The 113,797-nt window shown below is 61.5% G+C and carries 112 protein-coding genes, 1 pseudogene and 1 riboswitch (2 of these 114 cut by a window edge); of the genes and pseudogenes, 75 read left to right on the top strand and 38 right to left on the bottom strand.

Going from position 1 to position 113,797, the window contains the following annotated elements:
- Positions 1-132: the beginning of a homoserine kinase gene (gene thrB, locus V7650_RS00395; RefSeq protein WP_335654263.1), read on the bottom strand. Its footprint begins 828 nt before the window's first position; the window shows 132 of its 960 coding nt (coding positions 1-132); the start codon lies at positions 130-132; its stop codon lies beyond the left edge, outside the window.
- Entirely contained in the window at positions 132-1,091 is a 960-nt protein-coding gene (gene ispH / locus V7650_RS00400; protein ID WP_335654264.1) for a 4-hydroxy-3-methylbut-2-enyl diphosphate reductase, read from the bottom strand. The genes thrB and ispH overlap by 1 nt, the downstream gene beginning before the upstream one ends.
- Positions 1,092-1,252: 161 nt before the next feature.
- On the opposite strand from ispH, the gene V7650_RS00405 reads away from it, so the two are divergent.
- The 9 genes from V7650_RS00405 to tatC all read left to right on the top strand — a co-directional run bounded on the left by V7650_RS00405 (position 1,253) and on the right by tatC (position 8,408).
- The gene (locus V7650_RS00405) at positions 1,253-1,909 is read left to right on the top strand and encodes a hypothetical protein (RefSeq protein ID WP_335654265.1); all 657 of its coding nucleotides are present in this window, start codon (positions 1,253-1,255) and stop codon (positions 1,907-1,909) included.
- Positions 1,910-1,980: 71 nt separating this feature from the next.
- Entirely contained in the window at positions 1,981-3,702 is a 1,722-nt protein-coding gene (gene argS, locus V7650_RS00410; protein ID WP_335654266.1) for an arginine--tRNA ligase, read from the top strand.
- Between the two features lie 27 nt (positions 3,703-3,729).
- Positions 3,730-4,368 carry an SPOR domain-containing protein gene (locus V7650_RS00415; protein ID WP_335654267.1) on the top strand — a complete coding sequence of 213 codons (639 nt, stop codon included), beginning with the start codon at positions 3,730-3,732 and terminating at the stop codon, positions 4,366-4,368.
- Positions 4,369-4,479: 111 nt separating this feature from the next.
- The gene (gene nagZ, locus V7650_RS00420; RefSeq protein ID WP_335654554.1) at positions 4,480-5,499 is read left to right on the top strand and encodes a beta-N-acetylhexosaminidase; all 1,020 of its coding nucleotides are present in this window, start codon (positions 4,480-4,482) and stop codon (positions 5,497-5,499) included.
- Positions 5,496-6,278, top strand: coding sequence for a segregation and condensation protein A (locus tag V7650_RS00425; RefSeq protein ID WP_335654268.1), 783 nt, complete (start codon positions 5,496-5,498; stop codon positions 6,276-6,278). Before nagZ ends, V7650_RS00425 begins: the two co-directional genes overlap by 4 nt.
- A gap of 34 nt (positions 6,279-6,312) precedes the next feature.
- Complete coding sequence (gene scpB / locus V7650_RS00430; protein ID WP_442955242.1) at positions 6,313-6,972, top strand: SMC-Scp complex subunit ScpB; 660 nt, start codon at positions 6,313-6,315, stop codon at positions 6,970-6,972.
- Between the two features lie 25 nt (positions 6,973-6,997).
- A complete protein-coding gene (locus tag V7650_RS00435; RefSeq protein ID WP_335654269.1) occupies positions 6,998-7,228 on the top strand; it encodes a twin-arginine translocase TatA/TatE family subunit in 231 nt (76 codons plus the stop codon).
- Positions 7,229-7,263: 35 nt separating this feature from the next.
- Positions 7,264-7,635, top strand: a complete 372-nt coding sequence (locus V7650_RS00440) for a twin-arginine translocase subunit TatB (protein ID WP_335654270.1) — start codon at positions 7,264-7,266, stop codon at positions 7,633-7,635.
- A gap of 20 nt (positions 7,636-7,655) precedes the next feature.
- Positions 7,656-8,408, top strand: coding sequence for a twin-arginine translocase subunit TatC (gene tatC / locus V7650_RS00445; RefSeq protein ID WP_335654556.1), 753 nt, complete (start codon positions 7,656-7,658; stop codon positions 8,406-8,408).
- Positions 8,409-8,529: 121 nt separating this feature from the next.
- On the opposite strand, the gene V7650_RS00450 is transcribed toward tatC, so the two are convergent.
- The gene (locus V7650_RS00450; RefSeq protein WP_442955243.1) at positions 8,530-8,619 is read right to left on the bottom strand and encodes an entericidin A/B family lipoprotein; all 90 of its coding nucleotides are present in this window, start codon (positions 8,617-8,619) and stop codon (positions 8,530-8,532) included.
- A gap of 47 nt (positions 8,620-8,666) precedes the next feature.
- The gene (locus V7650_RS00455; protein ID WP_335654272.1) at positions 8,667-10,808 is read right to left on the bottom strand and encodes a TonB-dependent receptor; all 2,142 of its coding nucleotides are present in this window, start codon (positions 10,806-10,808) and stop codon (positions 8,667-8,669) included.
- A gap of 494 nt (positions 10,809-11,302) precedes the next feature.
- Between V7650_RS00455 and purT the strand changes: the two genes are divergently transcribed.
- Both purT and V7650_RS00465 read left to right on the top strand, forming a co-directional pair.
- Positions 11,303-12,493, top strand: coding sequence for a formate-dependent phosphoribosylglycinamide formyltransferase (purT, locus tag V7650_RS00460; RefSeq protein ID WP_335654273.1), 1,191 nt, complete (start codon positions 11,303-11,305; stop codon positions 12,491-12,493).
- A 292-nt stretch (positions 12,494-12,785) separates the two neighbouring features.
- Positions 12,786-13,487, top strand: a complete 702-nt coding sequence (locus V7650_RS00465; RefSeq protein ID WP_335654274.1) for a glutathione S-transferase family protein — start codon at positions 12,786-12,788, stop codon at positions 13,485-13,487.
- Positions 13,488-13,576: 89 nt separating this feature from the next.
- Here the strand turns inward: V7650_RS00465 and V7650_RS00470 are convergent, their stop codons facing one another.
- Complete coding sequence (locus tag V7650_RS00470) at positions 13,577-13,816, bottom strand: TFIIB-type zinc ribbon-containing protein (RefSeq protein WP_442955240.1); 240 nt, start codon at positions 13,814-13,816, stop codon at positions 13,577-13,579.
- Positions 13,817-14,221: 405 nt separating this feature from the next.
- Between V7650_RS00470 and V7650_RS00475 the strand changes: the two genes are divergently transcribed.
- The 31 genes from V7650_RS00475 (at position 14,222) to V7650_RS00625 (ending at position 48,163) form a co-directional block, all read left to right on the top strand.
- Positions 14,222-15,217 carry a cysteine synthase A gene (locus V7650_RS00475; protein ID WP_335654557.1) on the top strand — a complete coding sequence of 332 codons (996 nt, stop codon included), beginning with the start codon at positions 14,222-14,224 and terminating at the stop codon, positions 15,215-15,217.
- The gene (locus V7650_RS00480) at positions 15,210-15,578 is read left to right on the top strand and encodes a hypothetical protein (RefSeq protein ID WP_335654275.1); all 369 of its coding nucleotides are present in this window, start codon (positions 15,210-15,212) and stop codon (positions 15,576-15,578) included. Before V7650_RS00475 ends, V7650_RS00480 begins: the two co-directional genes overlap by 8 nt.
- 28 nt (positions 15,579-15,606) lie before the next feature.
- Positions 15,607-16,371: a Gldg family protein gene (locus V7650_RS00485; protein ID WP_335654276.1), complete on the top strand. Its 765-nt coding sequence runs from the start codon at positions 15,607-15,609 to the stop codon at positions 16,369-16,371.
- Between the two features lie 270 nt (positions 16,372-16,641).
- Positions 16,642-17,145 carry a division/cell wall cluster transcriptional repressor MraZ gene (locus V7650_RS00490; RefSeq protein WP_335654277.1) on the top strand — a complete coding sequence of 168 codons (504 nt, stop codon included), beginning with the start codon at positions 16,642-16,644 and terminating at the stop codon, positions 17,143-17,145.
- Positions 17,142-18,086, top strand: coding sequence for a 16S rRNA (cytosine(1402)-N(4))-methyltransferase RsmH (rsmH, locus tag V7650_RS00495; RefSeq protein ID WP_335654278.1), 945 nt, complete (start codon positions 17,142-17,144; stop codon positions 18,084-18,086). Before V7650_RS00490 ends, rsmH begins: the two co-directional genes overlap by 4 nt.
- A complete protein-coding gene (locus tag V7650_RS00500; protein WP_335654279.1) occupies positions 18,083-18,664 on the top strand; it encodes a colicin transporter in 582 nt (193 codons plus the stop codon). The genes rsmH and V7650_RS00500 overlap by 4 nt, the downstream gene beginning before the upstream one ends.
- Complete coding sequence (locus V7650_RS00505) at positions 18,661-20,361, top strand: peptidoglycan D,D-transpeptidase FtsI family protein (RefSeq protein WP_335654280.1); 1,701 nt, start codon at positions 18,661-18,663, stop codon at positions 20,359-20,361. The genes V7650_RS00500 and V7650_RS00505 overlap by 4 nt, the downstream gene beginning before the upstream one ends.
- A 4-nt stretch (positions 20,362-20,365) precedes the next feature.
- Positions 20,366-21,808, top strand: a complete 1,443-nt coding sequence (locus V7650_RS00510; protein ID WP_335654281.1) for a UDP-N-acetylmuramoyl-L-alanyl-D-glutamate--2,6-diaminopimelate ligase — start codon at positions 20,366-20,368, stop codon at positions 21,806-21,808.
- Positions 21,805-23,202 carry a UDP-N-acetylmuramoyl-tripeptide--D-alanyl-D-alanine ligase gene (locus V7650_RS00515; protein ID WP_335654282.1) on the top strand — a complete coding sequence of 466 codons (1,398 nt, stop codon included), beginning with the start codon at positions 21,805-21,807 and terminating at the stop codon, positions 23,200-23,202. The genes V7650_RS00510 and V7650_RS00515 overlap by 4 nt, the downstream gene beginning before the upstream one ends.
- Positions 23,202-24,272, top strand: a complete 1,071-nt coding sequence (gene mraY / locus V7650_RS00520) for a phospho-N-acetylmuramoyl-pentapeptide-transferase (protein WP_335654283.1) — start codon at positions 23,202-23,204, stop codon at positions 24,270-24,272. The genes V7650_RS00515 and mraY overlap by 1 nt, the downstream gene beginning before the upstream one ends.
- Positions 24,269-25,603 carry a UDP-N-acetylmuramoyl-L-alanine--D-glutamate ligase gene (gene murD, locus V7650_RS00525; RefSeq protein ID WP_335654284.1) on the top strand — a complete coding sequence of 445 codons (1,335 nt, stop codon included), beginning with the start codon at positions 24,269-24,271 and terminating at the stop codon, positions 25,601-25,603. Before mraY ends, murD begins: the two co-directional genes overlap by 4 nt.
- The gene (locus V7650_RS00530; protein ID WP_335654285.1) at positions 25,600-26,859 is read left to right on the top strand and encodes a peptidoglycan glycosyltransferase FtsW; all 1,260 of its coding nucleotides are present in this window, start codon (positions 25,600-25,602) and stop codon (positions 26,857-26,859) included. Before murD ends, V7650_RS00530 begins: the two co-directional genes overlap by 4 nt.
- Positions 26,856-28,040: an undecaprenyldiphospho-muramoylpentapeptide beta-N-acetylglucosaminyltransferase gene (murG, locus tag V7650_RS00535; protein ID WP_335654286.1), complete on the top strand. Its 1,185-nt coding sequence runs from the start codon at positions 26,856-26,858 to the stop codon at positions 28,038-28,040. Before V7650_RS00530 ends, murG begins: the two co-directional genes overlap by 4 nt.
- Entirely contained in the window at positions 28,037-29,443 is a 1,407-nt protein-coding gene (gene murC, locus V7650_RS00540) for a UDP-N-acetylmuramate--L-alanine ligase (protein WP_335654287.1), read from the top strand. Before murG ends, murC begins: the two co-directional genes overlap by 4 nt.
- Complete coding sequence (locus V7650_RS00545; protein WP_335654288.1) at positions 29,440-29,580, top strand: hypothetical protein; 141 nt, start codon at positions 29,440-29,442, stop codon at positions 29,578-29,580. The genes murC and V7650_RS00545 overlap by 4 nt, the downstream gene beginning before the upstream one ends.
- Positions 29,577-30,473: a UDP-N-acetylmuramate dehydrogenase gene (gene murB / locus V7650_RS00550; RefSeq protein WP_335654289.1), complete on the top strand. Its 897-nt coding sequence runs from the start codon at positions 29,577-29,579 to the stop codon at positions 30,471-30,473. Before V7650_RS00545 ends, murB begins: the two co-directional genes overlap by 4 nt.
- The gene (locus V7650_RS00555; protein WP_335654290.1) at positions 30,440-31,402 is read left to right on the top strand and encodes a D-alanine--D-alanine ligase; all 963 of its coding nucleotides are present in this window, start codon (positions 30,440-30,442) and stop codon (positions 31,400-31,402) included. The genes murB and V7650_RS00555 overlap by 34 nt, the downstream gene beginning before the upstream one ends.
- On the top strand, positions 31,399-32,280 hold the full coding sequence (locus V7650_RS00560; RefSeq protein ID WP_335654291.1) for a cell division protein FtsQ/DivIB: 882 nt from the start codon (positions 31,399-31,401) through the stop codon (positions 32,278-32,280). Before V7650_RS00555 ends, V7650_RS00560 begins: the two co-directional genes overlap by 4 nt.
- A gap of 57 nt (positions 32,281-32,337) precedes the next feature.
- Entirely contained in the window at positions 32,338-33,597 is a 1,260-nt protein-coding gene (gene ftsA / locus V7650_RS00565; protein WP_335654292.1) for a cell division protein FtsA, read from the top strand.
- A 106-nt stretch (positions 33,598-33,703) separates the two neighbouring features.
- A complete protein-coding gene (gene ftsZ, locus V7650_RS00570; protein WP_335654293.1) occupies positions 33,704-35,239 on the top strand; it encodes a cell division protein FtsZ in 1,536 nt (511 codons plus the stop codon).
- Between the two features lie 124 nt (positions 35,240-35,363).
- On the top strand, positions 35,364-37,235 hold the full coding sequence (locus tag V7650_RS00575; RefSeq protein ID WP_335654294.1) for an SPOR domain-containing protein: 1,872 nt from the start codon (positions 35,364-35,366) through the stop codon (positions 37,233-37,235).
- Entirely contained in the window at positions 37,232-38,392 is a 1,161-nt protein-coding gene (locus V7650_RS00580; RefSeq protein ID WP_335654295.1) for a deoxyguanosinetriphosphate triphosphohydrolase, read from the top strand. The genes V7650_RS00575 and V7650_RS00580 overlap by 4 nt, the downstream gene beginning before the upstream one ends.
- A gap of 122 nt (positions 38,393-38,514) precedes the next feature.
- A complete protein-coding gene (locus V7650_RS00585; protein ID WP_335654296.1) occupies positions 38,515-39,174 on the top strand; it encodes an NAD(P)H-binding protein in 660 nt (219 codons plus the stop codon).
- A gap of 138 nt (positions 39,175-39,312) precedes the next feature.
- Positions 39,313-39,414, top strand: a riboswitch (glycine riboswitch).
- A 196-nt stretch (positions 39,415-39,610) separates the two neighbouring features.
- The gene (gene gcvT, locus V7650_RS00590; protein WP_335654297.1) at positions 39,611-40,729 is read left to right on the top strand and encodes a glycine cleavage system aminomethyltransferase GcvT; all 1,119 of its coding nucleotides are present in this window, start codon (positions 39,611-39,613) and stop codon (positions 40,727-40,729) included.
- Positions 40,730-40,752: 23 nt separating this feature from the next.
- Positions 40,753-41,124, top strand: coding sequence for a glycine cleavage system protein GcvH (gcvH, locus tag V7650_RS00595; RefSeq protein WP_335654298.1), 372 nt, complete (start codon positions 40,753-40,755; stop codon positions 41,122-41,124).
- A gap of 138 nt (positions 41,125-41,262) precedes the next feature.
- On the top strand, positions 41,263-42,621 hold the full coding sequence (gene gcvPA, locus V7650_RS00600; protein ID WP_335654299.1) for an aminomethyl-transferring glycine dehydrogenase subunit GcvPA: 1,359 nt from the start codon (positions 41,263-41,265) through the stop codon (positions 42,619-42,621).
- Complete coding sequence (gene gcvPB / locus V7650_RS00605; protein ID WP_335654300.1) at positions 42,618-44,201, top strand: aminomethyl-transferring glycine dehydrogenase subunit GcvPB; 1,584 nt, start codon at positions 42,618-42,620, stop codon at positions 44,199-44,201. Before gcvPA ends, gcvPB begins: the two co-directional genes overlap by 4 nt.
- Positions 44,202-44,405: 204 nt before the next feature.
- Complete coding sequence (locus tag V7650_RS00610) at positions 44,406-45,323, top strand: bile acid:sodium symporter family protein (RefSeq protein WP_335654301.1); 918 nt, start codon at positions 44,406-44,408, stop codon at positions 45,321-45,323.
- Positions 45,316-45,954 carry a DUF938 domain-containing protein gene (locus V7650_RS00615; protein ID WP_335654302.1) on the top strand — a complete coding sequence of 213 codons (639 nt, stop codon included), beginning with the start codon at positions 45,316-45,318 and terminating at the stop codon, positions 45,952-45,954. The genes V7650_RS00610 and V7650_RS00615 overlap by 8 nt, the downstream gene beginning before the upstream one ends.
- A 109-nt stretch (positions 45,955-46,063) precedes the next feature.
- Entirely contained in the window at positions 46,064-47,638 is a 1,575-nt protein-coding gene (locus tag V7650_RS00620; protein WP_335654303.1) for a long-chain-fatty-acid--CoA ligase, read from the top strand.
- A gap of 162 nt (positions 47,639-47,800) precedes the next feature.
- On the top strand, positions 47,801-48,163 hold the full coding sequence (locus V7650_RS00625; protein ID WP_335654304.1) for a hypothetical protein: 363 nt from the start codon (positions 47,801-47,803) through the stop codon (positions 48,161-48,163).
- Positions 48,164-48,274: 111 nt separating this feature from the next.
- On the opposite strand, the gene V7650_RS00630 is transcribed toward V7650_RS00625, so the two are convergent.
- Both V7650_RS00630 and V7650_RS00635 read right to left on the bottom strand, forming a co-directional pair.
- Entirely contained in the window at positions 48,275-49,213 is a 939-nt protein-coding gene (locus V7650_RS00630; protein WP_335654305.1) for a copper resistance protein B, read from the bottom strand.
- Positions 49,213-51,033 (bottom strand): copper resistance system multicopper oxidase, encoded by a 1,821-nt coding sequence (locus tag V7650_RS00635; RefSeq protein ID WP_335654306.1) that lies wholly within the window; start codon positions 51,031-51,033, stop codon positions 49,213-49,215. The genes V7650_RS00630 and V7650_RS00635 overlap by 1 nt, the downstream gene beginning before the upstream one ends.
- 45 nt (positions 51,034-51,078) lie before the next feature.
- Here V7650_RS00635 and V7650_RS00640 point away from each other — a divergent pair, with 45 nt between their 5' ends.
- Both V7650_RS00640 and V7650_RS00645 read left to right on the top strand, forming a co-directional pair.
- Entirely contained in the window at positions 51,079-51,354 is a 276-nt protein-coding gene (locus tag V7650_RS00640) for a metal-sensitive transcriptional regulator (protein ID WP_335654307.1), read from the top strand.
- Positions 51,354-52,106 (top strand): glutaredoxin family protein, encoded by a 753-nt coding sequence (locus V7650_RS00645; protein ID WP_335654308.1) that lies wholly within the window; start codon positions 51,354-51,356, stop codon positions 52,104-52,106. The genes V7650_RS00640 and V7650_RS00645 overlap by 1 nt, the downstream gene beginning before the upstream one ends.
- A gap of 29 nt (positions 52,107-52,135) precedes the next feature.
- Here the strand turns inward: V7650_RS00645 and V7650_RS00650 are convergent, their stop codons facing one another.
- The 6 genes from V7650_RS00650 to V7650_RS00675 all read right to left on the bottom strand — a co-directional run bounded on the left by V7650_RS00650 (position 52,136) and on the right by V7650_RS00675 (position 56,775).
- On the bottom strand, positions 52,136-52,342 hold the full coding sequence (locus V7650_RS00650) for a hypothetical protein (protein WP_335654309.1): 207 nt from the start codon (positions 52,340-52,342) through the stop codon (positions 52,136-52,138).
- Between the two features lie 139 nt (positions 52,343-52,481).
- The gene (locus tag V7650_RS00655) at positions 52,482-53,021 is read right to left on the bottom strand and encodes a hypothetical protein (protein WP_335654310.1); all 540 of its coding nucleotides are present in this window, start codon (positions 53,019-53,021) and stop codon (positions 52,482-52,484) included.
- Positions 53,015-54,580 (bottom strand): hypothetical protein, encoded by a 1,566-nt coding sequence (locus tag V7650_RS00660; RefSeq protein WP_335654311.1) that lies wholly within the window; start codon positions 54,578-54,580, stop codon positions 53,015-53,017. Before V7650_RS00660 ends, V7650_RS00655 begins: the two co-directional genes overlap by 7 nt.
- 231 nt (positions 54,581-54,811) lie before the next feature.
- Entirely contained in the window at positions 54,812-55,348 is a 537-nt protein-coding gene (locus V7650_RS00665; protein ID WP_335654558.1) for a fasciclin domain-containing protein, read from the bottom strand.
- Between the two features lie 175 nt (positions 55,349-55,523).
- Positions 55,524-56,264 (bottom strand): anti-sigma factor, encoded by a 741-nt coding sequence (locus tag V7650_RS00670; protein ID WP_335654312.1) that lies wholly within the window; start codon positions 56,262-56,264, stop codon positions 55,524-55,526.
- Complete coding sequence (locus V7650_RS00675; protein ID WP_335654313.1) at positions 56,257-56,775, bottom strand: sigma-70 family RNA polymerase sigma factor; 519 nt, start codon at positions 56,773-56,775, stop codon at positions 56,257-56,259. Before V7650_RS00675 ends, V7650_RS00670 begins: the two co-directional genes overlap by 8 nt.
- A gap of 333 nt (positions 56,776-57,108) precedes the next feature.
- On the opposite strand from V7650_RS00675, the gene V7650_RS00680 reads away from it, so the two are divergent.
- Complete coding sequence (locus V7650_RS00680; protein WP_335654314.1) at positions 57,109-58,113, top strand: sensor histidine kinase; 1,005 nt, start codon at positions 57,109-57,111, stop codon at positions 58,111-58,113.
- Between the two features lie 247 nt (positions 58,114-58,360).
- Here the strand turns inward: V7650_RS00680 and V7650_RS00685 are convergent, their stop codons facing one another.
- Positions 58,361-59,284 carry a DMT family transporter gene (locus V7650_RS00685; protein ID WP_335654315.1) on the bottom strand — a complete coding sequence of 308 codons (924 nt, stop codon included), beginning with the start codon at positions 59,282-59,284 and terminating at the stop codon, positions 58,361-58,363.
- A gap of 90 nt (positions 59,285-59,374) precedes the next feature.
- Between V7650_RS00685 and V7650_RS00690 the strand changes: the two genes are divergently transcribed.
- The 8 genes from V7650_RS00690 (at position 59,375) to V7650_RS00725 (ending at position 66,512) form a co-directional block, all read left to right on the top strand.
- Entirely contained in the window at positions 59,375-60,877 is a 1,503-nt protein-coding gene (locus V7650_RS00690; protein ID WP_335654316.1) for a CoA-acylating methylmalonate-semialdehyde dehydrogenase, read from the top strand.
- A gap of 23 nt (positions 60,878-60,900) precedes the next feature.
- On the top strand, positions 60,901-61,200 hold the full coding sequence (locus tag V7650_RS00695; RefSeq protein WP_335654317.1) for an I78 family peptidase inhibitor: 300 nt from the start codon (positions 60,901-60,903) through the stop codon (positions 61,198-61,200).
- Between the two features lie 83 nt (positions 61,201-61,283).
- Positions 61,284-62,222 (top strand): polysaccharide deacetylase family protein, encoded by a 939-nt coding sequence (locus tag V7650_RS00700; RefSeq protein WP_335654318.1) that lies wholly within the window; start codon positions 61,284-61,286, stop codon positions 62,220-62,222.
- A gap of 172 nt (positions 62,223-62,394) precedes the next feature.
- Positions 62,395-63,537 (top strand): acyl-CoA dehydrogenase family protein, encoded by a 1,143-nt coding sequence (locus V7650_RS00705; protein WP_335654319.1) that lies wholly within the window; start codon positions 62,395-62,397, stop codon positions 63,535-63,537.
- Between the two features lie 7 nt (positions 63,538-63,544).
- Complete coding sequence (locus tag V7650_RS00710) at positions 63,545-64,588, top strand: enoyl-CoA hydratase/isomerase family protein (protein ID WP_335654320.1); 1,044 nt, start codon at positions 63,545-63,547, stop codon at positions 64,586-64,588.
- Positions 64,585-65,367, top strand: a complete 783-nt coding sequence (locus tag V7650_RS00715; RefSeq protein WP_335654321.1) for an enoyl-CoA hydratase-related protein — start codon at positions 64,585-64,587, stop codon at positions 65,365-65,367. The genes V7650_RS00710 and V7650_RS00715 overlap by 4 nt, the downstream gene beginning before the upstream one ends.
- 59 nt (positions 65,368-65,426) lie before the next feature.
- Entirely contained in the window at positions 65,427-66,308 is an 882-nt protein-coding gene (gene mmsB, locus V7650_RS00720; protein WP_335654322.1) for a 3-hydroxyisobutyrate dehydrogenase, read from the top strand.
- A gap of 6 nt (positions 66,309-66,314) precedes the next feature.
- On the top strand, positions 66,315-66,512 hold the full coding sequence (locus V7650_RS00725; protein WP_335654323.1) for a hypothetical protein: 198 nt from the start codon (positions 66,315-66,317) through the stop codon (positions 66,510-66,512).
- Between the two features lie 6 nt (positions 66,513-66,518).
- Here V7650_RS00725 and V7650_RS00730 read toward each other — a convergent pair whose 3' ends face one another.
- Positions 66,519-68,048: a CpaF family protein gene (locus V7650_RS00730; RefSeq protein ID WP_335654324.1), complete on the bottom strand. Its 1,530-nt coding sequence runs from the start codon at positions 68,046-68,048 to the stop codon at positions 66,519-66,521.
- 172 nt (positions 68,049-68,220) lie between these two features.
- Here V7650_RS00730 and V7650_RS00735 point away from each other — a divergent pair, with 172 nt between their 5' ends.
- On the top strand, positions 68,221-69,138 hold the full coding sequence (locus V7650_RS00735; RefSeq protein ID WP_335654325.1) for a DMT family transporter: 918 nt from the start codon (positions 68,221-68,223) through the stop codon (positions 69,136-69,138).
- Here the strand turns inward: V7650_RS00735 and V7650_RS00740 are convergent.
- From V7650_RS00740 to V7650_RS00765, 6 genes are all read right to left on the bottom strand, one after another.
- The gene (locus V7650_RS00740; RefSeq protein WP_335654326.1) at positions 69,135-70,256 is read right to left on the bottom strand and encodes a glycosyltransferase; all 1,122 of its coding nucleotides are present in this window, start codon (positions 70,254-70,256) and stop codon (positions 69,135-69,137) included. The genes V7650_RS00735 and V7650_RS00740 overlap by 4 nt on opposite strands.
- A gap of 165 nt (positions 70,257-70,421) precedes the next feature.
- A complete protein-coding gene (locus V7650_RS00745) occupies positions 70,422-70,679 on the bottom strand; it encodes an ATP synthase F1 subunit epsilon (RefSeq protein ID WP_335654327.1) in 258 nt (85 codons plus the stop codon).
- 188 nt (positions 70,680-70,867) lie between these two features.
- Positions 70,868-72,313, bottom strand: coding sequence for a F0F1 ATP synthase subunit beta (gene atpD / locus V7650_RS00750; RefSeq protein WP_335654328.1), 1,446 nt, complete (start codon positions 72,311-72,313; stop codon positions 70,868-70,870).
- Positions 72,314-72,337: 24 nt separating this feature from the next.
- The gene (locus V7650_RS00755; protein WP_335654329.1) at positions 72,338-73,213 is read right to left on the bottom strand and encodes a F0F1 ATP synthase subunit gamma; all 876 of its coding nucleotides are present in this window, start codon (positions 73,211-73,213) and stop codon (positions 72,338-72,340) included.
- An 86-nt stretch (positions 73,214-73,299) separates the two neighbouring features.
- On the bottom strand, positions 73,300-74,829 hold the full coding sequence (gene atpA / locus V7650_RS00760; protein WP_335654330.1) for a F0F1 ATP synthase subunit alpha: 1,530 nt from the start codon (positions 74,827-74,829) through the stop codon (positions 73,300-73,302).
- A gap of 12 nt (positions 74,830-74,841) precedes the next feature.
- Entirely contained in the window at positions 74,842-75,396 is a 555-nt protein-coding gene (locus tag V7650_RS00765) for a F0F1 ATP synthase subunit delta (protein WP_335654331.1), read from the bottom strand.
- Positions 75,397-75,682: 286 nt separating this feature from the next.
- Here V7650_RS00765 and V7650_RS00770 point away from each other — a divergent pair, with 286 nt between their 5' ends.
- Genes V7650_RS00770 through V7650_RS00780 form a run of 3 tightly spaced genes read left to right on the top strand, consistent with a single transcriptional unit; the run spans position 75,683 to position 77,912 of the window.
- Entirely contained in the window at positions 75,683-76,135 is a 453-nt protein-coding gene (locus V7650_RS00770) for a DUF1203 domain-containing protein (protein ID WP_335654332.1), read from the top strand.
- The gene (ada, locus tag V7650_RS00775) at positions 76,132-77,157 is read left to right on the top strand and encodes a bifunctional DNA-binding transcriptional regulator/O6-methylguanine-DNA methyltransferase Ada (RefSeq protein ID WP_335654333.1); all 1,026 of its coding nucleotides are present in this window, start codon (positions 76,132-76,134) and stop codon (positions 77,155-77,157) included. The genes V7650_RS00770 and ada overlap by 4 nt, the downstream gene beginning before the upstream one ends.
- Complete coding sequence (locus V7650_RS00780) at positions 77,154-77,912, top strand: isocitrate lyase/PEP mutase family protein (protein WP_335654334.1); 759 nt, start codon at positions 77,154-77,156, stop codon at positions 77,910-77,912. The genes ada and V7650_RS00780 overlap by 4 nt, the downstream gene beginning before the upstream one ends.
- Here V7650_RS00780 and V7650_RS00785 read toward each other — a convergent pair.
- On the bottom strand, positions 77,906-79,447 hold the full coding sequence (locus tag V7650_RS00785) for a S1C family serine protease (protein WP_335654335.1): 1,542 nt from the start codon (positions 79,445-79,447) through the stop codon (positions 77,906-77,908). The two genes, V7650_RS00780 and V7650_RS00785, sit on opposite strands and share 7 nt — an antisense overlap.
- Before the next feature lie 103 nt (positions 79,448-79,550).
- A complete protein-coding gene (locus V7650_RS00790; protein ID WP_335654559.1) occupies positions 79,551-81,716 on the bottom strand; it encodes a primosomal protein N' in 2,166 nt (721 codons plus the stop codon).
- Between the two features lie 65 nt (positions 81,717-81,781).
- On the opposite strand from V7650_RS00790, the gene V7650_RS00795 reads away from it, so the two are divergent.
- A complete protein-coding gene (locus V7650_RS00795) occupies positions 81,782-82,462 on the top strand; it encodes a DUF4197 domain-containing protein (protein ID WP_335654336.1) in 681 nt (226 codons plus the stop codon).
- A gap of 118 nt (positions 82,463-82,580) precedes the next feature.
- Positions 82,581-83,234, top strand: coding sequence for a fructose-6-phosphate aldolase (gene fsa, locus V7650_RS00800; RefSeq protein WP_335654337.1), 654 nt, complete (start codon positions 82,581-82,583; stop codon positions 83,232-83,234).
- A 134-nt stretch (positions 83,235-83,368) separates the two neighbouring features.
- On the opposite strand, the gene V7650_RS00805 is transcribed toward fsa, so the two are convergent.
- The gene (locus V7650_RS00805) at positions 83,369-84,562 is read right to left on the bottom strand and encodes a penicillin-binding protein activator (protein WP_335654338.1); all 1,194 of its coding nucleotides are present in this window, start codon (positions 84,560-84,562) and stop codon (positions 83,369-83,371) included.
- Between V7650_RS00805 and rsmI the strand changes: the two genes are divergently transcribed.
- The 4 genes from rsmI to V7650_RS00825 all read left to right on the top strand — a co-directional run bounded on the left by rsmI (position 84,563) and on the right by V7650_RS00825 (position 87,890).
- Positions 84,563-85,402, top strand: coding sequence for a 16S rRNA (cytidine(1402)-2'-O)-methyltransferase (gene rsmI, locus V7650_RS00810; RefSeq protein WP_335654339.1), 840 nt, complete (start codon positions 84,563-84,565; stop codon positions 85,400-85,402). It begins immediately after the preceding gene.
- A gap of 100 nt (positions 85,403-85,502) precedes the next feature.
- Positions 85,503-85,856, top strand: coding sequence for a YraN family protein (locus tag V7650_RS00815; protein ID WP_335654340.1), 354 nt, complete (start codon positions 85,503-85,505; stop codon positions 85,854-85,856).
- Positions 85,857-86,297: 441 nt separating this feature from the next.
- A complete protein-coding gene (gene gshB, locus V7650_RS00820) occupies positions 86,298-87,254 on the top strand; it encodes a glutathione synthase (protein ID WP_335654341.1) in 957 nt (318 codons plus the stop codon).
- Between the two features lie 33 nt (positions 87,255-87,287).
- A complete protein-coding gene (locus V7650_RS00825) occupies positions 87,288-87,890 on the top strand; it encodes a DedA family protein (protein WP_335654342.1) in 603 nt (200 codons plus the stop codon).
- Positions 87,891-88,162: 272 nt separating this feature from the next.
- On the opposite strand, the gene V7650_RS00830 is transcribed toward V7650_RS00825, so the two are convergent.
- From V7650_RS00830 to hemW, 4 genes are all read right to left on the bottom strand, one after another.
- Positions 88,163-89,356 (bottom strand): GGDEF domain-containing protein, encoded by a 1,194-nt coding sequence (locus V7650_RS00830; protein ID WP_335654343.1) that lies wholly within the window; start codon positions 89,354-89,356, stop codon positions 88,163-88,165.
- Between the two features lie 133 nt (positions 89,357-89,489).
- Positions 89,490-90,392: a tyrosine recombinase XerC gene (locus V7650_RS00835; protein WP_335654344.1), complete on the bottom strand. Its 903-nt coding sequence runs from the start codon at positions 90,390-90,392 to the stop codon at positions 89,490-89,492.
- A gap of 237 nt (positions 90,393-90,629) precedes the next feature.
- The gene (locus V7650_RS00840; RefSeq protein WP_335654345.1) at positions 90,630-92,417 is read right to left on the bottom strand and encodes a long-chain-acyl-CoA synthetase; all 1,788 of its coding nucleotides are present in this window, start codon (positions 92,415-92,417) and stop codon (positions 90,630-90,632) included.
- Positions 92,418-92,505: 88 nt separating this feature from the next.
- Positions 92,506-93,663 carry a radical SAM family heme chaperone HemW gene (hemW, locus tag V7650_RS00845; RefSeq protein ID WP_335654346.1) on the bottom strand — a complete coding sequence of 386 codons (1,158 nt, stop codon included), beginning with the start codon at positions 93,661-93,663 and terminating at the stop codon, positions 92,506-92,508.
- Positions 93,664-93,849: 186 nt separating this feature from the next.
- Between hemW and V7650_RS00850 the strand changes: the two are divergent.
- Positions 93,850-94,275: pseudogene (locus V7650_RS00850) on the top strand (CAP domain-containing protein).
- A gap of 130 nt (positions 94,276-94,405) precedes the next feature.
- Here the strand turns inward: V7650_RS00850 and rdgB are convergent.
- Together rdgB and rph are read right to left on the bottom strand one after the other, a co-directional pair.
- Positions 94,406-95,050: an RdgB/HAM1 family non-canonical purine NTP pyrophosphatase gene (gene rdgB / locus V7650_RS00855; protein WP_335654347.1), complete on the bottom strand. Its 645-nt coding sequence runs from the start codon at positions 95,048-95,050 to the stop codon at positions 94,406-94,408.
- A gap of 111 nt (positions 95,051-95,161) precedes the next feature.
- On the bottom strand, positions 95,162-95,875 hold the full coding sequence (gene rph / locus V7650_RS00860; RefSeq protein ID WP_335654348.1) for a ribonuclease PH: 714 nt from the start codon (positions 95,873-95,875) through the stop codon (positions 95,162-95,164).
- 395 nt (positions 95,876-96,270) lie between these two features.
- Between rph and hrcA the strand changes: the two genes are divergently transcribed.
- The 3 genes from hrcA to V7650_RS00875 are packed head-to-tail and all read left to right on the top strand — an operon-like array spanning position 96,271 to position 98,602.
- The gene (hrcA, locus tag V7650_RS00865) at positions 96,271-97,320 is read left to right on the top strand and encodes a heat-inducible transcriptional repressor HrcA (RefSeq protein WP_335654349.1); all 1,050 of its coding nucleotides are present in this window, start codon (positions 96,271-96,273) and stop codon (positions 97,318-97,320) included.
- Between the two features lie 23 nt (positions 97,321-97,343).
- On the top strand, positions 97,344-97,949 hold the full coding sequence (gene grpE / locus V7650_RS00870; RefSeq protein ID WP_335654350.1) for a nucleotide exchange factor GrpE: 606 nt from the start codon (positions 97,344-97,346) through the stop codon (positions 97,947-97,949).
- A 26-nt stretch (positions 97,950-97,975) separates the two neighbouring features.
- Positions 97,976-98,602, top strand: coding sequence for a DUF3885 domain-containing protein (locus V7650_RS00875; RefSeq protein ID WP_335654351.1), 627 nt, complete (start codon positions 97,976-97,978; stop codon positions 98,600-98,602).
- Between the two features lie 120 nt (positions 98,603-98,722).
- Here the strand turns inward: V7650_RS00875 and V7650_RS00880 are convergent, their stop codons facing one another.
- A complete protein-coding gene (locus tag V7650_RS00880) occupies positions 98,723-99,511 on the bottom strand; it encodes an SDR family oxidoreductase (RefSeq protein ID WP_335654352.1) in 789 nt (262 codons plus the stop codon).
- A 205-nt stretch (positions 99,512-99,716) separates the two neighbouring features.
- Between V7650_RS00880 and V7650_RS00885 the strand changes: the two genes are divergently transcribed.
- Both V7650_RS00885 and V7650_RS00890 read left to right on the top strand, forming a co-directional pair.
- Positions 99,717-100,313: a PadR family transcriptional regulator gene (locus V7650_RS00885; RefSeq protein WP_335654353.1), complete on the top strand. Its 597-nt coding sequence runs from the start codon at positions 99,717-99,719 to the stop codon at positions 100,311-100,313.
- A gap of 168 nt (positions 100,314-100,481) precedes the next feature.
- Complete coding sequence (locus V7650_RS00890; protein ID WP_335654354.1) at positions 100,482-101,273, top strand: DUF4864 domain-containing protein; 792 nt, start codon at positions 100,482-100,484, stop codon at positions 101,271-101,273.
- 9 nt (positions 101,274-101,282) lie between these two features.
- Here the strand turns inward: V7650_RS00890 and V7650_RS00895 are convergent, their stop codons facing one another.
- Positions 101,283-102,638 carry a GntP family permease gene (locus V7650_RS00895; protein ID WP_335654355.1) on the bottom strand — a complete coding sequence of 452 codons (1,356 nt, stop codon included), beginning with the start codon at positions 102,636-102,638 and terminating at the stop codon, positions 101,283-101,285.
- 84 nt (positions 102,639-102,722) lie between these two features.
- Complete coding sequence (locus tag V7650_RS00900) at positions 102,723-103,883, bottom strand: indoleamine 2,3-dioxygenase (protein WP_335654356.1); 1,161 nt, start codon at positions 103,881-103,883, stop codon at positions 102,723-102,725.
- A 203-nt stretch (positions 103,884-104,086) separates the two neighbouring features.
- On the opposite strand from V7650_RS00900, the gene V7650_RS00905 reads away from it, so the two are divergent.
- The 3 genes from V7650_RS00905 to V7650_RS00915 all read left to right on the top strand — a co-directional run bounded on the left by V7650_RS00905 (position 104,087) and on the right by V7650_RS00915 (position 106,736).
- Positions 104,087-104,377 carry a YMGG-like glycine zipper-containing protein gene (locus tag V7650_RS00905; protein WP_335654357.1) on the top strand — a complete coding sequence of 97 codons (291 nt, stop codon included), beginning with the start codon at positions 104,087-104,089 and terminating at the stop codon, positions 104,375-104,377.
- Positions 104,378-104,446: 69 nt separating this feature from the next.
- On the top strand, positions 104,447-105,835 hold the full coding sequence (locus V7650_RS00910; protein ID WP_335654358.1) for an MATE family efflux transporter: 1,389 nt from the start codon (positions 104,447-104,449) through the stop codon (positions 105,833-105,835).
- Between the two features lie 226 nt (positions 105,836-106,061).
- Positions 106,062-106,736, top strand: coding sequence for an OmpW/AlkL family protein (locus V7650_RS00915; RefSeq protein WP_335654359.1), 675 nt, complete (start codon positions 106,062-106,064; stop codon positions 106,734-106,736).
- A gap of 70 nt (positions 106,737-106,806) precedes the next feature.
- Here the strand turns inward: V7650_RS00915 and V7650_RS00920 are convergent, their stop codons facing one another.
- Positions 106,807-107,256 (bottom strand): vgr related protein, encoded by a 450-nt coding sequence (locus V7650_RS00920; protein WP_335654360.1) that lies wholly within the window; start codon positions 107,254-107,256, stop codon positions 106,807-106,809.
- Between the two features lie 12 nt (positions 107,257-107,268).
- Entirely contained in the window at positions 107,269-107,718 is a 450-nt protein-coding gene (locus V7650_RS00925) for a copper chaperone PCu(A)C (RefSeq protein ID WP_335654361.1), read from the bottom strand.
- A gap of 192 nt (positions 107,719-107,910) precedes the next feature.
- Between V7650_RS00925 and dnaK the strand changes: the two genes are divergently transcribed.
- Both dnaK and dnaJ read left to right on the top strand, forming a co-directional pair.
- A complete protein-coding gene (dnaK, locus tag V7650_RS00930; protein ID WP_335654362.1) occupies positions 107,911-109,860 on the top strand; it encodes a molecular chaperone DnaK in 1,950 nt (649 codons plus the stop codon).
- A gap of 110 nt (positions 109,861-109,970) precedes the next feature.
- On the top strand, positions 109,971-111,122 hold the full coding sequence (gene dnaJ / locus V7650_RS00935; protein WP_335654560.1) for a molecular chaperone DnaJ: 1,152 nt from the start codon (positions 109,971-109,973) through the stop codon (positions 111,120-111,122).
- Between the two features lie 75 nt (positions 111,123-111,197).
- Here dnaJ and V7650_RS00940 read toward each other — a convergent pair whose 3' ends face one another.
- Positions 111,198-111,542 (bottom strand): hypothetical protein, encoded by a 345-nt coding sequence (locus tag V7650_RS00940; protein WP_335654363.1) that lies wholly within the window; start codon positions 111,540-111,542, stop codon positions 111,198-111,200.
- Between the two features lie 381 nt (positions 111,543-111,923).
- On the opposite strand from V7650_RS00940, the gene V7650_RS00945 reads away from it, so the two are divergent.
- The gene (locus V7650_RS00945) at positions 111,924-112,580 is read left to right on the top strand and encodes a helix-turn-helix transcriptional regulator (protein WP_335654364.1); all 657 of its coding nucleotides are present in this window, start codon (positions 111,924-111,926) and stop codon (positions 112,578-112,580) included.
- Positions 112,581-112,842: 262 nt separating this feature from the next.
- Here the strand turns inward: V7650_RS00945 and V7650_RS00950 are convergent, their stop codons facing one another.
- Positions 112,843-113,259 (bottom strand): nuclear transport factor 2 family protein, encoded by a 417-nt coding sequence (locus tag V7650_RS00950; RefSeq protein WP_335654365.1) that lies wholly within the window; start codon positions 113,257-113,259, stop codon positions 112,843-112,845.
- A 37-nt stretch (positions 113,260-113,296) separates the two neighbouring features.
- Positions 113,297-113,797 carry the end of a TonB-dependent receptor gene (locus V7650_RS00955; protein WP_335654366.1) on the bottom strand. It continues 1,911 nt past the right edge of the window, so only the last 501 of its 2,412 coding nucleotides appear in the window; its start codon lies beyond the right edge, outside the window; the stop codon is at positions 113,297-113,299.

The following is a 113,797-nucleotide window of genomic DNA, read 5'->3' on the forward strand; positions in this document are numbered from 1 at the left end:
CGTGGTTTCCAGCAGATAGTTGCTGTTTTCCACACCCTCTGCAATACCCTTTGCGGACACCAGAGTGCCGACTTCGAAGCGGCTCAGGAACCGGTCGATTTCCTCTGCACTGACCTTGGTATAAACTGCCATCAGGCCGCTTCGAGACCGCGCGGCAGCTTGAAAGTCATGTTTTCCTCTGCAGTCCTGACTTTCTCTTCGCGGATTTCGAAATGTTCCTCGAGCAGGGTCATGACTTCGCGGACCAATATCTCCGGCGCCGAAGCCCCCGCTGTCAGGCCAAGCGTTTTGACGCCGTCTAGCCATGCAAGATCGATTTCATTGGCGCGCTGGATCAGTTTGGCGGTCGCGCCGCCGCGCTCGGCGACCTCGACCAGCCGCAGGCTGTTGGAGCTGTTGGGAGCACCGATGACCAGAACCAGTTCGCACTTGTCGGCGATCTTCTTTACCGCGTCCTGACGATTCGAGGTGGCGTAGCAGATATCCTCGCCCTTCGGGCCGACGATATTGGGAAAGCGCCGCTGCAACGCGTCGACGATCGCGTGGGTGTCGTCGACCGAGAGCGTGGTCTGGGTCAGAAAGGCCAGCGCGTCCGGATCTGCCGGTTGCAGCGCTTCCACGTCCGCCAGTGTCTCCACCAGGGTCATTTCGCCATCTTCGACCTGGCCGAAGGTGCCGATGACTTCCGGATGATTGGCATGGCCTACAAAGATGATGTGCCGCCCCGCCTCGGTCTGCCGTTCGGCCTGGCGATGAACCTTCGATACCAGCGGGCAGGTTGCATCCAGATATTCCAGGCCGCGCTCTTCGGCCTTGTGCGGCACCGCCTTGGGCACGCCATGGGCGGAGAATACGACGGGTACGCCGTCTGGTACCTCATCCAGTTCTTCGACAAAAATCGCGCCCAGTTTCCTGAGTTCATCGACCACGTAGCGGTTGTGGACGATTTCATGACGGACGTAGACCGGCGCGCCATATTTTTTTATCGCCAGCTCGACGATTTTTATCGCCCGGTCGACACCGGCACAAAAGCCCCGTGGAGCCGCCACAAGCAAGTCAATCTGCCGTTTCTGCTTATTGGAATGAATCATGGGTAATCCTTTAGGGAATAAGTGCACCGGCGAAAAGCCCGTCTGTTCATCTTATGGACGGTTGCACCACCTTAAAGGCACAGATAAGGGTTGCGAAATTTTTATTGGTGCGCATGGACCCTATGTGTGTTGCCCGTGATCAAAGGCAAGGATGAAAAATAATGGCGAATGGCCGGTTGAAAAAAGTGGTATTGGCGGCGGTCACGGTTCTGGCCGTCAGCGGATGTGCCAAGGATGGTGCGCTTGATGTCAGTTCCGGTGTTGGCGTTTCGGTCACCCGTACCGGCTGTCCTGCCGTTGCGGTTCCCAGCCATACCGGCGACATAACCCTGTTCAGCCCGGAGAACAGCACCGATGCCAGCGCCATTGACGTCGTCGCGAATATCACCAATCTTCGTTCGACCTGCAATAGCGAAGGCGCGCGAATTTATAGCGAAGCCACCTTTGACGTCTATGCATTGCGGACCCGTCCGACCGGCGCCCGAACCGTCACCATTACCTATTTCTCGACGGTTATCCAGGGCGGTACCGCCGTGGTCGCGAAGCGGGTCAGCACCGTGACCCTGCAATTTGCCGACGGTGCCTATCGGGCCACGGCTTCGGGCAAGGCGGGATCCTATGTCGACGCCTCGGCCGCGCGATTGCCGGAAGACGTGATTGATCGCCTGACCCGCAAGCGCAAGCCCGGCGACCCTGACGCGGCGCTGGATCCACTGGCCGATCCGGAGATCAAGGCAGCGGTTGCGCGTTCGTCCTTCGAACTGCTTGTCGGTTTTCAGCTCACCCCGGCGCAGTTGCAATATAACGCCACCCGATAAGCGGGCCGGAAATGACAAGCAATTCTGCCTGAACGCTCGGGCTCCTTTTCCTATGACGAATTGAACCAACCATGCTGTTCCATATCTTTCAGAACCACATCGATGCAATATTGGACGAACTGACCGAAGCCGGCACGCTGCCGGCCGGGATAGATCGTTCGAATGTGACTCTGGAGCCACCGCGTGATCCGTCGCACGGTGATCTGTCCACCAATGCGGCCATGGTCCTGTCGAAAGCCGCGGGCATGAAACCGCGCGACCTTGCGGAAAAAATTGGCGAAAAGCTGGACGCGCTGGATGACGTTCAATCGGTGGAGATTGCCGGGCCCGGCTTTATCAATCTCCGCGTTGCTGCGCCGGTATTGCTCGGCGAACTGCTCGATATCGCCCGGCTTGGCGACACTTATGGTCGATCCGACAAGTATGCGGGCGTTACCGTCAACATCGAATATGTCTCCGCCAACCCGACCGGGCCGATGCATATGGGCCATTGCCGCGGCGCGGTGGTCGGCGATGCGCTGGCCGATCTGCTGGAGGCGGTCGGACACAAGGTGATCCGCGAATATTATGTCAACGATGCCGGCTCGCAGGTCGACACGCTCGCCCGCTCCGCCCATCTGCGTTACCGGGAAGCCCTGGGCGACGACATCGGCACGATTCCCGAGGGGCTCTATCCCGGCGACTATCTGAAGCCGGTCGGCGAGGCGCTGGCCGCCGAATTTGGCGACAAATATAAGGAGTCGCCGGAATCCGAATGGCTGCTGACCTTCCGCAAGGCTGCTGTTGCCAAAATGATGGACATGATCCGCTCGGACCTGGCGTTGCTCGGCATCCGGCACGATGTCTTCTCATCCGAGGCCGAGCTGCACGAAGCCGGCAAGGCGGACGCTGCCGAGGCTGAGTTGCGCGCCCGAGATCTGGTCTATGACGGCATGCTCGAACAGCCGAAAGGGAAGGTGATCGAGGACTGGGAAGCGGTCGAGCTGCCCTTGTTCCGCTCCACGCAATATGGCGACGACCAGGACCGCCCGATCAAGAAATCGGACGGGCGATGGACCTATTTTGGCGGCGATCTCGCCTATCATTTCCAAAAGGCCCAGAGCGCCGACGAGCTGATCGATATCTGGGGTGCCGATCACAGCGGCACGGTCAAGCGGATCAAGGCGGCGGTCGCGGCGCTGACCGAGGGCAAGACCAAGTTCGACGTGAAGCTGGTGCAGATGGTGCGGCTGCTGCGCAATGGCGAGCCGGAGAAAATGTCCAAGCGTTCGGGCAATTTCGTCACCATCGCCGACATGGTCGAGGAAGTCGGCAAGGACGCCGTCCGCTTCACCATGCTGACCCGCAAGGCCGATGCGCAGATGGACTTCGACTTTGCCAAGGTGATGGAAGCGTCGCGCGACAATCCGGTCTTCTACGTGCAATATGCCCATGCCCGGATCCAGTCGACGCTGCGGAAAGCCGCGGACGAAGGCGTGACGCCTTCTGCCGAGCATCTCGAGCAGCTTGGCGAAGAGGAGATGGATCTGGTCAAGCTGGCCGCACAATTCCCGCGAATCATCGAATCGGCGGCGGCTTCGCGCGAACCGCACCGAGTCGCATTCTATCTGAACGACCTGGCGGCCGCTTTTCATGCCTTTTATAATCTGGGCAACGACCGGCCTGAGAAGCGGATCATAATGGTTAACGACCCGGCCACCACATCGGCGAGGCTTTTCTTAGCCAAGAATATAGGGCAGACTATCAAGAATGGTCTCGCACTGATGGGGGTCGAGGCCGCAGAATCGATGTGATCGGCCCGATGGCCAACGGAGCAAAAAATGTCAGATACCACCCGCGACAGCCTTGATCTGGACGACGAAGAACGCCTGCCATGGCTCGAATCCGCCGAAGATTATGATGACGGCGAGGAATATTCGCCGATCCGGGTGGCGCTGTTCGTGGGCGCGGGCTTGTTGCTGCTGGCGGCGATTGTTGGCGGTATCTACTGGCTGCAGAACCGCGATGGCGGCGGCCTCGACGGCACCGGCGAACTGATCGCCGCGCAGGAAGGCGACTACAAGGTTCGTCCCGACGATCCGCAGGCCCGGCAGTTTGAAGGCGAGGGCGACGCCAGCTTTGCCGCCAGCGAAGGCCAGGACATGCCCGCACAGATTGGCAATCCGGCTGCCGAGGAAGCGCCGATCCGCAAGCCCGACGCCGGTCCTGCCGCAGAGGGGCCGGGAACCACGCTGATCCAGCTCGGCGCGTTCAGTTCGGCCAGCCTCGCCGACAGCAGCTGGGCCGGCTATGCCCGTCGCTTTGAATCGGTTGGCGCGCTGCCGAAAAAGATTCTCCGCGGGTCGATCGAGGGTGGAACGATTTACCGGCTCAATGCCGTGGCTCCGAGCAGGGAGGCCGCGCAGGAAATCTGCAACAACCTCAAGGCCGCCGGGGAAAGCTGCCTCGTCGTTCGCTAGTCGCGCACAATAGACGGTTGAAGCGCTGTGGATAAGGGCGGTTTCGCCTTTACCCCGCTTCGAAATGGCGCAAGTATGAGACATGTTGCGTGAAAAGAGTATGCCATGGCTATGACACCGGCGGTTTTTGGAATCTCGGGCCCGAGCCTGACCGCGGCTGAAAGATCCTTTTTCCGCGATTGTGACCCTGCGGGCTATATCATTTTCGGCCGCAACATCGAGAGCAAGGCGCAGCTCAGGGCACTGACCGACGCGTTGCGCGCCGTGCATGGCCGCGACGATCTGGCGATCCTGATCGATCAGGAAGGCGGCCGTGTCGCGCGGATGCAGGAGCCGGTCTGGCCCAAGTTCCCCGCCGGTGAAATATTCGACAAGCTGTACGACATCGCGCCGGCGACCGCGATCGAGGCCGCGCGGCTCAACGCGCAGGCGATTGCCGTGAGCCTCCGCGAAGTCGGCATCACCGTCGATTGCCTGCCACTGCTGGATGTGCGTCAGCCGGATGCCGACAATGTGATCGGCGATCGCGCGCTGGGCAGCGAACCGATGCGGGTTGCCGCCCTCGGCCGCGCCATTCTCGACGGTTTGCAGCGCGGCGGCGTGGTCGGCGTGGTCAAGCATCTGCCCGGCCATGGCCGGACCAGCGTCGACACCCATAAGGCGCTGCCGACGGTGACCGCCAGCGACGAGGAACTGCAGCTTGATCTGGCGCCATTCCAGACGCTGAACCAGGCGCCGATGGGCATGACCGGGCATCTGCTGTTCACCGCCTGGGATGCCGAAAACCCGTCGACGCTGTCGAAAACCGTGGTCCAGGACATCATCCGCGACCGGATCGGCTTCGACGGCCTGCTGTTCACCGATGATCTCGACATGGAAGCCCTGTCGGGAACCGTGCCCGAGCGGGCGGCTCGGGCGCAGGCAGCGGGCTGCGACATCGCGCTCAACTGCTGGGCGAAGATGGACGACATGATCGGCATTGTCGAACGGCTGGCGCCGATGTCCGACAAGACCAGGCAGCGGCTCGACCAGGCGATGGCAACGATTGCGGAAAGCCGCAGCGCGGGTTCCGCGGATGAGCTCGACGGCTTGCTGGCCCGGCGCGACGGGCTGATCGCTGCTGCGGCATGAGCGGGGACGCGCAGGACGAGGGATTCTTCTTTCCCCCCGAACCGGTGGCGGACGATGACTCGCTGACGCTGAATATCGACGGCTGGGAAGGGCCGCTCGATCTGCTGCTGGCGCTGGCGCGCAACCAGAAGGTGGACCTGCGCGAGATCTCGATACTCGAACTGGTCCAGGAATATCTGAAATATATCGCCAGTGCCCAGACCCTGAGGCTGGAGCTGGCGGCAGACTATCTGGTGATGGCCGCCTGGCTGACCTACCTCAAATCCGGCCTGCTGCTGCCGCGGGACCCGGAAATCGAACCGTCGCCCGAGGAACTGGCGCTGCGGCTGCAGATGCGGCTCGAGCGGCTCAATGCGATGCGGGAATCGGGCGCGCGCCTGCTGGCCCGCGACCGGATCGGCCGGGACGTGTTCATGCGTGGTGCCCCGGAAGGCCTGCGGGTGGTGAAGGACCGGCAGTGGCAGGCAGAATATTATGACCTGATCTCGGCCTACGCGCGGGTCAAGTTGCGCAGCGCGCCGGCGATCCACATCGTTCGGCAGCGTATGGTGATGACGCTGGAGGATGCAATCGCCCGGGTGTCGCGGATGCTCGGCGAAGCAATCGACTGGACCGATATCCGGCATTTCCTGCCGCCGGGCGCACCTCCGGAACTGCGCAAGTCGGCGCTCGCCTCGAGTTTTCTGGCGACGCTGGAACTGGCCCGGCAGGGCAGGCTCGAGTTGCAGCAGGAAGGCAGTTTTGCGCCGCTCAGAATAAAGGCAACGACTCATGGGTGAACATGACAGCGAAGACACCAGCCTGATCAATCCGATGCCGGAAGGCATGGATATCGGCAAGCGCGCGGTCGAGGCAACGCTCTTTGCATCGGAAAAGCCGATGACGCTTGCCGATATCCGCGCCTATGTCGGCGACGATCTCGATCTGCGCCGGATTCTGGCGGAGCTGCAGGAGGATTTCCAGCATCGCGGGATCGTGCTGGCCAGAACAGGGGACCGCTGGCATTTCCAGACGGCGCAGGACCTGTCGCATCTGTTGCGCCGCGAACGGGCCGAACTGCGCAAGCTCAGCCGCGCCGGCATGGAAACGCTGGCGATCATCGCCTATCACGAGCCGGTCAGCCGCGCGGAAATCGAGGCCATTCGGGGCGTCCAGGTCGCCAAGGGCACGCTTGACGTGCTGATGGAAACCGGATGGGTGCGCCCCGCCGGTCGCCGCGAAGTGCCGGGGCGTCCGCTGATCTACGCCACGACCGCCGATTTCCTCACTCATTTCGGGTTGCAGAGCCGCAGGGACCTTCCCGGTATCGATGACCTCAGAGCGGCGGGATTGCTGGATCCGGTGGATCTGGCGCTCGAACAGCTGGAACTCGAAGCCGAAGCGGAGGCTGACAGCGAGGCCGGGGAGCCGGTTGTGGAAGAGTTTGCAGATGATGACGGTGTTTTGCTGGAAAACCGGAATGAAAGCGCCTAAATAGGGCGCACAAGGAGAATATCGCATGCAACCGAGTATTTGGCAGATTTTAATCGTAGCAGCACTGGTGCTGATTCTGTTCGGGCGCGGCCGGATTTCCGAGATGATGGGCGATGTCGGAAAGGGCATCCGTTCATTCAAGCAAGGCATCACCGACGAAGAAGCCAATGCTGCCAAGCCTGCGCCGCAGATTGACAGCAAGGCTGGTGACCCATCGGCCGAGACAAGCAAGACCGCCGACAAGACGGCGGGTTGATCGGGCTGGTCTGCGGACTGAGGGCCGCATAGAATATGTTTGACCTTTCCATATCCGAGATCGCGATCATCGCGATCATCGCCACTGTCGTCATCGGGCCCAAGGAACTGCCGCGGGCGCTGGCAACCGCTGGCCGCTGGATGGCCAAGGGCCGCGGCCTGATGGCCAATTTCCGCACCGGTCTTGATGCCATGGTCCGCGAAGCGGAATTGCAGGAGATGGAAAAGAAATGGGCGTCGGAGAACGAGCGGATCATGCGCGAGCACCCGGCTCTCCCCGATGACAACACGGCGCAGGAACCGGCGATGGAGCCGCTGGACGGTCCGCCCGCGGAACCGCCTGGCGCACCGGTCGATTCCGGAGACGACCGCCCCGTCCCGCCACCTGCTGGCGACACCCGTTCGTGAACGATCAGAGCAAGCCGGATATGGATGAAAGCAAGGCGCCGCTGATCGAGCATCTCATCGAGCTGCGCCAGCGCCTGCTCTGGTCTGTAGCGGCGCTCACCGTTGCTTTTCTGGTCAGCATATTTTTCGCCGACGAGATTTTCGGCATATTGGTGCAGCCGTTGACCGATGCCTTCCCCGCCGGCGAGGGCAAGCTGATCTATACCAAGCTTTACGAAGCCTTTTTCGTCGAGATCAAGGTGGCCATGTTCGCGGCTTTCTTCCTCGCCTTTCCGATCATTTCCAACCAGCTGTGGGCATTTGTTGCGCCCGGTCTGTACGCGAACGAGAAAAAGGCGTTCCTGCCTTTTCTGATCGCCACGCCGGTGCTGTTCATGGCCGGTGCCTCGCTGGCCTATTTCATCGTCATGCCGACCGCATTCCGCTTTTTTCTGGGATTCGAAGGCACAGTCGGCGGCCTGCAGCAGGAAGCGCTGCCGGCGATGGGCGACTATCTGTCCCTGGTGATGCAGTTCATCCTGGCCTTCGGGGTGTGCTTCCAGCTCCCCGTCCTGCTGCTGCTTCTGAACCGGGCGGGGATTGTCACCCGCGAGCAGCTGAAGGGTATCCGGCGCTACATGATCGTCGGGGCATTTGCGGTCGCCGCCATCCTGACTCCGCCGGACGTGGTCTCGCAGCTGATGCTGGGAATTCCGCTGGTCCTGCTCTACGAAGTTTCGCTGCTGATCATGTGGTTCACCGATCGCGGCAAGCGCGAGATCGTTTCTTCCTGAGCGGCTGGCGAGAGGCTTGATAGGCTGCCAAGCGGCTTTTGCTAGGGGTGAGCCTGTCGAACGCTGGAGGATGAGAAGCAAGACTCGCCCATAGGTGCGACAGGCTCAATACTGAAAATGATCAGTCAATCGCGTCCTGGCCAGCCTGGCCTACGGACTCTATGTCACGGCCGGCACCTTTTACGGTGGCACAGGCGCTGAGCACGAGCATGGAGGAAATCAGGATTGCTACGGTAATTTTCTGCATTTCAAAATATCCTAAAAACTGAACTTTGCACTTACGCGAATATCACGTCCGGACAGCGGTACATAGTCTTTAGTGAACGAGGCATGACGACGGGCATTGACGTCGAAGATATTGTTGGCCGAGGCGAGCAGGGTAATATTGCCGTCCTTGCCGAATGGCCGCCAGGCGGTGGTCGCGTTGACCATCGTGAAACCCTCGCTCGGCGTTTCAAAGGCGGCGACTCGATTCTGGCTGTCCGACCATTCCACTTCGGCGCGCAGGTCGAGCGTATCGCTGTGCGCCTTCAGCCCGCCAAGCAGCCGCAGCGGCGGGATCCGGGGAACCGGTCCGCCGCCATTGTCGATCTTGGCGCGGACATAATCGGCGACCCCGTCGGCGATGAAGTCAAAGCCGCCGGCGCGGGCGAATACGACCGACGCCGAGGCTTCGAACCCGTAATAGGTCGCATCGCGCTGGAAATACTGGAAGACCGGCAATCCGTCCTCCTCGGCCCCGGTTTCCGCCTCGAAAATATAATCATTGAACAGATTGGCATAGACGGTGGCGCTCAGCTGCACATCGTCGCTGTCCCAGCGTGCATAGAGCTCGCCGCCCCAGCTTTTCTCGGTCGTGAAGTTGGGATTGCCGATCTCGAAGGCTTGGGTGGCGATATGCGGCCCGTTCGACAGAAGTTCCTCGGCCGACGGCGCGCGTTCCGACCGGGACAGGTTGCCGCCCAGCTTGAACGCGGAATCATCGGGCGCATAGGCCAGTCCGATGGCGCCGGAAACGGCGTTGAAGCTGCGATCGAAATTGACCAGATTGGCAGAAATGTCGGTTTGCTCGAAACGCACCGCGCCCTCTGCTTCCCAATTCCCCAGATCGACTTCCTGCACGGCGAACAGCGCCCAGCTTTCCAGGCTGTTCTTCGGCACGAATGCTTCCGCGCCAATGGCGTTGAAGTCGCGCACCAGCACCTGCGTGCCGATGACGCCCCGCCAGCCATCATGGTCGGCCTGCACCAGTTCGGCCCTTGCCTCGATCCCCGACACGGAAAAGACCGTGCCGATCTCGTCGCCCTCGAACTCGGTATGCTCATAGTCGGAATAGCCGGCACGGAAGTTCAGCGCCTCGAAAAAGCCGCCCATGTTGACGCCGCCGCGCAGATCGGCCCGCACCTGCTTGAGCCCGATGGTGACCGGTCCTTCCTCTTCGCCTTCCTCTTCTGCCTCGCCCTCCTCGCCATGCGCATGACCGCTGCCGGGCCGGGCCGGAACACCGTAGTCGGTGTCATAATAGCTGACCGAAAAGCCGAGATTGCCGCCGTCATCGATATAGGCAATGCCGGCACCCGCGGTTTCCGTCCGGCTGGCGGTATTGGGAACCCGGCCGCTGAGATTGGCGGTCTCGGTCAGTTCGGCGGCCTCGTCCTCATGGCCTTCCTCGGCCTCTTCCGCTGCTGCGGCTAGCACTTCGGCGCGCAGGGCAGGGGACAGGACATAGCCCGGCACCCGGACATCATCGGTGTCCCGGAAACTGCCGTCGACATGAAATACCAGCTTCGGCGTGACCGGCACATCGACCGATCCGGCGATGCTCCAGTCGTCGGCCGCGCTGCCATAGCCGCTAATTGCGTCGAGATGAACCAGGTCATCGGGAATATCGCGCGGGATGCGCTTGTCGATCACGTTCACCGCACCGCCGATTGCGTCGCCACCGAACAGCAGCACTGCCGGCCCGCGCAGCACTTCAACGCGCTGTGCGGTCAGCGGGTCGATCGTCACCGCGTGATCGACCGAGGTGTTCGAGGCGTCGAGTGAGCCGATACCGTCGGTCAGCACCTTCACGCGCGGGCCCTGAAACCCGCGCAGTACCGGGCGCGACGATCCCGGGGAGAAGGAGGTGGACGACACGCCCGGCAGACCGGTCAGGCTGTCGCCAATCTGGCCGCGCAGGTCTTCCGCCAGATCGTCGCCGGACAGCACCGAGGTTCCGGCCAATATGTCGAGCTGGTCGACATAGGGGGCGGTGACGACGATCATGTCATCCTTGTGGAAATCATCGGTGAGTCCGCGTTCAGCCCGTTCCGCCGGTTGTCTGACCTCTTGCGCGAGGGCAGGGGACACGGGCAGGGCGAGAATGGCAGCGGAAACAAGGAATCTTCTGTGCGACATAGGGGACTGACTCTTCTGTACAGGAGGGAGAACTGACGGCTCGATAGAGAAAATGTAATGATATATCAATCCCTGAATCCGGAAGAGTCGTCGAACTGGGCAAATTTTGCTGCAAATAGGGTGAACATACGGAAGAGAGGGTGATTGCAGGCGAGGGAGAGCTTCCCTTCTCCCGTGAGGGAGAAGGATGCGCAGACTTGGCAGCTTGCTGCCTAGTCGTAGCTGGATGAGGGTGTTCTGTAATCTGAAGCGCAGAACGCCCTCATCCAACGCCGCCTAATTCGCTTCGCTCATAAGGCTCTGTATCCTTCTCCCGCGCGGGAGAAGGTTTTCCCCTTTCATCTTCCCGCTGATTTCTTCTGGCTGCACAAATGGGCCGAGGGATGCACCTGTTGACCTTCGAGCCTTCGCGCGTCAAATCCCTGCTACATTCTCCCATGCTGGAGAGGGCAATTGCACTTGCGCCTGTCGATCAATCCCAACATAACGGTGCCATGACCTTCACCAAGACCATCCTCCTGCTCGGCTCCGGAGAGCTCGGCCGCGAATTCACCATTTCCGCCAAGCGGCTGGGCGCTTATGTGATCGCCTGCGATTCCTATGATCACGCGCCGGCGATGCAGGTGGCCGATGCCAGCGAGACCTTCTCGATGCTCGATGGCGACCGCCTGCGCGCGGCGATCGAAAAGCATCGGCCCGACCTGATCGTGCCCGAGGTCGAGGCGATCCGCACCGAAATATTGGCGGATATGGAGGCCGAAGGCTATCATGTCGTTCCGTCGGCGCGCGCGACCCAGCTGACGATGAATCGCGATGCGATCCGCGATGTTGCGGCACAGGAACTGGGCCTGACCACGTCGCGCTATCATTATGCCGAGAGTTTCGAACAGGTCGCCAGCGCTGCCGCTGACATCGGCCTGCCGCTGGTGATCAAGCCGGTGATGTCCTCGTCCGGCAAGGGCCAGAGCAAGGTCGACAGCGAAGCCGATCTGGAAGCCGCCTGGACCTACGCCGTCGCCAATATGCGCGGCGACCGGGCGCGGGTGATCGTCGAGCAATATATCGACTTCGATTACGAGATCACGCTGCTCACCGTCCGCACCCGCGACGGCATCCTCTTCTGTCCGCCGATCGGCCACCGGCAGGAACGCGGCGACTATCAGGAAAGCTGGCAGCCCGCCGCGATGACCGATGCGGCGCTGTCCGCGGCGCAGGAGATGGCGCGCAAGGTCGTCGAAAATCTCGCCGGCGCCGGCAAGGGCTGGGGGCTGTTCGGCGTCGAGTTTTTCGTCACGAAACAGGGCGAGGTGATCTTCTCCGAACTCAGCCCGCGGCCGCATGACACCGGCATGGTCACGCTGATCGGCCAGAACCTGAGCGAATTCGACCTGCACGCCCGCGCCATCATGGGCATGCCGGTTCCTCATCTCACGCTGACCGCCCCTGCCAGCGCCAGCGCGGTGATCCTGGCGAACCGCGACAGCGACAATTTTGCCTTTACCGGCATCGATGATGCCCTGGCGCTCGGCAGCGAGGGCGCGGAAGTGGACGTCCGGATATTCGGCAAGCCGGTGACCAGAGAGTGGCGGAGGATGGCGGTCGTGCTGGTTACAGGAGTCGATACCGATGCGGCGCGCGCACTTGCCAAGAAAGCGGCGGATGCGGTTGGAATCGAATATGGTTGAGGACAACCCCTTCTCCCGTGAGGGAGAAGGATACAGAGCCTTGCTGAGGAACGAAGCTAGGCGGCGTTGGATGAGGGTGTTCTGCGCTTCAGAGGACAGAACACCCTCATCCAGCTGCGACTAGGCAGCAAGCTGCCAAGTCTGCGCATCCTTCTCCCTCACGGGAGAAGGCAATTACAGCGCGCCTTTTCGTCTTTGCGCGAGAAAGTCTTCCTTCCCCTTCTCCATCAGGACAGGGCTTCCCAATCCCCAGCCAATCCGGCATGAACCGTCCAAACATCAGGAGAACCCCATGACCGCCCCCTATATCCTCTACGGCTCGCCCTTGTCCCCCTTCCAGCGCAAGGTCGAGGCGGTAATGGCGCTCAAGGGGCTGGACTATGACTGCGAGGAGGTCAGCGTCATGAAGATGCCGGACTGGTACAAGGCGATCAGCCCCCTCGGCCGCATCCCTTCGCTGCGGGTCACGGCAATCGCCGAAGAGGGACCGGATGGCACGATCACCGACAGTTCGGCAATCTGCGGCTATCTTGAGAAGAAGCAGCCGGATCCCGCCGTCTATCCTACCGATGCATTCGACCATGGCCGTGCGCTATGGCTGGAGGAATATGCCGATACCGGACTCGCGATGGCCGGTGGCATGGGCCTGTTCCGACCGATCCTGTTCAACCTGTTCCAGCGCAAGGAGCCGGATCTCGAGACGGCGCGCCGGACCTGGAACGAGAAACTGCCGCCGCTGTGGGATTATCTGGAGACCTGTCTGGACGGCCGCGCGCATTTTGTCGGCGACACAATTACCATTGCTGATATTTCGGTCGCCTGCCAGATCGCCCAGACCGACCTGCTCGCCGGCTTGCCGGACAAGGAGCGCTGGCCGTCGCTGGTCGCCCATTATGAAGCCATGAAGGCGCACGACTGTTTCCAGCGCAACAATGAAGGCTGCGCACGAATATTGTCAAAAATCGTGCCCGAGAAATTTGATCTGAACGCGTAGAGAAGGTGCCGGGCACCTGCGCTAAAGCCTGCGGTCCCGCCATCAGTCCATCAGAATAGTTTTTCCTGGGGCCAATGGCCCGTGCTTGCCTAGTCGAACAGTTCCTCGAGAAAGGATTTCTTTCGCTTGCGGGGCGGATAGCCGGAGCCTTCATAAGGGCGGCCGCGGTCGTCGCCATATCCGCGGGGATCGCGCTCGGGCCGGCTCGGCGGCGCCGGAGGTGCGGCCTGTTCGCTGCGCTCGATGATCTTGTCCAGTTCGCCGCGATCAAGCCATACGCCGCGACAGATCGGGCAACAGTCGATCTCGATACCCGCCCGTTCGCTCATCACCAGGGTCGCACCGTCAACCGGTCAGGCCATTGCTACATTATTCTGCTTATAATATTTTTCTCCGTGGTTGGGGGTCTTTCCCCGGCGATGGGTTCCAACCGGCAGCAGACAAGTGTCCTGACCCGGCTTCGGGTCGCGCTGGCTGCTGCTGGATACGGCGGGGAGGAGCAACAAACCGCTTTCCTACAGAGGCGCAGGCGGTGTATTCTGTTGGTATGAACGCTCTTCCTCTCCTCGCCTGTGCTGTTGCAAAAATGGCGGACACTGCCTTTTGCAGGCGCCAAGGAAATGTTTCCAATAGGGGGTGTGACCCTGTGTGACCCTCGCTCGAAAAAGTCCTGCTTTCCGACCGACAAGCAAGCGCTGCTTGCGGTGCCCCGCTGGCGTGCCTATTAAATGGCTATGACTATCATAGCGAACAGCCTCGATCTGATCGGCAACACCCCGCTCGTCCGCCTTTCCGGCCCGAGCGAGGCCGCCGGTTGCGACATTTACGGCAAATGCGAATTTGCCAATCCGGGTGCGTCGGTCAAGGACCGCGCCGCGCTCTACATCATCCAGGATGCCGAGGACCGGGGCCTGCTCAAACCGGGCGGACGCATTGTCGAGGGTACCGCCGGCAATACCGGGATCGGCATCGCGCTGGTCGCCAACGCCAAGGGCTATAAATCGACCATCGTCATGCCGGAAACGCAGAGCCGCGAGAAAATGGACACGCTGCGCGCGCTCGGCGCCGAGCTGATCACCGTGCCGGCCGCACCTTATTCCAGCCAGTGCCATTTCGTCCACCAGTCGCGCCGGATCGCCGAAGAGACTGAAGGCGCCGTATGGGCCAACCAGTTCGACAATGTCGCCAACCGCCGCGCCCATATTGAGACGACGGCCGAAGAAATCTGGCAACAGATGGACGGGCGGATCGACGGCTTTACTTGCGCCGTCGGCACCGGCGGCACCCTGGCCGGGGTCGGTATGGGCCTCAAGGCAAAGAGCGAGAAGGTAACGATCGCGCTGTCCGACCCGCACGGCGCCGCGCTCTACGAATATTATGCTCATGGCGAGCTCAAGTCGGAGGGCAACAGCGTTGCCGAGGGCATCGGCCAGGGCCGGATCACCGGCAATCTGGAAGACGCGCCGATCGACAAGCAGTACCGGATTTCCGACGAGCAGGGCCTGGCCTGGGTCGAGCGGCTGCTGATGGACGAAGGCCTGTGTCTCGGCCTGTCCTCGGGCATCAATGTCGCCGGCGCAATCGCGCTCGGCAAGGAATTGGGACCGGGCAGCCGGGTCGTCACGATCCTGTGCGACACCGGTTTCCGCTATCTGTCGTCGCTCTACAACGCCGCCTGGCTCAGGGAGAAAGGGCTGCCGGTCTTCCCGTGGCTTGACCAGAATGGATAGAAAGAACCAGAGTTCCGGTCGCCAGGACACGATGCAGCGGATTCAGGTCGGCGTGATCGGCCTTGCCGCCGTGCTGCTGCTGGTCAGCATCGCCAATTTCGTGATCCAGCGGGCCAGCGACGAGAAGACCGTGGTCGAGGAAATGCAGGCCAAGGGCACGGATATTGCTCCGCCAATGGTCAGCAATCCGGAGGAAAAGCCTGCCGAGCCGCTTGCCGAACTGGGCATTACGCCGGCACCCGCAAAGGATAGCGGCAGTCCCGAGGGCCAGAAGCCGGCAACGAACCTGCCGGGACAGACCGTCCCCGACCTTAGGCCTGATCCCAATCTGGATGCGCCGATGGACCGGGAGCGGCGCTAGTTTGCCGAACCTTGGGCAGACGATTTTTTTGGCGCTGCTGACCCAGTTGTCGCTGACGCAATGTTCCGCTGCCGACAGTCCGGCCGCGCCGCCTGCGGACCGCCTCCGGGTCCAGCTGATGACCAGCCTGCCGCTGGTTTGGGGGGAGGGGGCGTCGATGCAATCCGTTCTCTCGGGAGAGACGGAGCCCGCGCCGGTTTACCGCTACTGGCAGCAGCAATATGACATGGTCGCCATCGACAGTCTCGAAAAGCTGGCCGAACAGGATCCGGACAGGCTGATCCTCGCCCAGCCGCGCGCGATGGCGCCAGCCGATCTGGCGGACCTTGATGCCTGGGTCGGCGCTGGCGGCGATGTCATCATCCTGACCGACCCCGACCTTGCCTGGCCGAGCGCATTGCCTTTCGCCGATCCTCGCCGACCGCTGGCCGGTGGTCTGCTGTCGCCGCTCCTCGATCACTGGGGCGTGGAGCTGACTGGAACCGCCGACGCGGGTGCGCTGGTCGAGCCTGTCCGAATGGACCAATATAGCTTTATCACTCGCGTGCCCGGCGCGCTCGCGCCGATAGCTGGCGGCAGCAGGGCGGATGTGCGCTGCACTTTTCACGAAACCGGCTTCCTCGCTCACTGTTCCGTCGGCAAGGGGCGGGCCATCATCGTGGCGGATGCGGATTTTCTGGATGCCGCCCTGTGGCCGGAAGAGGCCCGACGCATTCCAGCGCAAAGTGGCGCAATTCGCTTCATGGATTCGCTGATCCGCGGCCAGCGGCAGAGCGGGGAAGCGGGCGAATGAGGATATTTCCGGCATTTTCAGACATTAAGCGCTCGTGTCTCGAGAAGAGCCTCAAGCGAGGCGAAATTATAATGACACAATTTCAACAGGTTAATCTTCCTGACCCGTAATATCCCCTAATATCCCCTTCCATCCCCGACCGTCCCCTGATAACCCGGATTTGTTATCGGGGTATTCTTCCTGTCCGGGATTCTGTTTTCGGAGGGGCGCTGGAAAGCGCGCCTTTGAAACGGGGAGAGTGTTGCCCGGTCCGGATGAGGGGTTCTCGCTGTGTCAGGCGCATATGCATATTCAGGCTCTGCGATAGCGGCGATAGACGACAAGGGTCGGCTGTCGGTGCCTGCATTCCTGCGCAAGAACCTGATCGAAAGCAGCGACGGCCGTACCCTCTGCCTCGGCACGCACGAAAAATGGGACTGCCTGGTCGGCTTTGGCCTCAGCCGCAAGGCCGACATGCTCACCGAAATAGACAGGCAATGGGAAGCGGCGATTGCGCGTGGCGACTCGTTTGACAAGGATGCCGCCGGCGCACGCAAATTCTCCTCGCTTCAGGATCTCAGCTTCGATGCCAGCGGCCGCTTCATCCTGCCGCCGCAACTGCGGGAAATCGGCAATCTTGACGGCAATGTCCTGTTTCACGGCATCGGTACCACCTTCTGCCTGTGGAATCCCCAGACCCTCCTCGACACCACCGACGACGTCCCCGTCGATCGCCGGCTGGTTGAACATCATCTGAAGGAAGCCGGACAGAAGATCGGAGGCAAAGCGAAATGACCCCCGCAACAGCCGCCCGTCACGTCCCGGTCTTGCTCGATGAAGTGATCGTTGCGCTCGCCATTGCCCCCGGCGAGACGCATGTCGATGGCACGTTTGGTGCTGGCGGCTATACCGCCGCCATGCTCAAGGCAGGTGCAAAGGTGCATGCCTTTGATCAGGATCCCGATGCAATCGCGGACGGACTGCCGATGGTCGAGGCATCCGATGGTCAGCTCAGCCTGCATCACGCCCGCTATTCGGAGATGGCCGAAATCCTCGCGGACGCGGATATCGACGGCGTCACGCTGGATATCGGCGTGTCCTCGATGCAGCTGGACCAGGCCGAGCGCGGCTTTTCCTTCCAGAAGGACGGTCCGCTGGACATGCGCATGGCCCGCGACGGCGAGAGTGCTGCCGACTTCCTCAACGAAGCCGAGGAAGAGATGATCGCGGACGTCATCTATCGCTATGGCGAGGAACGCCGGTCGCGGCGCATCGCCAAGGCGATCGTGGAAGCGCGTCCGCTGACCCGCACATCCGAGCTCGCCCAGGTGGTCCGCAAGGCGCTCGGCTATCGCGCTGGCGACAAGAAGGATCCGGCGACCCGAACCTTCCAGGCGATCCGCATCCATATCAATCGCGAACTGGGCGAACTCGAGGACGGCCTCGCTGCCGCAGAAAAACTGCTGCAGCCCGGTGGCCGTCTGGCGGTGGTGACCTTTCACAGCCTCGAAGATCGCATCGTCAAGAATTTCCTGCGTGACCGTAGCGGACAGAAGTCCGGCGGGTCGCGCCATCTACCCCAGGTTAACCAGACACGGCCGGCACCCACCTTTCATAAACCAGCCAAAGCGGTGCGTCCGGCCGGGGCGGAGCAGGCTCTTAATCCCCGAGCCCGCTCCGCCACCCTCAGATCAGCGGTGCGTACCGATGCGCCCAGCGGCGGTGGCGAGCAGTGAAGCTGGCCGTCAAGCGCCTCGAAGGAATTGGATGGCTCGCCCTGGTTTTTCTGGTGGCGATTTTGCTTTATCCGCTGTCGCTCAGCGTCGCGACGTTGCGCAGCGATCTTGCGCGTACCGATCACAAGATCGTGGAGATCAAGAAGGACATTCGCTATCTGGAAACAGAGTTCAGCGCCCGCGCCAACCTGCGACAGCTGGAAGAATGGAACAAGCTCGAATTCGGCTACGCATCGCCACAGGCTTCGCAATATCTCGATGGCGAACGCGCGCTCGCCAATCTTGGTGGCAAGGACTTGCGCAAGCCGGTCCAGGTGGCGGTGATCAGTTCCATGGATGGCATCAAGCCGGCAGGCATTATCGGATCTGTCTTCGGCACCGCCAAGGCGCAGGACCGCAACCCGGACGGCAGCGCGATCGGCAGCAAGGGCGAATATAGCGAAGCCGCGTCAGGCCCTGCGGCGCAGGCGCGAACCACGCGGGTCGCCCATCTCGAGGAGAAGCTGCTCGATGATGGCTTGGTTCGCGATCTGGGTCGGCGGGCGATCGCAGAAAAAATCGGGAGCATGTCCGAATGACGACCCTTCTGGCCAACAGCAAGAAGGTGCAGTTTTCGGGAAAAGCCAAGGAAATCGCTGCCAGCGCGCATTTCCGGCTGATGATCCTGCTGCTGGTCTTTCTTGCGGCATTCACGATCATCATCGGGCGGTTGATCAGCCTGACCATTCTGGAAGACGCCGCACCCTATCGCGCTTCGAGCAGTGCGTTCATTCCACCGCGCGGCGATATTGTCGATCGCAACGGTGTCCCTCTGGCGCGCACGATGCGCGGCTATGCCGTCCGCGTCGTCCCGGCCCGGCTGCTCGGCGACAAGGACGTGCTCGCACGACAGCTTGCCCAGATCTTTCCCGATACCAGCGCCGCGCAATTTCTGGCAAAGCTGAACGGGTCCAGCCCCACCTACCTCCGGCGCCGGGCGCTGCCCGAAGAGGTCAAGCAAATCCATGCACTGGGTGAGATCGGAATCGAGTTTCCCCGCGAGAATGAGCGCCTCTATCCGCAGCGCGAACTCGCGGCGCATGTGCTTGGCTATGTCAATGCCGATGGCGACGGGGTGATGGGCATGGAACGGGCGCTGAACAATCGCCTCGGCGACCGCAGCCTGCGGGGGACGCCCGCGATGCTGTCGATCGACAGCCGTGTCCAGTCCGCCTTGGAAAGCGAACTGCAGAGCGCCATGCTGATGACTGAGGCGCGCGGCGCCGCCGGGATCATACTGGACGTGGAGACCGGCGAAGTCATGGCACTCGCTTCGCTGCCGATGTTCGATCCCAACAAGATCCGCCGGGATTCGATGAAACACCAGAATAACGAGGTGACCCAGAGCGTGTTCGAACTGGGTTCGACGTTCAAGCCGCTGACCATCGCTGCGGCGCTCGATGCCGGCACGGTCACCGATCTGGCGGTCCGCTACAATGCAATGGAGCCGATCAAGATTGGCGGCTTCACGATCAAGGACGATCACAGCCAGGGTCGGTATCTGAACGTGCCGGAGACGCTGGTCCACAGTTCCAATATCGTCACCGCCCGGATCGCCGACAATCTTGGCAAGGAAGCGATGGAGCATATGTTCCGCCGGCTAGGATTTGACGAACGGCCGCATATCGAGCTGTTCGAGCGTGGCAAGCCGCTCTGGCCACGCAACTGGGGACGGGTTACCAACATGACCGTTGCCTACGGTCATGGCATCGCCGTAACTCCGCTGCATCTGGCCAGCGCCTATGCGGCGCTCGTCAACGGCGGTATCTGGCGGCCGGCGACCCTGTTGAAGGTCGAGCCCGGCAAGGAAGCCAAGGGCCGCCGGGTGTTCAAGGCCGCGACCAGCGCCCGGATGCGCCAGTTGCTGCGGATGATCGTGGCGGACGGGACCGGCCGCAAGGCCGATGCACCGGGGTTCCGGATCGGCGGCAAGACCGGTTCAGCAGAAAAGCCATCGGAAGGCGGCTACAACAAGACCTCGCTGGTTTCGACCTTTGCGGCCGCATTCCCGATGGACAATCCGCGCTTCGTCCTGATCGCAATGCTGGACGAACCCAAGGGCACTGCTGAAACCTCGTTTCAGCGCACCGCCGGCTGGACTGCCGCTCCGGTTGTCAGCAAGGTGGTTACCCGTGTAGGGCCGATGTTGGGCGTCATCCCTGACGAACATCGCGATGTCGACGTCTCGGAACTGACGCCGCTGCTGTGGAAACCACCATCCGGGACTGAAGAGTAGTATCATGCGTCTGAATAGCTTCGTACCCGGCCTCGATGGCACCGCAGGAGAGCAAAACGTCACCGGGTTCGCGATTGATCACCGCAAGATAGCGCCAGGCAATATTTTTGGCGCCTTTCGCGGTGCAAGGTTCAACGCCGAAGACTATATCGAGGCCGCTGTCGCTGCCGGAGCGATAGCGATTGTCGCGCGTCCGGAGGCGCGCGTCGAAGGCGTCGTGCATATTGTCGACGAGGAACCCCGGCAGCTGTTTGCCCAGATGGCGGCGCGCTATTTCACGCCCACGCCCGCGCATGTCGCAGCCGTCACCGGCACCAACGGCAAGACCTCGATTGCCGAGCTCACCCGCCAGCTCTGGCGAATGGATGGTCACAACAGCGCTTCCATCGGGACACTGGGAGTTACCACCGCCGACGAGCAGGTGAAGACCGGACTGACGACACCCGATATAGTCACCTTTCTCTCCAATATGTCCGGCCTTGCGCGGGAAGGGGTAAGTCACGCCATCTTCGAGGCGTCCAGCCATGGGCTGTCGCAATATCGCACCGAGGGACTCCCGGTCCAGGTCGGGGTGTTCACCAATCTCAGTCGCGACCATCTCGATTATCATGGCGACATGGACAGCTATTTCGAGGCCAAGATGCGGCTGTTCGACGAGGTGGTTGTCGGTGATGGCATAGCCGTGATCTGGGCTGATGATGATCCGTGGTCGGCAAAGGCGATCGAGCGGGCCAGGGACCGGGGACTGGAACTGTTCACCGTCGGAGAGAAGGGAACCACGTTGCGGCTTGTTTCGCAGACCCCGACGCATCTCGGCCAGACCCTGATGGTCGAGGCGCAAGGCAACACCCGCCGCATCTCGCTGCCGTTGATTGGTGCCTATCAGGCTGCCAATATCCTCTGCGCGGCCGCCATTGTCCTTGCCACCGGCGGCAAGTTGGACGCCATATTCGATCACATGCAGCGGGTGCAGCCGGTCCGCGGGCGCATGGAGCGCGCGGTCATCACCCGAGCGGGTGCCCCGGTCTATGTCGATTATGCCCATACCCCCGAGGCGCTGCGCGCGGCGATTGCAGCCTTGCGACCCCATGTGACCGGCCGCCTGATCACGCTGTTTGGAGCGGGCGGCGACCGGGACAAGGGCAAGCGGCCCGAAATGGGCCAGATTGCTGTGGAAATGTCCGATCATGTGATCGTCACCGATGACAATCCGCGCAGCGAGGATCCGGCCGTGATCCGTTCGGAAATCATGGCGGGTGCGACCGGTGCCGATGACGTCGGCGACAGGCGCGCCGCCATCACCCAGGCGATCGAAATGGCCGGACCACAGGATATCGTGCTGCTCGCCGGCAAAGGCCATGAACAGGGGCAGATTGTTGGCGACCGGGTGATCCCCTTTGATGATGTGGAAGTGGCGCGCGAATGTGCCGGAGCCCAGACGTCATGAGCGCCCTGTGGACATCCGCCGCGATTGCGGAGGCAACGGACGGCAAGCCAAGCGCTGCCTTCACGGTTCAGGGCGTGGCTTTTGACTCGCGCGAGATCGGTCCCGGAGACCTGTTCGTCGCCCTGAAGGGGGAGCATAGCGATGGTCATCTGCACGTCGACCAGGCCTTCGCATCCGGCGCATCCGGCGCGATTGTCAGCCAGCCGGTCGAGGGGCCGCATATTCTGGTTGCCGATACCGCCAAGGCGCTGGATGCACTGGCCGCCGCCTCGCGTTCGCGGACCGATGCCAAAATCGTAGGAGTGACGGGATCTGCCGGCAAGACAGGGACGAAGGAAGCCCTGTTCGCCGCCCTTGATCGTTGCTCCTTCGGCAAGGCGCACCGGTCGGTCAAAAGCTACAACAATCATGTCGGCGTGCCGCTCAGCCTATCGCGCATGGCGGCGGACACACAATATGGTATTTTCGAGATGGGCATGAATCACGCCCATGAACTGTCGGCCTTGACCCGCCTGGTGCGGCCGCATGCGGCCATCATCACCACGATTGCGCCGGCCCATATCGGCAATTTTGCGACCGGCGAGGCTGGTATAGCGGACGCAAAGGCGGAAATTTTCGAAGGATTGATGCCGGGTGGAACGGCGGTCATCCCTCACGACAGCCCTCATTTCAGCCGGCTGAGGAAAAAGGCAGAGCGATACGCCGCACATGTGCTGTCCTTCGGGTTTGAAGCCGGCGCCGATGTGCGCGCGGTCGACGTTGTCTCGGCCCCGGGGGGAGGCTCGCTGGTCACCGCGCGGCTCGGCGATCAAAGTCTCTGCTTCACGATCGCCGAAGCGGGCCAGCACTGGGTGTCCAATGCGCTGGCCATTCTCGCCGCCGTGCGCGCGGTTGGCGGTGATTTTGCCTCTGCCGGCCTTGCGCTTGCGGAAATGAGCGGCATTGACGGTCGCGGCCGCCGTCACCTGATATCGCTGAAATCCGGCGGCAAGGCGATGGTTATCGACGAAAGCTACAACGCCAATCCAGCATCGATGAAGGCGACCTTGCAGCAATTCTCCGGCGGACAAAATGCCGGTCGCAAGATCTTGCTGCTGGGTGCGATGGGGGAGCTGGGCGAGCAATCTGCCCAATATCACGCCGCCTTGGCCGATGACATCCTCGCGTCCGGTGCGGAAGTCATCATCTTGGTCGGCGACGATATGACACATACTGCCGCGAAACTGGAACAGGGTCTTGATCGCGGCGTGAAAATGACACATGCGAACAATGCTTCGGAGGCGCTGACCGAGGTCGCAAAACTGCTCAGCGACGGGGATCGTCTACTGGTCAAGGGTTCAAATTATCTGGGGCTTTCCTCCGCGGTATCCGCGCTGGTAAGCGGGGAGTATTGATGTTCTATTTACTGGCCCAATGGCTTGAATTCGAAGGTATATTCAACGTGTTTCGGTACCTGAGCTTTCGCTCGGGCGCTGCGGTATCGACATCTCTTTTCATTGGTCTGCTGATCGGCCCCCGGTTCATCAACATGCTGCGGATGCGGCAGGGCAAGGGACAGCCGATCCGCGAGGACGGACCGATCACCCACCTGAAAAAGGCGGGCACGCCAACGATGGGGGGCCTGATGATCCTGTTTTCGGTCGTCACCTCTCTGCTGCTGTGGATGGATCTCAGCAATATTTTCGTCTGGGCCTGCATTTTCGTCACGCTGGGCTTTGGCGCGATCGGCTTCATGGATGATTATGACAAGGTCCGCAAAGCCAGCCACAAGGGCGTCCCGGGCCGGGTCCGGCTGCTGCTGGAATTTGCCGTCGCCGGCTTTGCCACCTGGCTGATTGTCCAGCAAATCGGGACCAGCCTCTACGTGCCGTTTTTCAACGATGTCCAGATAGACTTGGGCTATTTCTATATCCCGTTCGCGATGTTCGTGATCGTCGGTGCCGGCAACGCCGTCAATCTGACCGACGGCCTCGACGGGCTTGCCACCATGCCGGTGGTGATCGCCAGCGCGACCTTCCTGGTGCTCGTCTACCTGTCGGGCAACGCCGTCTTCTCCGAATATCTCGGTATCCCGTTTGTGCGCGGCGCCGGCGAACTGGCCATCTTCTGCGCCTGCGTGATCGGTGCCTGCCTCGCCTTCCTGTGGTTCAACGCGCCGCCGGCGGCGGTCTTCATGGGTGATACCGGCAGCCTTGCGCTTGGCGGCGCTCTCGGCGCGATCGCCGTCTCCATCCATCATGAAATCGTGCTGGCGCTGGTCGGCGGTCTGTTCGTGCTCGAAGCGGTATCGGTCATCGTCCAGGTGTTCTTCTTCAAGCGCACCGGTCGCCGGGTGTTCCGCATGGCGCCGATCCACCACCATTTCGAACAGCTGGGCTGGTCGGAATCGACCATCGTGATCCGTTTCTGGATCATCAGCCTGGTGCTCGCTCTCGCCGGCCTCGCGACGCTGAAGCTCAGATGATCGTCTCCCCCGCCTTTGCCGGAAAGCGCTATGCCATCCTCGGACTGGCCCGGTCCGGCATGGCGGTGCTGGAAAGCCTCCATGCGAGCGGCGCTGAATTGCTCGCGTGGGACAATCGCGAGGAACTGCGCGACAGCGTGGCCGACAAGGCGCTGATCGCTGATCCGCTCGAATCGGACCTGTCCGGTTATGACGCAATCGTCGTGTCGCCCGGCGTACCGCTGAATACCCATCCGATTTCGCAAAAGGCCAGGCTGGATGGCGTGCCGATTGTCGGCGACATCGAGCTCTTTGCGAGGGCCCGGTCGGCTCTGCCGCCACACCGGGTCGTCGGCATTACCGGTACCAACGGCAAGTCCACGACCACGGCGCTGGTCCACCACATCCTGATTAGCGCTGGCGTACCTGCGGTGATGGGCGGGAATATCGGGTTGCCCATCCTGTCGCAGGAACCGTTGCCCGCGGGCGGTGTCTATGTGCTGGAACTGTCAAGCTATCAGATTGACCTGACCGAAAGCCTCGATTGCGACGTCGCCCTCTTGCTCAATATCAGCCCCGACCACCTCGATCGATATGATGATTTTGACGGCTATGCCGCATCCAAGGCGCGCCTGTTCGACATGCTCGGGGCGCACCATACGGCAATCTTCGCCAGCGCCGACGACAAATCCCGGTTGGCGCTGCAGGGCCTTCTCGATCTCGCACGGGTGGAAGGCATAGTTGATACGGCTTCCCGCAATATCGCCGGGCAGCCGGACTGGCCGTCGTTGCAGGGGCCGCACAATCTGCAGAACGCCATAGCGGCGGTCGCGGTGGTCGAGGCGCTGGGCATTGCCGAAGCGCAGTGGCGACCGGCGCTGGAATCCTTCACCGGCCTGCCGCACCGTATGGAACGCGTTGCCGAATCCGGCGGCGTGCTGTTCGTCAATGACAGCAAGGCGACCAACCCTGCCTCGACCGGCCCGGCGCTCGGTGCCTATCCGAAAATTCACTGGATCCTGGGCGGGTTGCCGAAGAGTGACAGCCTTGCCGAGTGCGAGCCGTTTTACCAGAATGTCGTGCGCGCCTATACGATTGGCGAAGCCGGTCCGCTGTTCGGCCAATTGCTGGCCGACCATGTTCCGGTTGAGCCCTGCGAAATGATCCTGACCGCGGTGCAACGCGCTGCCGCCAATGCCAGGCCTAGCGAGGTGATCCTGTTATCTCCGGCCTGTGCCTCGTTCGACCAGTTTCGTGACTTCGAGGCGCGCGGCAACTGCTTTCGCTGTGCGGTCCAATCGGTGATCGAAAGCGGCATGATCGGAACGGAAGGGGCGGAGGCAACAGGATGAGTGCACCTCGACAAAATGGAGATACGGATCGGCCGCTTCCCGAAATCGCCGTTGGCCTGAAAAAGAAGCGCTTTCATCTGCAGTCCCGCCTGGGGCGCAGCGATCGTTCGCCACTGGCCATCTGGTTCTGGGAACTTGACCGCGTCCTGCTGGGGCTGATCCTGACGCTGGTCGCCATCGGGCTGATCGCGGTGGCAGCGGCGTCACCGGTGACCGCCCTGAAGCAAAGTACCGCAGCGGTGACGATCGATCCGCTCTATTATTTCTATCGCCAGCTGGGCTGGGTGATAGTCGGCATTCCGGTGATGCTGGTGATCTCCATGCTTCCGAAGGAGCAGGCGCGGCGCTTTGCCATTCTCGCCGCGCTGGCGGCGTTCGTGCTGCTGTTTCTGGTGCCGGTTTTCGGCAAGTCGGTGAACGGCGCCCAGCGCTGGATCGGCTACGGCTTCGCTACGATCCAGCCGGGCGAGTTTCTCAAGCCGCTCTATGCAGTCGCTCTGGCCTGGCTGCTGTCGCTCCGGGTCAAGGATCCGGGCCTGCCGGTGATCTCGCTGTCCGTCATCCTGACCGGCATCATCGCCATATTGATGATGATGCAGCCCAATCTCGGTGAGACCATTCTGATCTGCGGCATCTGGTTCGCGGTGATGACGGTCTCAGGCCTGTCGGCGCGGCTGATCGCGGCAATCGGCACCTTGGGCGTCGGTGGGCTGGTCGGAGCCTATTTCCTCTATCCCGTGGCGACCCAGCGGATCAACGCATGGCTGTTCGGCGGCGGTGAATATGATCAGGTGATGTTCGCGCACAAGGCGTTGACCGGGGGCGGACTGCTGGGCACGGGACCGGGCCTCGGCACCGCCAAGTTCAAGCTTCCCGAGGCGCATACCGATTATATCCTGTCGGTCATCGGCGAAGAATTCGGCCTGCTGGCCTGCATGGCGATCGCACTGGTGTATCTGGCGATCATCGTCCGCGTATTCCTCCGCTTGCTCGACGAGGAAGACAATTTCATCATCCTCGCGGTCGCTGGCCTGACCGCACAGTTCGGTGGCCAGGCGCTGATCAACATGGCCGTCAATCTGCAGCTGTTCCCTTCAAAGGGCATGACCCTGCCGCTGATCAGCTACGGCGGCTCCTCGATCCTGGCGCTTTGCATCGGCATCGGACTTTTGCTCGCATTTACCCGTCGGAACCCGTATCTTGACCGCTCACAATATGTCTCGGCCTGGCCCGAGCGAGGACGGATAGCGGTATGAGTTTTTCGAAACATTATGTGCTGGCAGCCGGCGGCACCGGCGGCCACATGATTCCTGCCTATGCACTGGCAAAGCAACTGGTTTTGCGCGGGCACCGGGTGGCGCTGATCACCGACGAGCGCGGCGCGAAAATTCCGGGAATGGTCGACGAAGGGCAGGTCCATGTCCTGCCCGCCGGACGCATTACGAAGGACCCCCGCAGCTGGCCGGGCGGACTGCGCGCCATTCTCAAGGGCCGGCGGATGGCAATGCAGCTTTACGAGACATTCCAGCCCTCGGCTGTGGTCGGGTTCGGCGGCTACCCCGCCTATCCGGCGCTGCTCGCTGCAAACACCCGCGACGTTCCGACGATCGTGCACGAGCAAAATGCGGTGCTGGGCCGGGTCAACCGGCTCGCCGCGCGTACGGTCAATGCCATCGCAACCGCTTATCCCGACGTCCTCAGGATCAAGCCGAAATACCAGGAAAAGGTTCATCTCGTCGGCAACCCGGTGCGCGAGCAGGTGGTGGCGCTGCGCGACGAACCATATCCACCGCTGTCCGAGGAAGGCATTTTCCGGGTGCTGGTTACCGGCGGCAGCCAGGGCGCTTCGATTCTCTCCGATGTGGTACCGGATGCGATGGCGATGCTGCCGGTCCATTTGCGCCGCCGCCTCCAGATCACCCAGCAATGTCGCGAGGATGATATCGGGCGGGTTCGCGAGAAATATGCCGAACATGGTATCCCTGCGGAGCTGGCCACCTATCTCCCTGACCTGCCCGAACGGCTGGGCTGGGCTCATCTTGTCATCGGTCGCGCCGGTGCCTCCACCATTGCCGAGCTGACCACCGCCGGTCGTCCCGCGATCCTGGTTCCCTTGCCGAGCGCGATGGACGATCATCAGACCTATAATGTGAAGGAAATGGTCGCATCCGGCGGCGCGCGTTCGATCGCCCAGTCGCGTTTCACTGCCAAGGAGCTGGCCAAGCAGATGCAGAAAATGGCACTGCAGCCCGGCGCGCTGGAAAATGCCGCGCGCTGCGCGGCAAAATGCGGACGCCCCGAAGCGGTCAATGATCTCGCCGACCTGGTCGAAAGCTTCGGGACCTCCCCGCTCGGAACGACGATGAAGGTCGAGAGGGAAATGCCGAACCCGCTGTCGTCTCGCAAGGAAGCCCTGGCCAAGGATGTTGCACGGTGAAGGCTGTCGGAACGGATATTGGCACCATTCATTTCGTCGGTATCGGCGGCATCGGCATGTCCGGCATTGCCGAGGTGATGCACAATCTCGGCTACAAGGTGCAGGGCAGCGATATCGCCGAAAGCTACGTGGTCGAAGGCCTGCGCGCCAAGGGTATCGACGTCAAGATCGGCCACAATCCCGAGAATGTCGATGGTGCCGCCGTGGTGGTAACGTCGACCGCCGTCAAGCGCGGCAACCCGGAAGTGGAAGCCGCGCTGGCCAATCGCATACCGCTGGTCCGCCGCGCCGAGATGCTTGCCGAGCTGATGCGGCTGAAATCGACGATCGCCATTGCCGGTACCCATGGCAAGACCACCACCACATCCATGGTCGCGGCGATGCTGGACGCTGGCGGCATTGATCCGACCGTGATCAACGGCGGCATCATCAACCAATATGGCTCCAACGCCCGCCTCGGCGCCGGCGAGTGGATGGTGATCGAGGCCGACGAAAGCGACGGCAGCTTCCTGCGGCTCGACGGCACCATCGCCGTGGTCACCAATATCGATGCCGAACATCTCGACCATTATGGCAGCTTCGACAAGATCAAGGACAGCTTTGTCGAGTTCATCGAGAATGTCCCTTTTTACGGCGCGGCGATCCTGTGCATCGACCATCCCGAGGTGCAGGCGATCCTGCCCCGCATCCGCGACCGCCGGATCATCACCTACGGCTTTTCCGCCCAGGCCGATGTCAAGGGTGTCAACGTCACGCCGATCCCCGGCGGCAATCGTTTCGATGTCGCGATCCGTGACCGCGACGGCAATGTCCGGACCATCACCGGGATCGAACTGCCCATGCCTGGCCGCCACAATGTCCAGAACGCGATCGCCGCGGTTGCGGTCGGTCTGGAAATGGGGATCGGCGACGACAAGATCGCCAAGGGCTTCGATCATTTCGGCGGGGTCAAGCGCCGCTTCACCAAGGTCGGTGAAGTCGACGGCGTGACCATCATCGACGATTATGGCCATCACCCGGTCGAGATCCAGGCCGTGCTGTCCGCCGCGCGCGAAGGCGCTGAGGGCCGCGTCATTGCGGTGGTTCAGCCGCATCGATTCACCCGGCTGCGCGATCATATGGAGGAATTCCAGGGTGCCTTCAACGATGCCGACATGGTCTTTGCCACGCCGGTCTACGTCGCTGGCGAGGATCCGATCGAGGGCATCAACAGCGAGGCCCTTGTCGAGGGGCTGAAGGTGCGCGGCCATCGCCAGGCGGAAACCGTGGCGGACGAACGCGCGCTGGCCGAGCGGCTGGCCAGCATTGCCCAGCCCAAGGACATGATCATTTGCCTTGGTGCCGGTGATATCACCAAATGGGCCGCCGGACTCGCGGATGGGATAAAGGAGGCGCGCAAATGAGCCGCTTTCCGTCAGGCATGAGCCTGTTTCCGTTAGTCCTGAGCCTGTCGAAGGACGCCTATCGTCGCGAAACGCACTTCTACAAGCTCAGTGCTAACGGATTTTCCTTCCGGTATCTGTCGGGGGCGACGCAATGAACGCGGTCGCCACCATGCCCGACACACGCGGAAAGCTGACCGAAAGCGCGCCGCTGGCGCCGCTCGTCTGGTTCAAGACCGGGGGACCCGCTCAATGGCTGTTCGAGCCAAAAGATATCGACGATCTCCAGCAGTTTCTCCGTGATCTCGATCCTGCCATTGCGGTTTGGCCCCTGGGCCTCGGCTCCAACCTGATCATCCGTGACGGCGGAATTCGCGGCGTGGTGGTGCGGCTGGGCAAGGCCTTTGCCGGCATCGAGACCGATGGCCTGCAAATCTGCTGCGGGGCAGGGGCGCCAGGCATATCGGTTGCCAGCAAGGCCCGCGACCAGGGCATCGCCGGTATGGAATTCCTGCGCGGCATTCCCGGCACGATAGGCGGCGCCGTCCGGATGAACGCCGGCGCCTATGGCCGCGAAGTCTGCAACATTCTCGAAAGCGCGGATGTGGTGCTGCGCAACGGCAACCGGGTGACTCTCCCGCTCGCCGATCTCGGCTATACCTATCGCCATTCCGACCTTCCCGAAGGATCGATCGTCGTCAGCGCAACCTTCGTGGGAGAAAGCGGAGATCCCGCCACCATCGGCGCGGAAATGAAGCGCATCGCCGAAGAGCGCGAGGCTTCCCAGCCGCTGCGCACCAAGACCGGTGGCTCCACCTACAAGAACCCGGAAGGCAAGAAGGCCTGGCAGCTGGTCGACGAGGCCGGTTGCCGCGGCTTGCAGGTCGGCCAGGCGCAGGTCTCGGAAAAGCACTGCAATTTCCTGATCAACCTTGGCGGTGCCACCTCGGCGGACATCGAAGCCTTGGGTGAAGAGGTGCGCAAGCGGGTCAAGGCCCACGCCGGCGTCGAACTGCAATGGGAAATCCAGCGAGTAGGAGAGGCGATTTGACCGCCACGATCAAAAAGAAACTCCACGTCGCGGTCCTGATGGGCGGCTGGTCGGCCGAGCGCGAGGTCTCGCTGACCAGCGGCAAGGGCGTCGCCGATGCGCTGGAGAAGAACGGCCACAAGGTCAGCCGCGTCGACATGGACCGCAATATTGCTCTGGTGCTTGATGGCATCCGTCCCGATGTCGTGTTCAACGCGCTCCACGGCGTACCGGGTGAAGACGGCAGCGTCCAGGGCATGCTCGACCTGATGCAGATTCCTTATACCCACAGCGGACTTGCGACATCGGTGATCGCGATCGACAAGGAGCTGACCAAGCAGCAACTGGTCCCCGCCGGCATTCCGATGCCAAAGGGCAAGATTGTCTCCAGCGCCAGCCTCTACGAGGCGGACCCGCTGCCTCGCCCCTACGTTCTGAAACCGGTCAATGAGGGATCGTCGGTCGGGGTCGCGATCGTCACCGATGACAGCAATTACGGCAATCCGATCAGCCATGATGCGGTCGGTCCCTGGCAGGAGTTTGAGGAACTGCTGGCCGAGCCATTCATCCGTGGCCGGGAGCTGACAACCGCCGTGCTCGGCGACAAGGCGCTGTGCGTGACCGAACTGAAAACCGCGCAGGGCTTCTATGATTATGACGCCAAATACTCCGAAGGTCTGACCGAGCACGTCTGCCCGGCCCAGATCCCGGAGAATATCGAGGCGCTGTGTCTCGACTATGCCCTGCGCGCGCACCGGATACTCGGCTGCAAGGGCACGTCGCGAACCGATTTTCGCTGGGATGACGAGCAGGGCGCCGCCGGCCTGTTTGTGCTCGAAACCAACACCCAGCCCGGCATGACCCCGCTCAGTCTGGTCCCGGAACAGGCCCGGAAAATGGGGATCAGCTATGAAGAGCTGGTCGAGATAATCGTGAGAGAAGCGCTATGACAGCCACCCGGAAAAGCACCAGTCGGCAGACCAGGGGCAAGCCCCGCAAGCAACCAACGCGCACGGTCCGGCAGGTCTCCGTGTTCGACAGGATCTTGCGCGCGATGCCGGTGACAGAGGCGCAGGTCCAGAAAGGGCTGACTTGGGGGCTGGTCGGTGTCTTCATTCTTGGCGCCTACAGCGTCTCCTATTATTCGGGCATCAACGACCGCATCAAGTCCGAGGTCGCGGCGGCGGTCGGCAAGGCGGGATTTGAAGTGAAGCGGGTCGAGGTCACTGGTGTCAACCGGATCGACGAGCTGAAGGTTTACGAGATCACTCTGGCGCAAAAAGATCGCTCGATGCTGCTGGTGGACATTGACGAAGTGCGCGAAGACCTCTTGTCCAATGGCTGGATCAAGGACGCCAGAATCTCGCGTCGGCTGCCCGACACTCTGGTGGTCGACATCGTCGAACGAGAGCCGGTGGCGGTCTGGCAGAATCAGGGCAGGCTGTCGCTGATCGACAAGACCGGTTTCCCATTGGAAGAAATTGCCCGCGAGGAAATCCCCGACCTGCCGGTTATAGTCGGCAAGAAGGCCAATTTGAAGTTTACCGAGCTCGACGAACTGCTCGACGTTGCGCCGGCGCTGCGCCCGATGGTCACCGGCGCGACATGGATCGGCAACCGGCGCTGGGACCTGGAATTTGACAGCGGCGAGACGCTTGCCCTGCCGGAAGGTGACGAAACGGCATCGGCGGCCCTGCTTAATTTTGCGCGGATGGATGGGGTCAACCGCCTGCTCGGGCGCGGGGTCGTCCATTTCGACCTCAGGGATGCCGAACGCGCCTATTTGCGGATGCCCCCCAAGGCGGAAGTGGCAGAACCGGAAAGTTGATGGCTCCAATCGTTGGTGGCATGGTTCGGATGGAAATAAAGGTGAAGGGTTAGTCGAATGGCAGCGCGCGTAGAAAAAATCTTCACATCACTGGATATCGGGTCCTCGAAAATCTCGGCAATGATTGCCGGGCGCATGGACAATGGCGAACTGACCGTTCTGGGGACCGGGCAGCGCGCCAGCAAGGGCGTCAAGCGGGGCTATATCGCCGATACCGAGACCACCGAGATGGACGTCCGCGATGCGGTGGAACAGGCGGAGCGGATCGCCGGGACCAATATCGACGACGTCTGGGTCAGCTTTTCGGCGGGCGGCCTGCAGAGCCTGCTGACTTCGGTCGAAACCGAACTGGGCGGCCACCGGATCGAACAGGATGATATCGACCTTTTGCTCGATGCCGGTCGCAACAGTATTGACCCGAAAGGCAAGATGGTGCTGCACGCGCAACCGGCACTTTATACGCTCGATGGCCTGAACGGGGTCAAGAAACCCAAAGGTCTGCACGCCGACCGGCTCGGCGTGGACATTCACGTCATCCTCGCCGAAGCTTCGCCGGTCCGCAATATCGAGATGAGCGTGCGCGGGGCTCATCTGAACGTGAAGTCGATCGTCGCCTCGCCGATTGCCGCGGGCACGGCCTGCCTGTCGCGCGAAGAGCGCGAACTGGGCGTGGCGCTGGTCGAGATGGGCGCGGAAGTGACCAATGTCTCGCTTTTCGCCGGCGGCATGCTGGTTGGCCTGACCACACTGCCTTATGGCGCCGCCGATATCACCGACGATATCGCCTCGTCCTTCGGTCTGCGGCGCGCGCAGGCCGAGCGGATCAAATGTTTCTACGGTTCCGCCACCACCAGCCCGCGCGACAATCATGATGTCATCAATCTTGATGTCGACAAGACCAGCGAGGGTTCCGAAGAGGAGGGGCGAATTACCCGGGCGCAGCTGATCGCGGTAATCCGGCAAAGGCTCGACCATCTGATTGGCGAAATCGGGCGGTCGCTGAAGGAGCTTGGCTTTACCGGGCCGGTCGGCCGGCAGGTTGTCCTAACCGGCGGCGGCGCCGAGCTCAAGGGCATCGCCGACTATGCCCAGTCCGCGCTGGGACGCACCGTGCGCATCGGTCGTCCGGCCGGCCTCAGCGCCCTGCCGGAAGCGCATAGCGGTCCCGCCTTTGCCGGTCTCGCGGGACTGGCTCTCTATGCGTCGCAGGAGCCGGTGGACCTTCGCTATCTGGCCGGAAGCCATCAGAATGTGCACAAATATGGTGGATCAGCGGTGATCGGACGGCTGATGCAGGCGATCCGGGGAAATTTTTAGAAATTTGATGAAAATAAATTAACTTTTCGGGTGATTCCGTCGCGAAATTTGTGCAAAGCGTGAAACAAATATTACAGCACGATAAAATGTCTCGGGAGACAGTGAGATGAGTATCAATATTGGCCCACCGGAAGTCGAAGAACTGAAGCCGAAAATCGCGGTTATCGGAGTCGGCGGAGCGGGCGGCAACGCCATTGCCAACATGATCGCCGCGCAGGTCGAGGGCGTTGATTTTATCGTCACCAACACCGATGCGCAGTCGCTCAACAGCTCCACCGCCGAGCGGCGCATCCAGCTGGGCCCCGATATCACGCAGGGTCTTGGCGCCGGATCCCGTCCCGAAGTCGGTCGCGCCGCGGCCGAAGAAACCATCGACCTCGTCGAGCAGGCCCTGGAAGGCACGCATATGTGCTTCATCGCCGCCGGCATGGGCGGCGGCACCGGTACCGGCGCCGCTCCGGTCATTGCCAAGGCGGCACGCGATCGCGGTATTCTGACCGTCGGTGTCGTGACCAAGCCGTTCACCTTCGAAGGCACGCGCCGCATGAAGTCGGCCGAGGCAGGCATTGAAGAGCTGCAGAAGAATGTCGACACGCTGATTGTCATCCCGAACCAGAACCTGTTCCTGGTCGCCAATCCGAACACGACGTTCAAGGAAGCCTTTCTGCTCGCTGATGAAGTCTTGCAGCAGGGCGTTCGCGGCATCACCGACCTGATGGTCATGCCAGGCCTGATCAACCTCGACTTTGCCGACGTGCGCAGCGTGATGCACGAAATGGGCAAGGCAATGATGGGCACCGGCGAAGCGGAAGGCGACGGACGCGCGCTCGAAGCGGCCGAAAAGGCCATTGCCAACCCGCTGCTCGACGGCGTCTCGATGCAGGGTGCCAAGGGCGTCATCGTCTCTATCACCGGCGGCGAAGACATGCGCCTGATGGAAGTCGACGAAGCCGCCAATCATATCCGCGAGCTGGTCGATCCCGACGCCAACATTATCTGGGGCAGCGCCTTCAACCCCAATCTCGACGGCCGTATCCGCGTTTCCGTCGTTGCCACCGGCATCGACAGCGAAGGCAGCACCTCATCAACGGCACCGCCGGCATCCTTTGCCATGGGCAGCGCGTCACGCCACAAGGAAGAAGCGGCGCCGGTTTCCAGCTTTGCGTCCTCCATTGCGAGCGACGAGAGCGAAGCGGACACGGCTCAGGAACCCGAAGTGGAAGCAGAATCGGAATCCGAACCCGTCGCGCAGGCAGAGCCGGAAGCGCCAGCGGCGCCCGTGGCGTCAGCCACTCCGGTCGCAACCTACGGCGATGACGACGACGATACGGTTTCGACCCCATCATTCGCATCGCTGACGCCGGGAATGTCCTCGTCGGAACCCGAAGCGGACGAAGACGAACTGGTGCTCGGCAACGATGCCATCCAGCCGGACGATTCCGAAGAGTCGCCGGTCGCTCCCTCGCGCGGTTCGGCAGCGCCGGCACCGCGCGTTGCGACCAGCGGCGGCACGTTGTTCGAGCGTATGTCCAATCTCACCCGCGGCGGGTCCAAAGGCGATGATGACAACGATGGCGAAGACGACAAGTCCCGCGATCCGCTCGACATCCCGCGCTTTTTGAATCGCCAGAACAATCAGTAGGGCCGAGGCTCGTTAGCCTTGTTGCCCGCGCAATGGGGAATGGCGAGGGGGTTTGTCTTTCGCGTGCCACCATTGGCCTTACCGACTTGCGGGAACGATTGATTTCATGCGCAATCGATCCTTTATGAGTTTTGTGAAATACCGATTCCAAATATTGCTGGCGATGGCAGCGCTGCCTGTGGTCGCGATCGTTCCGCAGCTGCCCGCTCTGGCTCAGGCCGGCTCGCTATCCAATAGTGAGAATCTGCAGGATGCGCTGCGTCGCATCGCGATCGATTCGAACGATTCGTCGGCCTTGGCAGATGCCGGGCTGGCGGCGCTCGAACTGGGCGATCTGCGCGCCGCCATCGGTTTTCTGGCGAAGGCCGACCAGATTTATTCGTCCAGCGGCCGGGTGAAGGCAGGGCTCGGCCGGGCCTTGCTGGCGGAAGAAAACCCGTTTGGTGCGATCCGCTATTTCGACCAGGCCGTGGCCAATGGCATAGCGGCGCGCGAGATCGCTGCGGATCGCGGTCTTGCCTATGACCTGATCGGGCGCAACCTTGATGCGCAAAAGGACTATGAGCTGGCGATGCGCAATGGCAGCACCGACGAGCTGGTCGGACGATACGCGATTTCGCTGGGGATCAGCGGTCAGGTCGACCGCGCCGAGCAACAGCTCAATCCCCTGCTGCAGAAAAGCGATCGGGATGCCTGGCGCAACCGGGCGTTTATCTACGCCATGAACGGCCGCAAGAAGGACGCGGAGGAAATCGTCGAGCAAACGATGGAGCGGCAGATGGCCAAGGCAATAAAGCCGTTTCTCGCCCGTATGCCGAAACTGACCGCGGCGCAGAAGGCCGCGGCGGTCCATTTTGGCCATTTCCCTGCCGGCGAGAATGTTGGGGTGGATGTCGCTGCGGTTCAGCTGGCTTCGTCCATGGCAGCTCGGGGCGGCGATGGCGCGGATGCGGGTCTCATCCCCGTTGGCGAAGCGCTGGGCGCCAACGCCGATCGTCCCAAGGTGCTGGCGATGCCGGACAAGTCGCCGCGTCGTCGCCCTGGCATTGCCGAGCGCCGCACGGCGGACCGCAAGTCCGGTCGCGAGCCGAAGAAAAACGAAGTCGTTCGTCTCGCCCGGACCGACCTGCCCGCACCAGCCGCTGCCATCGGCGTTCGAGCAGCCGGTTTGCAGGGTTCTGACCCGGCACCCACTCCGCCTTCGGTGACGCCACCGCCGGAGAATGCGCGCCCCGCACCGGAAGCGAACGTGCCGGCGCCCATTGCCACTGCCGCGGCGACGTCGGATGGCGCAGGCGCGACCCCCGGCTTTGCGACCAGCCTCGGGGCTGGTGCCCAGCCGGCGCTGGTTTCGCAAACGGTTGAGCGCAAGGTCGAGATCGCTGGGCGCAAGCCCGTTCAGCAAAGCCCGGCGATCGCGCCGCTGCCGACCACTGGCCCTGCCGCGAGGGACTCGTCCGCCCCAGAGAATCGCGCTGAAGGTCCCGTCAATCTGATCAATTTCGACCTCGCCCGCTCGCAGCCGGCGCAGGGGGATCTGGCTGCCGCAGAACCGGCCATAAGGCCGCTCGCCGATATCATCAGCGGCATCAAGATCCCCGAGCAGGAAACCAGAAGCCAGGTGGTGCCGGTCAATCTGGCGGCGATCCAGCCCGCCAAGCCGAAGCCCAAGATCGAACCCAAGCCGGTCGAGAAGGCTCCGGTCAAGCCAAAGGAACCGGTCCACCCCAAACGCTACTGGGTCCAGATTGCCACCGGCGCCAATCTCAACGCACTGAAATTCGACTGGCGCCGGATGAACAAGAAGCAGCCTGACCTGTTCAAGAGCCAGAAGGCATGGACTTCGCCATGGGGAGCGACCCGGCGGATGGTGGTCGGCCCGTTCGACGATTTCAAGGCGGCCAAGGCCTTTGAAGCGGACCTGCGCAAGGACGGTGGCGACGGCTTTGCCTGGGCCAGCGCCGATGGTGTCGAGGTTAACGAGCTGACCAAATGACAGGCTTGCAAAGCTATGCCAGCGATCCGGCGCACAGCCGGGGGCGTCAGCATGATGAAAAGCGCGATGTGACACGCGGCCCGCGCGACGCGTTCCAGCGCGACCGCGACCGGATTATCCATTCGATCTCCTTCCGCCGCCTGCGCCACAAGACCCAGGTCTTCGTCGCCCCCGATGGCGATCATTACCGGGTCCGCCTCACTCACAGTCTCGAGGTCGCCCAGATCGGCCGAACGCTGGCGCGTTCGCTCGGACTCAACGAGGATCTGACCGAGGCGCTCTGCCTCGCCCATGATATCGGCCATCCACCCTTCGGCCATGCCGGGGAGGATGCCCTCGAAGAGGCGCTCGCCGACCATGGCGGATTCGATCACAACGCCCAGACGATCCGGACCCTGACCCTGCTGGAAACGCCCTATCCGCGGTGGAACGGGCTCAATCTGACATGGGAGATGCTCGAGGGGCTGGCCAAGCATAACGGACCGGTCGCGGAGCCGACCTGGGCGCTGGCCGAAGCCAACCAGGCGATGGATCTCGACCTCGGCAGCTGGCCGTCGCTGGAGGCGCAGGTTGCGGCAATCGCCGATGATATCGCCTATGATAATCATGATATTGACGATGGCATGCGCGCCGGGCTGCTGACCTTGAACCAGTTGCTTGAACTGCCGTTCATCGCCGAGCGCTGGCAGAATATTTGCGACCGTTTCCCGGATGTGTCCCATGACCGGTTGCTGCCCGAACTGATCCGTGACCAGATCGGCCTGATGGCCAATGATGTGCTGGAAACCACGACGGCGCGGATTGCGGCGCTGGGTGTGAAATCCACGGAAGACGTGCGCCAGGCAGGTCAGATGATCGGCGGCTTTTCCGATGCCATGGCGGACCGCGAACGGACTCTGAAGCGATTCATGTACGATAATCTCTACCATCATCCGCAGCAGATGGCGGCGGCGGAAGAGGGCAAGCGGATGATTGCAGACCTGGTCACCGCCTACCGCGATAAACCGGAACTGATGCCAAGCGACTGGGCCGCGGCTCTGCCAGCGCAAGAACCGGCGCGTATCCGCCACATCGCCGATTTCCTGGCAGGCATGACCGACCGCTATGCCCGAAACCGGCATGCGGAAATATTCGGCGAACATCCTTCACCCAATTGAACGTGTTGCCCGGCGGAGGCTGGGGCCTGACCCAATGCAGCTTCCCGGCAAAAAATCGGTTTGGATGGCAGCCTTCGCTGCTATGATGGCTTGTCCATAGCCAGTCTCGAGGGAAACAATAAATGTCCGACACAATCCTGCTTGTCGGTGCGACCGGCCTGATCGGAGGCCTGCTGACCCGAAAGCTGCTGGAGCAGGGCAGGGACAGCCAGCTTCATCTGCTGGTCCGGCGGCCGTATCGGGAGGATGTCGGCAAGGCGAAAATCCATGTTCAGCTGCAGGAAAACTGGCCCGTGACGATTGCCGGGATCAGGCCGGACATCGTGATTTCCTGCCTCGGCTCGACCATGAAAAAGGCCGGGTCAAAAGAGGAATTTGCCGCCGTCGACCGCGATCTGGTCGGTGCCGTGGCCACCGCCGCCCGGGCCGCCGGCACGCGCCATTGTATCGCCATATCCTCGACCATGGCCGACAGCAGCGCCTCCAGCTTCTACCTGAAAACTAAGGGCGAGGCGGAAGACCTGCTCCGCGCGCAGAAATTCGAGCGTCTCGATATCATCCGCCCCGGCCTGCTGCGCGGCGAGCGGACCAATGACAACCGCTTGGGCGAAAGCCTCGCCATTGCTGCCAGCCCGCTGCTCGATCTGCTGCTGCACGGCAAGCTCCGTCGCTACCGATCGATCCTGGCCAGCGATGTCGCTGCTGCCATCACCGTGCTGATGGCGCAGAGCGCTCCTGGAACCTTTGTCCACGAAAATGACGCGATCTGGGCGATGGTTTGAAGCGTTGCAGCTGCGCTCAACCGGGATTCGTCTGCTCCGGCAATTTATTCCGCACCGCACAACAGAATCATTGACTCCATTCACCCGCTGATCCACTCAAGAGACTGCTTTTTGATCCCGGCCTCCGGGCGGGGATCATGAGGCGTTGCGGGAGAGTGTTTTTCTGTCCCAACAGACCGAATAGCCGCCGAAGGAGCAACCGCCCCGGAAACTCTCAGGCCACCGGACCGCAACCGCTTCACAAGCACTCTGGAAAGAGTCCGCCATGGCTTTCAGCGTCGGCGGACCACCGAAGGGGTAAGTCCTCGTGGCTCAAGTGATCGTGGACCCGTCCGCCGAAATCTTGACGAAAAGGGATGAAACTCTCAGGTTCCGTGACAGAGGGGGCAGTTTTGCAGGGCTTTTCTGCGGGCTGTCTTCTTGATGCGGAAAAAATATGAGTGAAAATACCGACAATCTGAAACAACTGCCGCTCGGCGACTGGCACCGCGCGCTCGGCGCACGGATGGTGCCCTTCGCCGGCTATGAAATGCCGGTACAATATGAAGGCGTGATGGCCGAACATATCTGGACCCGCACCGAAGCGGGCCTGTTCGATGTCAGCCACATGGGCCAGCTGCAACTGATCGGCGAAGGCGCTGCCGAAGCGCTGGAAAAAATCACCCCGGGCAACCTGTCGGCGCTGGCCGCGGGCAAGATCCGCTATACCCTGCTGCTCGCCCCGGATGGCGGCATTCTCGACGATCTGATGGTCACCAACACCGGCAACCATCTCTATCTGGTGGTCAACGGCGCGACCAAGCATGACGATATCGCCTATATGCGCGACCAGCTGCCCGGCCACCTGACGCTCAACCATCTTGAGGATGCGGCCTTGCTGGCGCTGCAGGGACCGAAAGCGGGTGCCGCGCTGGCGAACCTGGTCCCCGATTCCGCCGGGCTTTATTTCATGGAGGCCGGATCGTTTTTCTGGAATGACATCCCGCTCGGCATCAGCCGCTCGGGCTATACCGGCGAGGATGGTTTTGAAATCAGCATTGCCGCCGAACATGCGGTCGCTCTTGCCAATGCCCTGACCGATCTGGAAGAAGTCCGTCCGATTGGTCTGGGCGCGCGCGACAGCCTGCGGCTGGAAGCCGGCCTGCCGCTCTACGGCCACGACATGAATGCCGCTATCCTGCCGGTCGAAGCCAATCTGGCCTTTGCCCTGTCAAAGGCGCGCCGCGAGGAGGGCAATTTTGCCGGTGCCGAACAGGTGCTGGCGCAATATCCGGACAAGGCGGAAAAAATGCGGGTCGGTCTGTTCGTCGACGGCCGCCAGCCCATTCGCGAAGGGGCAGCGGTGATCGATGCATCGGGCGCGGCCATTGGCAGTGTCACCAGCGGCGGTTTCTCGCCGACTCTCCAGCGGCCCGTCGCCATGGCCTATGTGCCGACGGCGCTGGCGCAAAGCGGCACCGCGATCACGGTCGAGCAGCGCGGCAGGGCTATCGCCTGCACGGTCGCCGACATGCCTTTTGTACCGCATAACTACCACCGCAAACCCAAGCCATAGCATAACCAGAAGAGGACCAGACGATGAGCCGATATTTTACCGATGAACATGAATGGGTTGAGGTCGAAGGCGACACCGCGACTGTCGGCATCACCGACTATGCGCAGGAACAGCTGGGCGACATCGTGTTTGTCGAAGTGCCGGAAGTTGGCACCGAGCTGGAACAGGGTGATGATGCCGCCGTCGTCGAGTCGGTCAAGGCTGCCTCCGACGTTTATGCCGCAGTGTCGGGCGAGGTAATCGAGGTCAACGAGGCGCTCGAGGAAGAGCCCGGACTGGTCAACACCTCGGCCGAGGAAGACGGCTGGTTTTTCCGGCTGACGCTCTCCGACAAGGAAGAGCTCGACGACCTGATGGACGAAAAAGCCTACAAGGCGTTCGTCGACGGCTTGTAAATATTCTCCCCTCCTCTTCAGAGGAGGGGATCAAGGGGTGGTGGCGATGCATCCGCATCGCTCGCGCATCGACAAGCGGCACCAAACCACCCCAATCCCTTCTTCTAACGGGAGGGGCTTTAGTGAAGGAAAACAAAAATGCGTTATCTCCCGCTGACCCCCGAAGACCGGCAATCAATGCTGGCGACGATCGGCGCGCAATCGGTCGACGATCTGTTCGTCGATGTGCCAGAGGAAGCCCGGCTGACCGGCCCGATCCACGGCCTGCCGATGCACGCGGGCGAGATGGCGGTGGAAGCGCATATGAAGGCGCTGGCGAAAAAGAACCACGCCGCCGGCGACATGCCCTTCTTCCTTGGCGCCGGCGCCTATCGGCACCATGTCCCGGCGAGCGTCGACCATATCATCCAGCGCGGCGAGTTCCTCACCGCATACACGCCCTACCAGCCGGAAATCGCGCAGGGCACGCTGCAGACCCTGTTCGAGTTCCAGACCCAGGTCGCCCGCCTGTTCGGTGTCGATGTCGCCAATGCCTCGATGTACGACGGCTCGACTGCCTGCTGGGAAGCGATCACCATGGCCGGCCGGATCACCAAGCGCAGCAAGGCGATCCTCTCCGCGGGCCTGCACCCGCATTATGTGTCGGTGGCCAAAACCATGGCCAAGTTCACCAAGGATGCCATCGCCTATGACCCGCCGCAGTTCGACGCCGCGACGGATGGCAAAACCCTGCTCGACCAGATCGACGACGAGACCAGCTGCGTCGTCGTCCAATATCCCGATATCCTCGGCCGTATCGCCGACCTGTCCGCGCTCGCCGACAAGGCAAAGGCGCACAAGGCGCTGTTGATTGCGGTGGTCACCGAGCCGGTGGCGCTGGGCGCGATCAGCTCGCCCGGCGAAATGGGTGCGGACATCGTCGTCGGCGAGGGCCAGTCGCTCGGCGTCGGCCTGCAATTCGGCGGACCCTATGTCGGGCTGTTCGGCTGCAAGCAGAAATATGTCCGGCAGATGCCTGGCCGGCTGTGCGGCGAAACCGTCGATGCCGAGGGCAAGCGCGGCTTCGTCCTGACCCTGTCGACCCGCGAACAGCATATCCGCCGCGAAAAGGCGACCTCCAATATCTGCACCAACAGCGGCCTGTGCGCATTGGCCTTTACCGCGCACATGACCCTGCTTGGTGAAAAGGGCCTGCGCCAGCTGGCGATGCTCAACCACAAGAAGGCGGTTCAGGCTGCCGACCGGCTGGCGGCCATCCCCGGAGTCAAGCTGATGAATGAAAGCTTTTTCAACGAGTTCACGCTGGTTCTTGACAAGGATGCGCGGCCGATCGTGCGCGCCTTGGCGGATCAGCGCATCCTCGCCGGCGTGTCGCTTGGCCGCCTCTATCCCGAGGTTGACGCGCTCGCCCACGGCCTGATCGTCGCGGTCACCGAAACCGTCAGCGAGGATGATGTCGAGGCCTTGGCCACAGCCCTGGAAGGAGCCCTGGCATGACCATGCTCGCCGAAGGCCGTCCCACCAAGCAGGAAGAAAATCTGATCATGCCCGAACAGGCCGCCATCCCCACCCACACCGGCAATCGCGCACTGATGGTCGACGAACCGTTGATCTTCGAGATCGGCTCGCCCGACCGCACCGGTGTCGATCTTCCCGAAGCCCCCGACGTTGCAAGCCGCCTCGGCGGGCTCGAACGCAAGACGCCAATCGCGGTCCCCGGCCTCTCCGAGGGCGAGACCGTTCGCCACTATACCCGACTCAGCCGCCAGAATTACGCGATCGACGTCGGGCTGTTTCCGCTCGGCAGCTGCACCATGAAGCACAATCCCCGGCTCAACGAGAAAATCGCCCGGCTGAAGGGCTTTGCCGATATCCATCCGCTGCAGCCGGTGGAAAGCGTGCAGGGCGCGCTCGGCGTGATCAACGAACTGGCCGTCTGGCTGATCGAGCTGACCGGCATGCACGGCGTGGCCATGACACCAAAGGCCGGAGCGCACGGCGAATTGTGCGGCATCCTGTGCATCCGCGCCGCGCTCGAGGCGCGCGGCGACGCCCGCGAGGTGATCCTGGTGCCGGAAAGCGCCCATGGTACGAACCCCGCGACCGCTGCCTTTGCCGGCTACAAGGTCGAGGATATCCCCGCCAACAGCGACGGCCGGGTTGATCTCGAGGCACTCAAGGCGCGACTCGGCCCCGATGTCGCTGGCGTGATGATCACCAACCCCAATACCTGCGGCCTGTTCGAGCCGGACATGAAGGCGATTTCCGACGCGGTCCATGCCGCTGGCGGCTTCGTCTATTGCGACGGTGCCAATTTCAACGCCATCGTCGGCAAGGTCCGCCCCGGCGATCTCGGCGTCGATGCCATGCACATCAACCTGCACAAGACCTTCTCGACTCCCCATGGCGGTGGCGGTCCCGGTTCGGGGCCGGTGGTGCTGTCCGAGGCGCTGTCGCCTTATGGCCCGCTGCCGTTCACCGCGCGCTACGCCGATGGCCATCTCCGCCTGATCGAGGAGGAAACCGCGGGCGAGGATCATCCCCACAGTTTTGGCCGGATGTCCGCCTTCCACGGCCAGATGGGCATGTTCACCCGCGCGCTCACCTATATACTCAGCCACGGCGCCGACGGCCTCAAGCAGGTCGCGGAGGACGCCGTGCTCAATGCCAATTATATCCTGCGCAGCCTCGAGGATATTCTTGACGCGCCCTTCGCCCACAGCGGTCCGTGCATGCACGAGGCCCTGTTTTCGGACAAGGGCTTCACCAACGGCCTGTCCACGCTCGACCTTGCAAAGGGCATGATCGACGAGGGCTATCATCCAATGACCATGTATTTTCCGCTGGTGGTGCACGGCGCGATGCTGGTCGAGCCGACCGAGACCGAGAGCAAGGCGGCGATCGACCAGTTCATCGGCGCCTTCCGCTCGGTCGCCGCGCGCGCCAGGGCAGGGGACGAGCTGCTCAAGTCCGCCCCTCATTTCGCCCCGCGCCGACGGCTGGACGAAACCCAGGCCGCGCGCAAGCCGGTGCTGGTGTGGACAGAGCCGGAGGATTTTGCCGAAGCGGCGGAATAGGGATGCGGAGGGGAGTTTGAGGGGAACGGAAAAACACGCGGTCTCCGTCATTGCGAGGAGCGGAGCGACGAAGCAATCCAGAGCCGCGCGCGCCGCTCTGGATTGCTTCGCTGCGCTCGCAATGACAAACGTGGCCCGATGATCCACCGCCTCACCAATCTTTTCGCCCTGTGGACAGTTTTGGGGACAGCCTGGGCATGGTTTGTGCCCGACCATTTCATTTGGGTGGTCGACGGCCGCTTCCGCCCGCTCGGCCAGCCCTTGGTCAGCGTCCTCCTCGGACTGATCATGCTCGGCATGGGCCTGACCCTGTCTTTCTCCGATTTCCGCCGGATCGCGCGGATGCCGAAATGCATCGGGGCAGGCGTGGCCCTGCAATTCACCATCATGCCGCTGGCCGGGATCGGCCTGGCCATGGCCTTCGGGCTGGAGACCGGGCTCGCCGTCGGCCTGATCCTGGTCGCCTGCTGCCCCGGCGGCACCGCCTCCAATGTCGTTGCCTATCTCGCCAATGCCAATCTGGCGCTGTCGGTGACGATGACCATGGCCTCGACCCTTGTGGCGGTTATCGCGACTCCGATACTCACGGGGCTGCTGGCCGGCAAATATGTCGAGATCGACCAGTGGAACCTGTTCCTCAACATGGTCTCGATCGTGCTGCTGCCTGTCATCGCCGGTGTCCTGCTGAACCGCTATCTGCCCCGGCTGACCGACCGGATCGCACGAATCTCGCCGCTCGCCTCGGTAATCGTCGTCGTGCTGATCGTCGGCGGCTTCATCGCCAACAGCAAGGCGCTGATCGAGCAACATTTCGGGGTGCTGATGCTGGCGATATTCCTGCTCCATCTGTTCGGCTTCGGCCTCGGCTATCTGATCACCCGGCTGATCGGCTTCGGCGAGGAGGAAAGCCGCACGATCAGCATCGAGGTCGGCATGCAGAACAGCGGCCTTGGCTCCAGCCTTACCGCCACTTCCGGCTTCGCCGCCCAGTTCGCCAGCCCGCTGCAGGCCGCGCTTGCACCGGTGCCGAGCGCGATATCGGCGGTCTATCATGTCGTGATCGGCAGCTTCCTCGCCGCCATCTGGCGGCGTCGGTCTTCGGAGTCCCTTGCCCATGTCTGATTCCAAGCCCTGGATTGTCGGCGAAACCCCGCCGGGCGAACAGCGCCACGCCCCCGCCACCATGCGCAACCGCGATGCCATTGTCGCCGTGCTCCGGGACATCCTGCCGCCCAGCGGGCTGGTCCTCGAAGTGGCCAGCGGCACCGGCGAGCATATCGTCTATTTCGGCCGCAGTTTCCCCGATCTGACCTTCCAGCCCAGCGACCCCGACCCCGACTGCTGCCAGTCGATCGCTGCCTGGACGCAGCGGGAGGCCGTACCCAATGTGCTGCCGCCGCTGCCGCTGGATGCGCAGGCAAGGGAATGGGATATCCCGGAACCGGCGGCGATCCTGTGCATCAACATGGTCCATATCAGCCCCTGGGAATCCAGCATCGGCCTGTTCGAAAAGGCCGGTACCTTGCTCGATCCCGGCGCGCCGCTCTATCTCTATGGCCCCTATCTGCGCGCCGATGTCGAGACCGCGCCCGGCAATCTCGCCTTCGAACGCAGCCTGAAAAGCCGCGACCTGCGCTGGGGCCTGCGCGATGTCGCCGACATGGACGCGCTGGCGGCTCGCACCGGCTTCGCCCGCGAAAGCCTGACCGAAATGCCGGCCAACAATATTTCTTTGGTGTACAGAAAGGCGTAAATGCCGCTCCTTTGAAATGGACGGGCTAAACTTGGCCCTTCGCCCCGTTCCCCTTGCCATCGCTTAATCGCCCGATTAACAGGGTGTCAAAATAGATCGGAGCGGATGAATGACCGAGACAAGACGCTGCATGGGCTCGTCCATCACCCACTGGGCGGCGAAGACGCCCGACAATATCGCGATCGACGATGCCGACGGCTTGGTCAGCTATGCCGAACTCGACCGCCGTGCCGCCGAATATGCCCGCGCCTTCACCGGTGCCGGCCTGTCGCGAGGCGACCGCATCTGCTGGCTGGGCAAGAACAGCGGCCTCTATTTTACCCTGTTCGCCGCCGCCAGCCGCGCCGGCCTGGTAATCGCGCCAATCGGCTGGCGTCTCGCCGCGCCCGAAGTCGCCTATGTGCTGAAGGACACCCGCGCGCCGCTGCTGATCTGCGAGCCGGGCTTTGCCGAAGTCGCGAAACAGGCGGCCGCCGCCGCCGGCCATGAACCACGGATCATCTGCACCCAATCCGGTACCGATCTGCCGACCCTCGGCGATTTTGTCGCCGACACCGCCCCCGGCGACCTGCCCGAAACCGACCCGGCGGAGGGCGTGCTGCAACTCTACACTTCCGGCACCACCGGCAATCCCAAGGGTGCGGTGCTGACCAATGACAATCTGTTCAAGCTCAGGCCGCTGGTCGAGGACAAGCCGGAACATGCCTGGATCGACCTCAAGCCCGGCGACAGCACGCTTGCGGTCATGCCCTGCGCCCATATCGCCGGCTCCGGCATTGGCCCGATCGCCTTCTACAATGGCGCGACGATGATGGTGATCCCGGAGTTCCATCCCGACAGCGTGCTCGACTGCATCGACAAGGGGCTCAACCAGTTTTTCCTTGTGCCCACCGCGCTGCAGATGCTGGTCAACTGGCCGCGCGCGAAGCAGACCGATTTCTCCAGCGTCCGCAGCGTCACCTATGGCGCCGCGCCGATCCCGCTGGAACTGCTGCGCCAGTGCCTGCAGACCATGCCCAAGGCGCTGTTCTGCCAGCAATATGGCATGACCGAGACCACCGGCACGATCTGCATCCTGCCGCCCGAGGACCATGATCCGGCCGGCAACGAGCGGATGCGCGGCATCGGCATTGCGCTGCCCAGCGTAGAGCTGAAGATTGTCGACGAAAACCGGCAGGAAGTCCCGCCGGGGACGATCGGCGAAATCGCCACAAGATCGGGCCTCAACATGCTGCATTATTTCAACAATCCCGAAAAGACCGCGGAAACCGTCGACGCCGACGGCTGGCTCTACACCGGAGATGCCGCGGTGATGGACGACGATGGCTATTTCTACATCAAGGACCGGGTCAAGGACATGATCATCACCGGCGGCGAGAATGTCTATCCCGCCGAGGTCGAGAATGCGATCTTCGGCCATCCGCAGGTCAACGAGGTCGCGGTGATCGGCATCCCCGACGCCAAATGGGGCGAAGCGGTGAAGGCGGTGATTTCGCCCAGGGCCGACGCCGGCGATATCGACCCCGACAGCATCATCAGCTGGGCGAGGGAGCGCATTGCCGGCTTCAAGGTGCCGAAAACGGTCGACGTGATTCCGGAACTGCCGCGCAATGCCAGCGGCAAGATCCTGCGCCGCGAACTGCGCGCGCCTTATTGGGAAGGGCAGGACCGCGGGGTGAATTGAGAGCCGATCTCTATATCACCAGCCCGACCGCCATTTCCCGATCGTGCTGAACCCGTCGAAGCACCCTGCACGCACTCTGCCCCGCGACAGTCTCGGCGCGAACGGTTGACTTGATGCCCCCCGTTAACCCATGGGCAATGGTCCTTCCCTTAGGTGACCCCGATGAAAATTCTAACCATCCTCCGCCTCGCGTTCTGGCTGCTGCTCGGCGTCATTCTGGCGCTGGCCCTAATGCCCGCCGAATACGCGCCCAGCGTCTTTGCGGAAGACAAGTCCAACCATATTCTGGCCTTTTTCGCTCTGTCCTTGATGGCCCGCCTGCTGTGGCCGCAGGCCAGGCTCCCGCTGCTGTTCCTTCTGCTGACGCTGCTCGGCGGCGCCATCGAACTGCTGCAACTGGCCATGGGCTTCGGCCGCGAGGCCGACTGGCTGGATTTTGGCGCCGACGTCCTTGCCATCGCGCTCGGCCTGCTGGTGGCAAGGCTGCTCGCCAGCCTGACCCGCAAAAAATCGACAGCGGACTAGCGCACCCCGGACCTGCGTCTGAATATCATGGTCCGATCGTGCTGAGCCTGTCGAAGCACCCTTAGCAAGCCCTTCCACAAGCTCAGGGCAAACGGAATGGGTGAAACAGATCTAGAACCAGAACCGCACCCCCACCACATAATTGGTGATGCTTGCATCCTCACCTGCTGCCCGGCCATAGTCCCGGCTGCCGCCCAGCTTCCATTCCTGTTCGACGCCGACATAAGGCGCAAATTCCGGCACGATCTCGTAGCGCAGCCGCAGCCCCAGTTCGACATTGTCGATGCCGCTGCCAATGCCCAGCTCCGGAACATCCTGCGCCGACAGATTGACCTCGGCGCGCGGCTGCAGGATCAGCCGCTGGGTCAGGCGCTGATCATATTCCGCCTCGATCCGCGCCGTCAGGTCGCCCCTGGTCGACAGGAACGCGGCGGCATCGATTTCGAACATATAGGGCATCAGTCCCTGCACGCCGATCACCGCGTGGGTCCGCTCCGGCCCGGTCAGGTCCTGCCTTACTCCGGCCTGCAGATCGAAAAAGGGCGCGATCGCCCGGCTGTACAGCGCCTGCACCTCGGCATCCTCGACCGGTTCGCCAAAGCTGCCTTCGCCCTCGCTCTTGAACCAGAATTTGTTCAGATCGCCGCCATAATAGCCCTGCACATCCCACAGATAGCCGTCATCGCCGCCCCGCGCGCGATATTCCAGCCGGTCGCCCTGGAACCAGAACAGCCGCATGTCGCCATGCTCTGCATGGACCGCCTCCCGCGACGCGCGCATCGCCTCGGCTCCCCAGATCGCGTCCGCGGCATTGGGGCGTCCGGTCTCCGCACGGGGGGAGGCGGCGGACGGAGCGGGGGCAGGGCTCCCATGCCCCATTGCGCCATGGTCCATTTGGCTATGATCGACTTCCGGCGCCTCTGTCTCCTCGGCCGGCATCTGCTGCCCGCCATGGTCCATCTGCTTATGGTCCATCTGATCATGATCCTGCGCCATCACGGGCGAGGCAGCGGTCAATGTCGCCAGTAATGTTGCAAGGACCCGAGCCATCACACGCCCTCCGGAAAGGCAACGCTGACCGTCTGCATCATTCCGGCGTGCATGTGGTAGAGTAGATGGCAGTGAAAGGCCCAGTCGCCCGGCTCGTCGGTGGTCACGTCGATGGTCGCGCTGCTGCCCGGCTGGACGATCACTGTGTGCTTCTTCGGCTGGTGGTGCCCCTGGCCATTGACCAGCTCGAAAAACACCCCGTGCAGGTGGATCGGATGCGCCATCATCGTGTCGTTGACCAGCTTCACCCGCACGCGCTCGTCAAAGCCAAAGCGGATCGGATCATCGCCCACCGCGCTGAACTTCTTGCCATCGAACGACCACATATAGCGTTCCATATTGCCGGTCAGATGCAGCACCATCTCCCGCTCGGGCGCCCGCTGGCGATGGTCCGGCTCCAGCGACTGCAGCATCCGGTAGTTGAGCACCCGGTGCGGCACATCGCCCAGCCCCAGCCCCGGATAGCCGGTCCGGTCCTGCGGTGCCATCGCCACCATGTCGATCCCCGGCCCGACCTTCACGCTGTCGGGTAGCAAGCTCGTGTCGCGCATATTCATCCCGCCAGACATGTCCATCGCGCCCATGTCATGTCCACCATGCGCATCGGTCGGGGTTGCGGTCGGCATCGCATGGCCCATGGCGGCGTGGTCCATTTGGCCATGATCCATCGGCTCGACCGGCTTCTGGTGGCTGCCGCCGTGATCCATTCCGCCATGCCCCATATCGACCATCGACAGCAGCGGCGGATCGCGCAGGGCAGGGAAGCTGGCCTTGCGCCCGGGTTGTGAGGTCAGCGTCGCCTGCGCCATGCCGCTGCGATCCATGCTCTCCGCCGCCAGCGCAAAGGCGCCCGCCTCGGTCGGGGTCATGATCACGTCATAGGTCTCGGCCACCCCAATCTGCAGTTCGTCGACCGTAACCGGCCGCACATTCTGGCCATCCGCCTGCACCACGGTCATCGTCAGGCCGGGCAGGCGAACGTTGAAGAAGGTCATCGCGCTGCCATTGATGATCCGCAGCCGCACCCGCTCGCCAGGTACGAACGGCAGCTCGAGCCCGTCCTCTGGTCCATGGCCGTTGATCAGATATGTGTAATTCGGCGCCGAGACATCGGCGATGTCGGTCGGCATCATCCGCATCCGCCCCCACATAAGCCGCTCTTCCGCGCTCAGCGGATAATCGTCGCTGGCGCTGGTCTTCTGCCGGCTGAAATAGCCCTCGGACACCTTCAGCTTCTTCTTGATATTGTGCGGGTGCATCGGCGTGAACTCGCTCAGCAGAATGACATGCTCGCGGTCATATTGCACCGGATCGGGACCGGCCGGATCGATGATCAGGGGCCCATAATGGCCGGCCTGTTCCTGCAGTCCGGAATGGCTGTGCCACCAGTAGGTGCCCGACTGGCGCGGGGTCAGCGGTACGTCGAAGCGCGCGCCCGGCTTGATCCCGGGAAAGCTGATCCCCGGCACGCCGTCAAACTGGAACGGCAGCAGCAGTCCGTGCCAGTGCACCGAACTGTCGACATCGAGCATATTGTGGACCGACAGCAGCACTGGCTCGCCTTCTTTCAACCGGATCAGCGGCCCCGGCACCGTGCCGTTGACCGCGATCGCATGGCCGGACCGCCCGCCGGTGGCGAACGTGCCGCTGCCGATATGGAGATCGATCTTCGCACCGGACAGTTCGTCCATGCCCTTGCGAACCATGCCGCCCATTTTTCCCATTGCCCAGGCGGGCATGGGCAGGGCGGCGGCCCCACTTAGTGCGGCGAGCGAGCCGATCAGGGTGCGGCGGGAATATTTCGTCTTGGAAATCTGCATAAATTACTCTATACCCCCATAGGGTATCAGAACAAGAGAGAAAATATGGCCAAAGGGGCAGTGGATCAGAAAATCAACCGGCTCCGCCGGATCGAGGGCCAGGTGCGCGGCATCGCCCAGATGATCGCCGACGACCGCTATTGCATCGATATTTTGCACCAGGTGCAGGCGGTGAAATCGGCGCTGGCCAAGGTCGAGAGCCAGATCCTCAAGGACCACGCCGCCTGCTGCGTCAGCGAGGCGATCGCCACCGGCAGCCCGGCCGAGCAGAAGGAGAAGTTCGACGAACTGATCGACCTGTTCGAAAAGGTAAAGCGCTGATGGTACAGCAGAAATCGGCCAAGCTCTATCGCATGGTGATGGAAAAGCACATCTGTCCCTATGGCCTGAAATCCAAGGACCTGCTCGAACGCCAGGGCTTCACGGTCGAGGATCATCATTTGACCACGCGCGCGGAAACCGACGCGTTCAAGGACAAGCATGATGTCAAAACCACGCCGCAGACATTCATCGGCGGCGAGCGGATTGGCGGCTATGACGCCCTGCGCGTGCATTTCGGCAAGGACAAGCCCGAAGCGGAACGGAGCGACACCAGCTACCAGCCGGTGATTGCACTGTTCGCGATGACCTTCCTGATGGCGCTGGGCGCGGCCTTCGTCGCCACCGGCAGCTGGCTATCGGTGCGCACCGCCGAATGGTTCGTCGCCTTCTCGATGTGCGGCCTCGCCTATCTGAAGCTGCGCGATATCGAGAGCTTCTCGACCATGTTCCTCAACTATGATCTGCTTGCCCGGCGCTGGGTTCGCTACGGCTATCTCTACCCGTTCGGCGAAGCGCTGGCCGGCGTCCTGATGATCGCTGGCGTTGGGCTATGGCTGGCGGTTCCGGTCGCGCTGTTCATCGGGACCATCGGCGCCGTATCCGTCGTCTACGCCGTATACATCCAGAAGCGCGAACTCAAATGCGCATGCGTCGGCGGCGACAGCAACGTCCCGCTCGGCTTCATCTCGCTGACCGAGAATCTGTTCATGATCGGCATGGGGCTGTGGATGGGCTACAAGCTGATGGCCTAGCCCCCGTCAGGGAAAAAGCCGCCGGCGGATCATTGTCCGCCCGGCTCCGCTTCATCCGTCGCGACTTGCGGCAACTCTGGCTGCGATGCCACTTCCTGTTCGATTGTCGGCGGCGTGTCGTTCACCTCGTCGCCAAGGTTGAAGACCCAGAACACCAGCCCGATGAACATTCCGATGGTGATGATGGCCCAGGCCCAGCCGTAGCGAAAGCGTGGTTGCTTGATATCGTCTGCCATGATTCATCTCCTCATGTTTTCTGCGATGATATGAAATCAACAGGCGAAAACAGGAAAAGTTCCGGTTGTGAGCCAGCAGGCGCAATGCGTCCTGAACAGCGGACCGTGCTGCCCTGGAAAAGCCGGTGATCTGGCGAACCTATCGTCTCGGGGCGGCTTCGGGCTGGATATTCGCAATGCTTTCCTGTCCGATCGATACGCCGTAGAGACGCCACCTTCCCTCGACCCACTTGTAGTAGAGATCAAACGAGATCGCCGTCGGCCGCAGGCCAAAGGCTCCGCGAACCCGGATCACGTCCTGTTCCACCATCGCCGGCGGCGCGGAATAGGTCGGCGCCAGCAACAGCGTATTGGACAGGTCGATCCGGCTGGCGCGCAGGCCGGCAAAAATCTCGGATAGCCGTGCGGGATTGTTGATGATCTGGAAGCCCGGCGCCGCATTGTCGCGCAGCACCGAATAATTGCCCGACTGGTTGGCATGATCAACCGCGGCCATCGTGCTCCATATCAGCTTCGACAGTTCGAGGCCGTTCGGGACCGGCTGACTGGAGACCGGCGGCTCGGCGGTTTGTGCTCCGACCGGCTGGTTCGAACTGAGCCAGATTGCCAGGGCGAGCAAAAGTACCGGAGCGAGACGCCCCAGTACCTTTGCTGCAACCGATTTGGTCCGGCTTACCATGCGAACTGGAACCCGGCGCGCGCGCCGACTTCGCCGCTGTCAAAACCGACACCGACGCCGCCGGTCAGGGCGGCATTGTCGCCGATCCGGGCGGCGAAGGATGCAGAACCGCCGACACGTTCCTGAAAATAGCCGAAGCCGCCGGCGACACCGAAGCTGTTGCCCGGCAGAAGCACCGGCGATTCCATCGCCAGCGCGATCGCGACGCCCTCATTGGCCTTGCGGATATCGGCCCGGTTCACCTCGGTCAGGTCGAACAGCGCTGCGGTCTGCCCCTGCAAGGCGGAGATCGCACCGGTATTGGCATTGATCAAACCGCGGTTGGCGGCGACCTGAGCTGAATTGGCCGCGACGACCGCGCTGCTTGCAAAGCCCGTGCTGGTTCCAAGCACGCCATTGCCGTCAGCCGTGACGACGGACAATTGACCCGTCTGCAGGGCATTGCCGCTGCTCAGGCCTGCCAGCCGCACCGTCGAATCGACGGAGCCGATAGCGACCTGGTTATCCGCGGTGGCAGTCGCCCCGTTGCCGATCGCGATCGAGTTGACACCGGATGCCACGGACTCGTTGCCAAGGGCAATCGCGCCCGCCGCCGATGCGTTGGCCGCTTCCCCGATGGCGACCGAGCGAACACCGCTGGCAACGGCGAGATGCCCCAATGCGGTGGCCCGCTCTGCCGACGCCATGGATCTCCAGCCAAAGGCTGATGCGCCTGGTCCCTGCGCCAGCGCTTCACCGCCGACAGCCGTGGTCGAATTGCCGTTGGCGACGGTCTGGTCACCGATAGCGATGGCATCGCTGCCGGTTGCAGAGGCCAGATTGCCTTGGGCAATCGAAGTTTCGCCGTTGGCAACGGCACCTTCACCCACAGCCACGGAGCGCAGGCCATTGGCCATGGCAAGATGGCCGAGGGCAGTGGCCCGCTCCGCGTTTGCCTGCGCGCGCCAGCCGAAAGCGGTGGCGCCCGGTCCGGTTGCGATCGATTCGCCACCGACCGCCGTGGTGCTGTTGCCCGTGGCCCGCGACTGGGTTCCGATCGCGACCGCGTCGATGCCGTCGGCCGCCGATTCATTGCCCAGTGCTACCGATTCGACGCCCATGGCCATGGCTGCTTCGCCGACAGCCGTTGCGCGAAGGGCGGTTGCCTGTGCCAGATGGCCAAGCGCCGTTGCCCGTTCCGCGTTGGCGACCGAACGCCAGCCGAGCGCCGTTGCGCCCGGTCCCATGGCAAGCGCTTCACCACCAACCGCGGTGGTCGAGTTGCCGATCGCGCGCGCTGGCGCCGCTCCGGCATCGTCGCTGCCGATGGCGAGGGCGTCAACGCCGTCCGCAACCGCTCCGCCGCCAACGGCGATCGAGCCATTGCCGGTGCCATTGGCTCCGACGCCGCATTCGAGGGTATTGGCGGGATCGTCCGCCGTACCGAGAACGCCATCTGGTCCCGGATTTTCGTTGCATGGTGCCGTGGCATCCGCCCAGGCCGGGCTGGCAAGGGCAATCGCTCCTGCGGCTGCTGAAATCTTGATTATATGGCTGAAAGACTTGATACGGTTCGACATGAAAATCCCCTTCATCTTGCTTCATCTTTGACGTCTGGCCGTCGAATCCGGCCCTTGACCAACGAAGGGACGGCGCCGGGTTCAGAAAAGACGCATTCAGGGGAAATTTTTTTGCATCAATCCCGATTGCAAGGCTGGTGGCTTGGGCGCTTGCAATCGGGATATCCGCCTATTTGGGGCCGGTGTCCGCCGTCTGGTCCCGACGACGCCGGCCCCCGGGGGACCTCGGGATCAGGGCATGACGATCGCGTCAATCTCGTGAATGACGCCGTTGGACTGCATCACGTCGGCGATGGTGATATTGGCGGTGCCACCCTTGGTGTCGGTCAGCATCCATCCGCCGCTGGGAGATTTCGATACGGTCAGCTTGGCACCGGCGACCGTGGTTAGCATGGCCTTTCCGCCCGCCATCTTTGCCTTGGCAGCGAGGTCTGCAGCGGTCAGGCGACCCGGAACGACATGATAGGTCAGAATCTGGGTCAGGGTCGCCTTGTTCTCGGGTTTCAGCAGCGTTGCAACGGTGCCGTCGGGCAGCGCATCAAAGGCATCATTCGTCGGGGCAAATACGGTAAAGGGTCCGGGTCCGGACAGGGTCTCGACCAGGCCGGCAGCCTTCACGGCGGCGACGAGCGTTGTATGGTCGGCGGAATTGACGGCATTTTCCACAATATTGCGCGTGGGATACATGGCGGCGCCACCGACCATGGGATTGCTGCTCGCGGCGACCGAAGCGCTGGATGCAACCTCGCTGCCACCTTCGTCGGACATCGTGCAGCCAGCAAGCGAGGCTGTCGCAGCAAGAAGCGGGAGGGAGATGAAAGTTACGGATCGGAACGGCATGGTAAGTCCTTTCGATTGCAATGGAATAACTGCAGGCGGACCGGGAATATGCCCGGCGCGCTTGCAGTGACGCAGCAAACCGAATTTCGGACGCAAATTATTTCTAGATTCTTGAAATCGTTCCGGTGGCAAGGATCGGAGTTGTCGGTGCCTCGAAGGGTGCCGCCTGCGGATCTTCCATGGTCAGCGCCAGCAACGCTCCGGTCGTCATGAATTGCCGGTATTCAGTGGCGATCTCGATTGCGCCAGCCCCGTCCGATGGCAAGATCCCGAGCGCTCTCGGCGTACCGTCCGCTGGTACCACCCATAGCACCGGCGCTCCGCTGTCCGGTGCGATTCCCGCGGTTGATACATTCAGCCGCCCCGTTTCCGGATCAAAGCGGGTTGCTATCGCAAGATCCTGCTCGCCGGAAAGCTGCGCGATGATTTGTGCCGGTGCCACCTGTTGTGCGGGAATGTCGATCACTTCTACCGGCGCCGGCCGGATCAGGAGGGCCAGCGCAAGCGAAGCGGCAATTGTGCCGGTCGCCAGAGCGGCGACCCGCCAACGCTGCAGCCGGGTCCGGACCGACACGCCCGTCACGACATCACCGGTTCCAGCCGCCCCCAGCCGGTCGATCTGCGCGCTGATCGAATCCCAGACCTGATCGCGTGGCGATTCGTGCGGAAAAAGATCAAGCAGAGGGGCCAGCCGGTCTTCCCAGGTTTCGACATCATCGCGAAAATGCGGATCGGACAGCCGCAACCGGATTGCAGCAGCCCGCTCCTCACCTTCCAGAAGGCCGAGTGCCAGCTCCGCTGCGAGCAGTTCGCGCTTTTCCGGTTCCGTTGGGCTATCAACCATTTTCGATACATTTCTTCAAATTCATCAGGCCCCGCCTGATCCGGCTTTTCACCGTGCTCAGAGGCGAGTTGCCCTGTTTCGCCAGCTCGGAATAGGTCAGGCCCGAGAAAAACGCAGACCGGATAGGTTGTTTCTGTTCGTCGGACAATTGATCGAGACATTCCGCTATTTTCGCAGATTGCTGCTCCGCCTCCAGCACGGCATCGCCCAGCGGCTGCGGATCTGGCATGGCTTCAAGTGCGGAATCATCTTCCTGGACATGCCTGCCATTTTTCCGCAGCCAATCGATCGAGGCGTTGCGGGCAATAGCAGACAACCACGAAATCGGGCTGTTATCCCCGGCTCGAAACTGGTCGGCGCGATGCCAGACTTTGATATAGACTTCCTGCAAAACATCTTCCGCTGTGCTTCTGTGTCGGCAGATACGGAGGCACACGCCAAATAGTTTCGTTGAGGTGCGATCATAAAGTTCAGCGAGCGCCGGTTTGTCTCCGTGGGCGACCCGCGCCATGAGATCTATCAGCGTGTCTCTGGCCGACTGCCGTTCGGTTTCGGAAGTATCGGTTGATCGCATTGCGCTAGGTTAGGGCAATTTTCGAACCGTGCAATAGCTTGTTGGACTCGGTGCGACATTACCCGCGCGTCGGTATCGGCGGCCAGCATGGTGGGGGACTGGCGAGGCAAGGGCTTCGGCAACGGGAGGTCGAACGCTCTGTTTCCACCTGCTCCTTTGTCGGACTTCGCTCACTTGAGGATGATAAGTCATTGGAACAGGAAGCAGAAATCGCCCCTGCAGACGAATTTACGATTTGCCGATCAATCCTGTTGCGCCTATTCTCAAGGAATGCAGAGAATAACCCAACTGGATGCGATCGATTTTGCTCCGAGACTACCGGGCTGGGCGGTCCAGGCGCTGGTGGCAATCATGTGCATCCTCAGTGCCGTGTTTTTGCGATGGTTGGTAGACATGGTCTATCCCGGCGCGGCACCTTATGCCATCAATGTCCCGGCCATCTTGCTGGCAACGCTGGTCGGCCGTTTTCGGGCAGGATTGGTGGTGCTGGTAATCACCTCGATCTATACATGGTATGAAGTAGTGCCGTTCGAGGGCAGTTTTGCCTTTGTCGAACAGTCGGACGGACCCCGCACCGTCGTCAACATTGTAACCGGACTGCTGCTGGTCCTGCTCGCCGAATATGGGCGGCGCAACGTTCGCGAATTGGTACACGAGCGCGAGCAACGTATTTCCGAACGAGACATGTTGTTGCGCGAGGTCGATCACAGGGTGAAGAACAATCTGGCGATCCTGACCAGCCTGTTGCGGCTGCAACAGAATGAAACGAGTAGCGAAATCGCCCGGAAAGCCTTGGAAAAGGCGGTCGGTCGGGTCCTCAGTCTGGCCAACGCTTACGAAAATCTTCACTACGGTATCGACAATATCGCGGTTGTGCGCTTCGATCAGTTCATCGTCCAGCTTTGCTCGGAAATCAGTAACGCCCTGGCTCTCGAGCGGAAGATCGACATCCGGATCGAGACCCACCCGTGCCATCTGTCGCGCGACCGCGCATCGGCCATTGGTCTGCTCATCAATGAAGTGGTGACCAACGCCGTGAAGCACGCCTTTACGGGACGGGAGGCCGGGGTGATCTCGATAACCCTGACCAGCGACGACAGCGAGGCCGTCCTCACCATCGAGGATGATGGCGTCGGTTTGCCGGAAGATGTTCGCGATGGTGCCCAGGGGCAGGGTTTTCTGGTCGCCTTCGCCGCAATGGCCAAGGCCGAACTCGACTGCCAGTCCGGCTCCAGCGGAACCCGCTATACCGCGACGCTGGAAAATCTGCCCTGAAAGGCTCGTCATCGGCTGCGACCGGTTAGCCGATAAAAAATGGCTTTCCTACAGCACCTCCAACGGCTTATTCTGCTGCCCGCTCTTTGAAACATTGAATGACAGCACACCCGGATCGAAAGGTCACACTCTCGGTTGTTATCTCCCGTCAAAAGCCTTGGAAAATCGCGGCTTTGGGCCAAAAGTCACAGAAAATAAAACCGGAGCATTTTGTAAAGTTGATGCATGGTTTGCGTGGTCCGGAAAATCATGCGCTCTGCATCGCCTCGGCAGCGGCCAGCCGGCTTGCCTTCAGATGTTCCCGCCAGGCGATGAAAAGCCCGGAGACGATGATGATCGGCGCACCGAACCAGATCGACAGGCCCGGAAACTGCCCAAAGATTAAAATGCCGAACAGGGTCGCCCAGATCAGCGCGCTATAGTCCATCGGTACCACGGTGGAGACCGGTGCGAGCCGAAGAGACTGGGTAATGCCGAGCTGGGCCAGTGCGCCGAACACGCCGATGCCCATCAGAAAACTCCAGGTCTTCAGGTCATGGCCGCCACCAAAGACAAAGGCGCATACCGTCAGCGCGGGCAGGGTGTAGACCGAGAACCAGAAGATGGTGACAATACTGCTTTCCGTGCGGCCCAGCATCCGGATCAGCAGCGTCACCGCCGCCGTCACCAGCGCGCCACCAACCGCGACGGTCGCGCCAAACGCCGGGATCAGCGAGCCTCCCGGCTGGACCACGATGAGCACGCCGACAAAGCCGATCAATATTGCCGACCAGCGCTGGATCCCGACCTTCTCGCGCAGGATCAGCGCGGCGAACAGGGTGGCGAAAATCGGGACGGTAAAGGCGATGGTTGTCGCATCCGCCAGTGGCAGCAGCGTCATCGCCCAGAAGTTGAGACCCATGGCGCAAATCCCGAACAGCGATCGCAGCATGTGCAGCCGGTGCTTGTTGGAGACGATCGAGGGCCATCCGTGCTGGCTGCGCCAGATCAGGAAGCAGATCAGCGGCATCGCGATCAGCTGGCGATAGAATAGGCTTTCGGTAACGTGGACACCATTTTGTCCGGCGAGTTTGACAAAGACGAACATGATGCCGAGCGACAGGATCGCCGCCAGCCGGATCAGGATTCCGGCGGCGGCTCGGTTCTGGCTAGGCGCATTGTCATCGCTCACGCGTGATTGCTATAAAAGATAGGGTGACAGCGGTTGTGCATTGCTGCGGTAAATAGCATATAGCCCGCAAAAGCAATCAGGAGTCTTTCAATGCGCACTGTTACCCACGTCTTGGCTTCCGCCGGAACCGCAAAAGCGGCCCGTCAGAGCGATATTTTCGACCCGAACAATGGCGGTATCCAGGGGAAGGTCGATCTGGGCGATGCGGACCTTCTGGAAACCGCGGTGCAGTCGGCACTGGCGGCGCAGCCCGAATGGGCCGCCACCAACCCGCAGCGCCGTGCCCGGGTGATGTTCAGGTTCAAGGAACTGGTCGAAGCCCATATGGGCGAGCTCGCCGAACTGCTGAGCCGCGAACATGGCAAGGTGATCGCCGATTCCAAGGGTGATGTGCAGCGCGGTCTTGAGGTTATCGAATTCTGCTGCGGTATCCCCCATGTTCTCAAGGGCGAATATACCCAAGGCGCCGGCCCCGGCATTGATGTCTATTCGATGCGCCAGCCGATCGGTATCGGCGCCGGCATCACCCCGTTCAACTTCCCGGCGATGATTCCGATGTGGATGTTCGGCCCGGCAATCGCGACCGGCAATGCCTTCATCCTCAAGCCGTCCGAGCGGGATCCGTCGGTACCGGTACGGCTCGTCGAGCTGATGCATGAAGCGGGACTGCCAAAGGGCATCCTGCAGTGCGTGCACGGCGACAAGGAAATGGTCGACGCGATTCTCGATCATCCGGAAATCGGCGGCATCAGCTTCGTCGGTTCGTCCGATATCGCCCATTATGTCTACCAGCGCGGTGTCGCCGCCGGCAAGCGGGTGCAGGCGATGGGTGGTGCCAAGAACCACGGTATCGTCATGCCCGACGCCGACATGGACCAGGTCGTCAATGATCTCTCCGGCGCGGCCTTCGGCTCTGCCGGCGAACGCTGCATGGCGCTGCCGGTTGTGGTGCCGGTCGGCGAGGATACCGCCGAACGCCTGCGCGAGAAGATGATCCCGGCCATGGCCGCGCTGCGCGTTGGCATCTCTACCGATGAAGAGGCCCATTATGGTCCGGTTGTGAACCCCGCCCACAAGCAGCGCGTGGAAAACTGGATACAGACCGGCGTCGACGAGGGCGCGGAACTGGTCGTCGACGGTCGCGGCTTCTCGCTTCAGGGCCACGAAGACGGCTGTTTCATTGGCCCATCCCTGTTCGATCATGTCACCACCGACATGGAAAGCTACAAGGAAGAGATTTTCGGCCCCGTTCTGCAGATCGTCCGCGCCAAGAATTTCGAGGAAGCGCTCAAGCTCCCCAGCGAGCATCAATATGGCAATGGCGTCGCCATTTTCACGCGCAACGGCCACGCGGCGCGCGAATTTGCCAACCGCGTCCAGGTCGGCATGGTCGGCATCAACGTGCCCATCCCGGTACCCGTTGCCTATCACAGCTTTGGCGGCTGGAAGCGCTCGGCCTTCGGCGACACCAACCAGCACGGCATGGAAGGCGTGAAATTCTGGACCAAGGTCAAGACCATCACTCAGCGCTGGCCCGACGGCACCGCCGATGGCGGCAACAAGGATGCGTTCGTCATTCCGACGATGGGCTAAGGCCAGAGAAGGAGAATATGCTGATGAGAAAGCTGATTCAGATGGGCCCGCTCTTGGCCCTGTCCGCCTGTGCGACCGGTGGCACCGACGCCGCTGCGCCACCGTCACCACCGTCGGAAATGACCTGCGATGCCTCCGGACTCGAGGAACATGTCGGCCACAAGGTTTCCGCCAGCGCGGGCGCCACGTTGCTTGAACGTTCGGGCGCCCGGGTGCTGCGCTGGGTTCCGCCCCGCACCGCAGTCACCAAGGACTATCGCTTTGATCGCCTGACCGTCAGCTATGACGACGACATGATCGTCACGCAAATAAGCTGCGGCTGAACAGGCGCGTTGACTAGCGGCGCCCATCAGATCGTGCAGGGCCATTGCTAGCACTGTCGCCCCGGCTACTTCTGCCGGCGATAGTGCTGGCGGTTCTGCTGCTTGTCTTGTGGAAACCGGATGCTGGCAGCGAGACAGTCACCCGACCGGCTGCGCAGGCCGCGTCGGACAAGCGCATCGCCTTCAGTTTCGACGACGTACCGCGGAGCCAGGGCGCCTTTCTCGAACCGGACGAGCGGCCACGGCTGCTGATCGAGGCGCTCCGGACCGCCGGCATCAGACAGGCGGCCTTCTTCGTCAATCCGGCGCGGATCACCGCCCACGACAATGATGCCGCCGATATCGCCGCCTATGCCAGGGCCGGCCATGTCATGGCCAATCATACGGCCCGGCACAGCAGGCTTTCTGCCGTGTCCGTACCCGCCTTTCTGGCAGATATCGATGCGGCGGAAAGCTGGCTGAAGGACAAGCCCAATCACCGCCCGTGGTTTCGCTTTCCATTTCTGGACGAGGGGCAGAAAGACAAGGCCAAGCGCGATGCCGTGCGGACCGCTCTGAAACAGCGGGGTCTGATGAACGCCTATGTCACAGTCGACGCTTCGGACTGGCATCTGGAAAATCTCGCGATCGCTGCGGGCAAGGCAGGCCAGCTCATGGACTGGAACGCGCTCCGCGACCTGTTTGTGGAATCCTATGTGGAATCGGCGAATTTCTCCGACGAACTGGCACGCCGCACTTTGGGCAGGGCACCGGCTCAGATGATTCTGCTGCACGAAACCGATCTCGCCGCGATGTTCGTCGATGATCTCGCAGCCGCGCTCCGGGCAGACGGATGGACGATCGTCACTGCCGATGAGGCCTATCGCGATCCGATCTCCCATATGGAGCCGGATGTTGATTTTGCCGACGGTACCCGCACCCAGATGCTGGCCGCCGAGCGCAAGATCGGCAAGCGATGGTACGAGCGCAATGATCAAAAAGTAGCAAAAAAGCTATTTGCCGAGCGGGTGCTGCGCGACTAGACCGAGGCCCATGAACGCGAAGCCTGACGTACTTGGTCTGTTGCCCGGGATTTCCGTATGACGGGGCCGCTAGCACGGGGTCCGTCGCAACGATTGCACAGAACAGCCTCTTGCGGGTAATGCGGGGCATCGAATCAACCACCGCGCCCATAGCGAAGAACAAGAAACAGATATGACACAATTTTCCCTGACCGAAGACCAGCTTGCCATCCAGGAAATGGCGCAGAAGTTTACGGCTGATGCGATCACGCCATTTGCGGCCGAGTGGGACGAGAAACATATTTTCCCGCGCGACACGATCAAACAAGCAGCGGAACTCGGCTTCGGCGGCATCTATGTATCCGAGGAATCCGGCGGCATCGGTCTCGGCCGGCTGGAAAGCGCCATCATCATGGAAGCCATGGCCTATGGTTGCCCGTCGACCAGCGCCTTTATCTCGATCCACAACATGGCGTCGTGGATGATCGACACATTTGGGTCACAGGCGGTGAAAGACAAATATCTTCCCGAACTGGTACCGATGGACAAGATCGCCAGCTATTGCCTGACCGAAGCGGGCGCGGGGTCCGACGCGGCCTCGCTGAAGACCAAGGCAATGCGCGATGGCGACGATTATATTGTCAACGGTTCCAAGCAGTTTATCTCCGGCGGCGGCGAGAACGAGATTTACGTGACCATGACCCGCACCTCCGATGACGGGGCCAAGGGCGTTACCTGCCTGGTGATCGAGAAGGACATGGAAGGCGTTTCGTTCGGTGCACAGGAGAAAAAACTGGGCTGGCACTCGCAACCGACAGCCCAGGTCAATTTCGACAACGTCCGCGTTCCGGCAGAAAATCGCGTCGGCGACGAAGGCGAGGGCTTTCGCATCGCGATGGCCGGTCTCGACGGCGGCCGGCTGAACATCGGCGCCTGTTCGCTCGGCGGTGCGCAGCGCTGCCTCGACGAGGCGGTCAGTTACACCAAGGAACGCAAGCAGTTCGGCAAGCCGATCAGCGACTTCCAGAACACCCAGTTCATGCTCGCCGACATGGCGACGGATCTGGAAGCCTCGCGGGCCTTGCTCTATCTCGCCGCTGCCAAGGTCACGGAAGGCGCGCCCGACAAGACCAAATTCGCCGCCATGGCCAAGAGACTGGCCACCGATAATGGCAGCAAGATCGTCAACGATGCGCTGCAACTTTTCGGCGGCTACGGCTATTTGCAGGATTATCCGATCGAGCGCTTCTGGCGCGATCTCAGGGTTCACAGTATCCTCGAGGGTACCAATCAGGTCATGCGGATGATCGTATCGCGGGAACTGCTCCGCCAATAGGAAATTTATGACAGAAGATCTCATCATCAGAAAAACCGGACGGGTCGGCCATATCAGCCTGAACCGCCCCAAGGTCATCCATTCGCTCAATCTCGACATGTGTCTGGGGATGATCGACGCGCTGCAAGCATGGCGCGACGATGACGAAGTCGAAGCGGTGATCATCGACCACAGCGAGGGCCGCGGCTTTTGCGCCGGCGGCGACATCGCCATGTTGCGCGAATCCGGCATGACCGACGGCAAGCAGGGGCGGGAATTCTTCTACAAGGAATATCAGCTCAACCATTTGCTGTTCGAATATCCCAAGCCGGTGGTGGCCTTCATGAACGGCATCACCATGGGCGGCGGTGTCGGCATTTCGCAGCCGGCGAAATATCGCGTGGCCACTGAATATACCCGTTTCGCCATGCCCGAAACCGGTATCGGCCTGTTCCCCGATGTCGGTGGCGGCTGGTATCTGTCCCGGCTGGAAGGACGGCTGGGCCAGTTTCTTGCGCTCACCGGTGCGCGGCTGGATGGCGCCGAGTGCAGGGAAGTGGGCATTGCTACCCATTATCTGGAATCGTCGGTTCTGGAAGAAGCCAAGCAGCGGATTTCGGAAAAGCCCGACCGGATCGAAGGCATATTGGGACAGTTGTCGGGCAATATCCCGGAAGCGCGGATCACCAAGAATCTCGACAAGATCGACAAGTTTTTTGCTTCCGACAGCTTCGAGGACATATTGGCCGCGCTGGAAGCCGATGACAGCGAATGGGCGGAAAAAGAGCGCGACACGCTGGGCACCAAAAGCCCGCAGACCTGCAAGGTTGCGCTACGCCAGCTCAAGGAAGGTGCGGCTATGGATAGCTTCGCCGATGAAATGCGCAACGAATACCGGATCGGCTATCATGTGCTGGTGATGCACGATTTCCTCGAGGGCGTCCGCGCGCTGATCGTCGACAAGGACAATGATCCGAAATGGAATCCGCCGACGCCAGAGGAAGTCACCCCCGAATGGATCGACAATATTTTCGCACCGTTGCCGGCCGAGGAAGAATGGAAACCGCTATGACTTATGACACCATCCTGACCGAGAAAAAGGGTGCCGTCACCCTGATCACGCTCAACCGGCCACAGGCGCTCAACGCGCTGAACAGCCAGGTACTCGACGAACTGATTGACGCTTTCGCCGCGTTCCAGGCGGATGACACGCAAAATTGCGCCGTGCTGACCGGTTCCGGCGACAAGGCGTTCGCCGCGGGCGCCGATATCAAGGAAATGTATGAGAAATCCGCCGCCGATTTCTATCTCGAGGATTTCTTCGCGAAATGGACCAGCCATATCGTCAAGACGACCCGCAAGCCCTGGATTGCTGCGGTCAACGGCTTCTCGCTCGGTGGCGGCTGCGAACTTGCGATGATGGCGGACTATATCATTGCCAGCGACAAGGCGAAATTCGGGCAGCCGGAAATCAAGCTGGGCGTAGCCCCCGGCATGGGCGGTTCGCAGCGATTGACCCGCGCGATCGGCAAGGCCAAGTCGATGGAAATGTGCCTGACCGGGCGGATGATGGATGCCGAGGAAGCCGAGCGCTCTGGCCTCGTCGCCCGCGTGGTGCCACATGATAATCTGCTCGACGAAGCGCTGAAATCGGCTGCTCTCGTCGCCTCGATGCCGCCAATGGCCGCACAGGTGAACAAGGAAATGGTCAACGCCGCCTTCGAGAACAACCTGGAACAGGGATTGGTGCACGAACGGCGCCTGTTCCAGATCCTGACCGCGACCGAAGACAAGAAGGAAGGCATGGCCGCCTTCATCGAAAAGCGCGAAGGCCAATGGAAGGGCCGCTAGGAAAACTGGCGCGACCCTTCAGCAATCCCCCGCTTCGCTGACAATCACTGGAGAATAAAATGAAAATCGGATTTATCGGCCTTGGCAATATGGGTGGCGGCATGGCCGCGAACCTTGCGAAAGCAGGACATGAGGTGCATGCATTTGACCTGTCCGGAGAAGCCTTGGCCCGCGCGGGCGAGGCGGGCTGCCATCCGGTCAGCGACGCCGCGCAGGCGGTGCAGAACATGGAAGCCGTGGTCACCATGCTCCCCGCTGGCACCCATGTCCGCAAGGTCTATGAATATGAAATCATCATCAATGCCAGTCCCGGCACCCTGGTTATCGATTGCTCGACCATTGACGTCGACAGCGCGCGCGATGTCGCGACCATGGCGGAAGCCAAGGGGCTGGTTCCGGTCGATGCCCCGGTTTCCGGCGGCATTGCGGCGGCCAATGGCGGCACGCTGACCTTCATGGTCGGTGGCAGCGACGAAGGCTTCAAGCGCGCCGAACCGATCCTGTCCGACATGGGCAAGGCGGTGATCCACGCCGGCGGCAACGGGGCAGGACAAGCGGTGAAAATATGCAACAACATGCTGCTCGGCGCCTCGATGATCGCAACCTGCGAAACCTTCAAAATGGCCGAAAAGCTGGGTCTCGACCTGCAGACCTTCTACGATATCTCCTCCAAGGCATCGGGCAATAGCTGGTCGATGACCAGCTATTGCCCGGTTCCGGGAGTCGGGCCGCAAAGCCCGGCCGACAATGGCTATGATGGCGGTTTCGCAGCGGCGCTGATGCTCAAGGACCTGCGCCTGGCGATGGCAGCGGCGGAGAGCGCCGGAGCGGAAGTGCCGATGGGGGCGGAAGCCGCTAAGCTTTACGCACAATATGCCGAAGCGCAGGGGCAGGGCGGCAAGGATTTTTCCGGCATCATCAACATGCTTGGCAAAGGCTGATCGAAGATGGCGCCGCCATGGGTGGTGATTTGCGGCCTGTCCGGCGCAATCGCCATCATTTCCGAATTGGGCAACCGGCGGCGCAACAACCGTCGGGACATCGATGATGTCGGCTTCGTGCCATGGTCGACCATCACCGCGTTGGCTCTGCTGACCTTCGGGATATCCCTGGCCTTCGGCGTCGGAATTCTCTCAACCCCGTAGGGGTCGTCAGAGGCAGGCTTCCAGCAGTGGCTGGTCAAAGCCATATTGCCGCGCCTTTTCCAGCGTATAGGGGCGCAGGCCGGCCGAGACATATTCACCGATGATCTTGCCGTCGGCATCCTCGTCGAGATATTGATATTTGAACAGTTCCTGGGTGACGATCACATCGCCCTCCATCCCGATCACTTCGGTGATGTTGGTAGTGCGGCGCGAACCGTCGCGCAGACGCTTCACTTGGACGATCAGGTCGACCGATTCGGCGATCTGGCGGGAAATGGCTTCCTTCGGAATCTTGATGTCGCCCATCAGGATCATGTTTTCCATACGGCCGAGGCATTCGCGCGGGCTGTTGGCGTGAAGCGTACACATCGAGCCATCATGGCCGGTGTTCATGGCGGCGAGAAGGTCGAAACATTCCGCGCCACGAATTTCGCCGAGGATGATCCGGTCCGGCCGCATACGCAGGGCGTTCTTGACGAGGTCACCGATCGTGATCGCGCCTTCGCCCTCGAGGTTCGGCGGGCGCGTTTCCAGTGGCAGCCAGTGCGGCTGCTGGAGCCGCAATTCGGCGGCATCCTCGATCGTCAGCACGCGTTCGCCCGGATCAATCATCTTCGACATCGCGTTGAGCATGGTCGTCTTACCGGAGCCGGTACCGCCGGAGATCACCACGTTGAACCGGCAGGCGCCGGCAATCTTGAGCACGGTGCACATTTGATCCGACATCGAGCCGAAGCCCTTCATCAGGTCCAGCGTGATCGGCTTTTCGGAGAATTTACGAATCGATATCGCCGTGCCCTTCAGGCTGAGCGGCGGCACGATCACGTTGACACGAGACCCGTCCTTCAGACGGGCGTCGGCCAGCGGCGTGGTCTGGTCTACGCGGCGGCCGACCTGGTTGACGATCCGCTGGGCGATCTGGAACAGATGTTCCTCGTCGCGGAACTGGATCGGGGCAATTTCGAGCTTGCCCTTGATTTCGATGTAGGTCTGTTCCGGACCATTGACCATGATATCGGATATATCGGGGTTCTGCAGAAGCTCTTCCAGCGGGCCGAAGCCGAGCAGTTCGTCGACCAGCACTTTTTCGAGCGCAAATTGTTCGCGCCGGTTGAGCGTCAGTTTCAGCTCGGTCAGCACTTCCATGATGATCGGGCGGAATTCTTCGGTCAGCTCTTCCTTGTTCAGGGTCGCTGCGGCTTCCGGATCGACCCGCTCAAGCAGGCGCGGGAGCACCTGTTCCTTGATCTTGTGGACCGACGCACCAAAGCCTTCTTCCTTGTCGGAATCCTCTGCCAATGGTTGTGACCGCTCGGAAAGCCGGGCCATGGCATCGCTCTGGACGGGAACTTGCGCAGGCGGTATCTCATCGCCGGGAAGCGGCATGGACTCCAGCGGCGGAAACTGATTGCCCCCCATCCGGTCTTCGCGATTTTCGGTTTCAGAAATTTTCTTGCCACCGCCGGTCATTGGCTTGGCGACACCAAAGGATGGCTTGCCACCCCCCAGTCCATTTTTCTTGCCAAATGCGCTCATGCTATTCTGTCCGATATGTCTAAAGTCACACAGTCAGCGTCCTCTTTCCCTGAAAATGGTTAATAAACTTGTAAATTCCGCGGATTTGACATGAGCGAGTCCACAGGAATTTTTATGGCTTGTGCAGAGTGGGAAGGCCGTTAAGCCATGCCGATGAACAGAGAAGAAGATAATGGCAGCTGATCATTCGATGCGCCGAACAGCCGCTGGCGGCATAACCCTGGCGCTCGTCGCATTTGCCGGCTTTCCCGTGGGCGATGCGGTGATCAAGTCAATGGCGGGCGACTGGCCCGCTCCCGCGGTAGCGGCACTGCGTTTCTCCATCGGGGCGCTCGCATTGGCTGTCATTCTCTTCGTTCGGGAGGGCCGCAGCGGCTTTCGGGTCAACCGGCCCTGGCTCCACATGGCCCGGGGTTTCTGCCTGTTCGTTGGCACGATCAGCTTTTTTTCGGCCATATATATCATGCCGCTGGCCGACGCAGTGGCCATTTCGTTCGTCAACCCTATCCTGACTGCCCTGTTTTCCGGGTGGTTCCTGAAGGAGAATATGCCGCCGAAGACATGGGTGGCGACGATCCTCGCCTTTTGCGGGGTTCTGATCATGCTGCGGCCCAATGTGGCGGCCTTTGGCTGGGTTGCGATTTTGCCCCTGATTTCTGCCTTTGCCATGTCCGCGATGCTGATTCTGAATCGTATGGTCTCGACCCAGCGATCGATCTTCGCGGCGCAGTTTTATATTGCCTTCTGGGCGGCCATATTTCTGATTGTCGCGTCGCTGGTCGGCCACGTATTGGTGCCCGTGATGCGCGTTCCCGGCCCACCGGAGTGGGACGTCATCTTGCGCTGCCTGTTCGTTGCGATCACGGCAACCGGCTGCCATTTCCTTCTGTTCATGGCAACGATGCGAACAACCGCTGCTGCGATCGCTCCGATCGTCTACATCCAGCTGCTGATTGCGACCGCGATCAGCGTTTTTGCTTTTGGCGATCCGATTGACCGCACTGCCATGCTCGGCGGACTGCTGATAATCTTCAGTGGCTTGATGCTCTGGAGAAGCTCCCGGCGCGCCGATACGGTGCTGGAAGCCTAGACTCCGTCACACAGCTCCTCCATGAGCCGCAGATGCTGCGTGATGCTGTTATCGACAGTATAGGCAGCGGCGCATCGCCTCAGAGGTTCGATTGGCCCGGGCTCGTCTATTTCTTGGCCAATGGCCCGGGCGAGCGCTTCGGGATCATTGACCGCTACCGTGTTCCGTTGGATTTGGCCCATCAAATGCGTCAGACCTTCCGAACAGTCGGTCGCGACGACGGCGCAGCCCGTTGCCATTGCCTCTATCGGAACCGCAGGAAAACCCTCCCATTGCGAGGAAAGCACCAGAATATCAGACTCGGCAAAATAGCGCGTCGTATCGGAGACAAAGCCCTTGAACGTGATCCGCTCGGCAAGGCCCGCTGTCTCGATCTGACGCTTGGTTTCCTCGAGCAAGGGGCCATCGCCCAAGATCGTCATCGACCAGGCGCGGTCTGCGATGAGGGCGAGGGATGACACCAGTGTCTCATAGCCCTTCTGGGGCGCCACGCGGCCCACACAGAGCAGCCTTGGCGGCTGGCCAGTAGCGCGTGCGGACCGGCTCTCGCCGGCATCCAGCATGCCCGGCTCCACATAAGGGTTGGGTACGGCATGAAACTTGTCGGAAGAGTCCGGATAAATTCTGGAATAAATGTCGGCATCGATTTCGCTCAGGGTAAGGGTCATGTCGCCCAGACCGGCGGTCAGACCAAATCGCCATGTCCTGAAAAGCTTGTTCAACGAGGCCATGTTGGGCCGCAGGATGGGATTGGTTATTTTCTGGATGATCTTAGTGGTGTCTGCTCCCGACAATTTCCGCGCAATCGCCAATGAAAGGTTTGACTGGTTGCCAGCGGAAAAGATCGCCCTCGGTCGATGCTTGGCGATCATGCGAGCGAGCGCGGGAATCTGGAGAAACAACTGCAGGCCGCGACCGCCTGCATTTGGTGTCGGCACAACGCGAACCGTCACGGCGGGCGAGATTAGATGAGCGATATATCCGGTGGCCCGGGTCAACCACAATTCTGTCGGGATGCCGCGTCCTGCCATGCCGTTTGCAAGCAATATCGCCACGCGGTCGAGCCCGCCATTGCCTGGCTGATAAAGAAAATGAACGACGGGCCGCGGCTCCGTCATCGCGATTCTGGGAAGCGGAGGCACATCAAATCCGCGAAGCTTGTGGGCCGCTTTTTGGCCATCTGAGACTGCCTGCCGGTACGGTATTGTTTTCGTGAATTCGGGGCCGACTGAGCTGAATGCAAAGGCGTGAGGTGATCATGCACCTGCTCGCCCTTTGCCGGACTAGCTGACCGCTTCCGCCAGGACCGTCAGGCCCTTTTCATCGACCTGGGCAAAGCCGCCCTGCACGGATATGGTTTCCGGCGTCGCGCCTTCGCTGGCATAGACGAGTAGATCGGCGTCGCGGATCGTCGACATGACCGCCGCATGATCGGCAAGCACACCGAAGTCACCCTCGGTACCGGGCACGACCACCATGAAAACATCTTCCGAGCGGACGAGCTTTTCCGGGGTTACGAGTTCGAAATGTAGGTTCGCCATTTTCTTATCCTTTATCCCTCTCCCTTGAGAGAGAAGGTTGCGACGACGTGGCAGATGGCTGCCTCGTCATAGCTGGGTGAAGCTATCCTGCCGCTTGGTGCAGGCTGTACCCTCATCCAACTGCGGCCAGATGGCAAGCCAGCCGGCCTCTGTGTCCTTCTCCCCGCAGGGGAGAAGGCTTTGGTCCATCAGGCCGCTTCAGCCGCCATTTTCTTGCCCTTTTCGACCGCTTCCTCGATGCCGCCGACCATGTAGAAGGCATTTTCGGGAAGGTGATCATATTCGCCTTCGACAACCGCCTTGAACGACTTGATCGTGTCTTCCAGATCGACGAACTTGCCGGGGATGCCGGTGAAGACTTCAGCAACATGGAACGGCTGCGAAAGGAACTTCTGGATCTTGCGCGCACGCTGCACGACCAGCTTGTCCTCTTCCGACAGCTCGTCCATGCCGAGAATGGCGATGATGTCCTGCAGCGACTTGTATTTCTGCAGCGTTTCCTGGACCGCCCGCGCCGTGTCATAATGTTCCTGGCCGACAACGCGCGGTTCGAGAACGCGCGATGTGGAATCGAGCGGGTCAACAGCCGGGTAAATGCCAAGCTCCGAAATCGCACGGTTCAGAACGGTGGTCGCGTCAAGGTGGGCAAAGGAGGTTGCCGGGGCAGGGTCGGTCAAGTCATCGGCAGGAACATAGATCGCCTGAACCGACGTGATCGAACCCTTGTTGGTCGAGGTGATGCGTTCCTGCAGCGCGCCCATGTCGGTCGACAGGGTCGGCTGATAGCCCACGGCCGAAGGAATACGCCCAAGCAGCGCGGACACTTCCGAACCGGCCTGGGTAAAGCGGAAAATATTGTCGATGAAGAACAGCACGTCCTGGCCTTCGACGTCACGGAAATATTCCGCCTGGGTCAGGCCGGACAGAGCCACACGCGCACGCGCTCCTGGAGGTTCGTTCATCTGGCCGAAGACCAGTGCCACTTTCGAACCTTCCGACTTCGGATTGCCGTCGGCATCCTTGGCGATAACGCCAGCGTCGAGGAATTCGTGATAGAGATCGTTACCTTCACGGGTACGCTCACCCACACCGGCGAAGACGGAAGTACCGCCATGGCCTTTTGCGATATTGTTGATCAGTTCCTGGATCAGCACGGTCTTGCCCACGCCGGCGCCGCCGAACAGGCCGATCTTGCCGCCCTTTGCATAAGGCGCGAGCAGGTCGACGACCTTGATGCCGGTAACCAGAATTTCATTCTCGGTCGACTGGTCGACGAAAGCTGGCGCTTCGGCGTGAATGGGAGCGGTGGTTTTGTGACCGATCGGGCCGCGTTCGTCGATGGGCTCGCCGATCACGTTCATGATCCGGCCCAGTGTTTCCGGGCCAACCGGCATCATGATCTGCGCGCCGGTGTCGGTGACTTCCTGACCGCGAGTCAGGCCTTCGGTCGCGTCCATGGCGATCGTGCGAACCGTATTCTCGCCGAGATGCTGGGCAACCTCGAGAACCAGACGGTTGCCGTTGTTGTCCGTTTCCAGAGCCGAGAGAATTGCCGGGATCTCACCATCAAAGGTGACGTCGACGACAGCGCCGATGACCTGTGAAATGCGGCCTACATTTTTGGTTTTTGCCATTTTTCCGTTTCCTTGCGTACGTGCTTAGAGCGCTTCAGCGCCAGCGATGATTTCAATCAGTTCGGTGGTGATCGCGGCCTGGCGGCTGCGATTGTAAACGATGGTCAGGTTGTCGATCAGGTCGCCGGCATTGCGGGTTGCATTGTCCATGGCAGTCATCGACGCGCCCTGTTCCGATGCGTTATTTTCAAGCAACGCGCCGAATATCTGCGTTGTCAGATTGCGGGGCAGCAACTCGGCGAGAATTTCCTCCTCGTCGGGCTCATATTCCACGGCACCACCGGATTCGGCGACCGCGCCGTTTGCAATGGCAATCGGAATGATCTGCTGAACCGTCGGCTCCTGCACGAGCGCAGACCGGAATTTGCCGTAGAACAGATGGGCTACGTCATATTTGCCTTCGTCGATCAGCGCCGTCAGATCTTCCGAAATCGCCTTGGCTTCCTCGTATCCGGGCGCCTTGACGTTCGATGTGTCGAAATGCTTCAGGATCATGCCGGGATAGAAACGCTTGATGATCGGAATGCCCTTGCGGCCGACCATGTAAAACAGAACCTTGTGGCCCTCCGCGAGAAGCTTTTCAGCCTTGGCGCGCGCTTCCTTGACAATATTGGCATTGAACGCTCCGCACAGCCCGCGGTCCGAAGTGGCCACGACCAGCAGATGCGTTTCGAGCTTGCCGGTACCCGCCAGCAGTTTCGACGAATTTTCGTCGATCGAAACCTTGGAGGCAAGGCTGGTCATCACCTTTTCCATCTGCTCGGCATAGGGGCGAGCCGCCTCGGCCGCCATCTGCGCGCGACGCAGCTTGGCAGCGGCCACCATCTTCTTAGCCTTGGTGATCTTCTGGGTCGACTTGACCGACGCGATCCGATCTTTCAGTTCTTTAAGACTGGCCATAGCTAGTCACATACTCCAATCTTCGTCATCCCGAATATGTTTCGGGCTCTCGGGAGACGCTGAAACAGGTTCAGCATGACGAGTGTTTAGGCAAACGTCTTCCCAAATGCTGCCAGGGCCGCTTCCAGAGCTGCCTTGGTATCGTCGGACAGGTCACCGCTTTCGCGGATCGTCTTCAGAATGTCAGCGTGCTCGCTGCGCAAATGAGCCAGCATTGCTTCTTCATAGCGCACAACATCCGTAACAGCGACCGTATCGAGATGGCCATTGGTACCGGCATAGATAGAAGCCGTCTGCTCTTCGAACGGAAGAGGCGAGAACTGTGCCTGTTTCAGAAGCTGTGTCAGACGCTCACCACGCGCGAGCAATTTCTGCGTCGACGCATCAAGGTCGGAACCGAACTGCGCAAAAGCAGCCATTTCGCGATATTGCGCCAGATCGAGCTTGATCGAGCCGGACACCTTCTTCATCGCCTTCGTCTGTGCAGCCGAACCGACGCGCGAAACCGACAGGCCCACGTTGATCGCGGGACGGATGCCCTGGTTGAACAGGTCGGTTTCGAGGAAGATCTGGCCGTCGGTGATCGAGATCACGTTGGTCGGGATATAGGCGGAAACGTCACCGGCCTGGGTTTCGATGATCGGCAACGCGGTCAGCGAGCCGGAGCCATTGGCTTCGTTCATTTTCGCGGCGCGTTCGAGCAAGCGGCTGTGCAGATAGAAAACGTCACCGGGATAGGCTTCACGTCCTGGCGGACGACGCAGCAACAGCGACATCTGGCGATAGGCCACGGCCTGCTTGGACAGATCGTCATAAACGATACAGGCGTGCATGCCGTTGTCGCGGAAATATTCGCCCATCGTCACACCGGTATATGGCGCGAGATACTGCAGAGGCGCCGGCTCGGAAGCGGTTGCAGCAACCACGATCGAATATTCCATCGCGCCATTTTCTTCGAGGCTCTTGACGATCTGGGCAACCGTCGAGCGCTTCTGGCCGATGGCAACGTAGATGCAGTACAGCTTCTTGCTTTCATCATCGCCGGCGTTGATCGTTTTCTGGTTGATGAACGTATCGATGGCGACAGCGGTCTTGCCGGTCTGACGGTCACCGATGATCAATTCGCGCTGGCCGCGCCCAACCGGAACGAGCGCGTCGAGCGCCTTGAGGCCGGTCTGCACGGGTTCGTGCACCGATTTGCGCGGGATGATGCCCGGTGCCTTGACTTCCACCCGGCTGCGCTGGGTGGTGTTGATCGGGCCCTTGCCGTCGATCGGATTGCCGAGACCGTCAACGACGCGACCCAGCAATTCCTTGCCGATCGGAACGTCCACGATCGTGCCGGTCCGCTTGACGACGTCGCCTTCCTTGATTTCAGCGTCAGAGCCGAAGATCACGACGCCGACATTGTCGGCTTCGAGGTTCAGCGCCATGCCCTGAATTCCGTTGGAGAATTCGACCATTTCACCGGCCTGAACCTGGTCGAGACCGTGGATACGGGCGATACCGTCACCAACGGCCAGCACGGTTCCGACTTCCGAAACCTGGGCTTCATTGCCAAAATTGGCGATCTGGTCCTTGATGACCTTTGAAATTTCTGCGGCGCGAATATCCATGTGTATCTTCCTTTAGCCCTTCATGGCCTGCGATAGGGTGTTCAAACGGGTTTTAATCGAGCTGTCGATCATCTGGCTGCCAATCTTCACGACCAGCCCGCCCAGGATGGACGAATCGACGGCGGTGGAAACGCTGACATCGCTTCCCACACGTTTCTTGAGCTGCGCCTTGAGCGCGTTGATCTGCTTGTCATCCAGCGGATGCGCGGATGTGACTTCGGCCTTGATTTCGCCGCGATGGCTTGAGGCCAAGGTGGAGAATGCACGGATGACGGCCGGAAGCTGGCCGAGCCGGCGGTTGGCCGCGAGGACGCCCAGCATGTTGGTCGACAGGGGGTCGATACCAAGCGCCTTGGCTGTGGCGGCAATAGCCTTGCCAGCGTCTTCGCGCGACAGCACGGGGCTGTTGGTCAGCGCCCGGAGGTCGTCCGATTCGGCCATGGCGGCGCTCAGCGTGTCGATGCTGGCTTGCACTGCATCGATACTGTTATTTTCTTCTGCAAGAGCGAACAGTGCAGTGGCGTAACGCCCCGCTAAACTCGCCCTGATGCCGCTGGAATGATCCACGCGTTTGCTTCTCCCTGACCGTAAATCTGGTCTGAAAACCGATTATGAAATGGTCCGCTTAATGGCCGAAAATCCTGCGGTTCCGCCCACGGATGCGCGGCGTCTAGCAACCATTTTGCTGCGATGCAAGATGGCTTTGGGAATCATTTGAGAGAAACAGGAAAACACGGGATTTCGGGGTTTTTAGAGATTGTCGGGGGATAATTTGCTTTGACCGCAAGATACGGGAAGTAGACCCCGTGGTTCGCTGCCTATGGGACATCGCACCAACAGCAGGAGAAGAATCATGACCTATCAGATCACCGGCATCAGCCCCATTGAGGTGGGGAATTTCGCGAACGCGCCCGGCACCATTCGCGTCCGCGCCTCGAGCAAGCCGGGATTTCCCTGTCGCGTCACGCTGGAGGATGCCGAGCCCGGGGAGGAACTGCTCCTGTTCCACCATGTTTCTCATGCGGTGGATTCGCCCTATCGCAGCAGCTACGCCATATATGCGCGGCCGGGCGCGAAGGCCGCCGCTCAATATACCGACGCCATCCCGCCGATATTTGCAGGTCGCCCGCTCGGCATGCGCGCCTTTGGCGCCGACGCCATGCTGAAGACTGCGAAGCTGTGCCTGCCCGGCGAGGCGGACAGCATCATCCGGGAGTTGTTTGAGCTGGAGGAAGTTGCCTATATAGATGTACACAACGCAGCCCACGGATGTTTCGCAGCGCGGGTGGAAAGGTTTGAATCATGAACCGGCCTGAAGTGGACAGCAATCTGGCCTGGGCCGCGGTGCGTGCGCGGGACCGGTCGTTTGACGGCAAATTTTTCACCGGGGTACTGAGCACCGGGATCTATTGCCGTCCATCCTGCGCGGCTCGCCATCCCAGACGCGAAAATGTGCGCTTCTTTGTTACGGCCGAACAGGCGGAAGCCGCCGGCCTGCGCGCCTGTTTGCGCTGTCGCCCCAATGATGTGGCCCGCGACGAGGCTGCAGTCAAACTGGTGATCGACGCGGTCCGCACTGCCGAAACTGCGCCTAGGCTCGAGGAACTGGCCGATCTCACCGGCTATTCACCCGCTCATCTCCAGCGCATCTTCAAGCGCGAGACCGGTTTGTCGCCGGCCGCCTATGCAAGGGCCCTCCGGACCGAGCGGGTCAAGGACGCACTGGCCGGCGGCGCGTCGGTCACCGAAGCGATCTATGATGCGGGCTATGGATCGGCCTCGCGCTTTTACGAGGAGCGGAAAATGGGAATGAAGCCGAGCGTGTGGAAAAATGGCGGGGCAGGCGCGACGGTGCATTGGGCCAATGTCAAGACGACCCTCGGCCCGATGATGGTGGCTGCCACCGAGAAGGGCGTGTGCTGCCTGTCCTTCCATGAAGGAGAGCAGGAATTGCGCGAACGCTTCCCGAAGGCGGAGCTGAGCGAGGGCGGGAACGATTTCCAGAAACTGCTGGACCGGGTGGTCGCACAGGTCGAAGCGCCGGGCCGCCCGCACAATATCCCGCTCGATGTCCAGGGAACCGCCTTTCAGGAAGCGGTATGGCAGGAATTGCGCAGGATTCCGGAGGGCGAAACCCGCAGCTATGCAGATATTGCCGCGGCGATCGGCAAGCCCAGGGCGGTGCGCGCTGTTGGCAGCGCCAATGGCGCCAACAATGTCGCGGTGCTGATCCCCTGCCACCGGGTCGTGCGCAGCGACGGCACGATGGGCGGCTATGCCTATGGACTGGAGATCAAGCGCCGGTTGCTGGAAAAGGAAGAAACATGAAGGACAGGATCAAGGCTTTTGGCGATATCCACATCCCGGGCGATCCCCTGGTTCTGGTCAATATCTGGGACGCGGGCAGCGCCGCTGCGGTTGCGGCAGCCGGGGCCAGGGCCTTGGCGACGGGAAGCTATGGTGTCGCCGGCGCGCAGGGCATCGCCGACGGGGAGGCCTTCTCGCTGGACGACGCGATCATCAATCTCGAACATATCATCGCCGTCACCGACTTGCCGGTGAGTATCGATATGGAAGCCGGCTATGGTGATGATCCGGCAGCGGTTCGCCGATCGGTGCAACGTGCGGCCGACGCAGGCGCCAGCGGCATCAACATGGAAGACCGCATGCCGGGGGAAGACCGTTTGCTGGCTCCGGATATCTCTGCCGAACGCCTGGCGGCTGCCGCCTCCACCGGATTGTGGATCAACGCCCGCTGCGATGTCTTTCGCGGCCAGTCCGCAGCCAGCGATGGTGATGCCCTGGTGGAGCAGGTTCTGGAACGGGCGAAAATCTATGCGGACGCCGGGGCAGGGAGCCTGTTCGTTCCCTTCCTGGGCGATGCCCGCTGCATCGGCGCAATTTGTGATGGGTCGCCCTTGCCGGTCAATATCCTGCGCTCGCCCGACGGCCCCAGCCACGCGCAACTTGCCGCTCTCGGGGTCGCACGGATCAGCCATGGGCATCAGCCCTGGGCGGCGGCAATGGAATGGCTCAAGGGCCAGGCCGCAACCGTTTTCGCCGGCGGCGAACCGGATTATTGAGCCAGCTTCTTGCAGTCATATACCAGGCTCTCGTTCGCCTGGCCGGGCAGATCCGCCCTGATTGCCTTGACCATGTCCTCGATATCGGCAAGCGCCTTGACATCTGTTGTGCAGGCCTTGTTGCCGTACTGGCTGCGGATTGACCGCGCTCTGGTCATCGCCTCCAGTCCCATCAGATAGCGCTCTTCGGTAAACTCGGCGCTGTCCGGCTGGAAGCTGCTGATGGTGACCGTCTGCTCCTCGTTCGGGACGAATATTCGCGACCATTTGGCCCCGTCGCGGCCATATTGGGTGCGGCCGTTGACGCAGCCCCCGTCGCCCCATTCGAGCAGCAGTTCGTCCTGCTGCGATACGGTGATGCGGCTGCGTTCGGGATTGACCGTGCACTGATATTCGCCGGCGGTCGCCGCGCTCTGCTGTCGCGCGCTGCCCTCGTCTGCATCTTTCTGCATCGCCGCGGCGACCCGGTCATCGATCTCGCTGAAATCCGGCCGCGACAGGAAAATGATGACCGCGCCGATCAGCAGAATGCCTGCCGCGCCCGCCGCACCCAGAGCCGGGTTGCGCCTCTCCTTGAGGAACAGAACGGTCCCGCCGCCCGCTGCCAGCAGCGCCAGTGCCAGCATCAGCGCGGCCAGCGCAATCCGGTTCTCCCGCTCGGCGATAATCTCCTGGGAGATGCCGGTCCGCAATTTTGTCTCGGCACGGTCCCGCTTGGCCATCTCGGTGGCCTTTGCTTCGGCAACCTGGGCCCGGGCAGCGGCTTCCCGAAGCCGCTCCTGTTCGCTGATCTCCGCCGCCGAACGGCACAGTGTTGCCGTCACCCCGATGGTCACGCCGGACTTGCGCAGGAAATTCAGAATTTCCCGGGCCGAGACGGCAAAGCCAAATTCCGCATCATTGCCGTCGCTGATCGAACCGAAGCTGTTGGCCCCCAGAACTCGGCCACAATTGTCGATCAATGGCCCGCCGCTGTTGCCCGATGCGATGGGCGCCGTGTGGAGAAGCGTGTCGAATTGCTTGGTCGTGCGTCCGCCGGAAACGGTGCCCGTGGTCTTGACCGGTGACATCGGGTTGATCAGGTCGTCAAGCTCAAGCCCCTGGGCGCGATCCACCGAACCGGGATAGCCGATCGCGACGACATCGGCGCCGTCGTCAACAGAGCCGCCGAAAATGGTCATCGGCGGCAACCGACCGCCGTCTAGCACCTGAATCAGCGCCAGATCGTTGCTCGGCGAATAAGCGATTATGCGCCCGCCATAGCTGGCGCCGCCCTGGGACGGAATGATGCCGATGACGACCGATGCTTCCTCCCTCGCGATCTCGACCACGTGGGCGTTGGTCAGGATTTTGTCGGGCGCGACCACGAATCCGCTGCCATGGCCGACAAAGGCCACCTTGCTGCCGTCTTTCGCGGCCAGAACCACCCGCACCACCGATCGGCTCGCCGCGCTGATGTCGGCCGGGTCGGCCTGGGCGGGGCCCGCCAGAAGAGCGGTGGTGACCAGAAGCAGTAGCGCTATAATGCGGTTCATGGAGCGGCTTTCAAATCTGCGTGCGCCGCACTTGCTGCGGAGCCCTGTGAAGTAGGAGCGCTACTCAACCATCGGCTCCGCATCAAGTGTCGAGCACATTTGCCTAAACAAAACTATAGGGATCAATATCGACACCGACCCGGACCGCGCGGGGCCAATCGAGATTTTGCAGCCAGTCGCGCATGATGCTCTGCAGCTCGACCGATCGCAGCGCATGCACCAGCAGCCGGTGCCGGTGCCGTCCGCGCAACATTGCCAGCGGCGCTGGCGCCGGACCAAAAACCGAAAAGCCCTGGAGCTTGGGTGCGGTCTGGCCGATCAGCCGCGCCGTTTCCATCGCCTCCTGATTGTCTTCCGAAGAGACGATGATCGCTGCCCAGCGCGCGAACGGTGGTGCCAGCGCCTGCCGCCGCGCCTCGATCTCCGCAGCATAAAAGCCTTCCCGATCGTTGCGGATCAGCGCCTGGATCACCGGCGCTTCAGGCATGCGGGTCTGGACATAGACCCGGCCCGGCTTTTCCGCCCGCCCGGCGCGGCCGGCCACCTGGGCGATCTGCTGGAAGCTCCGCTCGGCGGCGCGCAGGTCGCCGCCTTCCAGCCCGATATCCGCATCAACCACCCCGACCAGCGTGAGGTTGGGAAAGTGATAGCCCTTGGTCACCAGTTGGGTGCCGACGACGATGTCGATTGCTCCGGCCTCCATCTGGTGGACAAAATCGGCTGCCTTTTGCGGCGACCAGATGGTGTCCGAGGTGACAATCGCCGTCCGGGCCTGGGGGAACAGCATCTTCACCTCGTCGCAGATTCGCTCGACCCCGGGGCCGCAGGCGACGAGACTGTCCTCGTCACCGCATTCCGGGCATTTCTCCGGGATCGGCATGACATGGCCGCAATGATGGCAGGCGAGGCGGCGGGTCAGCCGGTGCTCCACCATCCAGGCGGTGCAATTCGGACAGTCGATCCGGTGGCCGCAGGTCCGGCACAGCGTCAGCGGCGCAAAACCCCGCCGGTTGAGAAACAGGAGGGACTGTTCGCCGCGATCTAGATTTTCCTCCAGCGCGTTGACCAGCGTCGGTGCCAGCCAGTTGCCGCGGGGTGGTACGTCCTGCGTCAGATCCAGCGCCTCGATATCCGGCATTGTCGCTCCGCCAAATCTTGCCGGTAGCGCGACCAGTTCATAATTGCCCTGTTCGACCTGGTGCTGGCTCTCGATCGCCGGCGTTGCCGAGGCCAGTATCACCGGAATCTGCTCGTACAGTCCGCGCATGACCGCAACATCGCGGGCATGATAGCGCACGCCGTCCTCTTGCTTGAAGCTGGTCTCGTGTGCTTCGTCGACGATGATCAGGCCGAGATCGGCATAGGGCAGGAACAGGGCCGAGCGGGCGCCGACAATCACCTTGGCGCTGCCTTCCGCCAGTGCCCGCCAGTTTTTCTTGCGGTCCGACTGTTTCATGCCGCTGTGCCAGGCAAGCGGCTCGGCACCGAAGCGGGCCTGAAAGCGGTCGAGGAATGGCTCGGTCAGGGCGATCTCGGGTAACAGCACCAGCACCTGCTTGTCCTGCCGCAAGGCTTCGGCGATCGCCTCGAAATAGACTTCTGTCTTGCCCGATCCCGTCACGCCGTCGAGCAGAAAGGTCTTGTACCGGGATGCGGCAACCGCCGCTTTCAGGATCTTGCTTGCCTCCCTCTGGTCATCGCTGAGATCGACCGCGCCATAATCTGGCAAGGGAGCGTCGGATGCAGCAAAGGGGGAGACTTCTTCCCGGTCAAAGACTCCCAGCTTCTCCAAGCCCCGTATGACCGCGACGGATACACCGGCCCTGTCGGCCAGTTCGCTGATCGTCCCCTGAACGCCGGCCAGATTTTCAAGAGCCTGCCTGCGTTGCGGCGTCATCCGGTCCGGCGTCGTGGCATTCAGGCGATATTCGCTGATGGGTCGACTGTCCGCAAAGGCCGCCCCGCCAGATAACACCATGCGCAACACCGATGCCGGCGAGGCAAAATAATAGTCCGCCGTCCATTCGATCAGCCGCCGTAACGGCGCCCGCAGCGGCGGTACATCCCGCACCTCGAGCAGCGGCCGCAGTTTTTTCGGATCGATTTCCTCCACCGGGAAGCTCTCGGCTTCCCACACAACGCCCGGCAACTTGCGCGGACCCAGCGGCGCGATCACGATCGAACCCGGCTCGACCCGCATGCCATCCGGCACGCGGTAATCGAGCGGACCCACGGCGGCGTTAAGGAGAAGTACACGGGCGCGATTCATATTCATGCTATAGGCAGCTTATCATCATTCGTCATTGCTGCTTTGGCGAAAACAGGAGAGGCATAATGATCTATCATCGCAGGGCGGTTCTGGGACTGGGCGCCGCCGCAGGCTTGCTGGCCTTGCCGGGCTGCTCCACCCTGCCAGAACTGAGTCTGACCGAAGCCGTCAGACGCCTGCTGGCCGTCTCGTCGCAAAATGCCTTCGCGGAATTGCTCCAGCCCAACGGTTTTTTCGACAGCGAGATCGCCCGGATCACGGTGCCGGATTCGCTGGGCGGCTCGCGGGTGACCGGCATCGCCACCGCCCTGCTGCGATCAAGGCCGGTTCAGGATCGGTTGCTGAAGCAGGTCAACCGCGCGGCAGAGAAGGGTGCAGAACTGGCCGCTCCGCTCGTTGCGGAGGCAATTCGCAATATGAGCATCCGCGACGCATTGGCGATCATCAACAGCGGTCCGCGCACCGCTACCGCCCTGTTGCGGGGGCAGCTCGGCAACACCCTGGTCGAGCGGATGCTGCCCGGCATCGGCAATGGCCTCAGGCTGTTTGATAATGAGATCATCAATCTCGTACTCTCGCAAGTCACCAATATCGACTTTGCCACCATCAGCCGCGAGGTGACAGGCAGGGTCGATGACGCCATCTACCGTTCGATCGGCGCGCAGGAGGAAGCCATCCGCGCCAATCCGCGAGCCACCAACGATCCCGTGCTCATCGCTGTTCTCGGGGCTGGCAAGGCCTTTTGAGCTGCAGCCGCGAAAGCAAAAATCACACCGGCACAGCAATAAGTTGACGAAGCGCTGGCCATGCCGCCCCATATGGCGATAGAAAGCCTCAACTTTTCAAAATCTGGAATCGCACCTTATGAAATTCTTCGTAGACACCGCCGATACCGCAGAAATTGCTGACCTCGCCGCGACCGGGATGGTCGATGGTGTTACCACCAACCCGTCGCTGATCAAGAAATCGGGCCGGGATATCATGGAGGTTACGAAAGAAATCTGCGGCCTGACCGAGGGTCCGGTGTCCGCCGAAGTCGTCGCGCTCGATCATGAGACGATGATGAAGGAGGCGGAAGTGCTGCGCAAGATTGCCGACAATGTCTGCATCAAGGTGCCGCTTACCATTGACGGGCTGAAGACCTGCAAGGCGCTGACCGGCGAAGGCACGATGGTCAACGTGACCCTTTGCTTCTCGGCGAACCAGGCGTTGCTCGCGGCAAAGGCCGGTGCAAGTTTCATCTCCCCCTTCGTCGGACGGCATGATGACAACGGCCTCGACGGCATGACACTGATCGAGGATATTCGCCTGATCTACGACAATTATGCGTTCGACACCGAAATCCTGGTCGCTTCGATCCGCCATCCGATCCATGTGCTGGAATCGGCCCGCATCGGTGCCGATGTTGCGACCATGCCGCCCGCCGTCATCCGCAACCTGTTCAAGCATGTGCTGACCGACAAGGGGATCGAGGGTTTTCTGAAGGACTGGGCTGACACCGGCCAGAATATCGGCTGATCCGCGACGCATGAGCGTGAATTGCTTGCGTCACCGAGGATAAATTCGTCATCCTGAACTTGTTTCAGGACCTCCAAAGCCGGGGTGCCATCTCAAGGGATCCTGTGACATGTCCAGGATGAAGAATTGCTTCGTCAAAACCCCTTCGGTGCGGGATCAATCACTGCAAAGCTGCCATTCCGGATTTCCTGAACTTCCAGCACCCGCTCGGAAACGCCGTCTGCTTTGAAGCGGAAGACGCCATCGAGGCCGATGAACCCGCCCTTGTCGGTGAGCTGGCTGATCGGGAACGGGGTTCCCACTTTCCAGTCGCGCGCCACCTTGACCGTCAGCAGCACCGAGTCATAGCCGAGGCTGGAGAGCCGGAACGGGGCCTTGCCGTAGCGGGACCGGTATCGGTCCGCATATTGCTTGTACATGCTGTCGGAAACGCTGGCGAACCAGGCCCCGCGCATCGACGGCGCACCCGCCAGATTGCTGCTGGTGTTCCACAGGTCGGTACCCAATATCTTCGCCGTGGCACTCGCATTCTTGCGAATATAGGGCGCGGCCTTGATCGCCATGTCGCCGTTGTCGGCCAGCAGCACCGCTTCAAAATCGCCATTCTGGGCCAGCTTCTTGGTTGCGGCGTCGATCGACTGGGAGTCGCGGTTGAAGGTCTGGATCGCCACCATCGTGCCGCCCACGTCCTTGACGTGCCGGAGCATGGTCGAAGAAGCGCGCTGCCCGTAAACGCCGTTCGGCACCAGCGCGGCGAAACGCGTCATGCCTTTTGCCTTGGCATAATCGACGACGCGGCTGATCGACTGCGCCGGAATATGACCGAGAATGAAGACGTTGTTGCCGGCAACCCCGCTATCATTGGAAAAGCTCAGGATCGGCACGCCGGCCGGCTTGGCGACATTGGCGACGGACACAACATTGTCGCTGAGCAGCGGACCGATGATCAGCTTGTTGCCGTCGCGGATGGCGTTTTGCGCCGCTATCGTCACGCCCTTGGCGGTGTCATAGCTGGTCATCCGGATATTTGCAGCCTTGGTGTCGAGCAACGCCATTGTCGTGGCATTGGCCAGCGATTCGCCGATGCCGGCATTCTGGCCGGATAGCGGCACCAGAAGCGCGATGCGATGGTGCTTCTGGTCGTCGGGCAGTCCGGCGGTGACCGGTGGCGGCGCGGGCGTTTCGGTGCGGGGAGGTTCTGCCCCGCGCGGGACGACCGTGGCACAGCCGGCGAGGAAGACAACAGCCGATGCGCCCGCCCATTTCAAAATGCCGCGTCGTCCGCTTTGATCTTGTCCTTGATGTGTCTTGTCTGCCATGACCGTCATATGTCCACTCCTGCCCAATCCGGTCTCTATATCGTTGCCACCCCGATCGGCAACCTTGGAGATTTGTCGCGCCGTGCCGAGGAAACCCTCGCGGCGGCCGATATCATCCTTGTCGAAGACACAAGAGTAACCGGTAAGCTTTTGAATCACATCGGTAAAAAGTCGCGAATGATTGTCTACAACGACCACAAGTCGGCGGCCGACCGCGCATTCATTTTGGATGCCATTCGATGTAAAATTGTCGCACTGGTCAGCGATGCGGGAACGCCGCTGATCTCCGATCCGGGCTACAAGCTGGTCCGCGATGCCCAGGCCGCCGGCCTCTATGTTACCACGATTCCCGGCCCGAGCGCCGCGATCGCCGCGCTCACCCTGTCCGGCCTGCCGAGCGACCGGTTCCTGTTCGAAGGCTTCCTGCCCAGCAAGACCAAGGCGCGAACCGATGCGCTCGACGCATTGAAATCGCTGAACGCCAGCCTGATTTTCTATGAAAACGGCTCTCGGCTGGGTGCCATGCTGGCCGACGCGCTGGCGGTGTTCGGCGATCGCAAGGCCGCGGTCGTGCGCGAAATCACCAAGCGGTTCGAGGAAAGCGTGACCGGCGCGCTCGTTGAACTGGCCGACCGCTATGCGGCGGAAAAGCCCAAGGGCGAGATCGTCGTGATCATCGGTCCCCCGGGCGCGCCGGAAGCGGCCAGCGACCAGGATATCGAAGCGGCGCTGCGCGAGGCTCTGGTCCGGCTGCCGGCCTCGAAGGCGGCCGGCGAGGTGGCGCGCATATACAACACCGACCGCAAGGCGCTCTACGAAACGGCCAACCGCTGGAAGGCGGAAAAATGACCCCATGCGAACCGCACCCCGTTTCTCCTGAGCCTGTCGAAGGATCTGCAAGCGCGCAGGCTCATGGCTCGACAGTCTCAGCACGAATGGTGCCGGCAAAATGAACCGCCAGGATGCGGAAGCGCGGGGTCGCAAAGCCGAAAAGACGGCTGCCCGCTTCCTGCGCCTCAAGGGCTGGCGCATTCTCGCCGAACGGGTGCGGACCCCGCGCGGCGAGGTCGATCTGGTGGCCAGGCGCGGCAAGCTCGTCGCCTTTGTCGAGGTGAAGGCGCGAACGAAGCTGGAGGATCTGGAGCAGGCGATCGATCTCAACCGGCTCAGGCGCGTCGCCGATGCCGCGGAAATCCTCTATCCGCAATATTGTCCGAACGGCGAGGATATGCAGATTGACGTGATCCTGGTGGCCCCCCGGCGTTTGCCGGTCCATCTCACAAATGTGTGGCACGGGTTTTGACGCGCCCCGGAATGCACAGCGTTCCGAACCGTCAACCCCCGCGCAGGCAGGGGGCGTTCAGCTGTGCCGTTAGCCCTGAGCTTGTCGACCCGCAGGGCGAGCGAAGCTCAACGGCGCCTGTCGACGAGAAGCGTGGTTCGAGTGGCTCACCACTAGCGGCGAGAAAAAGACTCTCCCGTTCGTCTCGAGCGAAGTCGAGAGACGTGATGCGCCCAGCCAATGCGTTTCAACCACGCTCACCACCAACGGTCAGCCGCTCGAACTTTCCCTTTCACCCGCTAAAGCAAAACGGCCTTCGACAAGCTTGGGACGAACGGATAGGAAGGCGATCCCCACGTTCGTCTCGAGCAAAGTTGGGAGACGTGGTCCGCTCACTGGCAATGTGTCTCGACTACGCTCGACGCGAACGGTAAGCGGGTTCGAAAATATCGAGGAATAGCAATGAGCCTGAAAATCGCCGTACAGATGGACCCGATGGAGACCGTTAATATCGCTGGCGACAGCAGCTTCGCGTTGATGCTCTCCGCCGAGGAGCGTGGCCACGAGATATTCCATTATGACGTGAAGGGCCTGACCCTGCACGCCAATGGCCGGCTGACCACGCCGGCCCACCCGGTGACGGTGCGGCCGGTCGAGGGCGACCATTTCACCTTCGGCGATCCGGTGAAGCTTGATCTTGGCAGCGACGTCGATGTCGTGCTGATGCGGCAGGACCCGCCGTTCCACGTCGGCTATATCACCGCCACCCATCTCCTGGAACGCATTGAGGGTGAGACCCTCGTCGTCAACAACCCGGTCTCGGTCCGCAATGCCCCGGAAAAAGTCTATGTGCTCGACTATGCGCAGTTCATGCCGCCAACCCTGATCACCCGCGACCTCGACGAAGTGCGCGCCTTTCAGAAGGAGCATGGCGGCATCGTCGTCAAGCCGCTGCACGGCAATGGCGGCAAGGCGATCTTCCTGGTGCCGGAAGACGGCAGCAATCTCAGCGCCCTGTTCGAGGTGTTCAACCAGACATGGCCGGAACCGCATATGGTTCAGCCGTTCCTCCCCGAGGTGCACCAGGGTGACAAACGCATCGTGCTGGTCGACGGCGAGGTCGCCGGCGCGATCAACCGCAAGCCGGGCGAGGGCGAGTTCCGCTCCAATCTAGCGCAGGGCGGCTATGCCGAGGCCGCCGAGCTGACCGAGCGCGAAAAGGAAATCTGCGCTGCCATGGGCCCCGACCTGAAACGGCTCGGGCTGATCTTCGTCGGTATCGACGTGATCGGCGGCAAGTGGCTGACCGAGATCAACGTGACCTCGCCCACCGGCATCGTCGCGATCGACAAGTTCAACGGCACCGATACGCCGGCGATGATCTGGGACGCAATCGAGCGCAGGCTTGCGGTCCGCTAGTCCGGCCCCTTTTTTCATGACGGAGTCCGCGCCTTGAACAGCTGGATCACCGAACTGATCGAACAGGGCGGCTACTGGGCCATCGGCCTGCTGATGGCGCTGGAAAATGTCTTTCCGCCAATCCCTTCGGAATTGATCATGGGCCTGGGCGGCGTCGGTGTGGGCGAGGGCAGCTTCCATCCGGTGGCGCTGGTGCTGGTCGGCACGGTTGGATCACTGATCGGCAATTATTTCTGGTTCATGATCGGCCGCCGCTGGGACGAAGATGATCTGCGGGGCTTTGTCCGGCGCCACGGCCGCTGGCTGACGCTCGACATCGCCACCGTCAACCGGATCGACCGGATCTTTGACGACCATGGCGAATGGGTGGTTTTCTTCGCCCGCTTCATCCCCAATATCCGCACCCTGATTTCCATCCCGGCCGGCCTCTTCGGCATGTCGCACAAGCGTTTCATCCTCGCCACCAGCGCCGGCGCCACCGTCTGGAACAGCGCCCTGGTCTACGCCGGCTACCAGCTGCAGCAGAATATCGACGACATCGGAAAATATCTGGGTCCGGTATCGATCGGCGTGATCGGCGTGCTGGTCGCGGTCTATATCTGGCGGATCATTTTCTGGCGACCGAAGGGGAACTGAAGCCGGTTCGGCATTTCCGAACAGACTGTCAGGCGGAGCTTCTGGCGCGTTTCAATAGCAATCAGCGGGTGGCGACGAACAGCGCGACAAGGACGCGCGCTCGTGCCGGTGAAGCGCGGACAAGCAGGAAGGTCAGGGAGCATTTTTCCGGCCTTTGGATGAAGCATCAAAAGACATGCGGCCGGGCATATTGACCCAAAAAGACAAGGCCGTTGGATGTTCAACCAGGCACGGCCTGAATGCCATTTAGACCGTTGCCTGGGCGCTCTCCGTCATGACGAGGCCATCTCCACCCGGTTTCGGCCGGCGATTTTGGCCTGATACATGGCGCGGTCGGCCTTGGCGATGCCGGACGCGAGGTCCTGGCTGGGACTCCACACGGCAACCCCGAAGGAGCCGGTGACATTCAAGCCCTCCGGCCAGAGCGGATGTCTCAAGTTCGCCAGCCGTGCCCGCAGACGCTCGGAAACCGCCGCTGCCGCGTCGATCGGGCACCCGGTCAGGGCGATGATGAATTCCTCGCCGCCCCAGCGGGCGGTCGCCTCGTCGAAACGCGCGGAGAGATCACTTGGCCGAGTGATGCTCTTTACGAGTTCGGCCGTCGCAACCAGCACCGCATCGCCCGTTTCATGTCCGAAACTGTCGTTTATCTGCTTGAAATGATCCAGGTCGATCAGGATGAAGGAAATGTCCGTGTCCGGATCCAGCGCGCGATGCTCGGCCAGTTTCAACTGGAAGGCGCGGCGGTTGAGCAACCCGGTCAGGCTGTCATGTTTTGCCAGATATTCCGACTGTTTCAGCGCTTCTTCCAGATGGAAGGCAAGATATTCCTTTTCCAGTTCGTTCAGCAGCGCCGCGCGGGCCTGTTTGGATTGGAGATCGGTCATCCAAAGCAGCGATGGTGGCAGCAACAGCGTTGCGATCAGGGGCAGCGGGCCGAGAATTTCGTAGAAATAGATTGTCTGCGGCAACAGGGTCGCGATGAAGCCGACGATCACGCCGATGCTCAATATGCGGACAGACGCGTTAATCATCGCCGAAATGGTGATCGTAACGATCAGCGTCAGACAGACGAACAGCGGACCGAGCCCCTGACCAAGCACGGCGGTGACAGGCAGCATCATGAGCCCCCAGACCGCCCCCGACAATGTCTCCAGCGCAACATATGCGGCAAACAGAATTCGGGTAGAATCGCCGGCCGCCAGTTTGCCGCGCAAGGCGTTGTTTATGATGGAGACGATCGCCTGCAGGCAGAACTGGACTGCGATGAGCGTCCACATGAGCATTTCCGTGCCAATCCCGATCACGGCAAAGCCCATCAGCGCTGCGGCGACGAGCAGTGGTATCTGGGCGGTGATCCCGCCGGCCAGCAGGCGGCCAAGCAGGATGGTCTGGATCTTGCCCGAATCAATCTCGCCGGCTTGCAGGGGCTTGGCATTGGCCCTGATCGTTTCTGGGGCGGTCATTTCCATGATGGGCTCGAATTTGGAGAAATTGATACACACATTAAACGGCAGCAACGGCCTATCTTAAACAGGAAAAGTTAAGCCGCTGTTGACGGGCGAGCGAAAAAATCGATTGTCGTCAGATTTTGCCGATCTACCCCGCTCGCGGATGCGCATCCTGATAGACGTCGAGCAAATGCGCCGCATCCACCGCGGTATAGACCTGCGTCGAACTCAGGCTCGCGTGGCCCAGCAACTCCTGCAGACTCCGCAAGTCCGCTCCGCCCGCCAGCAGATGCGTGGCAAAGCTGTGGCGCAGGGCATGCGGCGTGGTCGTGTCGGCGATGCCGAGCTTGCTCCGCGCCTGCTGCACCACCCGCCGGATCAGGTTGGGCGATAGTGGTCCGCCGCGCTTGCCGCGGAAGATCGGTTCCCCGGCTTCCATGACATGGGGGCAGAGATCGAGATAATGTTCGATTGCATCCCGAACCTTGGGCAGCAGCGGCACGACCCGCGTCTTGTTGCGCTTGCCGGTTACCCGCAGCGTGTCGGCCAGGGGCAGGGTGTCTCCGGTCAGATCGAGCGCCTCGCTGATCCTGAGGCCCGAGCCATAGAGCAGCAGCAGCACCGCCCAGTCGCGGGCGCCGATCCAGTCCTCCGCAGCCTGGTCCTGCACATCGCCGGCCAGCGCCATGATATCGTCGGGGGAAGCCGGCCGCGGTACACCGCGTCTGACCTTCGGCCCCTTGATCTTCGGAATCTGCGCCTCGTCGCCGCCGACAAATTTCAGAAACGCCCTGAGCGCCGACAATTCCCGTGCGGCGCTGTTGTTGGTCAGCCCGTCTCCGCGCCGATAGGCGAGATAGGAGCGGACATCCGCCTGGTTGAGCGCCGCCAAATTCCTCGCATCCACGCCATCCCCCATATGGTCGGCCAGAAAGCCGCAGAAGCGCTCCGCCGTCGTGACATAGGCCCGCACCGTATGCTGCGACCGCCGCCTGTCATCGCGCAAATGGGCCGAGAAGGCGTCGATCAGGGTTTGAGCGGTATCGGCCATAATATCCGTTCGTGCTGTGCGTGCCTGTCCTCGCGAAAGCGGGGATCGAAGCATGGCGTCTGCCCACCCTTCGACAGGCTCAGGGTGGACGAAAACTGTCTAGCAGACCCGGAATCAAAGTCCAAACATCCTCTCCCCCAAGGGCAGCGGACGAACGCGCCGTGCTCCGCTCGACGCGGAGCCCTGGAGGCGCTGAATGGTCGATAGACGCTCCGCATGAACTGCGGGGCATCCGCCCTATAACCGGTACTGTCCTGCCAGAATCTTCCCGTACTCCGCCGCCGTCAGCGCTTCGTACCTGTCCGCGCCGGGCGCCCCGAACCAGAGCGGATCGCTGACGCGTCCGATGTCGAATCCCTCTTCGACCAGTTCGACCTTGCGGTATTTGAAGGTGCCCGTGGTCTGGGCTTCCGGCTCGATGCGGATGAAAAGCGGCACCGCATAGGGCGGCAGCTGATCCACCAGAAAGGCCCGTAGCCCGGTGATATCAAAATCCCCGGCGACGGTCAGCGATGCCATGCCCGCCCGGCCGTCGGTGCCCGGAACCGCAACGCCATAGACATTGGCGGTCCGGACTCCGGGATATTGCGACAGCGTCTCGGCGACTTCGTTGGTGGCGACATTCTCGCCCTTCCAGCGGAACGTGTCGCCGATCCGGTCCTTGAAATAGATATAGCCGGCGCGGTCGCGGCTCATCAGGTCGCCGGAGCGAAACCAGGCGTCTCCCTTTTCGAACACATTGCGAAGGATTTTCTTCTCGGTCGCGTCCCTGTCCTGATAGCCGGTAAAGTCCGATGGGCCGCCGCTGTCGATCCGGCCGATCAACTCGCCCGCTTCGTCCCAGTCGGCTTTGACGCAAAAGCCGTCTTCGCCGCGGATCGGCTGTTCCTCCGCGACATCGAACCTAACGATCCGCACGTCGCCGAATTGCTTCTCGAGATATTTCGGAATCCGCCCGACCGCGCCGATCTTGCCGTCGAAGTTCATCAGGAAGATATTGCCCTCGGTCGAACCGTAGATTTCCAGCAGCCTGGGGACCTGGAAGCGGTCGACAAACTGCTGCCAGATATCCGAGCGCAGGCCATTGCCAATGCCGACCCGAAGATTGTGCGCCCGTTCCCTGGCATGTTCCGGCTGGTTGAGCAGATAGCGGCACAATTCGCCGATATAGACAATCACCGTTGCGCCATGGTCCGCCACATCATCCCAATATTGCGACGCCGAGAATTTGCGGCGCAGGATGACCGATGCCCCGCTCAGCAGGGCCCCGCCGAGGCCGAGAAACCCGCCCGTCACATGATAGAGGGGGAGGGTGATATAGACGCGGTCATCCGGCGTGATCGGGCAGCTGGGAATGGCGATGCGGAAGCTGCGCCGGGCACGGGCATGGGAAATGCGCGCGGCCTTGGGCAGGCCGGTGGTGCCGGAGGTATAAACGTAAAGAAACAGATCCTGACCGGTCAGATCTGCACGGTGGCTTCGGTCCGGCTGCTCCACGGGAAGCTCGGCGAGCGCGCTGTTCAGGTGCCTGCCGGCAGCGCCATCCCAGTCCCAGAGCGCCGGCGAGCCGTCCAGCTGATCGGCAATTTTCTCCACCTTGGGTGCGAGGTCGGACGAACTGATCACCGCTTTGGTGTCGACGATATTGAGGCAATGAGCCAGACCCGCTCCGTCCAGATTGCAGTTGATCATCGCGGTTACCACGCCGACTTTCGACAGGCCGAACCAGACGGCGACAAAATCGGGCGCATTTTCCATGAACAGCGCGACCGTATCCCCGGCCCCGTAGCCTTCGGACAGCGCCCAATGCGCGATCCGGTTGGCGCGGGCGTCGAACGCGGCATAAGTGACGGTCTCGCCTTCGAAATAGAAGGCGATATTGTCGGGGTGGGCGGCGATCGTAGCTTCGATATCGTCCGTGATCAGCGCATGGGCGGACGGGTCAATCTCCTGAACCTGCTTCATCAGGCCCTTGAGCGAGCGGGTGAACGCGACTTCGCGCTTGATGACGCTGAACAGGCCCATGCAAGTCTCTCCCCTGATTGGAGAGGATTGTGACAGCTATGCCGATAATATTCAACGCCGTTGAACGATAGAAAACAGCCTGCTTTTTTCAGGCCTCCGCGATGACTTTCGGCAGGATCGCATCAAGCAGCGGCATGCCTTTGGGCAGAACGACCAGCCGCTCGCTCCGCTGTTCGATAAAGCCAAGCTTGCCCAGCTTGGCGATTTCTGGCTGATCCACCATCCGCTCTTTTGCCAACCCGGTCCTTGCCTCCAATGCCTCTAGGTCCACGCCCTCGGCCAGCCGCAATCCCATCATCAGCGCTTCGGTCGCCCGCGTTTCGGGCGCCAACGCCTTCTCGACCTTCAGGCCATTGCCGTTGCGGTCGACAGTCGAGAGAAAATTCTCCGGCTTCTTGTGCCGCTCGGTCGCGCTGTCCAGCCGCCGCCCGTGCGCGCCGGGGCCGATGCCGATATAATCCTGATAGCGCCAGTAGATCAGATTGTGGCGGCTTTCCTGACCCGGCCGTGCATGGTTGCTGATCTCGTAGGCGGGGAGGCCTGCCGTCGCGGTCATATCCCGGGTCAGTTCGAACAGGTCGGCGCAATGGTCGTCGTCGGCCGGCAGCAGCGCTCCGGTCCGCACCAGAGTCTCGAACCGCGTTCCCGGCTCGATCGTCAGCTGGTAGAGCGACAGATGCCCCGTGCCAAAGCCCAGCGCCCGGCCCAGTTCCGCCCGCCAGTCCGCCAGCGACTGGCCGGGCCGCGCATAGATCAGGTCAAAGCTGACCCGCTCGAACGCTGCCTGCGCGGTCGCCAGCGCCGCCAGGCCCTCTGCGACATCATGGGCGCGACCGAGAAAGCCGAGCGTTTCGTCATCCAGCGCCTGCAGCCCCAGCGACACCCGGTTCACGCCGGCTCCTGCCAGATCGTGAAAATTCTCCGCCTCGACCGAAGAAGGATTGGCCTCCAGCGTGATCTCGATATCATCGGCAAAGCCCCAGTGCCGCTCCGCCGCCGCGATTAGTCTCTCGACCAGCGCAGGTGGCATCAGCGAGGGGGTGCCGCCGCCGAAGAAGATGCTCGACAGCGTGCGCCCCGGCGTCAGCGCCGCCTCGTGCGCCATGTCGGCGAGCAGCGCCGCCTGCCAGGCCGCAACATCGACCTGCGCGCGGACATGGCTGTTGAAGTCGCAATAGGGACATTTGGAAACGCAGAACGGCCAGTGGATATAGAGCGCGAGGGGCCCCATATCGGTCCCGTTCATCTTTTCCCTGATAGAGGCCATGTCATGCATATTGTTCGCGCCCTTAGCGCCATCCTCCTGTTCGCGCCAGCCATTGTGGCCTGTTCGCCGGCGCCCTCGCAAAGCCCGTCGCCGACCACCGTTGTCGAGCCCCGCTCAAGCATGGAGCCTAAGCCGCGCGGCGACAGCCGTCTGCAGGATGCCATGATGCGCGTCCATGATGACGTGCGCGCCAGGGTCGGCGCACCAAGACTCGTCTGGAATGTCGAACTGGCCAAGGATGCTGCCACCTATGCCGCGACCCTGGCCCGTACCGGAAAATTCGCCCATGATCCGCAGACCGGGCGCAATCCGCGCCAGGGCGAAAATCTCTGGATGGGAACCCGCGACGCGTACAGCTATGGCGAGATGGTCGGCGCCTGAGCTGACGAGGATCGCTATTTCAAGCCTGGCCTGTTCCCCGACAGCAGCACCACCGGCACCTGGGGCGATGTCGCCCATTATACCCAGATGATCTGGCCGACCAGCCAGCGGATCGGCTGCGCTGTCGCCAGCAACGCCCGCGACGATTTCCTGGTCTGCCGCTACAGTCCTGCGGGAAATATCGTCGGACGGGACCCGCTCAAGGGCTGATCCTTGTGCTCCGCACCTGACGCGGAGCTGTGGAGCCCCAAAGCCTGCTGTCTTTCCGTTCGTGCTGAGCTTGTCGAAGCACCTCGTGCCGAAAAGCGTCCTTCGACAGGATCAGGACAAACGGCTGTCCCTAAAAACAGGCCTTCACCAGCTTCCTGAACGCATCCGCCCGATGGCTCATCGCCTGCTTCCGCTCGGGATCCAGCTCGGCAAAGGTGGGGTCCATCCCGACCGGCTGAAACACCGGATCATAGCCGAAGCCCATGGTCCCGCGCGGTGGCCAGACCAGATTGCCCTCGATCCGGCCTTCGAAAACTTCCGAATGCCCGTCCGGCCAGGCCAGCGCCAGCGTCGCGACAAAAAAGGCGCTGCGGTCGACATCCGGGCCCTGTTCGGCCAGCAATCCCTCGACCTTGCCCATCGCCATATACCAGTCGCGGCCCGCGCCATTTTTTCCATCGGGGCCCTCGAACCACTGCCGCTCGGCCCAGTCGGCGGTATAGACCCCCGGACGCCCGCCCAGCGCCGCCACGCACAGCCCGCTGTCATCGGCCAGCGCCACGCAATTCGCGCCCACGGCGCTCGCTCGCGCCTTGAGCAGCGCATTTTCCGCAAAGGTGGTGCCGGTTTCCTCGGGCTCCGGCAGTCCCAGATCACCCGCCGACACCGGCTCGATTCCGTAGGGCTCGAGCAACGCCCGGATTTCCCGCACCTTGCCCTGGTTATGGCTGGCGATGACGAGGCGTCCCGGGGAGAGTTTGCGGTGGGTGGTCATTATTCTTCTCACTTCGTTATCCTGAACTTGTTTCAGGACCCCTTGATAGCGCGCACTGCCGCTAGAGGTCCTGAAACAAGTTCAGGATGACGACTTCTTTTTCTCTACTTCCTAGCCAACCGCGCGATCCTGCGCCTCGAAAATCTGGCCGCAGCCGATTTTCGCCAGCCGCATCAGTCGCATCAGGCTTTCCTCGTCAAAGGTCTGGCCCTCGGCGGTCGCCTGTGCCTCGGCGATGTTGCCATCACCGGTCAGCACAAAATTGGCATCGGCCCCGGCATTGCTGTCCTCGTCATAATCAAGGTCAAGCACCGGCGTGCCGTCAAAGATACCGCAGCTGATCGCCGCGATCTTCTGTTCGATCGGGTCTTCCTTGAGCACTTTCTGGTCGAGCAGGCCATTGACCGCCAGCCGCAGCGCCACCCAGGCGCCGCTGATCGACGCCGTCCGCGTGCCGCCATCGGCCTGGATCACGTCGCAATCGAGTGTGATCTGCCGTTCGCCAAGCTTCTTCAGATCGACGACGGAACGCAAGGAACGTCCGATCAGCCGCTGGATTTCCTGCGTCCGACCCGACTGCTTGCCGCGCGCCGCTTCGCGTGAACCGCGGGTATGCGTCGCGCGCGGCAGCATCGAATATTCGCCGGTGACCCAGCCGGTGCCCTTGCCGCGCATCCATGGCGGCAGGCTCGTCTCGATGCTCGCGGTGCACAGGACCCGCGTATCGCCGAAGCTGATCAGGCAGCTTCCCTCGGCATGTTTGGTAAATCCGGTTTCGATGGAAATGGCGCGCATTTCGTCCGGCGCACGGCCCGATGGTCGCATGTGTGATTCTCCTGTGGCTTTGAAGGGGCTGTTTAGAAGAGTGGGGCCTTGATGCAAGCCTCCTCTCCTCAAGTTCAGAGTCTCCTTTCATACCGGATGTTCAACCGTCATTGCGAGAAGCGAAGCGCCGAAGCAATCCAGAGCGTCTGCGCGCGGCTGTGGAATGGTTGACCTTCGGTCGGCTCCGGCACGCTCCGCTCGCAATGACGGTTGAGATTATCTTCCTCGCTGCATCGGAAAGGGAGCAGTTGGAACGATTTTTGTGCTCCGCACCTGATGCGGAGCTCTGCCGTCGCAGCAGGTTCTTCGCCGAACAAGCTCCGCATCAGGTGCGGCGCACAGCGGCCCTCAATTGCGCGCTGGAAACCCGCCGGGATTCATCCTATCTACCATCCATGACCAACAGTCCGATCACCGAAATGACCACCCGCGCGCAGGACATCTTCCGCGTTGTCGTCGAATCCTATCTCGACAATGGGTCGCCGGTCGGGTCGCGCACCATATCCAAGGCGCCGGGCCTTGAACTCTCCCCCGCCTCGATCCGCAACGTCATGCAGGACCTCGAGGAACTGGGCCTGCTTGCCGCCCCCCATACCAGCGCCGGGCGGGTGCCGACCGAGCTCGGCCTCAGGCTGTTTGTCGATGGCATGATGCAGGCGGCGGAACCGTCGCAGCAGGAGCGCGAGGCGATCGAACGCCAGATCACCGAACAGGGGCCGGTCGAGGATGCCCTGCGCGCCACCACATCGGTGCTCTCGGGCCTGTCCTCCTGCGCCGGCCTGGTGCTGGTGCCAAAGCGCGAACCGTTGCTCAGGCAGTTCAATTTCGTGAAATTGTCGGAAGTCCAGGGACTGGCGATCCTCGTCAGCCAGGATGGCGGCGTCGAGAACCGGGTGCTCGACCTGCCGCCGGGCGTTTCGGAATCGGCGCTGGTCGAGGCCGGCAATTTTCTCACCGCCCGCTATGGCGGCAAGTCGCTGTCGCAGGCGCTGGCGCAGCTCGACCGCGAAATCAGCGCGGGCGAACTGGCCATCGACAAGGCGTCGGAAGAGCTGGTCAAGGCCGGCATGGTCACCTGGAGCCGCGACCCCTCGGACCGGCCGGTATTGATCGTGCGCGGCCAGGCCAATCTGCTGCAGGACAACAGCGCGCTCGCCGATCTCGACCGCGTCCGGCGGCTGCTCGACGAACTCGAGGGCAAGCAGGAAATCGCCCGGCTGCTCGACAACGCCCGCGATGCCGAGGCAGCCAAGATATTTATCGGCGCGGAAAATAAATTATTCTCGCTTTCCGGCTCATCTGTGATAGCGGCGCCCTACAAGGACGGCGACGGACAGGTGGTCGGCGTGGTCGGCGTAATCGGCCCGACAAGGTTGAATTACGCCCGCGTCGTACCCATGGTAGACTTCACCGCGCAAAGCCTGTCGCGATTGTTGACCAAATGACAGAAATTAGAGTGATTTAGAACATGAGTGATCAGAAGCAGAAACCCCACGACCATGACGCCGACAAGGCCGCCGCAGACGAGCTGGCAGGCGTGCCGGAATCGATGAAGGACGATGGGTCCGAGCATGAGGGCAACGCCCCGAAGGCTGAAAATGCCGACAACCGCATCGAGGCGCTGGAAGAGGCCCTCGCCGAAGCCCAGCAGGCCGTGCTCTATGCCCAGGCCGAAACCCAGAATGTCCGCCGCCGCCTTGAAAAGGACGCGCAGGACGCCCGCGCCTATGCCGCGACCGGCTTTGCCCGCGACATGCTGTCGGTGATGGACAATATGCAGCGCGCCCTCGAGGCGATCCCCGCCGAGGTCAAGGACGAGGAAAAGTGGAAGGGCCTGATCAACGGCATCGAGGCCACCGGCCGCGAACTGCTGGCAGCCTTCGAGAAAAACGGCATAAAGCGCGTCGCCGCCGTCGGTCTGCCACTTGACCCCAACCAGCACCAGGCAATGATCGAAATCCCCACCGACGAGCATGAACCCGGCACCATCGTGCAAGAAATGCAGGCCGGTTACGTGATCAAGGACCGGCTGCTGCGACCCGCGTTTGTCGGGGTGGCGAAGAAGGCGGAGTGACCTCATACGCTGCCAAGGATGAGTGAATGAAATTTCAGGAAATTGAAGCAGCATTCGGCGTCCCTGAGCTTCCTCACGGCATTTTTTATGAATTTCCTTGGGGGCTTCGTTTTAACCTCTCTGATATCGAAACAAGTTCAGGGACGATGCATATCGAGCGGTTTCTCGATGCACTAGCGCGAGCAAAAAAAATAACGCATGCGTGTCTCCAAAATTCAGAAAAATTGACGGTATTATTCTCCCGATACGGACCTAAAGAGCCGGTGCCAGCGACAAACCGGGCCATCAGTCAGCTCGAGGATATTGGATTTGATAGTTCGCGATTGGGCTATCTTGGCGCAGTCGAGCAAGACGAAGATTTTGAAGATCTTAGATATCGACACTGGTATTCCTGCCGACTTGGCAACGAACCGGCGGAGCTGGACAAGCTGATATGGAACTGTGCAGCCCAAGATATGGGAGTTCAACCTTATGCAGAGTGGAGAGATATCTATTTCGTCGATCTGCAGAAAAGAATGATTGTTCACGTATATGACGACCGGGGAATGGACGTCATAGCGATGGACAAGGAGGCGATTGCACCTTTTTATACGAAGTTTAATGACTTGCTGTTAGATTATGACCGCGAAAAGATGAAACAGCAATTCGGATGAATACCGGTACTGCCCGGGCAGGTTGCCATCCAGCCCGATCTTCCAGCCAAGAGACATGTTCGGTTTTGATCCCAGCCTCCGCTAGGGCGCCATCTGTCGCTGCTCGTTTTTACCTCACCCTCAAAAAATCGAATTCCCCATCCCGCCATCGACCACCAGGCTCTGCCCGGTCGCATAGCCGGCCATTTCGCTGCAGAACATCGCGACAAACATGCCCATGTCCTCGGCATCGCCAAAGCGGCCGACCGGGATGCGGACCTGCTTGACGAATTTCGCGACCTCCTCGTCATAGCTGGTGCCGTTGGCTTCCGCCTGGCTGTCGAACATGTCGCGGATACCCGGGGTATGGTGCATGCCGGGCAGGATATTGTTGATCGTCACGCCGTGGCGCGCCACCTGCTTCGCCACTGCCACGGTGTAGTTGACGAGAGCGGCGCGCGGCGGTCCCGAGAGCACGCGCATGGCGGCGGGATATTTGGCGGCTCCGGTCGCGATATTGACGATCCGGCCCCATTTGCGCTCGACCATGCCGTCGATCACCGCCTTGATAAATTCGACCGGGCTGAGCAGGGTCAGCGACAGCGCCTGTTCCCAGTCCTTGCGGTCGACGGTGCGGAAATCACCGGAAAAGGGGGGAGGGGAGCAGGTCGCGACCAAAATGTCCGGGTTGGGGCAGATGGAGAGGATTTTCTCGCGTCCCTCTTCGCTGCTGTGATCGGCGACAATCGGCGTGATGTTGGCGCCGGTTTCGCGCACCAGCTGCTCGCAGACGGTCATCAGCCGTTCCTCGCCGCGGGCGGTGATGAACAATTCGGTCTTCTCCCGCGCCAGCGCCAGCGCCGCCCCGCGGCCCAGTCCCGCGCTGCCGCCGTTGACCAGTGCCTTCCTGCCGGTAATTCCCAAATCCATATGATCATCCTCTCGACAGGGGGCCTAGCAACAGCGGCTTCTGCTGCCGACTAGCCATTGTGAGGAATTGGAAGGATTGGAGGCCTGCGAGACCAGAAAGAATATTTGAAAATCAAAAGCTTGTGCGGTGACGGAAAATTGGTGCTTGCCGAATTCCAAAAAAGATATATCTTAAACGTAACTTAGATACAAAAGAGAAGCAAAGATGATACATGGAAGAAAATTCGGACCCGGCGGACACAGGGGCGGTCGCGGTCGCGGCTGGAATGCGGAAGTCGGCCAGAAATTCGCACAGGCCTTTGCCGAGGCGGCGTTCGAAGGGGTCAAGGGCAAGCGGCGGGGACGGATGTTCCGGCGCGGCGAGCTGCGGCTGGTGCTGCTGCACCTGATCGCCGAGGAGCCGCGGCACGGCTATGACCTGATCCGCCAGATCGAGGAAATGACAGGCGGCCATTATGCGCCCAGCCCGGGCATCGTCTATCCGACGCTGACCCTGATGGCGGAATTGGATCTGATCGACGAAGCGGTCGACGATGACAGCAAGAAAATCTATTCGATCACCGAGCGCGGCACCGGCCGGCTGGCGGAAGAGCAGGAGCATGTCGACCATGTTCTCGAGCGGCTCGAGGGCGTGTCGAAAATGGGCGAGGCCAGCGACGGTGCCTCGATCCGCCGGGCGATGCACAATCTGAAAAGCGCAGTCCGCATCCGGCTCGCGCAGGAGGACAAAGGGTCCGACAAGATCCTCGACGTCGCCGCGATCATCGACGAGGCGGCGGGCCGGATCGAGCGGTTGAAATAGCGGGCACCAATCGGGAAGTCCCTCGCGGAGTGCTACGGTGACCCGATAGAATTGCAATTATCTCTAAATTATGTCATTTTCCTTTGGTTCTTCCCACAATGTGATCCGCGATGCTCGCTAGTGTGGTTCTGACAATCGTCAACTCGGGTCGCAATATCCGGGGGATTAATGATGAAAACATGGATGAAGGTCGTGCTCGGCATCATTGCCGCTATCTTGGCACTGGTTAGCCTGATTTTCTGGCTAACAGGTGACGTGACCAAGGCTGGCGACGATTTTTTTGAGGCGGTTCAAAATGACGATATCGACGCCGCTTATGAATTGCTTTCTGAAGACTTTCAGGCTGGCACCAGCAAGCAGCAGTTGCAGACATATTTGGAAACAAATGCGTTGGACAATATTAGCGAGGTCAGCTGGGGCGCGCGTTCGATTGAAAACAATATGGGAACGCTGAACGCGACGGTGGAAACCAACAGCGGCGGCACGATCCCGCTGATGATGCGGCTGGTCAACGGCTCCAATGGATGGAAAATTCAGTCCATCCGCAAGGAAAGCGCTGGTTTCGGCGCGGGCACAACAGATGCCTCGCTGCCTTCAAGAGCCAAGCAGTCCGAACTTGAAAAGGGCACTATTGCGGCCTTTTCGGCATCGCTCGCTGACCGCGATATGACCAAACTCTATGATCATTCGTCGCAACTGTGGCAGCAGCAAACTTCGGTTGAGGAGTTGGAGAATGTCTTCGGGGAATTTTATGAATATGCCCCTGGCTATGCAGCAATCGCCAGGCTGAATCCAGTCTTAGACGATGCTACGATTGATGGGGAAACACAGGTACTGACAATCAAGTCACATTATCCCGTCGAGCCGAGCGCAGTCTATTTCGAAAACAAATATATATATGAAGGAACAGACTGGAAGCTGATGGGCCTGAACCTGAAAATTGGCACGTCGCCCAACTAAAGCGAGGCTTCAGAACAGCGTGAACAGGATCACCGCCATGATCGTGCCGACCACCGGTATCACCACGGTCAGCGCGCCGACCGCGCCATAGGCGTCCCTGTGCGTCTCGCCGCAGACCGCGCGGATCGTGGTCACGACATAGCCATTGTGGGGCAGGCTATCGAGTGCGCCCGAGGAAATGGCGACCACCCGGTGCAGCTCGTCCGGCTGCGCTCCGGCATCGAGATAATGCGGCGCGATCAGCGGCAGCGCGATCGACTGGCCGCCGCTGGCCGAACCGGTCAGGCCGGCGATCACGGTCACCGCGATGGCTGCGCCGATCAGCGGGCTGCCCGGAATATTCTGGACCAGCGCCAGCGCTTCCTGAAACGCCGGCGACAGCTGCGCGACCGAGCCAAATCCGACCACAGCGCAAGTGTTGGTGATCGCGACCACCGCGCTGGTCGCCCCGCGCGAAAAGGCCTCGGGCATCGATTTCATTTTCTGGTAGCCGACCATCAGCGCGACCAGCGCGCCCGTGCCCAGCGCCGCGACCAGCGCCCACTGGTCGAGCGATTCCTGCGGCAGGATCGCCGACACCGGTCCCATGTCCTGCGGATATTGAAAGACCAGGAAGATCGCCAGCACCGCCACCAGCGGCAGGATGCAGAGCAACGGCGCCGGCAGATTGCCATAGTCGCTGTTATTGTCGTCGCTTTCCCGGCCGACGAAATGCTCGCCCCTGGCGACCGCGCGCTTGACCATGTGGTTGAGCCAGAAATGTCCGGTCACCGCCATGAACAGCGCGATGACCAGGCTCACCTGCCAGCCGGCATAGGCGGTGGTGCCGAGAAATTGCATCGGAATCAGGTTCTGGATTTCCGGGCTGCCGGCGCTGGTCATGGTGAAGGTCACCGAACCGAAGGCCAGCGCCGCCGGGATGAAGCGCCGCGGCAGATCCGCCTCGCGAAACAGGTGCACCGCCAGCGAATAGACGCTGAACGAGACGATGAATACGCTGACCCCGCCATAGGTCAGCACCGCACAGGCCGCGACCACGGCGAGCACCGCATGCTTGATCCCGATCTTCTCGACGATCCAGTGGGCGACGCTGGCCGCAGCGCCGCTCGCGCCCATGATCTCGCCGAAGATCGCGCCGAGCAGGAACATGAAAAACCAGCTTTTGAAGAAGCCGACGAACCCGTCCATATAGGCGGTGGCAAAATCCGGCGCGCCCGCGGCGGCCAGCGGCGGCAGCCAGGCAATGCCGCTGGTCAGCGCCACCACCGCGGCGGCCACCGGTCCGGCGATCAGGATATTCACCCCGCGCACCGTCATCCAGATGAGCAGCGCGAGCCCGCCAATAAGTCCGATTGCCGATAGCATGTCCGTGCCTGCTCCCCGTTAGCGCCGAGCCTGTCGACGGGCGCGTTTCGATAGGCTCAGCCCTAACCGCGTGCCACCCCTTATTCAAATAGTCTGTGCGCGATTCTCGTCCCGGTGCTTCTTCAGATATTTCATGAACGGCGTGCCGCCGGTGCCGACCTCGGTGTCATTGCCCTTGCCGGTTCCCGCCTGCTTGTTGATATAGCTGGCCGCATATTCCAGATGCCGGGTGCGGAAGCGGGCAACCTGCTCGACATTGGCATTGAACGCCCGGCGCAGCGCCGCGTCGCCGCTGGCGATGGCAAAATCCCGCAATTTGCTTTGCTCGCGCAGATCCTCGATGAATCGCCGGTGCTTGACCGGACGATAGGCGTGCAGTTCGTCGAGAAAGGTTCTGAGCGGGTCATTCTCATGGCGGACCTGGAACAGCGCGTCCATGCTCGGCACGATCGAGCTTTGCGATCCGGTCTGGCCGCGAAATACCTGGCCCTTGCCCTGATATTTCTCGACGCCTTTGTAGATCAGGCCATCGGGCAGCGCCGGATTATTGGCCCAGCCGTGGATATAGGGCCGCACTCGCTGGAAATAGATATAGGGATCGCAGCGGTCGGGCATCCGGTCGAAAATCGCGTTGACCGTGTCCCAGCGGCCATGCATCTCTTCCAACAGCGCGGTGGCCCGGGCGGTATCTTTGGCTTGCGCGGCTTTGACCAGATCGCAGGCCATGTCGAGAATAGGTGCCGCGGCTGCCTCGATCGCGACATGGATCAGCACGAACCAGTTCTCGTCCGCGCCGCCATAGAAATTCTGCACCATATAGACATTGTCGAGGGCGATCGGACCTTCACGATCCAGCCGCGCCCAGTTGTCCAGCACATAGCCGCTATAGGGCAGCAGCGGTGCCTGGTCGAGCCGGTCGGCGAGCCACGAAATCGGCCGCGCGAGATTGGCGGGCAGGGCGCTCGGCGCATCGCTCTCGCCCCAGACATAGGCCTGGACCAGGAAGGAATAGCGCACCATCGCCACCCGCACCTGCTCTGCCGGTGCCTGGGCCGCCCAGTCAGCGAGATCAAGGAGCGGCAGGCGTTCCAGCCAGTGCCGCACCCGCCCGGTGGTCATCAGGCCGGACAGATTGTCGGCGGCTTCGACGACGGGGCCGAAGAAATCGGGAAGGTCAATCTCCACAAACTCGAAATGCGAGAGAAATCCGCGGGATGCGGACATATCATAATCTGACAATTTCATAGGGTCACCACTTGTGCAGGCGCGGGTTGGGCCGCCTGCTCAATACGGAGATGGTATCAAATGAAATTAGATCGGGCAAACCGATTTTCGCGAGAGGAAAAGCCGCGGCGTGCTTTAATCTTGCGCGATCCGCATTTGGTCCGGAACCATCAAAGCCATCGCGAGTTCGTATTGAGACGGGGCAATATTTGAGGAGAATCACCATGATGACACGCGCAAAACAAGTGGCCTTGGCCGGAGCGGCCGCACTGAGCCTGACCGCCTGCGCCGAAAACTATGCCGCAGAAGGTGCCGGTGCCGGTGCCGCAGCGGGTGCCGCAATTGGTGCCCTGACCGGCGGTGACGTGCTCGAGGGCGCCGCAATCGGTGCCGCAGCCGGCGCGGCTGGCGGCTATTTCATCGACAAGGACGACGGCTGCGACGGTTATGACCGCAACGGCCGTCTCGACGACGACTGCTACGGGCTTCGCGGATACCCCCGCGATCCAAGATAAGCCCATCTAGCCTTATACCGGCGCGCGGTTTCACTGGCCTGACAATGCGGGTTGGGCTAACGCGCGCCGATGACTGGCGCAGAGACACAGTGGCGAGAGCAACATCCGTGGCGGCATGAACTGCGCGTCACCTTGGCGCTTGCCTGGCCGCTGATCCTTTCCAACCTGACGATGGCGCTGATCGGCGCCACCGATGTGCTGATGATCGGCTGGCTCGGGGCGCGCGAACTCGCCGCCGCCACGCTTGGGTTCAACCTTGCGATGAGCGCGGCCATCTTCTGCATGGGCCTGATCACCGCGTCGGCGCCGATGATGGCGAGCGAAATTGGTCGCATGGGGCACAGCGTCCGCGACGTGCGCCGCACCTTCCGACAGGCGATGTGGGCGGCGGCTGCGGTCCTGCTGCCCTTCTGGATATTGTTGTGGAATACCGAGACGATCCTCGTAACCTTCGGACAGCAACCCGATCTGGCGGCGATCGCGGGAACCTATATCAGCGCCTATATGTGGTCGATCCTCCCCTTCCTGTTCTTCATCATCTTGCGCAATTTCATCTCGGCGCTGGAGCAGCCGCTCTGGGCGCTGATCATCAGCGTGGTCGCGGTGCTGTGCAACGCCCTGTTCAACTATGCGCTGATCTTCGGCAAATTCGGCGTCCCCGAATTTGGCGTCGTCGGGGCGGGCATCGGCAGCGTGATGACCAATGTCCTGATGTTCGCCGGGATGGCGCTGGTGGTCATGCGCCACAAGCGGTTTCGCCGCTATCATCTGTTCGGGCGCTTCTGGCGCAGCGACTGGCAGCGGTTCCGGATGATGTGGAAACTGGGGCTGCCGATCGCCATCACCATGGGGCTGGAAGGGTCGGTCTTCGGGCTCGCTGCCCTTCTGATGGGCCTGATCAGCGCCGAATCGGTGGCGGCCCATGCAATAGCGCTACAGCTCGCCGCCTTGACCTTCATGGTGCCAATGGGCCTGGGGCAGGCGGCCACCGTGCGGGTCGGCATCCAATATGGACGGAAGAACCATGCCGGCATCATGCGCGCGGGCTGGGTCAGTTTCATCCTCGGCACATCGTTCATGGCGGCAATGGCGCTGGTCTTTGTCCTGGCACCCGATCTGCTGATCTCGATCTTCATCGACGCCAGCGCCCCCGACAACGCCGAGGTCGCCGCGCTGGCGGTCAGCTTCCTTGCCATCGCCGCCATCTTCCAGATCGTCGATGGCGCCCAGGTGGTTGGCGCGGGGATGCTCCGCGGGCTGCACGACACCACCATCCCGATGCTGTTCGCGCTGATGGGCTACTGGTTCATCGGCATCGGCGTCGGTGCCGGACTGGCATTCTGGCAGGGCTGGGCAGGAATCGGCATATGGACCGGGCTGGCGGGGGGGCTGGGTGTGGTCGCCGTCCTGATGCTGTCGCGCTGGACGATGCGCGCGAAGCTCGGCCTGCTGCCGTAGCCTCGCTCCGGCCCGTTCGGCCGAAATTCCGCCGCAGGGTCCGCACGGCGGCAGTCCCGTGAATACCAGATATCTCCGTTACCCGGCACAAGGGCGGCAACCGGAACCGAAATGTCCGGCTTCGCCATAAGGGACTTTGCGTATGTCGAGGCGGTTGGCGCCCCGCTAATGGCTCGGCTCAGGGCTGGTGACCGACCGGCCCGCAAACACGCAGGGACAAAAGCTTATGAAAAATACCTTGAAATTGGCTGTTGCGGCGGCTGCATTGGCAATGAGCGGGACGGCAGTGGCCGGCTCCAGCGACGGCAAGATACAGATCAAGGCGATGGGCACGCTGGTCGCCCCGAACGGCAAGATCACCTCCGTCGAACTGGACAATATCGGACTGCCCGCCGGCACCCAGACCAAGGCGGACGACAATTTCGTGCCCACCATTGCCGCCGAATATTTCTTCACCCCCAATATCTCGCTGGAGACCATCTGCTGCGTGACCCAGCACGATGTCACCGGTACGGGGCCGCTTGCCGGCGCGGGGCTGGTGTCCAATGCCAATATCATTCCCGCGACCCTGACGGCCAAATATCACCTGGTCACCGGTTCGGGGTTCAAGCCCTATATCGGCGCGGGACCGACCTATTTCATCTTCATCGACGAAAAGGCCGGGGCGACGGCCCAGGCGCTCGGCGCCACGCGGCAGAAGATGAATGACAAGCTCGGCTTTGCCCTGCAGGCCGGATTTGACGTGCCGCTCAACGACAAGGGGCTGGGCCTGAGTGTCGATGCCAAGCGCTATTTCGTCAACACCACCGCCCGCTGGTTTGCCGGTCCGACCGAAGTGCTGCGGACCCGGCACCGGATCGACCCCTGGGTGCTCAGCGCCGGATTTGCCTATCGCTTCTAGGGCCTTTGCTTGGGAGAGAGAATGGCCATCATGCAAGTCATGGTGGCCATTTTCATTGTCACCCCGGGGGTCAAAAGGGCAGCAGCCCCTCGTAGTCCGCGACACCATAGCCGTTTTTCAGCCGGGCCCCGGTGGTCAGCAGGAAATAGTGGCTGACGATTTCAGCCTGCTGTTCGATGCCGTAGCGGGCAAAGCTTTTCCCCGGGCGCAATATATAGTCGTAGCGCGCGAACGGATGGCGCGCGAGCGGCAGGAAAACGCCCTGCTGATGCTGCCAGACATGCACCATCTCGTGGATGAACAGCGCCTGGATATTGCGCGGCGACCCGCAGAAGTCGTCGCAGAACAGCTCGCCTTTGGGATGGAACCAGAGATTGCCGTCCGGCGCCATGGTGACCCGCGGTTTCTGGAACGGCCACCATCGCCGATTGAATATGGTGACGGCGTCATAATCTATCGCCTCGCCGAAAACCGATCGGCAGAGGGAGACTTCAGCAGGGGTCAGCGCGCGGCCGGTCAACGATATGCCCGATCAATCCTTGGCAGGGGCTGCCTCGCCGGGATTTTTGAGCACCGCATCGATCTCGATCCGGTCGTCGTTGGAAAAGATCAGGGTCATTTTCAGCAATCCGCGCTGTTTCGATCCCGCGCCCACGCCCCAGATCATCAGATGCTTGCCGCCGGGTTCCAGCGTCACCGTTTCGCCCGCCGGGACCGGGATGTCCTTGAGCATGTTCATGCTGGCCATGCCGTCCTTTTCCGTCGTTTCGTGCATCTCCATGCGCAGCACGTCGTCGGACGTGACGCCGACCAGCGCGACATCGACCCGGCCTCCGTGCAGCTTCATGTAGCCCGCCGAGGGGTTGCCCTCGACCGGCGATAGATTGACGACAGCCTCGTCGGCATGGAGCACGTCGCCCTGACCGCAGGAAGCGACCAGAAGCGATGCGGAAGCGGCGAGCATGAGGGAGATTCTGTGCATTGTAATACCTCGTTAAACCGTTGCAATATCGCCCTGATATGGGCGTTTTGCGTTGATTTTTCGAATGTAGAGGGTCTCACGTCTTGTGCCAAGAAAAATGCCACCTATATCGCTTGTCGAAGCCGTAACGGTGCCGATTAAACAGGGCCGGTCGGCAATTTTGCTAATGTTAGAAAATTGATTGAGGGATTTATGGGTAAAGTTATTGGAATCGATCTGGGCACCACCAACAGCTGTGTGGCCGTTATGGATGGCGGCAAGCCGAAGGTTATTGAAAATGCGGAAGGCGCACGGACGACACCGTCGGTCGTTGCCTTTACCAAGGATGGCGAACGCCTGATTGGCCAGCCGGCCAAGCGGCAGGCCGTTACCAATCCCGAAAGCACGATCTTTGCCGTGAAGCGCCTGATCGGTCGCCGGTTCGATGATCCGATGACGAAGAAGGACATGGAACTGGTTCCTTATGAAATCGTCAAGGGTTCGAATGGCGATGCATGGGTCAAAGCCGGCGGCGAAGACTACAGCCCGTCGCAGATTTCTGCCTACACCCTGCAGAAGATGAAAGAGACGGCTGAAGCCTATCTTGGCGAAACCGTGACGCAGGCCGTGATCACCACGCCTGCCTATTTCAATGACGCCCAGCGTCAGGCGACCAAGGACGCCGGCAAGATCGCTGGCCTCGAAGTTCTGCGCATCATCAACGAGCCAACCGCCGCGGCGCTGGCATATGGTCTCGACAAGAGCGAAGGCAAGACGATCGCCGTCTATGACCTCGGCGGCGGTACGTTTGACATCTCGATCCTCGAAATCGGCGACGGCGTGTTCGAAGTCAAATCCACCAACGGCGACACGTTCCTTGGCGGCGAAGATTTCGACGCCAAGCTGGTCGAATTTCTGGCGGCGGACTTCAAGAAGGCCGAGAGCATCGACCTGACCAAGGACAAGCTGGCGCTGCAGCGGCTCAAGGAAGCGGCCGAAAAGGCGAAGATCGAGCTGTCCAGCGCGCAGACCACCGAAATCAACCTGCCGTTCATCACCGCGGATCAGAACGGGCCGAAGCATCTGGTCAAGGCGATCAGTCGCTCGGATCTCGAAAAGCTGGTTGGCGATCTCGTCAAGCGTACCCTCGATCCTTGCAAGAAGGCTCTGAAGGACGCCGGCGTCGAAGCCAAGGACATCGACGATGTGGTGATGGTCGGCGGCATGACCCGCATGCCACTGGTCCGCGAAACCGTGCAGAAATTCTTCGGCAAGGAACCGCATGTCGGCGTGAACCCAGATGAAGTCGTTGCCATGGGCGCCGCCATCCAGGCGGGCGTGCTGCAGGGCGACGTCAAGGACGTGCTGCTGCTCGATGTGACGCCATTGTCGCTGGGTATCGAAACCCTCGGCGGCGTGTTCACGCGCATGATCGACCGCAACACCACGATCCCGACGAAAAAGTCGCAGGTCTACTCGACCGCCGATGACAATCAGGGCGCGGTGACCATCCGCGTCTTCCAGGGCGAGCGGGAAATGGCAGCCGACAACAAGATGCTGGGCCAGTTCGACCTGGTCGGTATCCCGCCTGCACCGCGCGGCGTGCCGCAGATCGACGTGACCTTTGACATTGATGCCAACGGCATCGTCAACGTGTCGGCGAAGGACAAGGGCACCGGCAAGGAACAGCAGATCAAGATCCAGGCCTCGGGCGGTCTGAGCGATAGCGATATCGACCAAATGGTTCAGGATGCCGAAAAATTCGCGGAAGAGGACAAGAAGCGGCGCGCCGAGGCGGAAGCCAAGAACAACGCCGAAAGTCTGGTCCACACCACGGAGCGGCAGCTGGAAGAGCATGGCGACAAGATCGACGCCGAACTCAAGGGCCAGATCGAAGCCGCGGTCCAGGAAACCAAGGATGCCGTCGAAAGCGGCGATCCCGAGGCGATGAAGACCAAATCGGAAGCGCTGGCACAGGTTTCCATGCAAATGGGCCAGAAGATCTATGAAGCCGAGCAGGCCGCTGGCGGCGACGCCGGTGACGCGGCAGCAGCAGACGCAGCAGCCAAGGCTGCTGACGATGATGTTGTCGATGCAGAGTTTTCCGAAGTGGACGACTCCGATGACGCAGACAAGAAAGATGACGCCAAGGCGGCTGAGTAAAAATTGGAACGTCGTTCGCGCATGACGACAAATGGAGCCGCTGGATTTGATTCCGGCGGCTCTGATCTGCGCCGGGACGACCAACCTTTCGCTTTGGGGGAAGCATGAGTATGGCATCCGAAATCGATTATTATGAGCAACTGAATGTATCGCGCGATTGTGATGGCGCGACGCTGAAGTCATCCTATCGCAAGCTGGCGATGCAATGGCACCCGGACAAGAATCCGGGCGATGCCGCGGCAGAAGCCAAGTTCAAGACGATCAGCGAAGCCTATGACGTTCTGAAGGACCCGCAAAAGCGCGCGGCCTATGACCGCTACGGCCACGCCGCCTTCACCAACGGCGGCGGCAACAACGCCGGCGGTGGTGGCTTTGGCGGCGCTGCCTTCAACGATATTGGCGATATTTTCGAGACCATTTTCGGCGGCGGGGCTGGCGGCGGCTTTGGCGGCCAGCAGCAGCAACGCGGTCCGGCGCGCGGCGCGGATTTGCGCTACGACATGGAAATCACGCTGGAAGATGCCTATCACGGCAAGCATACCGAGATCGAAATCGACGTGTCGGTCGGCTGTGACGAGTGCGACGGTTCCGGTGCCGAGCCGGGGACCGGCGTGAAGCGGTGCGGCACCTGCCATGGCCATGGCAAGGTGCGGGCGCAGCAGGGCTTTTTCGTGGTCGAGCGCACCTGTGCCAGCTGCCAGGGACGCGGCGAAGTGATCGAGAGCCCGTGCCATGTCTGCTACGGCGAAGGCCGCGTCGACAAGCCGCAGACGCTGGAAGTCGAAATTCCGGCGGGCGTCGATACCGGCACCCGCATCCGCCTGTCCGGCAAGGGCGAAGCCGGCGCGCGCGGTGCCCCGGCGGGGGATCTCTATATTTTCATCCACCTGATCCGGCACCATATTTTCGAACGCGAGGGCACGACCCTGTTCACCCGCGCCCCGATCAGCTTCACGCTGGCGGCGCTCGGCGGAGAGATCACCATTCCCGGGCTCGACGGCGAGAAACATGCGCTGCGCATTCCCGCCGGCATCCAGAGCGGCAAGCAGATCCACCAGCGCGGCGCCGGCATGCCGGTCCTGCGTGGCCGCGGCAATGGCGACATGGTGGTCCAGATCGAGGTTGAGACCCCGACCCGGCTGTCCAAGCAGCAGCGGCAGATTCTGCGCGATTTCCAGGCCACCGAAACTGGCGACGAAACGCCCAATTCGACGGGATTCTTCGGCAAGCTCAAGGACGCCTGGGAAGATCTCACCGAGTAGGACCGGGTTTCCCGCTTCTATGCGGACCTGACCTTGTTCCGCAGGTTATGATATTTGCCGGCCGCGATCGGCGGTTCAGGTAAATACCCGTCGCATCTGCCGGATGACGGTGCCGGCATTTTCAAATCCCTTGCTGGTCAGCGCCAGATTGTCTGTGGCGAGATCCAGATCCGCGTCCGACCCGCCTTCATAGCCGCAGACAAAGCCGTCCGCAGCAAGCACGGTCAGGTGTCGCACGACGGCAGCCTGACTGAGCTTGAGATTCTCCGCAAGGCCGTCGGTATTGATCGGACGCTCATTGATATCGTGGCTGTAGAGCGTCAGGATAACGTCCCAGAACCGGTTCGAGAAATATTCCTCGCGAAACAGCTCGCCGCGGTTTTTCCGCACGGTGATCAAGGCATCGACGTCAATTTTCATTTTGGAGCAAATTGTCGGGAAAATTCGTTCAATTTCAGACAGCATAACACGGTGTGTCCCGATCGTTTCAGGGAAGTATTGGCACTTTTCCTAGCGGAATCAATGTTCGCAGCCACGTCACGCTGCTACGTGGCTTGATCGGGGGGCGGATTCGCCACCGTCCCAACCAGAAAAACGATTTCTCTGGAGGGCGATTTTGTCCTATTTCCTTTCCCGACCGCGGTATAATACCTATAGGTTGATGGCAACTTTGGGTGCATATTGGTGATCAACAGATTGTTCCCGGGTATCGTCTCGGCAATATATATATGTGGAACTAATGTGGTTTTTAGGTGGGATCCTGTCAGGGGCAATGCCTCGGTTTCTTCGCAGCTGATGGAATTGGCTGATCGCTTGATGGAAAATGGCGTAGAGGCCATATCCTACCACAGCACCCCGCCTTTTTATTCGCAGGTTTCGAAACGGTCGTCGGTCTTCCATTTCGGCTATCCGGAGGAGCTGGTTGCGACCTATCTCGATCCGGAGATCATGGAATCCGACCCGGTCCCTGACCATGTCATGTCCGTCGGTCACGTGATGAGCTGGCGCCAGGCCATCGTCGACCAGAAATTGTCTGAAAAACATCGCAACTATGTGAAAATGGTGCGCGGGTTGGGCTTTGTCGATGGCGTCGCCGTGCCCCTGTTCGGACCGAACAGCAGAAACTCCTATTTTTCGATGAATTTCGGCCGGAACATGGCGCTGGACGATGAAGCGATCGTCCGTCCACTGGTCGGTCTGGCGCATTCCTGTCATCGCAGGATCTGCGCCATCATCAGCCGGAGCGGCGAGGATGAGCCGCCGCTGTCCGAGCGGGAAAGCGAGGTCCTCTACTGGATTTCGCGCGGCAAATCGAATTCCGACATGGCGGTGATACTGGATATCTCGAAAGCCACGGTCGACTCCTACATCCGGCGCCTGTTCAAGAAGCTGCAGGTCAATGACCGCATTTCCGCGGTGATTGTCGGGCTGAGCAATTCCCTGATCAAGCTGACCTGACGCCGGCAACGTCCACGGCCCGCGCAGGCGGGCGGGCGGATATTGAGCGGGTCGGGAAGGGACCAACCAACCCGACCCGCTGAATTGACAACCGGCAGACTGGTGCATCCCTGCCTCGGCCCGGACTTGTGTGGGAAAGCACCGGGGCGATGAGAAATATCCTGTCGGTTCATCAACCTGATCTAACAACGGCGAGACCGGTTCGGGTTTAAGAGGTGGCGCGACAAATATTGTCGCGGGCGCCGTCCGGCGGCCTGCGAGGTCAGGTGATCGGTCGCTGCGACAACAGGGAAAAGGCCCTTTCCGCTTCTACCGTGTTCATGAAATCCCGAAACAGCAGCCATTTTCCATCCGCCACGGTGATGACATGGACAAAGTCGGATTCGATCGGCCTGCCGGTTGACCGGGCGGTCAGCCGCAAATGGCCGGTCACCACCACCTTGTCGCCCTCGCAGATAAATTCCTCCGGATCAAACTGGTGGATGTCGACCGAGGACAGCACCGTCTCGAAAAAGCCGCGCGCCTGCTCCAAACCGTCGTACATGCCGGCATAGGGAATGACCACCGGACCATAAAATTCGATCCGCACACCGGGATGCAGCCAGCGGACAATGGTATCGACATCATGTGCGCCAAAGGCGGCAAAGACATTCCTGGTCACATCGATTGGCGTGATCATCAGCATTCTCCCCTTCCGGCAGTTTCCACGCCGAGCATCAGAAATTGAACCGCAAGTCGACACCATAGGTGCGCGGCGCACCCAGCGGCCCGACAAATTCCGCGCCATAGACGGTGCCGGTCAGGATCTGGTTGGTGAAATAGGTCTCGCCGGTCAGATTGTCGCCGAACAGCCGGACGCTCCACCGGTCGTCGGCGCTGGTGAAGCTGAGGCTGGCGCGCAGCAAGCCGTAGCTGTCCTGCGAGGCCGCATCGATATTGAACACGGTGAAATAGATCTTGCTCTGCCAGTGATATTCGGCGCGCGCCGTGACCCGGCCCGCGTCGCCCACCGGCTGCTCGACCTGACCGGCGAGGCTGAACTTCCAGCTTGGCGCCCGCGGCAGCCGCAATCCGTCGAGATCGCGCAGCAGCGATCCCGGTGGCTGGGTCAGCGGGGCAGGGCGCAGCGGCTCGGTCAGCTGACCCTCGGTAAATTGTGCATCGACATAGGTGAGCGCTCCTTCCAGCCGGACAAAATCCGTGGGCCGCGCCACCGT

The sequence above is a fragment of the Parasphingorhabdus sp. genome, assembly GCF_036964565.1.
GTDB lineage: Bacteria > Pseudomonadota > Alphaproteobacteria > Sphingomonadales > Sphingomonadaceae > Parasphingorhabdus.

Coding starts and splice junctions, on each gene's coding strand:
- ispH (WP_335654264.1), bottom strand. CDS start 1,091: ATGATTCATTCCAATAAGCAGAAACGGCAGATTGACTTGCTTGTGGCG.
- V7650_RS00405 (WP_335654265.1), top strand. CDS start 1,253: ATGGCGAATGGCCGGTTGAAAAAAGTGGTATTGGCGGCGGTCACGGTT.
- argS (WP_335654266.1), top strand. CDS start 1,981: ATGCTGTTCCATATCTTTCAGAACCACATCGATGCAATATTGGACGAA.
- V7650_RS00415 (WP_335654267.1), top strand. CDS start 3,730: ATGTCAGATACCACCCGCGACAGCCTTGATCTGGACGACGAAGAACGC.
- nagZ (WP_335654554.1), top strand. CDS start 4,480: ATGACACCGGCGGTTTTTGGAATCTCGGGCCCGAGCCTGACCGCGGCT.
- V7650_RS00425 (WP_335654268.1), top strand. CDS start 5,496: ATGAGCGGGGACGCGCAGGACGAGGGATTCTTCTTTCCCCCCGAACCG.
- scpB (WP_442955242.1), top strand. CDS start 6,313: ATGCCGGAAGGCATGGATATCGGCAAGCGCGCGGTCGAGGCAACGCTC.
- V7650_RS00435 (WP_335654269.1), top strand. CDS start 6,998: ATGCAACCGAGTATTTGGCAGATTTTAATCGTAGCAGCACTGGTGCTG.
- V7650_RS00440 (WP_335654270.1), top strand. CDS start 7,264: ATGTTTGACCTTTCCATATCCGAGATCGCGATCATCGCGATCATCGCC.
- tatC (WP_335654556.1), top strand. CDS start 7,656: ATGGATGAAAGCAAGGCGCCGCTGATCGAGCATCTCATCGAGCTGCGC.
- V7650_RS00450 (WP_442955243.1), bottom strand. CDS start 8,619: ATGCTCGTGCTCAGCGCCTGTGCCACCGTAAAAGGTGCCGGCCGTGAC.
- V7650_RS00455 (WP_335654272.1), bottom strand. CDS start 10,808: ATGTCGCACAGAAGATTCCTTGTTTCCGCTGCCATTCTCGCCCTGCCC.
- purT (WP_335654273.1), top strand. CDS start 11,303: ATGACCTTCACCAAGACCATCCTCCTGCTCGGCTCCGGAGAGCTCGGC.
- V7650_RS00465 (WP_335654274.1), top strand. CDS start 12,786: ATGACCGCCCCCTATATCCTCTACGGCTCGCCCTTGTCCCCCTTCCAG.
- V7650_RS00470 (WP_442955240.1), bottom strand. CDS start 13,816: ATGAGCGAACGGGCGGGTATCGAGATCGACTGTTGCCCGATCTGTCGC.
- V7650_RS00475 (WP_335654557.1), top strand. CDS start 14,222: ATGACTATCATAGCGAACAGCCTCGATCTGATCGGCAACACCCCGCTC.
- V7650_RS00480 (WP_335654275.1), top strand. CDS start 15,210: ATGGATAGAAAGAACCAGAGTTCCGGTCGCCAGGACACGATGCAGCGG.
- rsmH (WP_335654278.1), top strand. CDS start 17,142: ATGACCCCCGCAACAGCCGCCCGTCACGTCCCGGTCTTGCTCGATGAA.
- V7650_RS00505 (WP_335654280.1), top strand. CDS start 18,661: ATGACGACCCTTCTGGCCAACAGCAAGAAGGTGCAGTTTTCGGGAAAA.
- V7650_RS00510 (WP_335654281.1), top strand. CDS start 20,366: ATGCGTCTGAATAGCTTCGTACCCGGCCTCGATGGCACCGCAGGAGAG.
- V7650_RS00515 (WP_335654282.1), top strand. CDS start 21,805: ATGAGCGCCCTGTGGACATCCGCCGCGATTGCGGAGGCAACGGACGGC.
- mraY (WP_335654283.1), top strand. CDS start 23,202: ATGTTCTATTTACTGGCCCAATGGCTTGAATTCGAAGGTATATTCAAC.
- murD (WP_335654284.1), top strand. CDS start 24,269: ATGATCGTCTCCCCCGCCTTTGCCGGAAAGCGCTATGCCATCCTCGGA.
- V7650_RS00530 (WP_335654285.1), top strand. CDS start 25,600: ATGAGTGCACCTCGACAAAATGGAGATACGGATCGGCCGCTTCCCGAA.
- murG (WP_335654286.1), top strand. CDS start 26,856: ATGAGTTTTTCGAAACATTATGTGCTGGCAGCCGGCGGCACCGGCGGC.
- V7650_RS00545 (WP_335654288.1), top strand. CDS start 29,440: ATGAGCCGCTTTCCGTCAGGCATGAGCCTGTTTCCGTTAGTCCTGAGC.
- murB (WP_335654289.1), top strand. CDS start 29,577: ATGAACGCGGTCGCCACCATGCCCGACACACGCGGAAAGCTGACCGAA.
- V7650_RS00555 (WP_335654290.1), top strand. CDS start 30,440: ATGGGAAATCCAGCGAGTAGGAGAGGCGATTTGACCGCCACGATCAAA.
- V7650_RS00560 (WP_335654291.1), top strand. CDS start 31,399: ATGACAGCCACCCGGAAAAGCACCAGTCGGCAGACCAGGGGCAAGCCC.
- ftsA (WP_335654292.1), top strand. CDS start 32,338: ATGGCAGCGCGCGTAGAAAAAATCTTCACATCACTGGATATCGGGTCC.
- ftsZ (WP_335654293.1), top strand. CDS start 33,704: ATGAGTATCAATATTGGCCCACCGGAAGTCGAAGAACTGAAGCCGAAA.
- V7650_RS00575 (WP_335654294.1), top strand. CDS start 35,364: ATGAGTTTTGTGAAATACCGATTCCAAATATTGCTGGCGATGGCAGCG.
- V7650_RS00580 (WP_335654295.1), top strand. CDS start 37,232: ATGACAGGCTTGCAAAGCTATGCCAGCGATCCGGCGCACAGCCGGGGG.
- V7650_RS00585 (WP_335654296.1), top strand. CDS start 38,515: ATGTCCGACACAATCCTGCTTGTCGGTGCGACCGGCCTGATCGGAGGC.
- gcvT (WP_335654297.1), top strand. CDS start 39,611: ATGAGTGAAAATACCGACAATCTGAAACAACTGCCGCTCGGCGACTGG.
- gcvH (WP_335654298.1), top strand. CDS start 40,753: ATGAGCCGATATTTTACCGATGAACATGAATGGGTTGAGGTCGAAGGC.
- gcvPA (WP_335654299.1), top strand. CDS start 41,263: ATGCGTTATCTCCCGCTGACCCCCGAAGACCGGCAATCAATGCTGGCG.
- gcvPB (WP_335654300.1), top strand. CDS start 42,618: ATGACCATGCTCGCCGAAGGCCGTCCCACCAAGCAGGAAGAAAATCTG.
- V7650_RS00615 (WP_335654302.1), top strand. CDS start 45,316: ATGTCTGATTCCAAGCCCTGGATTGTCGGCGAAACCCCGCCGGGCGAA.
- V7650_RS00620 (WP_335654303.1), top strand. CDS start 46,064: ATGACCGAGACAAGACGCTGCATGGGCTCGTCCATCACCCACTGGGCG.
- V7650_RS00625 (WP_335654304.1), top strand. CDS start 47,801: ATGAAAATTCTAACCATCCTCCGCCTCGCGTTCTGGCTGCTGCTCGGC.
- V7650_RS00630 (WP_335654305.1), bottom strand. CDS start 49,213: ATGGCTCGGGTCCTTGCAACATTACTGGCGACATTGACCGCTGCCTCG.
- V7650_RS00635 (WP_335654306.1), bottom strand. CDS start 51,033: ATGCAGATTTCCAAGACGAAATATTCCCGCCGCACCCTGATCGGCTCG.
- V7650_RS00640 (WP_335654307.1), top strand. CDS start 51,079: ATGGCCAAAGGGGCAGTGGATCAGAAAATCAACCGGCTCCGCCGGATC.
- V7650_RS00645 (WP_335654308.1), top strand. CDS start 51,354: ATGGTACAGCAGAAATCGGCCAAGCTCTATCGCATGGTGATGGAAAAG.
- V7650_RS00650 (WP_335654309.1), bottom strand. CDS start 52,342: ATGGCAGACGATATCAAGCAACCACGCTTTCGCTACGGCTGGGCCTGG.
- V7650_RS00655 (WP_335654310.1), bottom strand. CDS start 53,021: ATGGTAAGCCGGACCAAATCGGTTGCAGCAAAGGTACTGGGGCGTCTC.
- V7650_RS00660 (WP_335654311.1), bottom strand. CDS start 54,580: ATGTCGAACCGTATCAAGTCTTTCAGCCATATAATCAAGATTTCAGCA.
- V7650_RS00665 (WP_335654558.1), bottom strand. CDS start 55,348: ATGTCCGACGAAGGTGGCAGCGAGGTTGCATCCAGCGCTTCGGTCGCC.
- V7650_RS00670 (WP_335654312.1), bottom strand. CDS start 56,264: ATGGTTGATAGCCCAACGGAACCGGAAAAGCGCGAACTGCTCGCAGCG.
- V7650_RS00675 (WP_335654313.1), bottom strand. CDS start 56,775: ATGGCGCGGGTCGCCCACGGAGACAAACCGGCGCTCGCTGAACTTTAT.
- V7650_RS00680 (WP_335654314.1), top strand. CDS start 57,109: ATGCAGAGAATAACCCAACTGGATGCGATCGATTTTGCTCCGAGACTA.
- V7650_RS00690 (WP_335654316.1), top strand. CDS start 59,375: ATGCGCACTGTTACCCACGTCTTGGCTTCCGCCGGAACCGCAAAAGCG.
- V7650_RS00695 (WP_335654317.1), top strand. CDS start 60,901: ATGAGAAAGCTGATTCAGATGGGCCCGCTCTTGGCCCTGTCCGCCTGT.
- V7650_RS00705 (WP_335654319.1), top strand. CDS start 62,395: ATGACACAATTTTCCCTGACCGAAGACCAGCTTGCCATCCAGGAAATG.
- V7650_RS00710 (WP_335654320.1), top strand. CDS start 63,545: ATGACAGAAGATCTCATCATCAGAAAAACCGGACGGGTCGGCCATATC.
- V7650_RS00715 (WP_335654321.1), top strand. CDS start 64,585: ATGACTTATGACACCATCCTGACCGAGAAAAAGGGTGCCGTCACCCTG.
- mmsB (WP_335654322.1), top strand. CDS start 65,427: ATGAAAATCGGATTTATCGGCCTTGGCAATATGGGTGGCGGCATGGCC.
- V7650_RS00725 (WP_335654323.1), top strand. CDS start 66,315: ATGGCGCCGCCATGGGTGGTGATTTGCGGCCTGTCCGGCGCAATCGCC.
- V7650_RS00730 (WP_335654324.1), bottom strand. CDS start 68,048: ATGAGCGCATTTGGCAAGAAAAATGGACTGGGGGGTGGCAAGCCATCC.
- V7650_RS00735 (WP_335654325.1), top strand. CDS start 68,221: ATGGCAGCTGATCATTCGATGCGCCGAACAGCCGCTGGCGGCATAACC.
- V7650_RS00740 (WP_335654326.1), bottom strand. CDS start 70,256: ATGACGGAGCCGCGGCCCGTCGTTCATTTTCTTTATCAGCCAGGCAAT.
- V7650_RS00745 (WP_335654327.1), bottom strand. CDS start 70,679: ATGGCGAACCTACATTTCGAACTCGTAACCCCGGAAAAGCTCGTCCGC.
- atpD (WP_335654328.1), bottom strand. CDS start 72,313: ATGGCAAAAACCAAAAATGTAGGCCGCATTTCACAGGTCATCGGCGCT.
- V7650_RS00755 (WP_335654329.1), bottom strand. CDS start 73,213: ATGGCCAGTCTTAAAGAACTGAAAGATCGGATCGCGTCGGTCAAGTCG.
- atpA (WP_335654330.1), bottom strand. CDS start 74,829: ATGGATATTCGCGCCGCAGAAATTTCAAAGGTCATCAAGGACCAGATC.
- V7650_RS00770 (WP_335654332.1), top strand. CDS start 75,683: ATGACCTATCAGATCACCGGCATCAGCCCCATTGAGGTGGGGAATTTC.
- ada (WP_335654333.1), top strand. CDS start 76,132: ATGAACCGGCCTGAAGTGGACAGCAATCTGGCCTGGGCCGCGGTGCGT.
- V7650_RS00780 (WP_335654334.1), top strand. CDS start 77,154: ATGAAGGACAGGATCAAGGCTTTTGGCGATATCCACATCCCGGGCGAT.
- V7650_RS00785 (WP_335654335.1), bottom strand. CDS start 79,447: ATGAACCGCATTATAGCGCTACTGCTTCTGGTCACCACCGCTCTTCTG.
- V7650_RS00790 (WP_335654559.1), bottom strand. CDS start 81,716: ATGAATCGCGCCCGTGTACTTCTCCTTAACGCCGCCGTGGGTCCGCTC.
- V7650_RS00795 (WP_335654336.1), top strand. CDS start 81,782: ATGATCTATCATCGCAGGGCGGTTCTGGGACTGGGCGCCGCCGCAGGC.
- fsa (WP_335654337.1), top strand. CDS start 82,581: ATGAAATTCTTCGTAGACACCGCCGATACCGCAGAAATTGCTGACCTC.
- V7650_RS00805 (WP_335654338.1), bottom strand. CDS start 84,562: ATGACGGTCATGGCAGACAAGACACATCAAGGACAAGATCAAAGCGGA.
- rsmI (WP_335654339.1), top strand. CDS start 84,563: ATGTCCACTCCTGCCCAATCCGGTCTCTATATCGTTGCCACCCCGATC.
- V7650_RS00815 (WP_335654340.1), top strand. CDS start 85,503: ATGAACCGCCAGGATGCGGAAGCGCGGGGTCGCAAAGCCGAAAAGACG.
- gshB (WP_335654341.1), top strand. CDS start 86,298: ATGAGCCTGAAAATCGCCGTACAGATGGACCCGATGGAGACCGTTAAT.
- V7650_RS00830 (WP_335654343.1), bottom strand. CDS start 89,356: ATGACCGCCCCAGAAACGATCAGGGCCAATGCCAAGCCCCTGCAAGCC.
- V7650_RS00835 (WP_335654344.1), bottom strand. CDS start 90,392: ATGGCCGATACCGCTCAAACCCTGATCGACGCCTTCTCGGCCCATTTG.
- V7650_RS00840 (WP_335654345.1), bottom strand. CDS start 92,417: ATGGGCCTGTTCAGCGTCATCAAGCGCGAAGTCGCGTTCACCCGCTCG.
- hemW (WP_335654346.1), bottom strand. CDS start 93,663: ATGAACGGGACCGATATGGGGCCCCTCGCGCTCTATATCCACTGGCCG.
- rdgB (WP_335654347.1), bottom strand. CDS start 95,050: ATGACCACCCACCGCAAACTCTCCCCGGGACGCCTCGTCATCGCCAGC.
- rph (WP_335654348.1), bottom strand. CDS start 95,875: ATGCGACCATCGGGCCGTGCGCCGGACGAAATGCGCGCCATTTCCATC.
- hrcA (WP_335654349.1), top strand. CDS start 96,271: ATGACCAACAGTCCGATCACCGAAATGACCACCCGCGCGCAGGACATC.
- grpE (WP_335654350.1), top strand. CDS start 97,344: ATGAGTGATCAGAAGCAGAAACCCCACGACCATGACGCCGACAAGGCC.
- V7650_RS00875 (WP_335654351.1), top strand. CDS start 97,976: ATGAAATTTCAGGAAATTGAAGCAGCATTCGGCGTCCCTGAGCTTCCT.
- V7650_RS00880 (WP_335654352.1), bottom strand. CDS start 99,511: ATGGATTTGGGAATTACCGGCAGGAAGGCACTGGTCAACGGCGGCAGC.
- V7650_RS00885 (WP_335654353.1), top strand. CDS start 99,717: ATGATACATGGAAGAAAATTCGGACCCGGCGGACACAGGGGCGGTCGC.
- V7650_RS00890 (WP_335654354.1), top strand. CDS start 100,482: ATGATGAAAACATGGATGAAGGTCGTGCTCGGCATCATTGCCGCTATC.
- V7650_RS00895 (WP_335654355.1), bottom strand. CDS start 102,638: ATGCTATCGGCAATCGGACTTATTGGCGGGCTCGCGCTGCTCATCTGG.
- V7650_RS00900 (WP_335654356.1), bottom strand. CDS start 103,883: ATGAAATTGTCAGATTATGATATGTCCGCATCCCGCGGATTTCTCTCG.
- V7650_RS00905 (WP_335654357.1), top strand. CDS start 104,087: ATGATGACACGCGCAAAACAAGTGGCCTTGGCCGGAGCGGCCGCACTG.
- V7650_RS00910 (WP_335654358.1), top strand. CDS start 104,447: ATGACTGGCGCAGAGACACAGTGGCGAGAGCAACATCCGTGGCGGCAT.
- V7650_RS00915 (WP_335654359.1), top strand. CDS start 106,062: ATGAAAAATACCTTGAAATTGGCTGTTGCGGCGGCTGCATTGGCAATG.
- V7650_RS00925 (WP_335654361.1), bottom strand. CDS start 107,718: ATGCACAGAATCTCCCTCATGCTCGCCGCTTCCGCATCGCTTCTGGTC.
- dnaK (WP_335654362.1), top strand. CDS start 107,911: ATGGGTAAAGTTATTGGAATCGATCTGGGCACCACCAACAGCTGTGTG.
- dnaJ (WP_335654560.1), top strand. CDS start 109,971: ATGGCATCCGAAATCGATTATTATGAGCAACTGAATGTATCGCGCGAT.
- V7650_RS00940 (WP_335654363.1), bottom strand. CDS start 111,542: ATGAAAATTGACGTCGATGCCTTGATCACCGTGCGGAAAAACCGCGGC.
- V7650_RS00950 (WP_335654365.1), bottom strand. CDS start 113,259: ATGATCACGCCAATCGATGTGACCAGGAATGTCTTTGCCGCCTTTGGC.